Annotated in this window: 104 protein-coding genes, 4 tRNA genes and 3 pseudogenes (1 of these 111 cut by a window edge); 68 read left to right on the top strand and 43 right to left on the bottom strand. The window is 63.1% G+C overall.

The genetic code is table 11. From position 1 onward, the window contains the following. Positions 1-38 precede the first annotated feature (38 nt). The 3 genes and pseudogenes from ACWPWQ_RS11805 to ACWPWQ_RS11815 all read left to right on the top strand — a co-directional run. Positions 39-1436 (top strand): annotated as a pseudogene (locus tag ACWPWQ_RS11805) (response regulator); the annotation flags it as partial. Positions 1437-1578: 142 nt separating this feature from the next. Further along, positions 1579-3314 (top strand): annotated as a pseudogene (locus ACWPWQ_RS11810) (ABC transporter transmembrane domain-containing protein). Between the two features lie 213 nt (positions 3315-3527). Continuing rightward, positions 3528-5279: an ABC transporter transmembrane domain-containing protein gene (locus ACWPWQ_RS11815; RefSeq protein WP_454009849.1), complete on the top strand. Its 1752-nt coding sequence runs from the start codon at positions 3528-3530 to the stop codon at positions 5277-5279. A 58-nt stretch (positions 5280-5337) separates the two neighbouring features. On the opposite strand, the gene ACWPWQ_RS11820 is transcribed toward ACWPWQ_RS11815, so the two are convergent. Continuing rightward, positions 5338-6519 (bottom strand): hypothetical protein, encoded by a 1182-nt coding sequence (locus ACWPWQ_RS11820; protein ID WP_454009850.1) that lies wholly within the window; start codon positions 6517-6519, stop codon positions 5338-5340. 246 nt (positions 6520-6765) lie between these two features. Here ACWPWQ_RS11820 and ACWPWQ_RS11825 point away from each other — a divergent pair. Both ACWPWQ_RS11825 and ACWPWQ_RS11830 read left to right on the top strand, forming a co-directional pair. Next, positions 6766-7619, top strand: a protein-coding gene (locus tag ACWPWQ_RS11825; RefSeq protein ID WP_454008829.1) for an IS5 family transposase whose coding sequence is annotated in 2 segments (ribosomal slippage) — positions 6766-7108 and positions 7108-7619 — 855 coding nt in all. Because the reading frame shifts where the segments join, the coding sequence is not laid out codon by codon here. Positions 7620-7879: 260 nt separating this feature from the next. After that, positions 7880-8353 (top strand): DUF4442 domain-containing protein, encoded by a 474-nt coding sequence (locus tag ACWPWQ_RS11830; RefSeq protein ID WP_139434310.1) that lies wholly within the window; start codon positions 7880-7882, stop codon positions 8351-8353. A 117-nt stretch (positions 8354-8470) separates the two neighbouring features. On the opposite strand, the gene ybcJ is transcribed toward ACWPWQ_RS11830, so the two are convergent. The 4 genes from ybcJ to ACWPWQ_RS11850 all read right to left on the bottom strand — a co-directional run bounded on the left by ybcJ (position 8471) and on the right by ACWPWQ_RS11850 (position 11504). Beyond that, positions 8471-8704, bottom strand: coding sequence for a ribosome-associated protein YbcJ (gene ybcJ, locus ACWPWQ_RS11835; protein ID WP_010674882.1), 234 nt, complete (start codon positions 8702-8704; stop codon positions 8471-8473). A 171-nt stretch (positions 8705-8875) separates the two neighbouring features. Further along, positions 8876-9280: a MaoC family dehydratase gene (locus ACWPWQ_RS11840; RefSeq protein WP_454009851.1), complete on the bottom strand. Its 405-nt coding sequence runs from the start codon at positions 9278-9280 to the stop codon at positions 8876-8878. Continuing rightward, positions 9277-11061, bottom strand: coding sequence for a class I poly(R)-hydroxyalkanoic acid synthase (locus tag ACWPWQ_RS11845; protein WP_454009852.1), 1785 nt, complete (start codon positions 11059-11061; stop codon positions 9277-9279). Before ACWPWQ_RS11845 ends, ACWPWQ_RS11840 begins: the two co-directional genes overlap by 4 nt. A 92-nt stretch (positions 11062-11153) precedes the next feature. Next, a complete protein-coding gene (locus ACWPWQ_RS11850; protein ID WP_342058384.1) occupies positions 11154-11504 on the bottom strand; it encodes a phasin family protein in 351 nt (116 codons plus the stop codon). Positions 11505-11804: 300 nt separating this feature from the next. Here ACWPWQ_RS11850 and ACWPWQ_RS11855 point away from each other — a divergent pair, with 300 nt between their 5' ends. The 3 genes from ACWPWQ_RS11855 (at position 11805) to pdxY (ending at position 14413) form a co-directional block, all read left to right on the top strand. Continuing rightward, positions 11805-12368 carry a VC2662 family protein gene (locus ACWPWQ_RS11855; protein ID WP_454009853.1) on the top strand — a complete coding sequence of 188 codons (564 nt, stop codon included), beginning with the start codon at positions 11805-11807 and terminating at the stop codon, positions 12366-12368. A gap of 78 nt (positions 12369-12446) precedes the next feature. Then, positions 12447-13202: a DUF429 domain-containing protein gene (locus ACWPWQ_RS11860; RefSeq protein ID WP_454009854.1), complete on the top strand. Its 756-nt coding sequence runs from the start codon at positions 12447-12449 to the stop codon at positions 13200-13202. 335 nt (positions 13203-13537) lie between these two features. After that, the gene (gene pdxY, locus ACWPWQ_RS11865; protein WP_139434316.1) at positions 13538-14413 is read left to right on the top strand and encodes a pyridoxal kinase PdxY; all 876 of its coding nucleotides are present in this window, start codon (positions 13538-13540) and stop codon (positions 14411-14413) included. 38 nt (positions 14414-14451) lie between these two features. Here the strand turns inward: pdxY and ACWPWQ_RS11870 are convergent, their stop codons facing one another. The 5 genes from ACWPWQ_RS11870 to ACWPWQ_RS11890 form a co-directional block, all read right to left on the bottom strand. Beyond that, positions 14452-14745 carry an antibiotic biosynthesis monooxygenase family protein gene (locus ACWPWQ_RS11870; protein WP_429170558.1) on the bottom strand — a complete coding sequence of 98 codons (294 nt, stop codon included), beginning with the start codon at positions 14743-14745 and terminating at the stop codon, positions 14452-14454. A 114-nt stretch (positions 14746-14859) separates the two neighbouring features. After that, a complete protein-coding gene (locus ACWPWQ_RS11875; protein ID WP_139434317.1) occupies positions 14860-15366 on the bottom strand; it encodes a GNAT family N-acetyltransferase in 507 nt (168 codons plus the stop codon). A gap of 273 nt (positions 15367-15639) precedes the next feature. After that, positions 15640-16032, bottom strand: coding sequence for an NUDIX hydrolase (locus tag ACWPWQ_RS11880; RefSeq protein WP_454009855.1), 393 nt, complete (start codon positions 16030-16032; stop codon positions 15640-15642). Between the two features lie 25 nt (positions 16033-16057). Further along, the gene (locus tag ACWPWQ_RS11885) at positions 16058-16372 is read right to left on the bottom strand and encodes a DUF4823 domain-containing protein (protein ID WP_454009856.1); all 315 of its coding nucleotides are present in this window, start codon (positions 16370-16372) and stop codon (positions 16058-16060) included. Further along, positions 16305-16565 carry a hypothetical protein gene (locus ACWPWQ_RS11890; RefSeq protein WP_454009909.1) on the bottom strand — a complete coding sequence of 87 codons (261 nt, stop codon included), beginning with the start codon at positions 16563-16565 and terminating at the stop codon, positions 16305-16307. The genes ACWPWQ_RS11885 and ACWPWQ_RS11890 overlap by 68 nt, the downstream gene beginning before the upstream one ends. A 456-nt stretch (positions 16566-17021) precedes the next feature. On the opposite strand from ACWPWQ_RS11890, the gene ACWPWQ_RS11895 reads away from it, so the two are divergent. The 4 genes from ACWPWQ_RS11895 (at position 17022) to ACWPWQ_RS11910 (ending at position 19319) form a co-directional block, all read left to right on the top strand. Further along, complete coding sequence (locus ACWPWQ_RS11895) at positions 17022-17867, top strand: DUF5718 family protein (RefSeq protein WP_139434320.1); 846 nt, start codon at positions 17022-17024, stop codon at positions 17865-17867. Between the two features lie 133 nt (positions 17868-18000). Beyond that, a complete protein-coding gene (locus ACWPWQ_RS11900; RefSeq protein ID WP_139434321.1) occupies positions 18001-18333 on the top strand; it encodes a YnfA family protein in 333 nt (110 codons plus the stop codon). Positions 18334-18367: 34 nt separating this feature from the next. Then, complete coding sequence (locus ACWPWQ_RS11905; protein ID WP_162519116.1) at positions 18368-18829, top strand: GNAT family N-acetyltransferase; 462 nt, start codon at positions 18368-18370, stop codon at positions 18827-18829. Between the two features lie 49 nt (positions 18830-18878). Further along, on the top strand, positions 18879-19319 hold the full coding sequence (locus ACWPWQ_RS11910) for an acetyltransferase (RefSeq protein ID WP_454009857.1): 441 nt from the start codon (positions 18879-18881) through the stop codon (positions 19317-19319). A 69-nt stretch (positions 19320-19388) separates the two neighbouring features. On the opposite strand, the gene ACWPWQ_RS11915 is transcribed toward ACWPWQ_RS11910, so the two are convergent. Then, the gene (locus tag ACWPWQ_RS11915) at positions 19389-20777 is read right to left on the bottom strand and encodes a DEAD/DEAH box helicase (RefSeq protein ID WP_139434323.1); all 1389 of its coding nucleotides are present in this window, start codon (positions 20775-20777) and stop codon (positions 19389-19391) included. A 267-nt stretch (positions 20778-21044) separates the two neighbouring features. Then, a complete protein-coding gene (locus tag ACWPWQ_RS11920) occupies positions 21045-21521 on the bottom strand; it encodes a glutathione peroxidase (RefSeq protein WP_202045835.1) in 477 nt (158 codons plus the stop codon). Between the two features lie 209 nt (positions 21522-21730). Here ACWPWQ_RS11920 and ACWPWQ_RS11925 point away from each other — a divergent pair, with 209 nt between their 5' ends. Continuing rightward, a complete protein-coding gene (locus ACWPWQ_RS11925; protein WP_162519117.1) occupies positions 21731-22339 on the top strand; it encodes a 2OG-Fe(II) oxygenase in 609 nt (202 codons plus the stop codon). A gap of 212 nt (positions 22340-22551) precedes the next feature. Further along, a complete protein-coding gene (locus ACWPWQ_RS11930; protein WP_454009858.1) occupies positions 22552-23538 on the top strand; it encodes a D-alanine--D-alanine ligase in 987 nt (328 codons plus the stop codon). 174 nt (positions 23539-23712) lie between these two features. Here ACWPWQ_RS11930 and ACWPWQ_RS11935 read toward each other — a convergent pair whose 3' ends face one another. Beyond that, entirely contained in the window at positions 23713-24141 is a 429-nt protein-coding gene (locus ACWPWQ_RS11935; protein ID WP_139434326.1) for a VOC family protein, read from the bottom strand. A gap of 182 nt (positions 24142-24323) precedes the next feature. Between ACWPWQ_RS11935 and ACWPWQ_RS11940 the strand changes: the two genes are divergently transcribed. The 3 genes from ACWPWQ_RS11940 to ACWPWQ_RS11950 all read left to right on the top strand — a co-directional run bounded on the left by ACWPWQ_RS11940 (position 24324) and on the right by ACWPWQ_RS11950 (position 26340). Continuing rightward, on the top strand, positions 24324-25109 hold the full coding sequence (locus ACWPWQ_RS11940; protein WP_454009859.1) for a tRNA-uridine aminocarboxypropyltransferase: 786 nt from the start codon (positions 24324-24326) through the stop codon (positions 25107-25109). Positions 25110-25266: 157 nt separating this feature from the next. Continuing rightward, positions 25267-25473 carry a hypothetical protein gene (locus ACWPWQ_RS11945; protein WP_454009860.1) on the top strand — a complete coding sequence of 69 codons (207 nt, stop codon included), beginning with the start codon at positions 25267-25269 and terminating at the stop codon, positions 25471-25473. Between the two features lie 87 nt (positions 25474-25560). Beyond that, a complete protein-coding gene (locus ACWPWQ_RS11950; RefSeq protein WP_202045833.1) occupies positions 25561-26340 on the top strand; it encodes a TSUP family transporter in 780 nt (259 codons plus the stop codon). A 1-nt stretch (position 26341) separates the two neighbouring features. On the opposite strand, the gene ACWPWQ_RS11955 is transcribed toward ACWPWQ_RS11950, so the two are convergent. Together ACWPWQ_RS11955 and ACWPWQ_RS11960 are read right to left on the bottom strand one after the other, a co-directional pair. Beyond that, positions 26342-27283, bottom strand: a complete 942-nt coding sequence (locus tag ACWPWQ_RS11955) for a LysR family transcriptional regulator (protein WP_454009861.1) — start codon at positions 27281-27283, stop codon at positions 26342-26344. A 52-nt stretch (positions 27284-27335) separates the two neighbouring features. Further along, on the bottom strand, positions 27336-28253 hold the full coding sequence (locus ACWPWQ_RS11960; protein WP_454009862.1) for a DMT family transporter: 918 nt from the start codon (positions 28251-28253) through the stop codon (positions 27336-27338). A gap of 157 nt (positions 28254-28410) precedes the next feature. Here ACWPWQ_RS11960 and ACWPWQ_RS11965 point away from each other — a divergent pair, with 157 nt between their 5' ends. From ACWPWQ_RS11965 to yjjG, 10 genes are all read left to right on the top strand, one after another. After that, positions 28411-29298, top strand: coding sequence for a helix-turn-helix domain-containing protein (locus ACWPWQ_RS11965; RefSeq protein ID WP_139434330.1), 888 nt, complete (start codon positions 28411-28413; stop codon positions 29296-29298). Positions 29299-29360: 62 nt separating this feature from the next. After that, positions 29361-29483 (top strand): hypothetical protein, encoded by a 123-nt coding sequence (locus tag ACWPWQ_RS11970; protein WP_262110571.1) that lies wholly within the window; start codon positions 29361-29363, stop codon positions 29481-29483. A 76-nt stretch (positions 29484-29559) separates the two neighbouring features. Continuing rightward, positions 29560-31194, top strand: a complete 1635-nt coding sequence (locus ACWPWQ_RS11975) for an ATP-dependent endonuclease (RefSeq protein ID WP_139434331.1) — start codon at positions 29560-29562, stop codon at positions 31192-31194. A 103-nt stretch (positions 31195-31297) separates the two neighbouring features. Then, complete coding sequence (locus ACWPWQ_RS11980; protein WP_454009863.1) at positions 31298-32017, top strand: hypothetical protein; 720 nt, start codon at positions 31298-31300, stop codon at positions 32015-32017. Between the two features lie 269 nt (positions 32018-32286). Beyond that, a tRNA-Met gene (locus tag ACWPWQ_RS11985) sits at positions 32287-32363 on the top strand. Positions 32364-32457: 94 nt separating this feature from the next. Beyond that, positions 32458-32534: transfer RNA gene (locus ACWPWQ_RS11990), tRNA-Met, on the top strand. A gap of 109 nt (positions 32535-32643) precedes the next feature. Beyond that, a tRNA-Met gene (locus ACWPWQ_RS11995) sits at positions 32644-32720 on the top strand. Positions 32721-32829: 109 nt separating this feature from the next. Next, positions 32830-32906: transfer RNA gene (locus ACWPWQ_RS12000), tRNA-Met, on the top strand. A gap of 145 nt (positions 32907-33051) precedes the next feature. After that, complete coding sequence (locus ACWPWQ_RS12005; RefSeq protein ID WP_454009864.1) at positions 33052-34536, top strand: M17 family metallopeptidase; 1485 nt, start codon at positions 33052-33054, stop codon at positions 34534-34536. A gap of 29 nt (positions 34537-34565) precedes the next feature. Further along, positions 34566-35246, top strand: coding sequence for a pyrimidine 5'-nucleotidase (gene yjjG / locus ACWPWQ_RS12010; RefSeq protein WP_202045828.1), 681 nt, complete (start codon positions 34566-34568; stop codon positions 35244-35246). A 72-nt stretch (positions 35247-35318) separates the two neighbouring features. On the opposite strand, the gene ACWPWQ_RS12015 is transcribed toward yjjG, so the two are convergent. From ACWPWQ_RS12015 to elyC, 4 genes are all read right to left on the bottom strand, one after another. Further along, positions 35319-36575: an amidohydrolase gene (locus ACWPWQ_RS12015; RefSeq protein ID WP_454009865.1), complete on the bottom strand. Its 1257-nt coding sequence runs from the start codon at positions 36573-36575 to the stop codon at positions 35319-35321. A 1332-nt stretch (positions 36576-37907) separates the two neighbouring features. Further along, positions 37908-38879, bottom strand: coding sequence for a 6-phosphofructokinase (pfkA, locus tag ACWPWQ_RS12020; RefSeq protein ID WP_005326082.1), 972 nt, complete (start codon positions 38877-38879; stop codon positions 37908-37910). Positions 38880-39021: 142 nt separating this feature from the next. Beyond that, positions 39022-39777, bottom strand: coding sequence for a triose-phosphate isomerase (tpiA, locus tag ACWPWQ_RS12025; RefSeq protein ID WP_139434336.1), 756 nt, complete (start codon positions 39775-39777; stop codon positions 39022-39024). A 135-nt stretch (positions 39778-39912) separates the two neighbouring features. After that, positions 39913-40683 carry an envelope biogenesis factor ElyC gene (gene elyC / locus ACWPWQ_RS12030; RefSeq protein ID WP_454009866.1) on the bottom strand — a complete coding sequence of 257 codons (771 nt, stop codon included), beginning with the start codon at positions 40681-40683 and terminating at the stop codon, positions 39913-39915. A 128-nt stretch (positions 40684-40811) separates the two neighbouring features. On the opposite strand from elyC, the gene cmoM reads away from it, so the two are divergent. The 9 genes from cmoM to ACWPWQ_RS12075 all read left to right on the top strand — a co-directional run bounded on the left by cmoM (position 40812) and on the right by ACWPWQ_RS12075 (position 51099). Beyond that, positions 40812-41588, top strand: a complete 777-nt coding sequence (gene cmoM, locus ACWPWQ_RS12035) for a tRNA uridine 5-oxyacetic acid(34) methyltransferase CmoM (RefSeq protein ID WP_139434338.1) — start codon at positions 40812-40814, stop codon at positions 41586-41588. A 139-nt stretch (positions 41589-41727) separates the two neighbouring features. Next, positions 41728-43047 (top strand): chromosome partition protein MukF, encoded by a 1320-nt coding sequence (gene mukF, locus ACWPWQ_RS12040; RefSeq protein WP_202045826.1) that lies wholly within the window; start codon positions 41728-41730, stop codon positions 43045-43047. After that, the gene (gene mukE / locus ACWPWQ_RS12045; RefSeq protein ID WP_139434340.1) at positions 43028-43765 is read left to right on the top strand and encodes a chromosome partition protein MukE; all 738 of its coding nucleotides are present in this window, start codon (positions 43028-43030) and stop codon (positions 43763-43765) included. The genes mukF and mukE overlap by 20 nt, the downstream gene beginning before the upstream one ends. Positions 43766-43810: 45 nt before the next feature. Further along, positions 43811-48238 (top strand): chromosome partition protein MukB, encoded by a 4428-nt coding sequence (gene mukB, locus ACWPWQ_RS12050; protein ID WP_454009867.1) that lies wholly within the window; start codon positions 43811-43813, stop codon positions 48236-48238. A 132-nt stretch (positions 48239-48370) separates the two neighbouring features. Beyond that, on the top strand, positions 48371-48769 hold the full coding sequence (locus ACWPWQ_RS12055; RefSeq protein ID WP_139434342.1) for a septal ring lytic transglycosylase RlpA family protein: 399 nt from the start codon (positions 48371-48373) through the stop codon (positions 48767-48769). Between the two features lie 177 nt (positions 48770-48946). Continuing rightward, the gene (locus ACWPWQ_RS12060; RefSeq protein WP_454009868.1) at positions 48947-49420 is read left to right on the top strand and encodes a cupin domain-containing protein; all 474 of its coding nucleotides are present in this window, start codon (positions 48947-48949) and stop codon (positions 49418-49420) included. A gap of 35 nt (positions 49421-49455) precedes the next feature. Then, a complete protein-coding gene (locus tag ACWPWQ_RS12065; protein WP_454009869.1) occupies positions 49456-49923 on the top strand; it encodes a GNAT family N-acetyltransferase in 468 nt (155 codons plus the stop codon). 203 nt (positions 49924-50126) lie between these two features. Beyond that, positions 50127-50450, top strand: coding sequence for a putative quinol monooxygenase (locus ACWPWQ_RS12070; protein ID WP_454009870.1), 324 nt, complete (start codon positions 50127-50129; stop codon positions 50448-50450). Between the two features lie 157 nt (positions 50451-50607). After that, positions 50608-51099 (top strand): SixA phosphatase family protein, encoded by a 492-nt coding sequence (locus ACWPWQ_RS12075; protein WP_454009871.1) that lies wholly within the window; start codon positions 50608-50610, stop codon positions 51097-51099. A gap of 73 nt (positions 51100-51172) precedes the next feature. Here ACWPWQ_RS12075 and ACWPWQ_RS12080 read toward each other — a convergent pair whose 3' ends face one another. Together ACWPWQ_RS12080 and ACWPWQ_RS12085 are read right to left on the bottom strand one after the other, a co-directional pair. Next, entirely contained in the window at positions 51173-51763 is a 591-nt protein-coding gene (locus ACWPWQ_RS12080; RefSeq protein ID WP_454009872.1) for a hypothetical protein, read from the bottom strand. A 185-nt stretch (positions 51764-51948) separates the two neighbouring features. Then, positions 51949-52152 (bottom strand): hypothetical protein, encoded by a 204-nt coding sequence (locus ACWPWQ_RS12085; RefSeq protein WP_106886705.1) that lies wholly within the window; start codon positions 52150-52152, stop codon positions 51949-51951. A gap of 201 nt (positions 52153-52353) precedes the next feature. Here ACWPWQ_RS12085 and ACWPWQ_RS12090 point away from each other — a divergent pair, with 201 nt between their 5' ends. Beyond that, on the top strand, positions 52354-53223 hold the full coding sequence (locus tag ACWPWQ_RS12090) for a PhzF family phenazine biosynthesis protein (RefSeq protein ID WP_454009873.1): 870 nt from the start codon (positions 52354-52356) through the stop codon (positions 53221-53223). Between the two features lie 122 nt (positions 53224-53345). Here ACWPWQ_RS12090 and ACWPWQ_RS12095 read toward each other — a convergent pair whose 3' ends face one another. Beyond that, positions 53346-53981, bottom strand: coding sequence for a LysE family translocator (locus tag ACWPWQ_RS12095; RefSeq protein WP_454009874.1), 636 nt, complete (start codon positions 53979-53981; stop codon positions 53346-53348). 591 nt (positions 53982-54572) lie between these two features. Then, positions 54573-55151: a PhnA domain-containing protein gene (locus tag ACWPWQ_RS12100; RefSeq protein WP_139434355.1), complete on the bottom strand. Its 579-nt coding sequence runs from the start codon at positions 55149-55151 to the stop codon at positions 54573-54575. A 156-nt stretch (positions 55152-55307) separates the two neighbouring features. On the opposite strand from ACWPWQ_RS12100, the pseudogene ACWPWQ_RS12105 reads away from it, so the two are divergent. The 7 genes and pseudogenes from ACWPWQ_RS12105 (at position 55308) to ACWPWQ_RS12135 (ending at position 60674) form a co-directional block, all read left to right on the top strand. Next, a pseudogene (locus ACWPWQ_RS12105) lies at positions 55308-56536 on the top strand (methyltransferase). Between the two features lie 161 nt (positions 56537-56697). Further along, positions 56698-58143 (top strand): chitinase, encoded by a 1446-nt coding sequence (locus ACWPWQ_RS12110; protein WP_454009875.1) that lies wholly within the window; start codon positions 56698-56700, stop codon positions 58141-58143. Between the two features lie 161 nt (positions 58144-58304). Continuing rightward, positions 58305-58670, top strand: coding sequence for a VOC family protein (locus ACWPWQ_RS12115; RefSeq protein WP_247626189.1), 366 nt, complete (start codon positions 58305-58307; stop codon positions 58668-58670). 153 nt (positions 58671-58823) lie between these two features. Then, entirely contained in the window at positions 58824-59222 is a 399-nt protein-coding gene (locus tag ACWPWQ_RS12120) for a GFA family protein (protein WP_454009876.1), read from the top strand. 30 nt (positions 59223-59252) lie between these two features. Continuing rightward, positions 59253-59462 (top strand): DUF4287 domain-containing protein, encoded by a 210-nt coding sequence (locus tag ACWPWQ_RS12125; protein ID WP_202045812.1) that lies wholly within the window; start codon positions 59253-59255, stop codon positions 59460-59462. 73 nt (positions 59463-59535) lie between these two features. Next, positions 59536-60135: a histidine phosphatase family protein gene (locus ACWPWQ_RS12130; protein WP_454009877.1), complete on the top strand. Its 600-nt coding sequence runs from the start codon at positions 59536-59538 to the stop codon at positions 60133-60135. Between the two features lie 128 nt (positions 60136-60263). Further along, on the top strand, positions 60264-60674 hold the full coding sequence (locus ACWPWQ_RS12135; protein WP_202045810.1) for an SRPBCC family protein: 411 nt from the start codon (positions 60264-60266) through the stop codon (positions 60672-60674). A 40-nt stretch (positions 60675-60714) separates the two neighbouring features. Here the strand turns inward: ACWPWQ_RS12135 and smrB are convergent, their stop codons facing one another. Next, positions 60715-61239 carry an endonuclease SmrB gene (smrB, locus tag ACWPWQ_RS12140; protein WP_042650147.1) on the bottom strand — a complete coding sequence of 175 codons (525 nt, stop codon included), beginning with the start codon at positions 61237-61239 and terminating at the stop codon, positions 60715-60717. Positions 61240-61304: 65 nt separating this feature from the next. On the opposite strand from smrB, the gene prmB reads away from it, so the two are divergent. Both prmB and aroC read left to right on the top strand, forming a co-directional pair. Next, positions 61305-62240 (top strand): 50S ribosomal protein L3 N(5)-glutamine methyltransferase, encoded by a 936-nt coding sequence (gene prmB / locus ACWPWQ_RS12145; RefSeq protein WP_427229213.1) that lies wholly within the window; start codon positions 61305-61307, stop codon positions 62238-62240. A 16-nt stretch (positions 62241-62256) separates the two neighbouring features. Beyond that, on the top strand, positions 62257-63345 hold the full coding sequence (aroC, locus tag ACWPWQ_RS12150; RefSeq protein WP_319918159.1) for a chorismate synthase: 1089 nt from the start codon (positions 62257-62259) through the stop codon (positions 63343-63345). Between the two features lie 83 nt (positions 63346-63428). On the opposite strand, the gene ACWPWQ_RS12155 is transcribed toward aroC, so the two are convergent. Further along, on the bottom strand, positions 63429-64241 hold the full coding sequence (locus tag ACWPWQ_RS12155; RefSeq protein WP_454009905.1) for a substrate-binding periplasmic protein: 813 nt from the start codon (positions 64239-64241) through the stop codon (positions 63429-63431). Between the two features lie 318 nt (positions 64242-64559). Between ACWPWQ_RS12155 and ACWPWQ_RS12160 the strand changes: the two genes are divergently transcribed. Then, positions 64560-65960, top strand: a complete 1401-nt coding sequence (locus tag ACWPWQ_RS12160) for a DEAD/DEAH box helicase (protein ID WP_139434368.1) — start codon at positions 64560-64562, stop codon at positions 65958-65960. A 143-nt stretch (positions 65961-66103) separates the two neighbouring features. Here the strand turns inward: ACWPWQ_RS12160 and ACWPWQ_RS12165 are convergent, their stop codons facing one another. Further along, positions 66104-67036: a LysR family transcriptional regulator gene (locus tag ACWPWQ_RS12165; RefSeq protein WP_454009878.1), complete on the bottom strand. Its 933-nt coding sequence runs from the start codon at positions 67034-67036 to the stop codon at positions 66104-66106. Between the two features lie 523 nt (positions 67037-67559). On the opposite strand from ACWPWQ_RS12165, the gene ACWPWQ_RS12170 reads away from it, so the two are divergent. Next, complete coding sequence (locus ACWPWQ_RS12170; protein WP_454009906.1) at positions 67560-70661, top strand: MGH1-like glycoside hydrolase domain-containing protein; 3102 nt, start codon at positions 67560-67562, stop codon at positions 70659-70661. Between the two features lie 158 nt (positions 70662-70819). On the opposite strand, the gene ACWPWQ_RS12175 is transcribed toward ACWPWQ_RS12170, so the two are convergent. The 3 genes from ACWPWQ_RS12175 to cra form a co-directional block, all read right to left on the bottom strand. Continuing rightward, complete coding sequence (locus tag ACWPWQ_RS12175) at positions 70820-71047, bottom strand: DUF3955 domain-containing protein (RefSeq protein ID WP_404836502.1); 228 nt, start codon at positions 71045-71047, stop codon at positions 70820-70822. Between the two features lie 221 nt (positions 71048-71268). Beyond that, positions 71269-72462 carry an aromatic amino acid transport family protein gene (locus tag ACWPWQ_RS12180; protein ID WP_454009879.1) on the bottom strand — a complete coding sequence of 398 codons (1194 nt, stop codon included), beginning with the start codon at positions 72460-72462 and terminating at the stop codon, positions 71269-71271. 303 nt (positions 72463-72765) lie between these two features. After that, positions 72766-73764 carry a catabolite repressor/activator gene (gene cra, locus ACWPWQ_RS12185; protein ID WP_454009880.1) on the bottom strand — a complete coding sequence of 333 codons (999 nt, stop codon included), beginning with the start codon at positions 73762-73764 and terminating at the stop codon, positions 72766-72768. Positions 73765-74070: 306 nt separating this feature from the next. Between cra and fruB the strand changes: the two genes are divergently transcribed. The 3 genes from fruB to fruA are packed head-to-tail and all read left to right on the top strand — an operon-like array spanning position 74071 to position 77893. Further along, on the top strand, positions 74071-75171 hold the full coding sequence (gene fruB / locus ACWPWQ_RS12190) for a fused PTS fructose transporter subunit IIA/HPr protein (protein ID WP_454009881.1): 1101 nt from the start codon (positions 74071-74073) through the stop codon (positions 75169-75171). Next, the gene (pfkB, locus tag ACWPWQ_RS12195; protein ID WP_454009882.1) at positions 75171-76160 is read left to right on the top strand and encodes a 1-phosphofructokinase; all 990 of its coding nucleotides are present in this window, start codon (positions 75171-75173) and stop codon (positions 76158-76160) included. Before fruB ends, pfkB begins: the two co-directional genes overlap by 1 nt. Beyond that, positions 76157-77893, top strand: coding sequence for a PTS fructose transporter subunit IIBC (gene fruA, locus ACWPWQ_RS12200; protein ID WP_454009883.1), 1737 nt, complete (start codon positions 76157-76159; stop codon positions 77891-77893). The genes pfkB and fruA overlap by 4 nt, the downstream gene beginning before the upstream one ends. Positions 77894-77972: 79 nt before the next feature. Here fruA and ACWPWQ_RS12205 read toward each other — a convergent pair whose 3' ends face one another. After that, positions 77973-78224: a DUF1289 domain-containing protein gene (locus ACWPWQ_RS12205; protein ID WP_139434392.1), complete on the bottom strand. Its 252-nt coding sequence runs from the start codon at positions 78222-78224 to the stop codon at positions 77973-77975. A gap of 150 nt (positions 78225-78374) precedes the next feature. Here ACWPWQ_RS12205 and mltA point away from each other — a divergent pair, with 150 nt between their 5' ends. Beyond that, entirely contained in the window at positions 78375-79526 is a 1152-nt protein-coding gene (gene mltA, locus ACWPWQ_RS12210) for a murein transglycosylase A (protein WP_404836497.1), read from the top strand. 111 nt (positions 79527-79637) lie between these two features. Here mltA and yfaE read toward each other — a convergent pair whose 3' ends face one another. The 5 genes from yfaE to ubiG all read right to left on the bottom strand — a co-directional run bounded on the left by yfaE (position 79638) and on the right by ubiG (position 85467). Beyond that, positions 79638-79958, bottom strand: coding sequence for a class I ribonucleotide reductase maintenance protein YfaE (yfaE, locus tag ACWPWQ_RS12215; RefSeq protein WP_404836496.1), 321 nt, complete (start codon positions 79956-79958; stop codon positions 79638-79640). A 73-nt stretch (positions 79959-80031) separates the two neighbouring features. Then, the gene (gene nrdB, locus ACWPWQ_RS12220) at positions 80032-81165 is read right to left on the bottom strand and encodes a class Ia ribonucleoside-diphosphate reductase subunit beta (protein WP_454009884.1); all 1134 of its coding nucleotides are present in this window, start codon (positions 81163-81165) and stop codon (positions 80032-80034) included. 83 nt (positions 81166-81248) lie between these two features. Then, positions 81249-83516 (bottom strand): class 1a ribonucleoside-diphosphate reductase subunit alpha, encoded by a 2268-nt coding sequence (gene nrdA, locus ACWPWQ_RS12225; RefSeq protein ID WP_162519121.1) that lies wholly within the window; start codon positions 83514-83516, stop codon positions 81249-81251. Between the two features lie 551 nt (positions 83517-84067). Continuing rightward, positions 84068-84751 carry an HAD family hydrolase gene (locus ACWPWQ_RS12230; RefSeq protein WP_342058686.1) on the bottom strand — a complete coding sequence of 228 codons (684 nt, stop codon included), beginning with the start codon at positions 84749-84751 and terminating at the stop codon, positions 84068-84070. Beyond that, the gene (ubiG, locus tag ACWPWQ_RS12235; RefSeq protein ID WP_202045796.1) at positions 84751-85467 is read right to left on the bottom strand and encodes a bifunctional 2-polyprenyl-6-hydroxyphenol methylase/3-demethylubiquinol 3-O-methyltransferase UbiG; all 717 of its coding nucleotides are present in this window, start codon (positions 85465-85467) and stop codon (positions 84751-84753) included. The genes ACWPWQ_RS12230 and ubiG overlap by 1 nt, the downstream gene beginning before the upstream one ends. A gap of 199 nt (positions 85468-85666) precedes the next feature. On the opposite strand from ubiG, the gene gyrA reads away from it, so the two are divergent. Continuing rightward, a complete protein-coding gene (gyrA, locus tag ACWPWQ_RS12240) occupies positions 85667-88465 on the top strand; it encodes a DNA topoisomerase (ATP-hydrolyzing) subunit A (protein ID WP_454009885.1) in 2799 nt (932 codons plus the stop codon). Positions 88466-88746: 281 nt separating this feature from the next. Next, positions 88747-88920 (top strand): hypothetical protein, encoded by a 174-nt coding sequence (locus ACWPWQ_RS12245; protein WP_265435219.1) that lies wholly within the window; start codon positions 88747-88749, stop codon positions 88918-88920. A gap of 19 nt (positions 88921-88939) precedes the next feature. Here ACWPWQ_RS12245 and ACWPWQ_RS12250 read toward each other — a convergent pair whose 3' ends face one another. Continuing rightward, on the bottom strand, positions 88940-89995 hold the full coding sequence (locus ACWPWQ_RS12250) for a PA0069 family radical SAM protein (RefSeq protein WP_454009886.1): 1056 nt from the start codon (positions 89993-89995) through the stop codon (positions 88940-88942). A gap of 175 nt (positions 89996-90170) precedes the next feature. Between ACWPWQ_RS12250 and ACWPWQ_RS12255 the strand changes: the two genes are divergently transcribed. Continuing rightward, on the top strand, positions 90171-90761 hold the full coding sequence (locus tag ACWPWQ_RS12255; RefSeq protein ID WP_202043643.1) for a tetratricopeptide repeat protein: 591 nt from the start codon (positions 90171-90173) through the stop codon (positions 90759-90761). 4 nt (positions 90762-90765) lie between these two features. Here ACWPWQ_RS12255 and ACWPWQ_RS12260 read toward each other — a convergent pair whose 3' ends face one another. Further along, entirely contained in the window at positions 90766-90981 is a 216-nt protein-coding gene (locus tag ACWPWQ_RS12260) for a hypothetical protein (protein ID WP_139434406.1), read from the bottom strand. A gap of 373 nt (positions 90982-91354) precedes the next feature. On the opposite strand from ACWPWQ_RS12260, the gene thrS reads away from it, so the two are divergent. The 13 genes from thrS to ACWPWQ_RS12325 all read left to right on the top strand — a co-directional run bounded on the left by thrS (position 91355) and on the right by ACWPWQ_RS12325 (position 107425). Next, positions 91355-93283: a threonine--tRNA ligase gene (thrS, locus tag ACWPWQ_RS12265; protein ID WP_404836489.1), complete on the top strand. Its 1929-nt coding sequence runs from the start codon at positions 91355-91357 to the stop codon at positions 93281-93283. Between the two features lie 21 nt (positions 93284-93304). Continuing rightward, positions 93305-93835, top strand: coding sequence for a translation initiation factor IF-3 (gene infC, locus ACWPWQ_RS12270; protein WP_205597183.1), 531 nt, complete (start codon positions 93305-93307; stop codon positions 93833-93835). 85 nt (positions 93836-93920) lie between these two features. Further along, a complete protein-coding gene (rpmI, locus tag ACWPWQ_RS12275; protein WP_005315535.1) occupies positions 93921-94118 on the top strand; it encodes a 50S ribosomal protein L35 in 198 nt (65 codons plus the stop codon). Between the two features lie 14 nt (positions 94119-94132). Further along, complete coding sequence (rplT, locus tag ACWPWQ_RS12280) at positions 94133-94489, top strand: 50S ribosomal protein L20 (RefSeq protein WP_010674800.1); 357 nt, start codon at positions 94133-94135, stop codon at positions 94487-94489. A gap of 323 nt (positions 94490-94812) precedes the next feature. Next, on the top strand, positions 94813-95796 hold the full coding sequence (pheS, locus tag ACWPWQ_RS12285; protein ID WP_139434408.1) for a phenylalanine--tRNA ligase subunit alpha: 984 nt from the start codon (positions 94813-94815) through the stop codon (positions 95794-95796). Positions 95797-95808: 12 nt separating this feature from the next. Beyond that, complete coding sequence (gene pheT / locus ACWPWQ_RS12290; RefSeq protein WP_454009887.1) at positions 95809-98208, top strand: phenylalanine--tRNA ligase subunit beta; 2400 nt, start codon at positions 95809-95811, stop codon at positions 98206-98208. Positions 98209-98211: 3 nt separating this feature from the next. Beyond that, complete coding sequence (gene ihfA / locus ACWPWQ_RS12295) at positions 98212-98508, top strand: integration host factor subunit alpha (protein ID WP_005300715.1); 297 nt, start codon at positions 98212-98214, stop codon at positions 98506-98508. A 54-nt stretch (positions 98509-98562) separates the two neighbouring features. Further along, the gene (locus ACWPWQ_RS12300; RefSeq protein ID WP_454009907.1) at positions 98563-102486 is read left to right on the top strand and encodes an ATP-binding protein; all 3924 of its coding nucleotides are present in this window, start codon (positions 98563-98565) and stop codon (positions 102484-102486) included. 1 nt (position 102487) lies between these two features. Then, entirely contained in the window at positions 102488-103738 is a 1251-nt protein-coding gene (locus ACWPWQ_RS12305; protein ID WP_319913536.1) for a response regulator, read from the top strand. 3 nt (positions 103739-103741) lie between these two features. After that, on the top strand, positions 103742-104356 hold the full coding sequence (locus ACWPWQ_RS12310; protein ID WP_139434416.1) for a GNAT family N-acetyltransferase: 615 nt from the start codon (positions 103742-103744) through the stop codon (positions 104354-104356). Between the two features lie 72 nt (positions 104357-104428). Further along, on the top strand, positions 104429-105202 hold the full coding sequence (gene cobB / locus ACWPWQ_RS12315; protein ID WP_202045789.1) for a Sir2 family NAD+-dependent deacetylase: 774 nt from the start codon (positions 104429-104431) through the stop codon (positions 105200-105202). A gap of 85 nt (positions 105203-105287) precedes the next feature. Continuing rightward, complete coding sequence (locus tag ACWPWQ_RS12320; RefSeq protein ID WP_454009888.1) at positions 105288-105770, top strand: hypothetical protein; 483 nt, start codon at positions 105288-105290, stop codon at positions 105768-105770. Further along, entirely contained in the window at positions 105767-107425 is a 1659-nt protein-coding gene (locus tag ACWPWQ_RS12325) for a diguanylate cyclase domain-containing protein (protein WP_454009889.1), read from the top strand. Before ACWPWQ_RS12320 ends, ACWPWQ_RS12325 begins: the two co-directional genes overlap by 4 nt. A gap of 61 nt (positions 107426-107486) precedes the next feature. Here the strand turns inward: ACWPWQ_RS12325 and ACWPWQ_RS12330 are convergent, their stop codons facing one another. From ACWPWQ_RS12330 to rbsD, 6 genes are all read right to left on the bottom strand, one after another. After that, the gene (locus ACWPWQ_RS12330) at positions 107487-108515 is read right to left on the bottom strand and encodes a substrate-binding domain-containing protein (protein ID WP_454009890.1); all 1029 of its coding nucleotides are present in this window, start codon (positions 108513-108515) and stop codon (positions 107487-107489) included. Next, a complete protein-coding gene (gene rbsK, locus ACWPWQ_RS12335; RefSeq protein ID WP_454009891.1) occupies positions 108515-109447 on the bottom strand; it encodes a ribokinase in 933 nt (310 codons plus the stop codon). The genes ACWPWQ_RS12330 and rbsK overlap by 1 nt, the downstream gene beginning before the upstream one ends. Before the next feature lie 105 nt (positions 109448-109552). Then, complete coding sequence (gene rbsB / locus ACWPWQ_RS12340; RefSeq protein WP_041205808.1) at positions 109553-110428, bottom strand: ribose ABC transporter substrate-binding protein RbsB; 876 nt, start codon at positions 110426-110428, stop codon at positions 109553-109555. Positions 110429-110449: 21 nt separating this feature from the next. Next, positions 110450-111415 carry a ribose ABC transporter permease gene (gene rbsC, locus ACWPWQ_RS12345; protein ID WP_025327024.1) on the bottom strand — a complete coding sequence of 322 codons (966 nt, stop codon included), beginning with the start codon at positions 111413-111415 and terminating at the stop codon, positions 110450-110452. Then, entirely contained in the window at positions 111412-112941 is a 1530-nt protein-coding gene (gene rbsA, locus ACWPWQ_RS12350; protein ID WP_454009892.1) for a ribose ABC transporter ATP-binding protein RbsA, read from the bottom strand. The genes rbsC and rbsA overlap by 4 nt, the downstream gene beginning before the upstream one ends. Before the next feature lie 21 nt (positions 112942-112962). Then, positions 112963-113221 carry the 3' portion of a D-ribose pyranase gene (gene rbsD, locus ACWPWQ_RS12355; protein ID WP_265435229.1) on the bottom strand. It continues 161 nt past the right edge of the window, so 259 of the gene's 420 nt are visible here — the last part of the coding sequence; the start codon falls outside the window, past its right edge — the gene reads right to left on this strand; it ends in the stop codon at positions 112963-112965.

Raw genomic sequence — 113221 nt, forward strand, 5'->3', positions numbered from 1 at the left:
AAGCAGAAGACGGCATACGAGATCATGCCTAGTCTCGTGGGCTCGGGCTCAACATCTCCCAGCGGCTGGTGGGGCTGATGGGGGGGGAGATCAGGGTGCAGAGCAAGCCCGGGGTGGGCTCCACCTTCCTGTTCGAGATCCCCCTGTCCCAGGCGGTCTATGGGGTCTCCGGGCGCCGGGTCTTCTTCGATCACCAGCCTCTCATCCTGATGATGGATGACAACGAACTGGTGCTGGAGCTCGCCAAGGACATACTGGGCCGGGCCGGCGCCTCGGTGATCGCGGTCAACAGCCTCTCCCGCGCCCGCCAGGCGCTGCGCGAGGACGGCCACCACATCCGGCTCGCCATCCTCGACTGGCGCATGGGGCAGGAGGACGGCCTGGATCTCGCCCTCGAGATGTATCAGCACAGCCAGTGGCGGCGCCTGCCCATACTGATGACCAGCGCCTGGTCCAGGGAGGGGCTGCACGGGCGCATGGAGAGCATGGGGCTGACCCACTTCCTGCCCAAGCCCATGACAGAAAACGCCCTGCTGGCCAAGGTGGACGAGCTGCTCAACGGCAGCTCCCACGACAACAAGGTCCGTCAGGCCGAGGCGCAGGGGGATCAGCAGCACTTCAGGGAGCTGCTGCACGGGACCCGGGTGCTGCTGGCCGAAGACAACCGCGTCAACCAGCAGCTCATCATGGAGTACCTGCGCCGGGTCGAGGCCGTGGTCACCGTGGTGGACAACGGGCGCGAGGCGGTGGAGCAGGTGGCGGAGCAGCCCTTTGACGTGATCCTGATGGACTTGCAGATGCCGGTGCTCGACGGCCTGGATGCGACCCGCCAGATCCGCAAGATGGTGGACAAGCACGACGTCCCCATCATAGCGCTCACCGCCAGCGCCATGCCGGGCGATCGGGAGCGCTGCCTCGGGGTCGGCATGAACGGCTATGTCACCAAGCCGGTGAGCAAGCTGGATCTCTACAACAACCTGCTGCAGTGGGTGAAGAGCGCCAGCGGCGAGCGGCGGGTGCCGCTCGAGGTCAAGCCGCCGGATCTGATGGGGGTGCTGGATCTGGAGGATGCCCTGCACCGGCTGGAGCAGGACAGGGAGGCGCTGCAGATCCTGTTCAAGCTGTTCCTCTCCGAGCACAAGGACGATCTGTGGGACATTCGCTCCGCCCTGCGTCGCCAGCAGCCCGAGGTGGCCTGCCGCCTGCTGCACACCTTGAAGGGGGTGTCGGCCAACATCTCCGCCTCCCGGCTGCAACTGCTTGCCGGCGAGCTGGAGTGGCGGCTGCGGCTGCAAGAGGAGCTGAGCGAGGGGGAGCTCAACCAGTTGCAGCAGGTCTTCACCCAGACCCGGGAGGAGGTCTCCCACTTCCTGCTGACCGGCGAGCAGCAGGAGTCGGTCGCCTTCCCGTTCTCCTCCCCGGACAAGCGGCTGTGAACCGGTGAGATAGCAATCGTTCTCAAGTCGTCCGCTTCAGGCTATGATGACCCACTCCCATCGCCCCCACCTCGGGGGCGATTGTATTGAGCTTCTCTTATGACCACGCGGCCCCCGCTGTGCCGCGAGCAAGGACTTTACTGTGAGCGTATTTTTGCGGCTTGGCTGGTTTTTCAAGGATCAGTGGCGGCGTTATCTGATGGCCATCTCATTGCTGATGATGGTGGCCCTGTTGACCGTGATCCCCCCCAAGGTGGTGGGCTGGGTGGTGGATGGCATCGCCAGGGGGGAGCTCGATGACGGCACCCTGATGGGCTATCTGGCGGGGCTGCTGGGTCTTGGGCTGCTCATCTATCTGCTGCGCTACGTGTGGCGGGTCATGCTGTTTGGCGCCTCCTACCGGCTCGCCTATGTGCTGCGCAACCGCCTCTTTACCCACTTCACCCGCATGAGCCCGGATTTCTATCAGCGCCACCGCACCGGCGATCTGATGGCCCACGCCACCAACGACATCCAGGCGGTGGAGATGACGGCCGGGGAGGGGGTGCTGACCCTGGTGGACTCCTTCATCGTCGGGATCCTGGTGCTCTCCATCATGTGCAGCCAGTACTCCTGGCAGCTGACCCTGCTCTCCCTGTTGCCGCTGCCGGTGATGGCCTTCTTCATGAACCGCTTTGGCACCCAGATCTACAAGGAGTTCAAGGCGGCGCAGGGGGCCTTCTCCCGGCTCAATAACAAGACCCAGGAGGCTCTCTCCGGGGTGCGGGTGCTCAAGTCCTACGCGGTGGAGTCCCTCGAGGATCAGGGCTTCGCCGAGCTGACCCGCCAGGCGGGGGAGCGCAACATGGCGGTGGCCCGCATCGATGCCAAGTTCGATCCTGTGATCTATCTGTGCATCGGCTGCTCCTACTTCCTGGCGGTGGCCGGCGGCAGCGCCCTGGTGTTGCAAGACAAATTGACCCTGGGGGAGCTCACCAGCTTCACCATGTACCTGGGTCAGCTTATCTGGCCCATGTTCGCCATCGCCTGGCTGTTCAACATCATAGAGAGGGGCAGCGCCGCCTACTCCCGCATCGAGAGCATGCTGGGGGAGCGCAGCGACATCGAAGAGCCGGTCCGGCCCGCGGCCTTTGTCTCGGCTCTGCCGCTTGAGGCCAGGGGCCTGGGTTATCGGCTGGAGCAGCGCAGCCTGCTGCATGGCGTGGTTGCCCTGCAGCAAGGAGGCATGCTGCTGGGGGTGGTGGGGCGCACCGGGGCGGGCAAGAGCTCCTGCTCAAGCTCCTGATGCGGCTGGCCAATCCCACGGCCGGTACCATTGCCATGGGGGGCGTGCCCATCGACCAGCTGCCCCTGGGCACCCTGCGCAGCCAGTTTGCCTATGTGCCACAGGAGCCCTTCCTGTTCTCCACCACCATCGCCGCCAACATCGCCCTCGGCAAGCCGGAGGCGAGCCGGGAGGAGATAGAGCGGGTGGCCCGCATCGCCTGCGTCCACGACGACATCGTTCGTTTCCCCAGGGGGTATGAGACCGAGGTGGGGGAGAAGGGGGTGACCCTCTCCGGCGGCCAGAAGCAGCGTCTCGCCATCGCCCGCGCCCTGCTGCTGGCGGCACCTGTCCTGGTGCTGGATGACGCCCTGTCGGCGGTGGATGCCCACACCGAGCAGCAGATCCTGCTGGCGCTCAAGGCCCACAGACGGACCCTCATTCTGGTGAGCCACCGCATGACGGCGGTGGAGCAGGCCGACGAGATCCTGGTGCTGGATCAGGGCGCCATCAGCGAGCGCGGTACTCACGGCGCCCTGATGGCCCACAACGGCTGGTATGCGGACATGGTGCGCTATCAGCGCCTGGAACAAGACGTGGAGGAGAGCCTGTGAGTTCGACGATGACAAGGTGTGCCACCGTCCCTTATCCGCAGGGCAGGTATGTCAGCAGGGCGCGCTACCGAGGCTCGGAACAAGACGTGGAGGAGAGCCTGTGAGTTCGACGATGAGACGAGTGGTACCCCTCATCCCCAATCCTTCTCCCGCAAGGGGAGAAGGGGGCAAAGAGAGTCAATTCCCTGAGAGTGCTGTGCTGGAGGCAAGTCTGTGAACCCGACCATCAAACGGCTGCTCGCCTATTGCGCCCGCTATCCCCGCTGGCTGGTGCAGGCGGGCGTCTGCCTGCTGCTGGCCACCGGCGCCGAAGTGGCCGGGCCCCTGCTCATCAAGCTCTTCATCGACGACTATCTGGCGCCGCGCCAGCTGGTGTGGCCCGACATCGCCGCCCTTGCCGCCGGTTATCTCGGCCTGCAGGTGCTCTCGGCGGCGGGTTTCTACCTGCAATCCCTGCGCTTCAACCGCATCGCCCAGGCGGTGGTGCAGCGCCTTCGCGAGCAGGTGTTTGCCACCGCCATCCGGCTGCCTGCCCGCTATTTCGACAAGCACCGCTCGGGCTCCCTCATCTCCCGCATCACCAACGACACCGAGGCGATCATGAACCTCTATGTCCAGGTGATAGGGCTCTTGGTGCAAAAAGTGGTGCTCTTGTGCGGCATCCTCATCTCCATGGCGCTGCTGGATCTTCGCCTGATGCTGGTGTGCGCCACCCTGCTGCCGGCGGTGGGGGCCGTGATGTGGCTCTACCAGAAATTGAGCGTGCCCGTGGTGCGGGCGACCCGCAGCCTGCTCTCCGACATCAACAGCCGGCTCAACGAGTCCCTGCAGGGGATGCCGGTGATCCAGGCCATGGTGCAGGAGCGCCACTTCGCCAATGCCTTTGCCGAGGTGAACCAGCAGCACTGGCAGGCCAGGATCAAGAGTCTCAAGATCAACGGCATACTGCTGCGCCCCCTCATCGATCTCTTCTACATGATGGTGCTCATCGGCCTGCTGGCCCTGTTTGCCCACGAGGGATTGAGCACGGGCGGCGCCATCCAGGTGGGGGTGCTCTACGCCTTCATCAGCTATCTGGGGCGCATGATCGAGCCCCTGATCGAGATGACCAACCAGCTCAACCAGCTGCAGCAGGCCATGGTGGCGGGGGAGCGGGTCTTTGCCCTGCTGGACGAATCCCGCGAAAGCACGCAAGGGGAGAGCCCTGCGTTGCAGGGGCGGGTCAGCTTCGAGGGGGTGAGCTTCTCCTACGATGGCCAGCAACCGGTGCTGCAGGAGGTGAGCTTTGCCACCCGTCCCGGCCAGATGCTGGCGCTGGTGGGCCACACCGGCAGCGGCAAGTCCACCATCATCAGCCTGCTGATGGGCTTCTACCCCCTGGATCAGGGCTGCATCCGTTTCGATGATCACCCCATGAGCGCGCTGTCGCTCTCGGCGGTGCGCCGCAGCATAGGCCTGGTGCAGCAGGATCCCTTCATCTTCGTCGGGACCCTGGCGGACAACCTGCGCCTCGGCCGTGACGGCATCGATGAGGCGCGGCTCTGGCAGGCCCTGGAGGAGGTGCAGCTGGCCGCCTTCGTGCGCCACCTGCCAAAGGGGCTGGAGACCCTGATGGAGGAGGGGGGCAAGAACCTCTCCGCCGGTCAGCGCCAGCTGCTCTCCTTTGCCCGCGCCCTGGTGGGGGATCCGCGGATCCTCATCCTGGACGAGGCGACCGCGAGCGTGGACTCCCAGACCGAGCTCGCGCTCTCCCAGGCGCTCTCGGCGGCGCGCCGTGGCCGCACCACCATCGCCATCGCCCACCGGCTCTCCACCATAGTGGATGCGGACGAAATCCTGCTGCTCTCCCGCGGTCAGGTGAGCGAGCGCGGCACCCACGCCGAGCTGATGGCGCTGGGGGGCCACTATGCCCAGCTGTTCGAGATGCAGAGCCAGGGGGCCTGGCTCGAAGAGAAACGGGCCTGAGGTTCCTCATATAAAAACAGCCGGCATCTGCCGGCTGTTTTTTTATATGGGAAGTGCCTCAGACCGTGGCCTTGCGCCGTGCGATCAGCTTGGGCTCCAGGGGCGGGAAGTCGTCGTTGAAGAAGGTGTCGGCCTCCTCGATCTGGGCCTTGCGCTGCTTCTGGATGAAGCTGTCGAAGTCGCGCTTGATCTCCGGATCCTTCAAGGCCTCGTAGTCGAACACGTTGGCGGCGTAGAGGTAGTTGAAGTGGATGTCGACGAACTCGGCGCTGGCACAGGCGGAGGTGAACTTGCTGTTCTGGCGGTCGAAGTTGACGCGGTACTGCTTGATCTTCGGCACATAGACCAGCTCGCTGCCCACCTTGAACACTTCCACCGTGATGCCGACCGTGATGGTCTTGTAGAAGTCCTTGTTGTTCTCCACCCCGAAGCGGATGGCATCCCCCTGCTTTTGCAGGAACTTGTTGAAGCTCGCCAGCGCCGTGGTGCCCTGGCTCACCACCACGTCCATGATGAAGTTGATGAAGTCGGTGGCGATGCTGAGCCCCTTGATGTGGCGGCTGTAGCTCTGCTGATCTATCTTGCTCGGCCCCATCAGGGGGATCTTGGAGAGGGCCTTGGCCCAGAGATCCGCGTCCGTCTTGTACTGCTCGCCATAGGCCTCGGCGTAGCGATTGATGTAGGCGGTGACCACAGAGGTGATGGCGATGAGGTAGGCCTTCTGCTCCGCCAGTCTGGCCATGACGGCGGGATCGTCCAGCAGCTCGTTGGCGACGATGAACTCCACCAGACCGTCCTTGTCGGCATAGGGATCGCCCCCCACATTCCTGGCTGCGGTGGGCAGGTTGACGTCGTTGAAGAAGGCCTCGGCCTCGGCGAACTGATCATGGTTGCTCAGGCGGTTGGCCGGGGCCTCGCGCACCAGCTGGCAGAGCACTATCTCGGCCTCGTAGTCCGACTCGCGCCACAGGGGGGCCTGGGCCTGGTTGCCGAAGGTCTTCTTGTAGGCGAGGTTGAAGTCGAACAGCACAGAGCTGCAGCCGCAATCCATGGCGAAGTCGACGGCGTAGCTGAGCGGCCCGGTGGGCAGGGGCTTGCTCATCTTCCCCTTGGTGCTGAGGTTGGCATAGCACTTGAGGTACTCCAGGCCAAACAGCTCAAAGGCACGGTTGTTGTTGAAGTTGAGCAGGAAGGTACCGGCGCTCTCGCCCCCGTTGAACAGCTGTTGAACGTTACTCATCTCTCTATCCTTATGCTGAGATTGGTGTCACAGGATGGCTCGGTGCCGAGTGGCCATGCACGAGCCAGCAGAGCCTAGCGAGGGGGGCGGCATTTCGTTACTGTGACTAATCCCAGTGGCGCTGGCGGATGAGTGGGCTAGCGCCGGGGCAACCCCGTTTCTCGTTGGCTTTCATTCGACTAGGCTGTGTTCTTAAAGTGATGAAGATATAATCTCACATCTTCTCAACAGCTTAAGACCTATGTAGTGTCCCGTCGCTATCAGTTAACCGATGCACAATGGGGGCTTATCGAGCCCCTGTTTCCACATCACCGCATAAGCGGACGCCCTACTCGTGAGCCACGCCAAGTGCTTGATGGCATTCTCTGGATACTTCACACCGGTGCACCTTGGCGAGATCTGCCAGAACGTTTCGGCCCATGGAACTCGGTCTACAACTCCTTTCGACGTTGGCAAAGCACAGGCCGCATCGATGCCATCCTTGCGGCACTGCAACTGCATCTCAATGAAGAAGGGCTTATCGACTTCGACCTGTGGTGCATTGACGGCTCCAATGTCAGGGCATCCAAAGATGCTGCCGGAGCGCGTAAAAAAACACTCCGGTGAATCAAGCTCTTGGTCGCTCTCGTGGTGGTTTTGGCAGCAAAATTCACTTGGTCACTGATGGTAATGGTTTACCGCTGGGGTTCTGCCTTTCGCCGGGGCAATCAGCGGAAATCAGATATGCGACAAGTGCGTTGGCCATGGCAAGGATCCCGACTTCATCAGGCCGTTATCGCACGCGGCCAACGCATCTTGCCGCAGATAAGGCCTATAGCAGCAGGGCTCTGCGGGCAGAACTCCGGCGCAGAAAGATAAAAGCGGTTATCCCGCAACGCAGCGACCAGCAACGGCACCATAAGGGACGTCCACTGGTGTTAGACAAAGCTCGTTATCGTAGGAGAAATGTGGTCGAACGGTGCTTCGGATGGCTGAAGAAGTTTCGCCGATTCTCAACGAGGTATGAAAAGCTGGCGGGAAGTTTTGCAGCCTTTATCAAGCTGGCTTTCTGCCTTCGTTACTTACGGGAACTATTGGTGGAGAGAAAACCAGCATTTTGAGAACACAGCCTAGGGCTGTCATTAAAGTGCCATATGAGTTCTTTCTTGAAAAAAACCTCCGCCATCGGGGGGAAATGGCGTCGCTGTGGCGACGAATGCCCGGGCCCATCATTTGCCCATCGAATGCAACGGCGCCCATCATTTGATTTTCAAATGCACCCGGGAGCCGATCGCCCTCACAACGACGGCAATGGAGGCTTGTCTATTGGGGTGGTGACTGGCAACATTTCGTTCACACTCACTCATCGGATCAGTTTGCAATGGACCTGCAACGCTTCAAAGCCAATCTGGCACTGCGCCTGTTCGCCTGGCGCTATATTCCCGTCATCGGTTTTTGCGCCCCCGTCATCGAGGAGATGAACGCCAGGGCGCTGCGCATCCGCATTCCGCTGGGCTGGCGCACCCGCAACCACCTGGGCAGCATGTACTTCGGGGCGCTCGCCACCGGCGCCGATCTGGTGGGGGGCTTGCTGGTGATGGAGAAGGGGCGGGCAAGGCGCAAGAAGGTGCATTTTGCCTTCAAGGATGTGCAGGGGGAGTTTCTGAAGCGCCCCGAGGGGGATGTGCAGTTTGACTGTGCGGCCGGGGAGGCCATCGACGCCATGATAGACGAGTCCCTGGCGACGGGGCAGCGCATCAACCGCCCCATCCAGGTGGTGGCCACCTGCCCGTCGCTCAACGGGGATGAGGCGATGGCGCGCTTCGTGCTGACCCTGTCGATCAAGGCAAGCTAGCCCGCCACAGTGTGCTGGCAGGGCGGGGGCAAGGGTCCGCGGATCTCGGGGTGGGCCCTTCCTTCAGCACGGTCTTGATGCCCCTGGCCCGACGACTGTGCTAGGCAGCTCTCGGGCTTAGAGGATCTCGGGGCTGACGCCTTCCTTCACCACGACCTTCATGCCGTTGAAGTTGACCACCTGCTCGGCCACTATCTTGCAGCGCTTGCGGGTCTCGACCTGACCGTCCACTTCCACCAGGCCCTCGGCGACCAGCGCCTTGGCGGCACCGCCACAATCGGCCCAACCCTGATGCTTGATCAGGTCACACAAGGCAACGAAGGGGTGACCTTCGAGCAGAAACGTCTCCATGGGAAATCCTCTAGCTGGATGAATGCCTACACGGCAGGGCGGCCATTTTAGGCAGTTAGGCGGGGCAGGGAAAGGGCCTGGGCCCAATTGCCCCGAAAAAGGGGGAACGGAGCGCGGCAAACAATCAGCCCGGCGAGGGCCGGGCTGATTGTGTCTGTGTGCCGTCGGTGCTCAAGGCCGCTTGATCACGGCTTCCCCCGTCACGGCGAGGGCGCCGCCTTGGGTGAAGATGCGGGTGGCCAGGGTGGCGATGGGCTTGTCATCTCGCAGGGCAATCACCTCCACCTCCGCCGTCACCTCGTCCCCGACAAAGACCGGCAGCTTGAAGCTGAGGCTCTGGCCCAGATAGATGCTCCCCTTGCCCGGCAACTGCTGGCCCAGCAGCCCGGAGAAGAGGCTGGCGAGCAGCATGCCGTGGACGATGGGCCGTTCGAACGCCGTGGTGGCGGCGAAGACCGGATCCAGGTGCAGGGGGTTGAAGTCCTCCGAGAGCGCGGCGAAGGCGGCCACCTCCGCCGCCCCGAACCGCTTGCTGAGACGGGCCTTCTGGCCTACTTCCAGGGGCAGTGGGCTCATGCGGCGTCCTCCTCGGTGGCGCTGGCAAACACCGGGTTGAGCCGCACCTTGACATAGTGGCCGGGGGCGGGGGCCAGCCCCTCCGCCGGGATCCGCGCGGGGACTGGCTCCGACCCTTCGTCACGGCTCTGGATAAAGCCCATCATCTCGGGCCACCAGGAGCCGGTCTGATGCGTCGCCCCAGCAAGCCAGCTCTCCGGACTCTCGGCCTCGGCCCCGTTGAGCCAGAAGCCGTACTTGTTGGCGGCCGGCGGGTTGATGATGCCGGCGATGTGGCCCGATTCCGCCAAGAGGAAGCGCTGCTCCCCGCCGAACAGCTTCATGCCCTGCCAGGTGCCCTGCCAGAGGGCGATGTGATCGTCCACCGCCGACACCAGCAGCACGGGCGTCTTCACCTTGGCGAGATCGATGCGGGTGTTGCGGATCTTGAGCTCCCCCTTCACCAGCTGGTTCTCCAGGTAGAGACGGCGCAGCAGGCTGTTGTGGGTCTTGCCCGCCACATGGGTGCTGTCGCTGTTCCAGTGCAGCAGATCGAAGGCCACCGGGCTCTGCCCCTTGAGGTAGCTGTCGATGTAGTAGTTCCAGTAGAGGCTGTTCTCCCGCAGCAGGCTGAAGGAGACAGCCAGCTGGCGCCCGTCCATGATGCCCTTGGCCTCATTTTGCGCCTCAAGCGCCGCTATGATGGGTTCGTGGATGAAGATGCCAAGCTCCCCGGGCTGGGAGAAGTCCAGCAGGGTGGTGAACAGGGTCGCGCTGCGCACCCGCTGCTTCTGGCGCCGCGCCGCCAGCCAGCCCATGGCGAGCGACAGGGCAGTGCCGCCGATGCAGTAGCCGATGCCGTGCACCTCCCGCTCGCCGGTGGCCGCCTCCACGGCGTCCAGGGCGGCGATGACGCCGTCCACCACGTAGTCGTCGAGATCGACCTGCGCCTGTGCCACCCCAGGGTTGCGCCAGGAGATCATGAACACCGTCTGGCCCTGGGCGACCAGCCAGGCAACCAGGGAGTTCTGGGGCCGCATGTCCATGATGTAGTACTTGTTGATGAAGGGGGGCACGATCAGTACCGGCGTTTTGCCCACCGTTTCGGTGGTCGGGCTGTACTGGATGAGCTCGTAGAGCTCGGTGCGCTGCACCACCCGGCCCGGGGTGGTCGCCAGATCCCGGCCGAGCTCGAAGGCGGATTCGTCGGTCAGGCGGATGTTGAGCTGATCGGCGCTGCGCTCCAGATCCTCGGCCAAGAGGGCCAGCCCGCGCACCAGGTTCTGGCCGTCGGACTCCAGGGTCAGCTTGAGCAGCTCCGGGTTGGTCGCCAGGAAGTTGCTGGGGGCCATGGCGTTGACATACTGGCGGGTAAAGAAACGCAGCCGCTCCCGGCTCTTCTGGGGGACGCCCTCCAGGGCATCCACCGAGGCCAGCAGGTGCCTGGCGGTGAGCAGGTAGGACTGCTTGAGGTAGTCATAAAGGGGTTGTTCGCTCCAGGCCTCGGCCTTGAAGCGGCGATCGCTGCGCTCCGGGGTGATCACCGGCTCGCTCTGCTGGCCTGCGCTCTTGAGCAGGGTGTGCTGCATCAGCTTGAGCTGATCCTGCCACCAGTTCATCTGGGCCTGGATCAGTTGCCAGGGTTGCTGGCTGCCCTGCTCCAGCACCTGGCCCAGATCGTCCAGATTGGTCTGCAGCAACGCCTGGGCGGTGCGCTCTGTCTGGGCCTTGGCCATGGCCAGCAGCTTCTCGTTGTAGTGGGCCAGGGCCTCGAACAGCGGGCCATAAGATGGTTGGCTCATGTGCTCTCCTTCACCCACACCCGCGGCGGGAACTCGCCCGCACCGTCGAGCCGTGGGGAGATGTGGCTGCCCGAGCGGGCAGCCAGGGGTTATCAGGCCTTGCCCGTGCTCTTCTTGATGCCGTCCGCGGTCAGGGCATCCAGCTCTTCCTTGAACTGTACCCCGAGGGCGTTGAGCTTCTGGATATCGTCCAGCATCTGGCGGGAGAGCTGGCTGGCGGTCTCCAGTTGCACCGTACCCAGGGCAGCCAGACTCTGGGCATCCTGCACCTTGCTCACGGCCTGCAACTGGTTGAGGCCCAGTTCGGCGTAGGCGTTGGCGGAGGCCAGCTGCAACCGGGTCAGCTGCTCTATGTTGCTGGCCAGCAGCTGGTTGTAGCGGGTGAGGGGGGAGGCAAAGCCTTGCATCTGCTCGGTAAAGCTCTTGAGTATGTCCATATTCATCATGCGTCTCCATTTCGGCTGAACTGTATTGTTATGAGCCAACTGGCCCAGAGTGGGTACAACTCGTCATCCATGTTTACGTGTTGTTTGCTCTGTTCAAACACACGTTTGAGCATTCTGCAATCAAATGCGGTTTGGTGTAAATGACATAAATGTTAATTTCTGTTTGAATTTTTATGTCAGCGTTCCTCGCCGGGAGTGGGGTCAGACGAGAGGTGACGCACGGGGCCTGGTGCACGCTCGTCCCGCCAGCGCCGCGCTGGTAGGCTGGCATGTCATTCAGACTGCCAAGGAATCCCGATGAAACCTCTCGCCCTGCTGCTCGGTTGCTCCGCGCTGGCCCTCGCCGCCGCCGCCCAGGCCAGCACCCCGGTCCAGATCTCCCTGCCCGGCATCAACCTGCCAGCCTCCCACCAGGTGGAAGGGGCGCGCGCCTCCTTCCTGTATGGCCGCACCGGTCAGGTTAAGGGCATCGATCTGCCGGTGTTCGCCCTCTCCGACGTGGATCAGTTCACCGGTCTGCAGCTGGGCATCTTCTTCGGCGCCGCCCGGGTGCGTCACCAGTTCGGCGGGGTCGCCATCAACGCCGTCAACTGGCACGAGGGGCAGGACACCGGGGTCAACCTGGGCTTCGTCAACCTGACCAACAACGTGCAGGGGCTCAACTGGGGGGCGGTCAACATCGCCAAGGGCAATGCCCTGGCCAACCTCGGCTTCGTCAACTATGCCGAGCGCACCACCTTCCAGCTTGGCTTCATCAATGCCACCAAGCAGCTCGATGGCCTGCAGATAGGTCTCGCCAACTACGCCGAGAACGGCATCTTCCCCATACTGCCCCTCATCAACTTCAAGAAATCCTTCTAGCAGGGGCACTCGGTCTTGCTTTAGGGGACGCAGCCATTACCCTGTGCACCATCAATAGTGCGCAGAGGTGACAGGGGCATGACAACGGAACACTTGGATGCCATCGGCATCGGTTGGGATGTGAGGGGCTGGCAGGGCAATGCCCAGGCGGTGGCCGTGGTGGGCTGGCAGGCCCGCACGCAGCAGTTGCGCTGGCTCGGGGTCTCCCCCCTGTTTCGGTTGAGCTCCCGGGTGGCGCCGGATCTGGACGCCTTGCTGCGCCCGGCGCTGCAAGACGAGATGGCGCTGATGCAGGTGCTGGCCTGCCCGCGACTGGCGCTCGGCATCGATGCTCCGCTGGCCTTTCCCCGCGCCCTCGGCGAGCTGCTGGCGGGGAGGGGAGTCGAGTGCGCCGTGCCCCAGCGGGAGATAGACAACCCCTATGCCTATCGGGACTGCGAGCGCTGGCTGCATCAGCAATACGGCAAGAAGCCGCTGTCTGCCACCTTCGACAGGCTCGGCAACAACGCCACCTTGGCGCTCTCCATGTTGCCGCGCCTTGGGGATCTGCAGCTTGTGCCGAGGCTTGAGCCCCGGGCCGAGCGCGCCGTGCTGGAGGTCTATCCGGCTCTTGCCAAGGTCGCAGGTAAGGCTTCACCTGCCAGGGAGGAGATAGCAGCCTCCTTGCCGGCTGATGTGGTGGCCGGGACGGATCGTTACGACGCCGCCCTCTGCGCCCTGATGGCGCTGCAATATGCCGCCGGGGGAGCGGCCGCGGCCCTGCCGGATCTTGTCTCTGCGCCCTCCGACTTCCCCCTGGACGAAGGCTGGGTCTATCACTTCGCCAGGCCTTAAGCCTTAACTATAAAGCCCGGGGTCATAGGCCCCGGGCTCAGTGCCCTCCACGCCTTATCGCTCTTCCTCATTTTTTCTCCCGCCATCCGCCACTCTGTATTAAAAATGATCTCATATGCCATCAAACAAGAGTGTGAAGAACCCATGTTACACCGACGAGACCGAGGCGATTCTGGTTCCCCAGGTTGAGCAAGGGTGGCGGGGGTTGGCGTAACACTCCATGGAATGGTCTTTTTGCCGCATAAATGGCGAGGGTTGCCGGGAATCGCTGGCAGAGCCCGCTCTGCATCCGATATATTGCCCGCTTTCCTCATGCTTCTTCAGTGGTGGTGTCGATGAAACGCATTCTCTCTATCCAGTCCCATGTGGTATTTGGCTGTGCCGGCAACAGCGCCGCCGTCTTTCCCATGCGCCGTCTCGGCATGGAGGTCTGGCCCGTCAACACGGTGCAGTTTTCCAATCACACCCAGTACGCGGCGGGCTGGCAGGGGATGGCGATGCCCGCCGGCCATATCAGCGCCCTCTGTCAGGGGCTGATGGATATCGAGGTGCTGGGGCACTGCGATGCGGTACTGAGCGGCTACCTGGGATCGGCGGAGCAGGGGAACGAGATCCTGGCGGTGGTCGCGGCCGTCAAGGCGGCCAATCCGGCGGCCATCTATTTTTGCGATCCCGTGATGGGTCACCCGGAGAAGGGGTGCATAGTCGCCCCCGGCGTGACCCGCTTCCTCACCGAGCAGGCGCTGCCGGTGGCGGACATCATGGCCCCCAACCTGCTGGAGCTGGAGACCCTGTGCGGCGCCCACCTGACGACCCTGGCCCAGACCCGCGCCGCCGCCCACCAACTGCTGGAAAGCGGCGTCAAGATGGTACTGGTCAAGCACCTGGGGCGCGCCGCCAGTGATCCCGGCCGTTTCGAGATGCTGCTGGCCACCCCCGAGGGGGATTATCTCATCGCCCGGCCGCTCTACGAGTTTGCCCGCCAGCCGGTGGGGGTGGGGGATCTCATCAGCGCCCTGATGCTGGCCAACCTGCAGGCGGGGTTTGATGCGGTGGCCGCCTTCGAGCGCACCAATGCCGCGGTCGATGCGGTGCTGCGCCAGACCTGGCAGGCGGATGCCTACGAGTTGCAGCTGATCGCGGCCCAGGCCGACTTCGCCGAGCCGCGGATCGCACACAGGGCCGAGCGCCTGGCAGGCGAGGTGGCGTGATGCGGCAACCGTGATCGGCCAAGCTCATCCTTGGCTGATCAAGGTTGTACCGCCTGAAAATGCTCCACAGTGGGGAAGGGATCGTAGAAGTGATGGAGCAGCGCCTTCCACTCCTGGTACTGGGGGGAGCCGCGAAAGCCCTGGGTATGATCCTCGAGCCGTTGCCAGTTGACCAGCAACAGGTAGCGGTGTGAGTCGGTCAGTGAGCGTTGCAGCTGGTGGCCGGCGTAGCCGGGCAGGGTGCTGATGATGCGCTGGGCCTGCGCGAATGCCTGCTCGAAGGCGGCAGTCTGGCCCGGGATGATCTGCAGCGGGGCGACTTCCAATATCATGATGGCTCCTTGCCGTCTCTGGATGAAGGGGCCATTTGAGCAGTGAACGCGCCAATAAACAAGGCCAGCCTCGGGGCTGGCCTTGTTGCGTTGGGCCTTTGGGCTTCTCGCCCCTCAGAGCTGCTTGTAGAAGAACTGGGTCGCCGCCAGGGTGCCGTCCGCGTTGCGGGCGAAGTCCGGGATCTGACCGGCCTCCTGGTAGCCCAGCTGGCGGTAGAGGGTGGAGGCGATGTCGCCGACCCGGGTGTCCAGCACCAGCAGGGTGCGCCCGGCCTCGCGGGCCCCTTGCTCCATGGCCTGCATGAGGGCGCGGCCCACCCCCTTGCCGCGGGCCTGGCTGTGTACCATCAGCTTCTCCACCTCGGCCCTGTGGCCGCCGTTGGCCTTGGTGCACAGGGAGAGCTGCAGGGCCCCCACCAGGTGGTGCTGATCGAAGGCCACCCAGAGCTTGCGCACCCCGTCGGCCAGCTCCCCTTCGATGCCTTGCCAGTACTCCAATCCCCGCTCTTCCTGCAGGGGCGGCAGGAAGCCCACCGAGGCGCCGCTGGCCACGCAATCTTGCAGCAGTGTGATCAACGCAGGCTTGATGCCTCTGGTGCTATCGACCTCAAGGATCTCCATTGAAACTCCTCTTCTTGTATCCAATTGCCAATCAATTCGGGATTAACGGTTCAATCTTGCTCTGTCAGCCGGTGTTCCTGGGACGGAGCTGGAAGGCTGTCCACGAGCCATCTCCCTAGCGGATCAGCCCCTGCTCGGCCAGCCACTGGAACAGCGGGCGGGGCATGAGAGATATTCGTCCATGGGCCATGCCGCTAGCGGATCAGCCCCTGCTCTGCCAGCCACTGGAACAGCGGGCGGGGCATGGGAGATATTCGTCCACGACCCATCTCCCTAGCGGATCAGTCCCTGCTCGGCCAGCCATTGAAACAGCAGGCGGGAGACCGGGGAGATCTCGTCAAGATGGCGGCTGTCCAGCCAGCGCAGCTCGGCGATCTCCGCCGAGGCGGTGGGGCTGCCGTCAGCCTCGCCGGTGTAGCAGCGCAGCCGGACTTCTACCCCTTGCGGCTTGCCGTCGGCCTGGGCGCTGAACTCGCAGGCGAGGCGCAGGGTCTCGGGTTTGAGGCTGACCGCCAGCTCCTCCGCTATCTCGCGCACCAGGGCCGCCGCGTCGCTCTCGCCCGGCTCACGCTTGCCGCCGGGGATGTAATAGAGGGCCTTGCCGTGGGAGCGGGCACAGAGCAGTTGCCCCTCCTTGAAGGTGAGCCAGGCGAGTTTGTCGATCATGGTTGTATCCCAGTGACTTAAACGGTTAGTAGAGGGTGTCCACATATTTTTCAGTCGGCTCCGGTAACAGATCTTGTGGATGGTCTCCACCAAATGTGGCCCATTTACTTTTCCCCTTGAATGAACTGTTAGCAATGTTTTTTTTGCTTAGCGTGTCGTAGATAAGTATCTGTATTTCAATTACATCTGGTTTTCCAGACCACTCTGTTGCCCGCTCTTCCCAATGTAGAATTACGGGTTTTACGTAATATCTGAACTGAGTTGGTTCAATGCTATTCAGGCAAGGATCGCCATGACAATGAGTAGTCGACTTTCTGGGCTTTTTTGGAAAATGCAGCATAGATTACTTGGGCTGTCATTTGCCCCGAATTCTGATACTGCGTTGTCTCATATGATCCATCTTGTGGTTGAGAAATGAGTACTCCTTGGCTGGCATCGAGTTTGCTGGTCAGTGCTTGTAGATCTGCCTGCTGATAGGTAGAGCTGCAGCCGACGGCAAGTAAGGAGAGCAGGGCACTGAGATAGTGTTTCAAGACACATTCCTTTGTTTAATTAGGTTGATCTTAGGTTTGTAGCACTGCTTAAATTCTAATTTTTTGATTTTAAAGGCATAAATTTTTATAAAAACGATACTCTCGTTACCGCAGGTACAGCTTTATAGCTAAGTATTCGAGCTCAGCTCTGTATTCTTCCAATCGACCCTGAAAATGTGTGGTCATGGCTCGGCACCGGCACCCAAACGGAAAATGAATAGGGCAGACTAGCAAAAGCGCGGGGCTCGCCCAAGCACCGGGATCACAGCTTGGCGCTGACTGCTCTCTTTATGACCATCTGGTGAGGGAAAATCCGCCCTGGTGCACAGCTTGTGGCCGGGCAACTGGGCGCCGCCAGGGGGCTGTGCTCTAATAAGCTCCCTCTTTGGCGGTAGTGCTGCCGCCCTGAACATAGACAACGAGGCGGCGGCCCGGGCCGCGCCAATGGAGCCACAGATGCAGATCACCAGATTGAACCGCTTTATCGGATTGGGGGTGGCGGGCAACTTCGCCGGCCATCTGGAGCAGGCCGGCGAGGCGGCGGACTTCGTCGCCGTCAAGGTCGCGGACAAGGTTGCCCCCAAGGCGCTGTTCCCCTTCTATGTGCCGGATCATCCGGGCCAGCTCGGCGTCTTCCCATTGAGCGGCGAGGCCATCTTCCTGCCAGAGGCGGCGGTGAGCGGCGACGAGAAGGTGCAAATCGAACCCGAGGTAGCGCTCTGGTGCGAGCTGGAGTACGCGGGGGAGCAGGTGGTGGCCATCCATCCCAAGGCGTTCGGCGCCTACAACGACTGCTCCATCCGTCGCCCCAACGCCAAAAAGATCAGCGAGAAGAAGAACTGGGGGGAGGAGAGCAAGGGGCTGGCGGCCACTCTGCTGCCTCTCGGCCATTTTGCCCCGGGTTGCGAGCTCGACGATTACCGCATCGCCTGCTATCTGGAGCGCGATGGGGAGCTGCACCCCTATGGCGTCGACAGCGCGGCGGTGGACTACAGCTACTTCCATCGGCAGCTGCTCGACTGGGCCATCGACAAGTTCAACCATCAGCAGGATGAAGGCCCGGCCGAGCATATCCAGGGGCTGCTGGCCCAGGCGGGGCGCCCGGCCCACGCCCTCATCAGCATAGGCGCCACCCGCTACACCCCCTTCGGCGAGACTCACTTCCTCGCCCCCGGCGACACCGCCTGCGTGGTGGTCTACCCGGCCAGCCGTTACGACGAAGCGGATATTCGCGAGGCCATTGGCAGCCGAACCTTTGGCCCGGATGTCTCTGCCTTGCTCCAGGCAGTCAGGGTCCGTTGACGCCTCCCTTCCCCCGCGCCCGTGGGGGAAGGCTCTCCTCCCTTCCTCCTGGCCTGCGCCGTCGCCGTGCTTACATAACCCCATGAGTTGTTTTAACATTCAGCCTCTGTCACACCCTTGCTAGAGACCCATGATGCTGGAGTTCAAAACGATCGGGTTGTTTCTGATCACCGCGCTGGCCGAGATCGTCGGCTGCTATCTGCCCTATCTGTGGCTGACCCAGGGGCGGAGCGCCTGGTTGCTGCTACCTGCGGGCCTGAGTCTTGCCCTCTTTGCCTGGCTGCTCTCCCTGCATCCGACTGCCGCCGGCCGTGTCTATGCCGCCTATGGGGGCGTCTATATCTTCGTGGCCATCCTCTGGCTCTGGGCGGTGGATGGCATCAGACCCACCCTATGGGACTGGGTCGGCTCCGGGGTCGCCCTCACGGGCATGGCCATCATCATGTTTGCCCCCAGATCCGCATAGGGCGGCAGGGGCGCAGAAGATCAGGAGGGTTGCCATGGCGGTGATCAGAGAGTGCAGGGAGCAGGATCTGGCGGGTTTGCTCGGCCTTTACGCCGAGCTCAGGCCCCGGGATCCCGTGTTGACGCCATCGGTGGCGAGGGCGGCGCTCAGGCAGCTGCTGGCCGAGCCCGGGGTGCGGATCCTGGTGGCCGAGGTGGAGGGGCAGCTCGCCGCCACCTGCCAGCTCGGGGTGATCCCGACCCTGACCAACGGCGGCAGGCCCTTCGCCATCATAGAGCACGTGGTGACGGCCTCTGCGTTTCGGCGTCAGGGGTTGAGCCAGCAAGTACTGGCGCAGGCCCTGACCCTGGCCTGGGAGCTGGATTGCTACAAGGTGATGCTGCTGTCGGGGGAGGGGCGCGAAGAGGCCCACCGCCTGTACGAAAAGCTGGGTTTCAAGGCCGGCATCGAGAAGGGCTTTGTGATCAAGCAGGCCGAGGCCAGGGCAATCCCCTGACGCTGGGTCCCCCATTGCCAACGTTTACCAGAGATTGAGTCACAACATCATGAAGATTGAACAAGCGCAAACCGGGGATTACCAGGCCCTGATCGCCCTCTGGGAGGCCTCGGTGCGCGCCACCCATCACTTCCTGCAAGAGGCGGATATTGCCACGCTCAAGCCCCTGATCCTGGAGCACTATTTTGCGGCGGTGGATCTGGTCTGCACCAGGGGAGAGGAGGGGGAGATAGCCGGTTTTTGCGGCGTGCACGATGGCAACATCGAGATGCTCTTCATCGCCCCCGAGGCGAGAGGGCGCGGGGTCGGCCGCCTGCTGGTGGCCCACGCCATCAATGGGCAAGGGGCGAGAAGGGTGGACGTCAACGAGCAGAATGCCCAGGCCCTCGGCTTCTATCAGCACCTGGGTTTCGAGGTGACGGGGCGCTCCCCCCTGGATGGCCAGGGCAAGCCCTATCCCCTGTTGCACATGGCCTTGGCCGCCGAGTAAGGGCGCCGGAGCATAAAAAAACCGCCCGAAGTGGGCGGTTTTTTTGTGTCAGGTCGGCAAGGGGTTGCCTCACTCCTCGCTGGAGTTGTCCTGATAGTCGTCCCGCTGGGCCTTGGGCAGGCGGCGCATGGGGGTGAAGCCGATGTCTTCCCCCACGACCTCGCGTTTGCGGGCCGGGGCCGGCTTCTTGGGGCCGTTGCCCTTGCCTTTGGCCGCATCAGGCTTGCCTTTGGCATTGTTGCTCTTGGCGTTGGCATGGCCGCGGGCACGGGGCGGGTTTTGCACCGGCTTGCTGCCTGGCAGGGTCTGGCGGCTCGGCTTGCCGCTCGGCTCGTACCCTTCCAGGATCTCCACGGTCAGGGATTGGCCGATCAGCGCCTCGATCTCCTTGAGCTGGCCCAGCTCGTCCTGGCTCACCAGGGAGATGGCCTCGCCGCCACGGCCGGCGCGGCCGGTGCGGCCGATGCGGTGGATGTAATCCTCCGCCATCTGGGGCAGTTCGAAGTTGATCACGTGGGGCAGCTGATCGATGTCCAGGCCGCGAGCGGCGATGTCGGTGGCGACCAGCACCCGCACCTTGCCCTCGCGGAAATCGGCCAGCGCCCGGTTGCGGGCACCCTGGCTCTTGTCACCGTGAATGGCGACCGTATTGAGACCATCCTTTTGCATCTGCTGGGCGAGGCGGTCGGCGATCTGCTTGGTACGCACGAACACCAGCACCCGCTGCCAGTTGCCACGGCCGATCATGTGGGAGAGCATCTCCCGGCGGCGTTCCCGGTCGACCTGGATGACGCGCTGGGTCACCTGATCGGCGGCGGTGTTGCTGGGGTCCACCTCGATCAGGGTGGGGTCCTTGAGCAGATCGTCCGCCAGCGCCTTGATGTCGTTCGAGAAGGTGGCGGAGAAGAGCAGGGTCTGCCGCTCTTCCGGCAGCGCCTTCATGATGCGGCGAATGTCGGTGATGAAGCCCATGTCCAGCATGCGATCCGCCTCATCCAGCACCAGCACTTCCAGGGCGCTCAGGGTGAGTGCCCCCTGGGTCAGCAGATCCAGCAGGCGGCCCGGGGTGGCGACCAGGATGTCGACCCCGAGCTTGATGGCGTCCAGGTTCGGCTTGATGCTGACGCCGCCATAGGCGATCAGGGTGCGGAACGGCAGATGATGGGCGTACTTGATGATGCTCTCGCCCACCTGGGCGGCGAGCTCCCGGGTCGGGGTCAGCACCAGGGCGCGGACCTGACGGCGGCCGCCACGGCCGTGGTTGGCCAGCAGGCGGTGCAACATGGGCAGGGTGAAACCGGCCGTCTTGCCCGTCCCTGTCTGGGCGCCGCCCAGCACGTCCTGACCGGCCAGAATGGCCGGGATGGCTTGCTGCTGGATGGGGGTGGGCTGTTCGTAACCCAGCTCCTTGACGGCCCGAAGGATATGCGGTGACAGACCCAGTTCATTGAATGACATGTTCGAGAGAAACTCCGAGCCTTGGGCTCAACGGGTGACGACAGCCTGGGCCCGTCACGACATGGAAGAAGGTGGGTAGCGGGTCAGGGCACAGCCTGATCCCTTCAGGCCCGTCCCGCGGGCGCTACGACACGAAAAAGATAATGGGCGCGTAATATAGCAGAAGTGACGCAGGCACGCAGTATCGGCGTCACGAATGAGGACTCGGGGCACAAAGGGGGCCTGCCGCGCCGATGGGAGAGGGGCCAGGGCCGTCCGTCGCCCGGCTCACAGCAGCCCCTGGATGGCCCCCGCCAGATCCTCGGGTTTGGTCTGGGGGGCGAAGCGGTCCACCACCCGGCCCTCCCGATCAAGCAGGAACTTGGTGAAGTTCCACTTGATGGCCTCGCTCCCGAGCAGCCCAGGCTTTTGCTGCTTGAGCCAGCGATAGAAGGGGTGGGCCTGCTCACCGTTGACCTCGCACTTGGCCATCAGGGGGAAGCTCACCGGGTAATCGATGGAGCAGAACCTGGCTATCTCCTCGGCATCGCCGGGCTCCTGGTGGCCGAACTGATCGCAGGGGAAGCCCAGGATCACCAGTCCCGCCGGGCCAAACTGGCGATGAAGCGCCTCCAGCCCGGTGTATTGGGGGGTAAAGCCGCAGCGGCTGGCCACGTTGACCACCAGCAGGACCTTCCCTTGCAGGGCGTCACCGGGAAACTCGCTGCCATCGAGTCGTTGCAGGGGGATAGTGGGCAAGGGCATGGCGCTCTCCTGAGTCATGGATGCAGAGGGAGACCCGTTTCGGGCCTTGTTTTCACGTTAGCGGGCCAGGGGCGGCGGGGCAAGGGGAAATCGGCGCCCGGGGCCAGGCCCTTATTGATGGCGGGACTTCTCAAGAGAAGCAATCCGGTTTGTGCCAAGGGGGGGAAGTCGCTACAAAGCGCACTCTCTCCACTCGCTGCGAGTCAATCTTGGACTATCAAGCCGTCATGGATGCCATTTACACCCGGGGATGGGTGATTGTGGATGATTTCTTAACCGCCGCCGAGGTGGATGCCTTGCGGGCCTGCCTGCCGGGGGAGTGGCAACCTGCAGGGATTGGGCGGGAGGGGCTGCATCAGGGCAACCCTGAGATCCGCCGTGATCAGATCCACTGGCTGGATCCCGACCTGGGCGCCCCCGTGGCCGACTATCTGGCCCGCATGGAGTCCCTGCGTCTGGCGGCCAATCGCAGCCTGATGCTGGGGCTGTTCGACTACGAGGCCCACTTCGCCCGCTACCGCCGGGGCGACTTCTATGCGACCCACCGCGACGCCTTTGCCGGGCGCTCCAACCGCCGTCTCACCTCGGTGTTCTACTTGAACAACGGCTGGCAGCCCCAGGCGGGGGGCGTGCTGCGGGTCTATGACAACGACGAGCAGTTTCTGATGGATGTCTCCCCCAAGGGGGGGCGGCTGGTGCTCTTCCTGTCGGAGGAGTTTCCCCACGAGGTACTGCCCGCGAGCGAGGAGCGTTACAGCATCGCCGGCTGGTTTAGGGTCAATGGCAATGGCGCCGGGCGGGTCGATCCCCCTCGCTGAATCCGTTTCGTCCCGTTTTTGACACAGGCGCCGCTTTTTACGGGCCAGGATGGGGGGATGGCGCCCCCATCGGCTGACAAGGCTTCCTCTCCCTTGCTACACTGGCCGCACTTATGTTCGTATCTGGCTTCGCCCGTTGTTTGGTGCGCAGGTCGCGCAGCCGGATTTTCCCCGGCCATGACGAAGCCGCTTCTCCCAAGGGATCACATCTAATGAAGAACATGCATGTCTTGCTGCTGTGCGGCGGCGGTGGCGCCGAGCACGAAGTCTCTCTGCGCAGTGCCAATTTCCTCGAACAACAGCTCGGTCTTTTGCCTGGGGTTGAAGTGACCCGGGTCGAGATGTTTGCCGACCGCTGGCTCAGTGCCGACGGCCGCGAGTGCAAGCTGGGTCTGGACAAGCTGCTCTCCTTTGACAGCGTGGCCCGTCCGGTGGACTACGTGGTGCCCTGCATCCACGGCTATCCGGGTGAGACCGGCGATCTGCAATCCTTCCTCGAGCTGGCCGGATTGCCTTATCTCGGTTGCGATGCCGAGGCGAGCAAGATCTGCTTCAACAAGGTCAGCACCAAGCTGTGGCTCTCCGCCATCGGCATTCCCAATACCCCCTATCTGTTTTTGACCGAGCAGGGCGACGAGGCGCTCGCCGAGGCGAAAGCCGCGCTGGCCAAGTGGGGCAAGGTGTTTATCAAGGCGGCCTCGCAAGGGTCATCCGTGGGCTGCTACTCCGCCAGCAACGAGGCGGAGCTGGTGCAGGGGATCAAGGATGCCTTCGGTTACTCCGAGCAGGTGCTGATCGAGAAGGCGGTCAAGCCCCGCGAGCTGGAAGTGGCTGTCTACCAGTATGGCGACGAGCTGGTGGCCACCTATCCCGGGGAGATCTGCGTGCCCCAGGACAAGTTCTACACCTATGAGGAGAAGTACAGCAGCGCCAGCCACACCGAGACGGCGCTCAAGGCCGAAGGCTTGACCCAGGCCCAGTCTGACGCCATCCATGCCTACTCCCTCAAGGCCTTCCGCCAACTGAAGTTGACCCATCTGTCGCGCATCGACTTCTTCCTGACCGAGGATGGCGAGATACTGCTGAACGAGATCAACACCTTCCCGGGCATGACCTCCATCTCCATGTTTCCGAAATTGCTGGAGCATCACGGTCATAGCTTCGCGGCCTTCCTCGAGCAGAATCTGCGCCCCGTCTGAGGGGGCTGACAAGGCATGTCAACAAGCGAGGGGCCCAAGGGCCCCTCTGTCGTTTCTGCGGTGTTGCATGGTCCTCAGGGCTGCTGGCAATCCCCGGGAAAGGGTGTGAACAGCCAGATGTGCGCCCCTTGTGGATCGGCGATGAGCACCAATGTAGCGCTGTCGTCATGACCCTCAGGGTTGCTGGCAATCCCCGGGGAAGGGGGTGAACAGCCAGATGTGCGCCCCTTGCGGATCGGCGATGAGCGCCATGCGCCCGACGGTGGGGATGTCCATGGCGGGCACCACCAGGCTGCCGCCATGCTGGGTCACCCTGGCGAGCCTAGCGTCCACGTCATCGACCGCTATGTAGGTCGCCCAGTGGGGCGGCACGCCAGCCATCTGGGGGTTGTCCCGGGTGGACTGCACCCCGGCCACCGGTCGGCCGTTGACCACCAGCATGGGGTAGTTGCCCCCCTCCATCTCCATGAGCTGACTCTCCCAGCCGAGCACCTCAGCGTAGAAGCGGATCCCGGCCTCGCCGTCCGGCACATAGAGCTCGTGCCAGGTAAAGGTGGATCCTTCGGCCAGGGCGTGCTCCCTGGCCATGTCTGGTTCTGCCATCTTGTCCTCCTTGTCCCATCGGCCTTCCCGTGCGTGGGATGATGGGATGAGGACCAAGTATAGAGCGGCGCATCGGGCCTGTGCGTCTGGCTGGGCAGATGCCGCGCACCTTGCTCCCGGCAGACCCGCCCGCTACAATCTGCCCCCTTTTTCCCGCAGACCCTGTCGCCGAGCCGCGCCCCATGAAGCCCATCCCCGATCATGCCGTCAATCGCCTGCGCATCTGGCGCAAGAGCATCTCAACCCGTCCCTTTCTCGCCCGTGGCGGCAGCGTGCCCCGCTGCGAGGCCTGCCAGCTGCGTCATGCCTGGTGTGCCTGCGAGTGGCGCCCCGAGCTCAAGGCCGAGGCGGGCTTCTGCCTGCTGATGTATGACAGCGAGCCCATGAAGCCGTCCAACACCGGCCGTCTCATCGCCGATGTCTTGCCCCAGACCACCTGGGCCTTCCTCTGGAAGCGCACTCAGCCCCATCCCGAGTTGCTGGCCCTGCTGGCGGATCCCGCCTGGCAGCCCTATGTGGTGTTCCCCGCCTGCGAGAAGAACCCGGCCCGGGTGACCGAGCAGGTGGCCCTGGCCCCTGGCAAGAAGCCGCTCTTCATCCTGCTGGACGGCACCTGGCCCGAGGCGCGCAAGATGTTCAACATGAGCCCCTATCTGGATGGCTTCCCCGTGCTGTCGGTGCGGCCGGATGCGCTCTCCACCTATGGTATGCGGGTCGCTCACTGCGATGAGCACCTGTGCACCGCCGAGGTGGCGGCCTGTGTGCTGGAGGTGGCCGGCGAGCTGCAGGCAGGGCAGGCGTTGCAGCACTGGTTCAATCTGTTCAGCAGCCGCTACATGGCGGGTCGGGTCAGCCGGGCCCCGGGCGAGGATGAAAGCTCGCTGTTGCAGGCCCTGGAGGCGATCAAGGGGGAGGTTGCCGAGTCTGCCGCTGATCGGGGCGAGGCCAGCGTGGCAGTGCAGGGTTAACCGGTTCGGTTGCACGGCGAGGGCAGGGGGCGGGCATCATAGGACAAGCTGATCGCCCCAAGTGCCGCGCCAGTGATCGGGAATGGGTGGGATCGGATCCACCGCTTGCCACTGTTTCGTTAGCTTTCGCAGTCGATGCTAAGGTGGCGACCTATTGATGAAAATCAGGAATTGGATCGATCGCCTGCCACTGCGCGTTCGCTTTGGCAGCCGATGGCAAGGCAGTGTCATCATTGATGAAAATCAGGAATTGGATCGATCGCCCGCCACTGTGGCGTTCGCTTTGGCAGCCGATGGCAAGGCAGTGGCATCATTGATGAAAATAAGGAATCAATTGGCTGCCATCGTTTCGTTAGCCTCATGAGCCCGCCCCCGTTAGGATAGCGACCTGCATTGTGCTCAAACAGGACACCCGGGATTGCCGGATGGCCGCATCACACGAGGTTTATGGATGGAACTGGAACTGCTCACCCTGGTTGCCCTGTTCGGGGTCGCCCTCATCGCCGGCTTTATCGACGCCATCGCCGGAGGCGGCGGCCTGCTGACGGTGCCGGCCCTGCTTGCCACCGGCATGCCGCCCGCCCTGGTGCTCGGCACCAACAAGTTGCAGAGCAGTTTTGGCTCCTTCTCCGCCACCTGGTTCTATGCCCGCAAGGGGTTGCTGGAGTGGGCCATCATCTGGCCGGCGGTCATCTGCACCTTCATCGGGGCAGCCATCGGCAGCCTGGCGGTGCAGACCATAGACGCCGCCATCCTGGAGCGCCTGCTGCCCTTCCTGCTGATGGCGTTCGCCTGTTACTTCTACTTCTCCCCCAGGGTGAGCGATGCGGAGAGCCAGCGCCGCCTCACCCCCATGCTGTTCGCCCTGCTGGTGGGGGGCGGGGTCGGTTTCTATGACGGCTTCTTCGGCCCAGGCACAGGCTCCTTCTTTGCCATCGGCTTCGTGGCCCTGGCGGGCTTTGGCATGGCGCGGGCCACGGCCCACACCAAGCTGCTCAACTTCACCTCCAACATCGCCTCTCTCCTGTTCTTCGCCCTCGGCGGCAAGGTGGTGTGGAGCGTGGGCCTGTGCATGGCGCTGGGTCAGTTCATCGGGGCCCGCTTCGGCTCCAAGCTGGTGTTGATCAAGGGGGTCAAGCTCATCAAGCCGCTGCTGGTGACCGTCTCCCTGCTGATGTCCGCCAAGCTGGTGTGGAGTCAGTACCCAGAGCTGTTCAGCTGGCTGGTCTGAGTCAGCGCTGGCCTTGGCTCACCCGGGCGAAGTGGGCCCGGATCTCCTCGACCAGTCGCTGGATCCGCAGCCGCTTGAGGCTGCTTGGCCGATAGACCAGGTGCAGCGGGCGCGCCAGCCCCGGCAAGGTGCGCGCCCGTTTTCCCTGATCCCCCACCAGGGCCAGCAGACCGGCCGGCAGCAGCACTGGGCCTATGCCCGCCTTGGCCAGCTCGATCAGCGCCAGGTAGGAGTCGAGCTCCATGGCCGGCACCAGCCCGAGCGCGGCCAGGGGATCCCGCAGATAGCGATTGGAGGGGTTCTCCAGATCCATGGTCAGGATCTTGCACAGCGTCTCCTGCACCCGGGTTTCCTCACCCGGATCTCTTGGCGTCAACGGCTTGCCACTCGCCCCGTCTGGCGAGGCGCCTCTGTGATCCGGCTGCGGCGGCTCCTCCTGATCGTCCCCCACCAGATAGAAGGGCTCCTCCAGCAGCAGCTCGGCGCACAGGCCGTGGCCGGGGGGCAGGCGGCCGGCGCAGATGCCGAGCAGGGCATCGCCACCGCGTACCCGCGTCAGGATCACCGGGGTGTGGTGAGTGGAGAGGGCCAGGTGGGGATCCCGGCCAAGGTAGTCGTGCATGAAGCGGGCGAGGTAGCCTGCCAGCAGGGTCTCTGAGCAGGCGACGGGCAGGGGGGTCTGGTCGGTGAGGGTCTGGCTGTCCGCCAGCACCCCCTTCATCTCGGCGAGGCTCGGGGCCACCCGGGCGAGCAGCTCCCGGGCCTGGGGGGTGAGGCGAGTCTGGCGGCCATCCGGCTCGATGAGCCGCTTGCCAAGGCGCTGCTCCAGCTGGGTGATGCGCTTGCTCACCGCCGACTGGCTGATATAGAGGCGGCTCGCGACCTTGGCCATGGTGCCCTCGCTCGCCAGCAGGCAGAGTGTCTCCAGCCCTTCCAGTAACATGCTTCCTCCGTTCAACCGCTGTTGGGAGGGCCTACCTTAGGGGCTGCCGGCATCAGGGGCAAGTACCGTTTGTAGCCCTCGATAACGGCCAGCGCCACGCCCTGACGGGCGGGGCGAAGATCACCAGGTTGCCGACCAGGCTCACCACCACGCCGACGATGGAGACCGTCTGCCAGACGAAGCCCTCATAGAGGGTGGAGAGGCTCAGCGCCACCAGGGGGAACAGCACGGTGGCATAGGCGGCCTTGCTGGCGCCGATGCGCCCCACCAGGGTGAGGTAGGCGGTGAAGGCGATGACGGAGCCGAAGATGGCCAGATAGACCATGGCCGCGAGGTAGCGGGGCTCGGTCGGCAGGGTCAGGGACTGATCGAGCACCATGACCCAGCCCAGCAGCAGCGCCACCCCGTACACCATGCCCCAGGGCACCATCTGCAACACCTGATAGCCCTGGCGCTGGCCACGGGCAGAGACAAGGTTCCCGAGGGAGAAGCAGAGGGTGCCGCCGCAGGCGAATAGCAGCCCCTTCCAGCCGTTTGCACCCAGTTGCGCATCCGCCAGCACGGGCCAGAACAGCAGCAGTGTGCCCATGAGCCCCAGCAGCGACCCCTGCAACCAGCGCAGGCCCGGGCGCTTGCCCTCGAACAGCCAGAGGTTGAGGCCGTTGAAGATGCTGGCGCTGGCGAAGATCACCGCCGACAGGCCGCTCGGGATATAGAGGGTGGCGTGGTAGAAGCAGAGAAAGTTGGTGGAGAAGAGCAGGGCGCCGAGCAGGGCCGCATAACGCTGGCCCGCCCAGGGCAGGCGCGGGAACTTGCCGCTTAACGTGAGCAGGGCAAAGAGCGCCAGCGCCGCCAGGGCGAAGCGATAGAGCACAGAGACCTCGATGGGAATGGGGCCGAGCTGCCAGGCGATGGCGATCCAGGTACTGCCCCAGATGAGGACGGTGGAAACATACAGCAGGAGATTCATAAGCGGATCCGATGAAAAGGGGAGTGACATGGGGATCAGCATGGGCCCGATGGCCCGCCCTGGCTTGCACCATCTTGCGGTTTTTTGTGGCCGGCAGCAGCGCTTGGCGAGCAGCCGCGATAAGATGACGGCACGGGAACAAGGATGAGGCAGACAGGTGCAGCAGAGACGACAGGCGGGGGTGTTCGATGCCCTGGTCAGCACGGGGGCGCGGCTGGAGGACTCCTGCTGGCTGGAGCCCGGGCTCGGGGTGGCCAGCTGGCGCAACCGCTACGATCAGACCCGCTACCACAAGCCGGGTCACCACACCATCAGCGTCTATCTGCAAGGGGGCGAGCAGACCGAGCGCCTCGACGGTCCCGGCGGCCACGGCGGCACCGGCAAGGTGTGCATCATGCCGGATCACCACAGATCCGAATGGCTGGTGCGCGAGGAGTTTCGCTTCTTCCACCTCTACTTCACCCCTGAGCACCTCTGCCGCATCGCCGAGCAGGTGTGCGACAAGGAGGGGCGCCACCTGGTGTTGCAGGACAAGACCTTCATCGAGGATCCCCAGGCCGCGGCCCTGGTGCAGGCACAGCTGATGAAGCTGGACTGGCAGCACGGGGTCGATCGCATGGCGCTCTCCCACGGCGCCTGGATGCTGATGCTCCATGCCTATCGCCACCATACCCGGGAGGCGCCTGGGCTCCCCGAGGTGCGGGGCGGCCTGGCCCCCGCGGTGATCCGGCGGGTGCAGGAGTATCTGCTGGCCCACCTGGCCGAGCCCGTCACCTTGAGCGAGCTCGCCCGGGAGGCGGGCCTGAGCGAATATCACTTCGCCCGCATGTTCGGCCAGAGCCTGGGTTGCCCGCCCCACCGCTACCTCCAGGGGCTGCGGCTGCAGCGGGCCAAGCAGTTGCTGGCGGGGAGCGATCCCCTGGCCAGCATCGCCGCCCAGTGCGGTTTCTCCTCCCAGGCCCATTTTGGCAATCGCTTTCGGGAGGCCTTCGGCCTGAGCCCGGGGCAGTGGCGGGCCCAATTGTCATTCTCCTGTCACAGATAACGCTGAGACTCTGGGTGAAAGAGGTGTACCCTCTACCACTTACCCATAAAAAGGAATGCCCATTGAATCATCGCAAACGTCAGACCCGCACCCGCCACCTCTGGTTCAGCCACTGGAATGCTCCTCAGGATCGCGCCTGCCTGCCCACCCCTCCCGAACCCGTAGTGCCTCACAGTTCCCGCTGAAAACCCCAAGACCCGATAGGATTTTGCCGGCAACTTTGCCACTATTGCGCCATCAGGATGGACTGGATATGGCCGCATGTTTCTGGAACGCATTGAAGTCAAAGGTTTTCGCGGGATAAATCGGCTCTCGCTCGGGCTGGATCACACCACGGTGCTCATCGGTGAGAATGCCTGGGGCAAGTCCAGCCTGCTGCGCGCCCTCTGGTGCCTGCTGGGGGATGCCGAACCCTATCAATTCAGTCGCGATGATTTCCATCAGCCCGAAGATCCCGAGCTGAGCCCGTCGCGCACCCTGCAACTGGTGCTCACCTTCAGCGAGTACCGTCCCCAGATGTGCCAGCACTCCCGCCGATTGGCGCGCCTCGGCGCGGCCTGGATCCCCCACAGGGACAAGTTCCACCGTATTCACTATCGCGCCAGCGCCGAGCTGCTGGACGATGGCAGCGTGCAGAGCACCCATGACTTTCTCGACGGCATCGGCAAGAGCCTGACCATCGACAACAACGAGGAGCTGGTGCGCCTGCTCATCACCATGAACCCCGTGTTCCGGCTGCGGGATGCCCGTACCGCCCGGGACGGCATAGAGCGGCTGCCCTGGGACGATCTCTCCGAGCAGCGGCTCGGGGAGCTCGCCGGCAAGCTGACCGACGAGCCCCAGCGCATCGGCGAACCCGAGCTGAAAGAGGCGCTGCAGGCGGTGCAGCAGTTGATGGAGCACTACTTCAGCGCCCTGGCCCCCATCAAGCACAAGCCCCGCAGCCAGCGGGAGATCGTCAATCGCCCCATGACCCTGCGCAACCCCGGCAACTTGCAGGTGCTGCTGCGCAATGCGGACAACCGGGCCCTGCAACTGGCCATGGCAGGCATGGCCGCCATGCTGCTCCATGCCCGCGGCAACCGCGAGCTGGAGGAGGGGGCCAGGCCCATACTGATGCTGGAAGATCCCGAGAGCCGCCTGCACCCCACCATGCTGGCGCTGGCCTGGGGCCTGCTCGAACAGTTGCCCGGCCAGAAGCTGCTCACCACCAACTCGGGGGATCTGCTCTCTTCCCTGCCGCTCAATCAGGTGCGCCGCCTGGTGCGCCGCCAGCATGACATCCTCTGCCACCAGTTGGGGGGGGAGCGTTACAGCAGCGACGACTTGCGCAAAATTGCCTTCCACGTGCGGATCAACAGGCCCATGTCGATGTTTGCCCGCTGCTGGTTGCTGGTGGAGGGGGAGACAGAGATCTGGCTGCTCTCCGAGCTCGCCCAGATCTGCGGCTACAGCCTGCGGGCGGAAGGGGTGCGCATCATAGAGTTTGCCCAGTGCGGTCAGGCCCCCCTCATCAAGGTGGCCCGGGACTTTGGCATAGAGTGGCACCTGCTCACCGACGGCGACGAGGCGGGTGCCAAGTACGCGAGCTCCGCCCGCTCCCTGCTCAAGGGGGAGCGGGAGCGGGACAGGATCACCCAGCTGCCCTCGGCGGACATAGAGCACTACCTCTACCAGAACGGATTCGAGGCGGTGTTCAGGCGGGAGGCCGGGGTCGGGGGGCGCTCCACCCTCAACGCCGGGCGCATCATCGCCAAGGCCATCCATCACCGCAGCAAGCCCGGCCTGGCCCTGGCCGTGGTGGAGGAGGCGGAGCGCCTTGGCAGCGAACACATTCCTCCCATGCTCAAGCAGATGTTCTCGCGGGTGGTCGCCCTGGCTCGCGGCCAGAGCTAGTCTCGCAGGCGTTGGGGATGGGGGCGGGTTTGGGTATACTCGCCCCTTGTTTTTTGTTGCCGGGGCCCCTTGGCCCTGTCCTCTGTTTGCTGCCGGAGACCCTATGTTCGTCCAACTTCCTTTTTGGCTCTTTTCCCTGACCGGCCTGATGGCCCTGGGGGCCCTGATCGCGCTCGGGATCGTCTTGTGGCGCGGGGATCTCTGCCCGGGCCAGCGCTCGCGGATCACCAACCAGCTCTTCTCCATCTGGGTGATCACCGGCCTCTCCCTGATGCTGGGGATCGAAGCCGGGGTGACCGGCTGGCTTCCATGGTGCGGGGGCACCGCCCTGATCCTGGGGATAGGGCTCTCCCTGGCCCAGTCGCGCCTCGAGGGCAAGCGCGCCATCCCCGCCACTCTGCTGTGGCTGCCCGCCATGCCGCTCGCCCTCTATGGCCTGGGCCTGCTGCAGATCCAGGGCTGGCTGAACGGTGTGCTGCAGATGGTGCTGCTGGGCTCGGCCTTCGCCCACCTGATGCTGCTGCGTGCCCGCCACCGCCTGCAGGCCTTCAACCTGCTGCTGCCGCTGGCGGGGCTGCTGGCCGCCATGCTGAGCCTGATCTGGCTGGCGGTGCTGGTAATCGGGCAGGACAATGGCGCCGGGCTGGATGCCCTGATCCCCGGGGTGCTGACCCAGGCGGGCTTGCTCATCGCCGCCCTGCTGCTCTGGTTCAGCCCTGTCTACCGGCAGCAGGAGACGGCCCCCGTGGTGCTGTCCGTGACCCTGTGCGGTCTCATCATCGCCCAGATAGCGGCGACCAGCGTGCTGCACCAGCTGGCCTGAGCCGTCTCAGGACAAGTCAGGGAGTAAGCCCGCGCCTGTGACCGGCGCGGGCTTTTTCATACATAGAGAGAGGGGAATGGCACGCCGGATCCGGCAGCGCAACCTGGCTGGCGAGGGCCCTGAGCGGCAAGGGAAGCACCTAGTTGACTGAAAAAACTACGGTTTGTTGCAAAAGAACACAGGATGTGATGGTTTAATCCCCGGATAAACTTTTTTTAGGATAATTACTTGCAATCTCAGCGTTGGAGCCTATTATTGGCCCCCTCAGACGCGGGGTGGAGCAGCTCGGTAGCTCGTCGGGCTCATAACCCGAAGGTCGTCGGTTCAAATCCGGCCCCCGCAACCATCTGAGTGTCGACATCGACAACACCCAGAGGGTGACAGCTGATGAAGATGATTCGAACTGGCTACTGCTCGGCCACTTCGGAAAAAAATACGGACGCGGGGTGGAGCAGCTCGGTAGCTCGTCGGGCTCATAACCCGAAGGTCGTCAGTTCAAATCTGGCCCCCGCAACCAACTATTTGTTTTCATGGCTCGGTCTGTACCGCAGCGGTGAGACGAAGACGCAAGCTGATACTGCTCGGCAACTTGCGGGCAAGGTCCGGCAACGGACAGACAATTCGGACGCGGGGTGGAGCAGCTCGGTAGCTCGTCGGGCTCATAACCCGAAGGTCGTCAGTTCAAATCTGGCCCCCGCAACCAACCATTTGTTCTCATGGCTCGGTCTGTACCGCAGCGGTGAGACGAAGACGCAAGCTGCCACTGCTCGGCAACTTGCGGGCAAGGTCCGGCAACGGACACACAATTCGGACGCGGGGTGGAGCAGCTCGGTAGCTCGTCGGGCTCATAACCCGAAGGTCGTCGGTTCAAATCCGGCCCCCGCAACCAACTTATTCTCTTTTCTCCTCCCTGTATCACTCCCGATCCTCCCGTGTATCACCCTGATCCAGCACATTAATTTATGTGGTGGCGATCCATAGTCCCATTTGTTCGGTATCATTCTGGCTTCTGTTCATGGATGAGGCCTCTCCCTGTGATGCACGCTTTCAACTACCTTCCTCCCAAGATAACCATGCAGACCACCACCCTGAACGAGGTGATGGCGAGCGACATTCCCGTCAAACTGCTGCTGGTAGCCGAGACCGGGCGCGACGCCCTGCTGGCGCAACCGGCCTTCGCCGGGGTGGCGTCCCAGATAGCCCTGGGTCTGCCGGCCCCTTACCGGCTGGCGGATGATCAGGGTCTGCAACTGGTGATCTTCGTGGACTCAGCCCCCGTTCTGGATCACCGGCTCTACAAGCAGGCTCGCACCTGGACCGCCCCCCTTGCGGGTCTCAAGGCGGCGCAACTGGCGCTGCACCTGGAGGGCTTCGATGAGGCGCCCCGGGCGCTGCTGGCCGAGCTGGTGCTCTCCACCCTGCTGGCGGCCGATGTGCCGCTGCCCACCCACAAACGCGCCGACGAGGCGCCCATCGGCTATCAGAGCCTGACCCTGTCTCCCCCCTGCGTCCTGGATCTGGCCCGCATCGAGGCCGAGGCGCAGGGCAACGGGCTGGCCCGTCACCTGGCCGTGCTGCCCGCCTCAGAGCTCAATGCCGGCAGCTACCGTGCCTTCGCGCGGCAGCTGGCGCAACAGGAGGGCTGGCAATGTCAGGAGTTCGACGAGGCGGCCCTCGCCAAGCTCGGTGCCGGCGCCTTCCTGGCGGTGGCCAGGGGCTCGGAGGACAACCAGGCCGCCATCGTCAGGCTCAGCTATTGCCCGGCCAATCCGGTGCGCCGCATCGCGCTGGTGGGCAAGGGGATCTGCCACGACTCCGGGGGCTATAACCTGAAAGTGGGTGGCAGCATGTATGGCATGCACCTGGACATGGGGGGCAGCGCGGTGGCGCTCGGGACCCTGCATGCCATCAGCCGGGCCAGGTTGCCCGTTGAGGTGCACTGCTGGCTCGCCATCGCCGAGAACCACATAGGCCCCAAAGCCTACCGACCGGGGGAGGTGGTGACCGCCCTCAACGGCACCACCATAGAGGTGGTGGACACCGACGCCGAGGGGCGCATGGTGCTGGCGGATGCCCTGGCGCTCGCGGCCCAAGGGGAGCCCGATCTGCTGATCGACTACGCGACCCTGACCGGTGCCTGCAAGCGGGCGCTCGGCAGCCGCTACAGCGGCGCCTTCACCAATCGCCCCGACTGGCTTCCCGAGCTGATACGCCTGGGGCAGCAGAGCGGTGAACGGATCTGGCCCTTCCCGCTGGACGAGGATTTCGACGACAACCTCGATAGCGAGTGGGCCGATCTGTTACAGTGCGCCCCGGGTAGCTCGCCGGATCACATCGACGCCGCCCGCTTCCTCAGCCGCTTCGTGCCCGGGCAGACCCCCTGGTTGCACCTCGACCTGAGCGGTTTTCGCAACAAGGGGGGCAACGGCGTGGTCGGCAGCGAAGTGACCGGGTTTGGCGTCAGGCTGTCGCTGACGCTGCTTGCCAGCCAGCTCGGCATGGTCGAGCCCGCCACATGAATGGCCAAGTACAACCAATAAGGACAAGCGTGAAACAAGCAAGCTATGACTGGGTGCTGTTCGATCTGGACGAGACCCTGCTCGATTTCCCGGTCGCCCAGGCACTGGAGCGCACCCTGCAGATCTATGGCGTGACGCCGACGCCCCCCAGGATGGCGGCCTATCACGAGCTGAACCACAGGCTGTGGCAGCAATACAACTCAGGTGAGATAGACGCCACCCAACTGCAGCAGACCCGTTTTTCGATGTTTGCCGAGCAGGTGAACGTGGCGCCCATGGCGATGAATGACACCTTCCTGCAGCAGATCATCGCCCTGAGCGTGCCGCTGGAGGGGGTGGAGCAGACCCTGCTGGCCCTGAAGAGCCGGGTCAGGATGGGGATCATCACCAATGGTTTCAGCCTGCCCCAGCGCGGTCGTCTCGACAAGCTGGGCTGGAACGAGTGGTTTGAGCCCCTCGTTATCTCCGACGAGGTGCAGGTGACCAAGCCGGCTGCCGCCATCTTCCAGCACGCCCTGGATCTGATGGGGCAACCGAGCCCGGCGCGGGTGCTGATGGTGGGGGACAACCCCAAGACCGACATCGCCGGTGCCGCCGCCCAGGGGCTGGCGACCTGCTGGTACAACCCCGCCCGCCAGCAGGGGCCCTGCGAGGCGACCCACGAGATCCATCACTTCGCCCACCTCTCTGACATAGTGCTGGGACGCTGAGCCCGGCGCCAGGCGACTTCGCAAAGACAAGAAAGGCAGCCCTCGGGCTGCCTTTTTTCATCGCGGGCGTTCTCAGGTGCCAAGGCGGCTGAGCAGCCAGGCCTCGAGCAGGGCGACACCGGGGGCCAGCACGGCCTCGTCGAAGTCGAACTCCGGATGGTGGTGAGGCGCCGCCAGATTGGCCCCCAGAATGAGGTAGGCGGCCTCACCGCCGTGCTGCTGCACCCGCTCAATGAGGAAACCGGCGTCCTCGCTGGCGCCGAAACGGCGGGTGTGGATGGTCTCAAGCTTGAGCGCCTCGGCCAGGGGCACTATCTCCTTGAGCAGGGCCGGGCTGTTCTCTATGCCGATGGCTTCCCCCTGCTTGCGAATGAGGTAGCTGGCCCCCTGCATCATGGCGGCCCCTTCCACTATCTGCTGCACCTGGCCGAACATGTAGTCGTTGAGGGCCGGGGTCGCGCCCCGGGTCTCTCCCATCAGGCGGGCGTGACCCGGGATCACGTTGCGACCGCTGCCCCCATTGAGCTGGCCTATGTTGATGCGGGTCATGCCGTCCCGGTGGCGGGCGATGCCGAGCATGGCGGTGGTGGCCATGCAGGCCGCCGCCAGGGCGTTGCTGCCGGCGTTGGGCTCGAGCCCCGCGTGGGCGGCGCGCCCCATAAATTCCACATCGAACTTGGTGGAGCAGAGAAACTCGGTGGGGTTGATCACCAGCTCGCCGCTGTTGGCATGAATGCCGATGTGCAGCGCCAGCAGGGCATCCACATCATCGAGCTGACCGCCTGCTGCCAGCGCCTTGCCGCCGCGACACCCCTCTTCGGCAGGCTGGAAGAAGAGCTTGATGCGGCCGTTGAGCCGCTCGGCCAGGGCGGCGATCCGCTCGGCCAGCACCAGCCCGATGGCGGTGTGGCCATCGTGGGCGCAGGCGTGCATCCAGCCCGGGTTGGCTGAGTGCCACCCCTCCTGGCAGGGCTGGTGCGCCGGCTCCCGGCTCTCCTCCACCTCTACCGCATCGATGTCGAAGCGAAAGCCCAGGGTAGGGCCGGGGCGGCCGCTGTCCCAGACCCCCATCACACCGGTGATCTCGTCGATGCGGGCCAGCCAGTCGGGGTGGGCCCCCTGACGCAGGGCTCGCTCCTTCTGGGCTGCGACGTCTATCTCCCGTCCCATGATGAGGTTGCTGGCCAGCAGCTTGTCCCCCAGCATGACGGAAAATCCGAGTTCACAGAGGTGGTGGGCGATGAGGGCGCTGGTGCGAAATTCACACCAGGCGGCTTCGGGGAGACGGTGAAGGTCACGGCGCCAGTGGCGCAGAGCATCCTGAGTCATGGTGATTCCTGCATGGCAAATCCAGCGGACATTGTGACGGGCAGGGGGGCAAGAGTAAATCCCGCAGCGACAGATGCGGCAAGGGGAGCACTGAGGCTCCCCTTGCAAGAACGGCGATCATGACGATCAGGTCGTTAAATGCTCACTGATGGTCAATAACTTCTGACTGGCATCCTGTTCTTGCGTAAGCCTTCAAAAACCTACCTTTGCGGGTGTTTTTGCGGCCTGGTGGCGCTATCAAGACGCAGGTCAGGCAGCTGCCTGACCGATTAACCGCCTTAGAGCTGTGCCAGCGAGGGCAGAGAGACGGCAACCAGAGTGAAAAACACGGTAAAAACGGCGGTAACAACGAACTCTTTCATTATTTTGTCTCCCTTGGCTGACTGATGATGAGACCAAGATACCACAATGACAGGGGATAACAATGAAAAATGTAATTATGTGGCAAAATCATGTCGGTGGTGTCGTAGTGCTGTATTTTTGTAATTTTGTGGCCGTTTTATCACCCATTCAGGGGGTGGTGGATTTATAGCTCATGATATTTATCACTATATTGTTTATATACAGTCACTTATGGTTCTTCGTTTGCGTTTTTTGATGGGGTTTGTACGAGACCGTTTTGGTGATCATCAACTTTTGTGGCGAAAAATGGCCGTGTGGTGCGCCTGAAAGTGTCGCCAATGATGGGTTGGTTGGCTGGTAGTGCCATTTCCCTCATCTCATCATTTTTATCTGCTCGCCATGGGGTAAACCCTGTCGGGACGGTGCTTTATCGTCATCACCTTCAGGCAGAATTTCAATTCACAGGGATAAGCAGGGTAAAACAGCAGGCATTCGACTGGGAGAAGACCCCCAGCCCCGCCCGCCGAGCCGCGCTTTTTGGGTGGGCGTTATGGTTGTAGGGGTGAGCTTGCATCACAGCGCAGAGGCAGGCACGCAGAGACAGGGAACCCAGGCATGGTGCGCCCATTGTCAGAGGACGCAGGGCGCGAGGCGCCTTGAGAAGCCTGTGGTGAGGGAGTGGGATACAAGTTCAGGCCGAGTTAGCTTTATGACGGGGGGATAAGCGAGAGCGCGGGCAAGGGGAGGGGCAAGAGTCTGCTGGAGAGGGGGAAACCTCAGTAGATCGCGGCGAAACGAAAGGGAGCGCCTGTATCGCCAACTTATCCGGCAGCAGCGCAACAGGGGGCGGTTCGGCAGGCTGGCACACGGATGGGGCTGGAAGGCGGTGGCCTGTGCCTGTCAGCAGGGGGCTGATGACAACCGGCAGGCATAAAAAAACCCTCCGATGGAGGGTTTTTGTCATCAACAGCCGGTAAAAAGCCGAGTGGCTTAGAACAGGGTGGTGGAGAGATCGTACAGCTCCTGATCGAACGGGCGCTTGAGGTTCTCGATGCAGTCGATGATGTCGTGGTGCACCATCTCGTTGCCCTGGATACCGACGCAGCGGCCACCCTGACCGGCCAGCAGCTGCTCGACGGCAAAGGCACCCATGCGGCTGGACATGATGCGATCGCGGGCGGTCGGCGAGCCGCCACGCTGGATGTGACCCAGTATGGTGGCGCGGGTTTCGCGGCCTGTCATGGCTTCGATGTCTTTGGCCAGGGCGTTGACGTCGGTGACGTGCTCGCAGATGGTGATGATGGCGTGCTTCTTGCCTTTGGCTTCGCCTTCCTTGATCTGTTGCAGCAGCTTCTCCTTGTCAAACGCCACTTCCGGCACGATCACGTACTCGGCGCCACCGGCAACGGCGGCGGACATGGCCAGATCGCCACAGTGGCGGCCCATGATCTCGACCACAGAGATGCGATGGTGGGAGCTGCAGGTGTCGCGCAGGCGGTCGATGGCGTCGACGACCACGTTCAGGGCGGTGTCAAAGCCGATGGTGAAGTCGGTACCGGCGATGTCGTTGTCTATGGTGCCCGGCAGGCCGATGCAGGGGAAACCCTCTTCGGTCAGCTTCTTGGCACCCATGTAGGAGCCGTCACCGCCGATCACCACCAGGGCGTCGATGCCGTGTTTTTTAAGGTTCTCGATCGCTTCGGCGCGCACTTTCGGGTCCTTGAACGCGGGGAAACGGGCAGAGCCCAGGAAGGTGCCGCCGCGGTTGACCACGTCGGAGACGCTGTGGCGCTCGAGCTTGACGATCCTGTCCTGATGCAGACCGAGGTAGCCATCATAGATGCCGTAGACTTCCAGGCCATGATGCAGACCGGCGCGCACCACGGCGCGAATGGCTGCGTTCATACCCGGTGCGTCACCACCACTGGTCAAAACACCAATACGTTTGATTTGTTTGGTCATGAGTGCCTCTGGATCTGAGTTGTCGAATATCAATATCTGAAAATGGGGCCAGCCGTTTTTACTATATCGGCTTTCCTATGGAAGAAGGGGACCCATAGGAAAGCGATATCAAGAGAGGGGCCAGGCCCCTCTCTTGCGTCACTTACTGGGCGGCGCCAGCGATGATCTGGGAGAAGTCGTCCACTTTCAGGGACGCACCACCCACCAGGCCACCGTCGATGTCCGGCTGACCGAACAGGTCGGCAGCGGTTGCGCCAGTGACTGAACCACCGTACAGGATCTGTACCTTGGCAGCCACGGCGGCGTCGAAACCGGCCAGGTACTGACGGATGTGAGCGTGAACGGATTGCGCGATTTCCGGGGTGGCAGTCTTGCCGGTGCCGATGGCCCATACCGGCTCGTAAGCCACGACGGCGTTGGCGAAGGAGGCGATGCCGCAACGGTCGATGACGGCTTTGAGCTGGGTCTCGACCACGTTTTTGGTCACGCCGGCTTCGAACTGCTCCAGGGTTTCACCGATGCACAGTACCGGGATCAGGCCGCCCTTCTGGATGGCTTCGTACTTGGCCGCCACCACGTCGTCGGTCTCTGCGTGCAGGGTGCGACGCTCGCTGTGGCCGACCAGGGAGTAGGTGCAACCGAAGGCTTTGAGCATGGAGGGGGCATTCTCGCCGGTGAAGGCGCCGGACTCGTGAACGTCGGCGTTCTGGGCACCGTAAGCGATCTTGCTGCCAGCGGTCAGCTGTTCAACCAGACCCAAAAAGATAACCGGCGGGCAGACGGCCACTTGCACGGAAGGATGAGCGGCAGCAGCCGGGGTCAGTCCTTTGATCAGAGCTTCGACAGAAGCTTTGGTGCCGTTCAGTTTCCAGTTACCCATTACCAGGTGCTGTCTCATCTTCTCAATCTCCTAGGCATTTGATTGCGCAACATTATATGAATTGAACCGAGCCCAAGATAGCTGACCCGGCGGCAAATGACGTAATTTTTTTTCGCTTTCCTGATCCAAATCAGGAATGCAAGAACCGATCGCTCATTCGTTAACCTGCCCCCGCAAACGGGCCCACCATACCCCAATCCACTCGTGAATGGCAGCCTCGGAATACATCAGATAACGCCCCTTGGGCAGGTAGCTGTAGAGGGGCTGCGGCTCCTGGCTCTGCTTGGCGGTGTAGTCGGTGGGGGCCGGCACCGCATCGAGTCCCTGACCGCGATAGAGGGCCATGGCCCTGGGCAGGTGGGTGGCCGAGCTCACCAGGGCGACCCGCTTGCCCTTGAGGTGGGCGCTGATGCTGACCGCCTCGTCATGGGTGTCTTTGTTGTTTTCAAACAACGTCATTCGGGAGCGGGGGATGCCGAGGCTGGTCGCCATGCGGGCGTTGACCTCGGCATTGGAGAGGGGATCACCCGACACATAACCGGAGAAGACCAGCTCGGCCTCGGGATAGGCTTGGGCGAGGCGCACCCCCTCCAGGGTTCTGGCGAGGGCTATGTTGTTCTGCCAGGCGCGCTCGGGCACCGCCGGATCGCTCACGTGACCGTTACCGAGCACCACGATGGCCTCTATATCCGGGTGCTGGTTTACCTCGAAGGGCGGATAGGTCTGCTCCAGGCTGCGGGCCAGCTCATAGCTGACGGGCCTCATCCCCATCAGGGCGATGATCACCAGGGAGAGGGTCGCCAGCAGCTTGCCGCTCTTCTGAAAGCGGGTGAACCAGAGCAGCAGCAACGCCAGCAGCAATAAGGAGAGGGAGAAGGGCAGCGGCATCAGCAACTGGCCCAACCATTTTTTAAGCTCAAACACTGTGGTGTCGTCCTTGAGTTTTCAGCGGATCCGGGATGTGACAGAATACCCCTCTTTTTTCCTGTGGCCCAATCCTGTGTGGTTTCTCCTGCGAGCCCCACAGCGGGGCGGCCGAAGATGAGTGTGTCTTGAAGCAAGATCAGAGTTTTGACGGGCGCGCCGACAAGTTCGCTCGCAACATTTATGACTCCACCAAGGGGCGCATTCGCACCGCCGTGGTGTGGAGCGACATCGAAGCCTGCCTGGCGCGCCTTGGCAACCGGCCCCTGCGCATCCTGGATGCCGGCGGTGGTTTTGGCTATTTCGCCCAGAAGCTGGCGGCCATGGGCCACCAGGTGGAGCTGTGCGATCTCTCGGCAGAGATGCTGGATCTCGCCCGGGAGCAGATTGCCCAGAAGGGACTGGAAGACAGAATTCGTCTCATCCATTGCCCCATTCAGGATCTCAAGGCCCATGTGACCGGCACCTTTGATCTGGTGCTCTGTCATGCGGTGCTGGAGTGGCTCGCCGAGCCCCGCCAGACCCTGCTCGGTCTGTTCCCTTTCGTCAATGCAGGGGGCATACTGTCGCTGCTTTTTTACAATCGTCATGGCCTCTTGTTCCAGAGCCTGGTGGTGGGCAATTTCGACTATGTGCGCCAGGGGCTGAACAAGAAGCGTCAGACCGCGCTCACGCCCACCAACCCCCAGTTGCCGGAACAGGTCTATGACTGGATAGGCCGGGGGGGCCTCAAGATCATCGGCAAGACAGGGGTGCGGGTCATTCACGACTACATGCGCCACAAGCAGGAGCAGGTCGAGAAATTCGACGATCTGCTGGCCATGGAGCAGCACTACTGTCGTCAGGAACCCTTTGTCTCCCTTGGGCGCTACATCCATGTGATGGCCCAGAAGCCGGTCGGCTGAGGGCTGTCATGGGGGCCTGAATGGCCGGGATGCCAGGGTTTATGCGGTCGGGATACCGCCGCCGGGGTTGCCCATCCCCGGGTCCGAATCACCACGAGGGGTCTGGTACCCCCGTTTATAACAACGAGATGATAACGTCATGATGAGTACATCCCGTACCCTGCCAGAGACGGTGGGATGGGTCAGACAGGAGGGCCTCTCCTTGAATCTGCCCACCGACAGGCTGGCCTTTCTGATTGCGATCAAGACGCTGTCCGAGGACGAGTCTGATCTCTCGGAGGCCGCGCTGCACGACGCCTTCGGCTATGTGAGCAGCGCCTTCGGCCAGATGGACGAGACCCTCTCGGGTCGCGCCAACAACGCCATCAACGATCTCATTCGCCAGCAGTTGCTGTCGCGCTTCACCACCGACATGGTGGCGGGGGAGAGTCTCTATCGCCTGTCGCGCCTCGGGGTCGGCATCGTCGACTTCTTCATGGAGAACCGCCAGGTCGACTCCATCAAGCTCTCCATCCTGCTCGAACACCTGGCGGCCGAGCTCGACACTGCCCGCGAGGCGGCGCTCGAGACCAATACCCGGGAGCAGTGGGACGCAGAAGTACTGCCGCGGCTCACCTTCTCCCTGGAAGAGACGCTCGGGCGCATCGATCTCACCCAGCGCGCCATGGACGAGCAGCAGAATCAGGTCAAGAACGAGATTGCGGCCCTGCTGACCCAGAACTGGATCGACGCCATCCACAGCTGCGAGAAGCTGCTGCGCGAGACGGGCCAGACCCTGCGCGAGCTGCAGGATACCCTGGACGCCGCCGGCCACCGCCTGCAGGCGGGGCTGCTCAACATTCAGGAAGCGGCCCAGGGGCGCGACGATCTCCTTCACGTCGAGGAGCTGACCCATGCCCTGCAGGGGCGGCTCGACGTCATCACCTCCTGGGGTCAGCAGTGCATCGAGCTATGGTCCCGTTATGACAGGCACGTCCACAAGTTCATCCGCAACGCCATCGACATGGACAAGAACCGCGCCTTCAGCCAGCGGTTGCGGGAATCCATCCGCAACTTCGAGCAGCACAACTTCTTGCTCAGAGTCGCCGAGGAGCCGCGCCTCCTGGAGCTGCGGGACGAAACCATCGCCATCCACGACGAGGAGGTGACCGGCGAGGTGCCCCTCGAGATGGAGTTCATGGAGATGGTGGACATCAACCAGGCGCTGGCGGAGCGCATCGAGCGTTATCTGGCCCGCTATCCCGAGCAGGGACAGCAACTGGATCTCGCCGACGTGCTGCGAGAATACCTGCTCGATTTCCCGGCCCACGCCCACTTCGACGTGGCGCGTCTGCTGATTGACCAGGCCGTGCGCCTCGGCCATGCCAGCGGTGAGCGCGAGCTGCACCGCCAACCCGCATGGAAACCCATTAACCAAGCTGGATCCAAGGTTCAGGCCTATGTCATTGATCAATTCTGAGTTTCCCTTGCCCCTGCGGCTCGCAGAGGCCATCGCCAACCCCTTGTTTCCGCGCATCGACACCGCCCTGCGCTCGGGGCGCCACATCAGTGCCGACGATTTCGAACAGCATTCGGCCCTGGTGGAGTTCCATGGCGAGCTCGAGATCTTCTACGGCCGCTATCAGGTAGAACTCATCAAGGCGCCTGAGGGCTTCTTCTACCTGCGCCCGCGCCCCAGCGCCGACATCGGAACAACCGTTTTATCTGAGCTCGATATGCTGGTGGGTAAGGTGCTCTGCTACCTCTATTTGAGCCCGGACCGCCTCGCCTCCGAAGGGGTCTTCACCATGGGCGAGTTGCAGGAGGAGGTGCTGAGTCTGGCGGACGAGAAGCAGTTGCTGCGCATGGTCAACAGCCGCTCCGGCGGCACGGATCTCGACAAGAAGAAGCTGCTCGAGAAGATCCGCACCTCCATGCGCCGTCTCAAGCGCCTCGGGATGATCACCGCCCTTGGCAACAGCGACAAATTCCGGGTCAACGAATCCGTGTTCCGCTTCGCCGCCGACGTGCGTTCCGACGAGGATCCCCGCGCCGTGCAGCTGCGGATGATCCAGGAGGGGGAGGCCATCTTCCACGACGACGAGATGCCGAGCAGCGACTCGCTGTTCGAGGATATTGAAGAGGATCTGGACGAAGAGCAGCTGGAGCTGGAGGTGGAAGATGATCTGCAACGTTAATGTTCTGGCACCGATGGCGTCGGCCGGTTTGATGGAGAGTGCGGCGTGAGAGGCAAATTCAAATCCCTGACCATGGTCAACTGGAACGGCTTCTTCGCCCGGACCTTCGATCTCGACCAGCTGGTCACCACCCTGTCCGGCGGCAACGGCGCGGGCAAGTCCACCACCATGGCGGCTTTTATCGCGGCGCTTATCCCGGATCAGTCCCTGCTCCACTTCCGCAACACCACGGAGGCGGGCTCATCCAGCGCCTCTCGTGACAAGGGGCTCTACGGCAAGCTGCAGCGCGGTCACTGCTATTCGCTGCTGGAAGTGATGAACAGCCGCGAGCAGCGCATCTGGGTCGGCGTGCACCTGGAGCAGGTGGCGAACCGGGACAACAAGGTCAACATCACCCCCTTCGCCCTGGTGGACGTGCCAGACAGCCTGCAACCCACGGATCTGTTGCTGGAAAAACTCCATGACGGCAAGGGGCGGGTGCGCGCCTTCGCCGATCTGAAGGGGGCCGCCGCCGAGCTGGGGGCCATCAAGGTCGCCAAGTTCAATACGGTGACCGATTATCACAACTTCATGTTCGAGTTCGGCATCACGCCCAAAAAATTGCGTGATCAAAAGGATCGCGGCAAGTTCTATCGCCTGATCGAGGCCTCCCTCTACGGCGGTATCTCTTCGTCCATCAGCCGCTCCCTGCGGGAATACCTGCTGCCGGAGAACTCCGGGGTGCGCAAGGCGTTCCAGGACATGGAGGCGGCCATCTACGAGAACCGCCGCACCCTGGAAGCCATCAAGGAGACCCAGGGCCAGCGGGATCTGTTCAAGAACCTGATCACCGAGACCACCCACTACGTGGCGGCCGAGTATGTGCGGGGCGCCGCCGAGAAGAGCCGTCTCTCCGAGCTGGCCCTTAAAGCCCGTGCCGAGCTCGCCGGCAAACGCCGTCTGCTGGCGGAAGAGAAGCAGCGCGCCATCTATCTGGCGGACGAGGTGGATCAGCTCACCAACCGCGAGAAGCTCTTGACCGACGAGCTGGAGTCCGCCGCCGAGCACCTGGCCAAGGTGATGGCCGCCGTGGCGCTGCAAAAGAAGATAGAGCTGTATCGCGCCGATCTGCGGGAGCTCAACGACAAGCTCGAGCAGCAACAGGCGGTGGTGGAGGAGATCCACGGCCAGTTGCTGGAAGTGGAAGAGCGCAAGGAGCTGGCCCAGGCAGAGGTGGACAGCCTCAAGACCCAGCTCGCCGACTATCAGCAGGCGCTGGACATTCAGCAGACCCGCGCCATCCAGTACCGCCAGGCGGTGCAGGCGCTGGAGACGGCCCGCGCGCAGTGCGAGCTGCCGGGATTGAGCGCCGAGCAGGCGAGCGACACCCTGCACCAGTTCCGCGCCGCCGAGCAGAGCCTCACCAGCCGGGTGCTGGGGGCCGAGCAGCAACTGGCGCTGGCCAAGGCGGCGGTGGCCGAGCATCAGGCCGCGCTGACGCTGCTGCTCAGCATTGCCCCCGAGACCGCTCGCGAGGCGGCCTGGCCCACGGCGCAGGCACTGCTCAAGCGTCACATCGAAGACAAAGCCCGCATTGCCCAGGGGCAGGGGCTGCGCGCCTCGCTGGCCCGCCTCGAGAAAGAGAGCGACAGCCAGAAGGCGCTCTTCAAGTTGCGCGACGAGCTGCAGCAGGCTTCCGGTCAGCTTATTGCCAGCCAGGATGAGCTGGAGATCTTCCTCGAAGCCCAGCGCAACCGTCAGGAGGAGCTCGCCGATCAGCAGGCGGAGGCGAATCAGCGCCGCGCCAGCCTCGAGCATCAGGGCGCCCAGCTCGGCCGTGATATCAGCGATCTCACCAAGCTGGCCCCCCGCTGGCTCAAATCCTTCGAGAAGCTCGAGCAGCTGCGCGAGCAGAGTGGCTTGGCCTTGGACACTGCCGAGGCGCTCTCGGCCGGTATGCAGACAGTGCTCGACAAGGAGCGGGAGTTCGAGCAGGAGAGCAACCGCATCCAGGGGCAGAAGCAGGCCCTGGAGCGGCAAATTCGCAACCTCCAGCTGGGAGCCGGGGAGGCGGATCCGCGCCTGGCCCGCGTCGCCGAGCAGGTGGGGGGCGTGCTGCTCACCGACGTCTATGACGACATCTCCATCGATGATGCCCCTTACTACTCCGCCCTCTACGGCCCGGCCCGCAGCGCCCTGGTAGTGCTCGACCTGGAGGGGGCCATCGAGCGGCTGAAAAAGCTGGAAGATTGCCCGGAGGATATCTACCTCATCCAGGGCAACCCCGACTCCTTTGACGAGGATCTGGTGGAGGCCGACGAGCTCGGCGACGCCGTGCTGGTGCGCACCAGCAAACGTCAGGTGCGCTTCTCCCGCTACCCCGAGCTGCCGCTCTTTGGCCGCGCCGCCCGGGAAAAACGGATCGAGCAGCTCGACCTTGAGCGGGAAAATCTTATCGAGGGCTACGCCAAGGCCGCCTTCGAGCAGCAGAAGTACCACCGCCTCTACGGCCACTTCCGTGACTTTATCGGCCAGCATCTGGATATCGCCTTCCGCCCCGACCCGGAAGCCGAAGTGCAGGCCAAACAGGCCGAACTGCGCAAGCTGCAAGAAACCATGGCCGAGTGCGACAAGCAGCTGGCCGAGGCCAAAGTGGCCGCCGCCCAGCTGACCCGCCATATCCAGCTGGTGCAGGGGATGCTGCCCTTTGCCCACCTCTTTGCCGAGACAGAGCTGGCGGCCCGCCTCGAGGCGGCCCGCGCCGATGTGGAGGCCCTTAAAACCGCCGAAGCCTTTGTGGCCCAGCATGGCAAGGGGCTGGAGAAGCTCGAGACCCTGGTGCAGGTGCTGCGCCAGGATCCCCAGGATCTCTCTGCCCTGCAGGCGGCCTTCGACGAGGCGAGCGACCTGCTGGCGGAGCAGAAGCGCCGCGCCTACGCGCTGGATCAGCTGGTGGCCCGTCTGCCGCACTTTGCCTATCAGGACGCGCAAGACCTGCTTGGCAAGGCATCGGAGATGAGCGAGCGGCTCAAAGAGAAGCTTAAAATAGCGGAGCTTGCCGCCCGCACCGCCGGCGAGCAGCACAAGCAGATAGCCCTGCGCCACACCGAGGCGCTGCAACTGCGCACCGCGCTCGATTCCAGTGCCTCGGCCAAGGGCCAGACCCTGGCGGAGTTCGAGCAGGAGCTGGGGGCCATGGGGCTCACCCTGTCGGACGACATGGAGGAGAAATCCCGCGCCCACAAGAAGGAGATCGAAGAGCTGCTCATCCGCACCCGCTCCCGTCGCACCAGCGCCGAGGCCCAGTTGCAGGTGACCAAGCGCGAGATTGAATCCTTGGGCGGGCGTCTCAAGCTGGAAGGCAAGGACTACTTCGGTGCCCGCAAATCCCTGGTGGGCCACAAGGCGAGCTGGTCGCGGGTGGTGCGGCTGGCGCGGGAGACCGACGTCGAGAAGCGCCTGAACAAGCGCGAGCTGGCGTATCTCGACAGCGACGAGCTGCGCTCCATGTCGGACAAGGCGCTCGGCGCCCTGCGGGTTGCCGTGGCCCACGACGAAGCGCTGCGTGATGCGCTGCGTCTGTCTGAAGGCAACCGCAGCACCGAGCAGAAGGTCGCCTTCTACGTGCAGGTCTACCGTTACCTGAAAGATCGCATCCGCAACGACATCATCCGCTCCGATGATCCTGTGGAGGCGATCGAGGAGATGGAGATCGAGCTGGCGCGCCTGGCCGACGAGCTCAAGCAGCGGGAAAACCACCTGTCGCTCTCCTCCCACGAGGTGGCGGCCAAGATCACCAACATCATTCGCCGCGAGCAGAACCGCATCCGGGTGCTCAACCAGGGCTTGCAGAACATCGCCTTCGGTCTGGTGCGCGGGGTGCGCCTCAACGTCAATATCCGCGAGGCTCACACTCGCCTGTTGACCGCGCTGGCGGATCAGAGTGCCATGCACAACGATCTGTTCGCCGACAAGGAGCTCAGCTTCTCCGAGGCCATGGCCAAGCTGTTCCAGCGCCTCAACCCGCAGACCGAGCAGGGGGATCGCAGCTATCAGGTGATGGGCGATGTCTTGCTCGACTATCGCAACTACCTGGAGCTGGAGATCGAGGTGCAGCGTGGCGCCGATGGCTGGCTGCGGGCCGAGAGCGGTGCGCTCTCCACCGGCGAGGCGATCGGTACCGGTCAGGCCATCTTGCTGATGGTGCTGATCAGCTGGGAGGAGGAGTCCCGCCGTCTGCGCGGCAAGGACATAGCCCCCTGCCGCCTGCTGTTCCTCGACGAAGCGGCACGCCTGGATGGCAAATCCATCGCCACCCTGTTCGAGCTGTGCGAGCGGCAGGATATGCAGCTCTTGATCGCGGCGCCGGAGAACATCAGCCCCGAGAAGGGCACCACCTACAAGCTCATCCGCAAGGTGCAGGGCAAGCACGAGCACGTGCATGTGGTGGGCCTGCGGGGCTTCGGTTTCGCCGATGACAAGCTGATCGCCTGATCCCTGACACAGACTGACGGGTGAACACACAAACGGGAGGCTTGGGCCTCCCGTTTTCCATGGGAAATATGAGAGAGTAGGCCCCTGTTCGCGGGATCCAGATTGGTGCTGAAAGTGATGATGAGAGTGGCGATGGAAGATATGAGAGGCAAGGTACAAAAAGGGCTGCTGGCCTCCCTGTGCCTGCTGCTTGCGGCCTGCAGCAGCCAGCCTGATGCAGGCAGTGCGGGCAACTGGCGGGGTTATACCCAGACGGGGCTGGCCTCCTACTATGCCGATCGCTACCACAACAAGAAAACCGCCAGCGGCGAGCCCTACCAGAAGAGCGCCAACACCGCCGCCCACATGACGCTGCCCTTCGGCGCCATGGTGAGGGTGACCAACCTTGCCAACGGCAAGAGCGTGGTGGTGCGGGTCAATGACAGGGGCAACTTCCCGAGGGGGCGAGTGATCGATCTCTCAAGGGCCGCATTCAGCACCATAGGCAACACCCGATCCGGCCTTATCAAGGTCAAGGTCGAGGTGTTGTAGGGGGTTGCAGACGAACCATTGCGTAGCGGGACATGACGGGAGCCCGCTCTTTGCATCTCGGCGTTGACAGCCTCCCGCCTTCAGTCGTATCTGTGTGATTGCGTGACTGCCATTCAGGCAGGCACCCGGCTGATCTCTTGCTGCCCTCGCCAGGGCGCCAATACGGAGGTTGTTGAGATGACGAACCGCACGCCCATTCAGGCCACACAGATCCCGGAGAACAAGGCCAAGTCCCTCTATCCGGAGCCCTTTGCCTCCCTGGTCAAGTACCGCACCCGGCGCAGGCTGGGGGATCATTTCGGTCTCGCCAATCTTGGGGTCAACCTGACGACCCTGGCACCGGGGGCCATCTCGGCGCTCAAACACCATCATGGTCTGCAGGACGAGTTCGTCTATGTGCTCTCGGGCAACCCCACCCTGCGCTATGGGGAGGAGGAGTATCTGATGTCGCCGGGGGAGTGCATCGGCTTCAAGGGCGGCAACGGCCTGGCCCACCAGTTGCTCAACCACGGTGAGGTGGACGCCGTCTATCTCGAGGTGGGGGACAGGCTGGCGGGGGACACAGTCCAATATCCTGACGACGATCTGGCCCTGGTGCAGGGCACCGATGGCGCCTGGGTTGCCAGACACAAGGACGGGTCCCCCTATTAGGGACCCCTCACTCTTTGGGAAAGCATGATAAGCCTATGAAATTCCTCCCCTTTGGTGACGTGTCCGCAGAGGATTTTCTGCCCCTGGTCAACGACGAGACGCTGCGAAAACACCTGATTGACCACCCCACCTTCGAGCTGGGCACGGTGCGGCGCTGGATGGAGGAGAAGATGGCGATAGACGCGCTGCCCGGCTGCCGCGTGCGTGCCGTCCTCATCGATGGCGCTCTGGTGGGGTGGTGCGGCCTCCAGCCCGATGAGGAGGGGGTCGAGATTGCCATCGTGATCGCCAGGGCAGGCTGGGGCAGGGGGCTCGCCATCTTCCACGAGATGATGGGCTGGGCGCGTACCATGGACCATCAGGAGGTGGTCTTTCATCTGCTGGGCACCCGCCCCCCATACAGATCCCTCGCCAGGCGCGCCACCAGGGTGAAGAAGACGACACTCTCTGGGCACACTTTCACCAGCTATTACTTCAGAGTTCAGAGCTGGAGCAGACCCTGACGGTGAGCCAGGCGCTTGCCTCTGGCGCGTATGTGTCCCTGCCGCCGCCTCTTTGTTCACCCGGTTGAACACTCTGTCCATCCTGGCCATCTATATCGGCCTGACCGCCATGCCTACACTGGGCGCCATGTTGGGGGAGGCGGCTGCCATGAGAAGGCAGGCACCTCCCGGTCTCTTGATGATGTGACAGTGGAGAAACTGGGATGAAGAGAGAGTCGGACAAGATAGTGTCGATCGCCGTGCTCAAGGCCCGCGCCGGCATGAGGGAGCGCTTGCGCCAAGGGTTGCTCGCGCTGATAGCGCCCACCCGCCAGGAGCCTGGCAACCTCGATTACGTGCTGTTCGAGCTGAAGGAGGAACCCGGCACCTTCTACATGCGCGAAGCCTTCGTGAGCCAGACCGCCCTGGATGCCCACTGCGCGAGCGACTATTTTCAGGCCTTCGCCCGCCAGGCGGACGAGCTGCTGGCCGAGCCCCTTAGACTCATTTTCATGGAGGAAGTGAGCTCGGCCATGGGGCCGGGCTGAGCGCCTGCCCGCTCGCTTGTCCCATATTCCCGAACGGTGCGGCTCCGCTATGATTGGGAGGGCGTAGTGACAGGCCTTGAGGGCGCGGCAGGCAAACCCTGGTCGTCGCTGGTCAAAGGTGACACTGGGCCTATTGTCGGTCGTCATGGGAGGCGTCATGAAGAGAACCCTTGTGCTGGTGCGCCACGGCAAGTCGAGCTGGGAAGAGCAGGGGCTGCCTGACAGGGCGCGGCCTTTGGCCGCACGGGGCCTGCGCGACGCACCCCTGATGGGTGTGCGCCTGGCGAGGGAGGGGGTGAGACCCGACCTTATCCTGTCGAGCCCCGCCTGCCGGGCCCTGTCGACGGCGAACATCATCGCCGAGGTGCTCGGCTACCGGCCAGAGGAGATAGTCACGGACGAGCGGTTCTATGGCAGCGATGTCGAGACCCTGCTTGAGGTGATGGCTGAGCTTGGGGACGCGTTCAGGTGCGTCATGCTCTTTGGTCACGATCCCGGGTTCACCGACCTTGCCCACCGCTTTTCCGGCAAGATCACCCGGATGCCGACCTGCGCCGTCGCCCGCTTCACCTTCGACGCCCCCTCCTGGTCGGCCGCTGCGTCGCAAAGGCCGGTGACGGCCGTGCTGGATTATCCGAAAAAAGGGTAGGGGTAGAGAGGGTCCCGTTTGCAAGCAGACAGAAACAACAAGGGGAGCCTCGGCTCCTGTGATGGTAACGGGGTTATTTGGCGGCGATCGGTCCCTTGGTGCCCGCGTCGTTGTCGGCCCAGCCATCCTCCCCCTTGAGGCGACGATCCCCCTGGATGGTGTAGATGACCATGCCCTCCTTGAACACCAGGGCCCCGTCGGATTTCCTGGCGCTGACCTTCTTGTCGTTGACCCACACCTGATCCTTGTTATCGATGCGGATGGTGGCGACGGTGGCGCCCGTCTCGGGGAAGGTGGCGACCCAGTTGCCGGCGTAGGGGCTGGCGCTGGTGGCCGCCGGAGCATCACCGAACCCGGCGGCCGCGTTCTCGGCCTGGGTCTTGTTGATGTCACAGCCATTGAGCTCGCTCACCTGGGTGCAGCCGGAGCGCTCGAGCTTCTGTGCGTAGATCATGTTCAGACCGCTCTCGGCAGCCGGGGCGGCAGCTCCGAATCCCGCCTTGGCATTCTCCGCCTTGGTCTTGTGAATATCGCAGCCCTGGGCCTCGGTCACCTGGGTACAGCCGGAGCGTTCCAGCTGCTGGGCATATTTTGCGTTGATGGCGTGCGCCGGGGCCATGCCAAACAGGGTCAGGGTCACGATCAGAACAGTATTCCTGGACATAATTCATCCCTCAAAATGTGAGTCTTGCCGATTCAGTTCAGCCTCGGCGGCCATGAGCAACGGCCTGGGTTTGCGCACATCCTGGGTGCGAGGTGGCAGGTCTGTTTCACGTTAGCACCTGGAGCTGGACTCGCACAGGGGAGCCAGCCAAATCGGTGCCATCCACCGTACCTGAGCCCGCCAGCTCAGCTTTGGGGCACTCTTATTCCCTTGTCGAGGTAGAGGCTGCTGTAGTGGGCGCGATGGGTGACGAACATCACCTGGTGGCGGCTGCCGTCGGAGAGGATGACGAAATCCCCGGCCTGGGCCGGGCTTTGCAACAGGATCTCGTGCTCGGGGGCCGTCAGCTTGTCGACCTCTTCCCTGAAAATGAGGGTGTATGAATACATATGGCACTCCACTGCAGGCGCATATACAGACACGTTTCCCAACTCTAGTCGCCAGTGCCCGGATCCGCGGCGCTCAAGCGGCACCTGTGCGGCCGTTAATTTTATGGGTAAGCTGAACCCCTGATGCGCGCCCCCGGAAGGGGCCGCCAGGGTGAGCCTATGAACCCCACTTTTCATGAAGCAAGAAGCCAAGGAGTTGTCATGACGGAGCTGGTCACTGAGCTGGTGCGGATCGCCGCCTTTTCCGATGGACCCCGGGGGGGCAATCCCGCCGGTGTCTGGATCGGGCCCCAACTGCCGACGGCGGAGGAGATGCAGCGGATCGCCGCAGAGGTCGGATTTTCGGAGACGGCCTTCGCCGCCCCGCTGCACAGCGAGGAGCAAGGCGCAGAGGTGCCCCAATGGCGGGTGCGCTACTTCTCTCCCGAGGCGGAGGTGCCGTTTTGCGGCCATGCCACCATCGCCCTCGGGGTGGCGCTGGCGCGCCGCTTCGGGGCAGGGGACCATGCCTTGCACCTCAGCCAGACCAAGATCCGGGTCTCGGGCTGGCAGGATGAGCAGGGGCAATGGCAGGCGGCGCTGCAATCCCCGTCGACCCGCAGCAAACCGGCGCAGGCGGATCTGATGCGCGAAGCCCTGGCGCTGTTTGGCTATGACGCGGCCAGCCTGGATCCCCGCATTCCCCCAGCGCTCATCCACGGCGGCGCCGATCATCTGGTGCTGGCGCTCAAGGATCGCGCAGCGCTCTCGGCCATGCACTATTCGCTGGCGCAGGGTCGCTTGCTGATGCGCCGGGAGGGCCTGGTGACCATTCTGCTGGTCCATGTGCAAGGGGATCGGCTGTTCCACACCCGCAATGCCTTTGCCTACGGCGGCGTCTATGAGGATCCGGCCACGGGCGCCGCGACCGCCGCCTTCGCCGGCTACTTGCGCGACCTGCACTGGCCCCACGGCGGTGCCATCGACATAGTGCAGGGGGAAGACATGGGCATGCCGTCGCGGCTGCACGCCGAGATCCCGGCCGAACCCGGCAGTTCTGTGCGGGTGTCCGGCGGGGCACGGCTGATGTGATGCCGTGATGCGAGAGTGACGGCCTGTCCGGCCGCTGCCTTGGCTGGGGAGTGAAGGGGAAGAGCCCCTTGGAGGGCAAGATAGGCCCCTGATCATCCGCGGATCAGGGGCCTATGGGGCGCTCAGGGTCGACCGCTGAGCAAGATGGCGCCGCCCAGAGAGATGAAGATCCCCCCAGTGATGCGGCTAAACAGACGCTGGCCGCGCGCTGGCTTGAAGTAGCTGCCGGCGCGTCTGGCCAGGGCCACATAGCAGAGGTGCACCAGGGTGACGATGACGCAGATGGTCAGGTACATAGTGAAGAACTGGATGGGCAGCGGGCTCTGGTGATCGAGAAACTGGGGTAGCAGCGCGCAGAGGAAGATGATGGTCTTGGGGTTGCTGGCCGACACCAGGAAGGCTTCCCGCAGCAGGGAGCCCTTGCTCCGGGACGGGCGGCGGGCGCCAACCCGTTGCGCCTCCTGACCCCCCGCGCCGGTCGCCCGCAGCGCCTTGTAGCCGAGATAGATCAAGTAACCGCCGCCCGCCAGCTTGAGGGCGAGGAAGAGGGGCGGCAAGGTCTGCAGCAGGGCACCCACGCCCATGGCGACCAGACAGATGAAAATGGCCTGACAGAACAGATTCGCGCCTATGGTGAGCAGGGCCGGGCGCCAGCCGAGCTGCAGGCCGTTCTTTACCACCAGCAGCACATTGGGCCCCGGGGTCAGGGTCGCCAGCAGATAGGCCAGCAGGAACAACATCCATGTATCCAGACTCATGATCTCTCCTTGGTAAAGAGCACATCATGCTCCGCCCCCGGGGCCGCGTCCAGTGACGACTGCCACCAGGATGTGGCGGTTTTTCAGGTGCTTAACTTAAGTGGTGGCCATGGGGGAAAGGGGGCTCAGCTGCCCGGAAAAATAAGAAACCGTCCACGAAGGACGGTTTATCCAGGCTGCCGACCCTTATTTCAGGGCTTTCTTCAGCTTCTTGATCTTGCCTTCGTGCTTGGCAATCTTCTCCTGGCGGGCGGCGATTTTCTTCTTGATATCTTTCTTGCTGGCTTTGGCCATAGGTCGTGCTCCTTGTGTCAAGAGAACATCATGGGATCATGATGTTCAGGATCTCTCCATCTGAAGAGCCCAGAGTGCCACATGAATTCCATTCGGGCCAGTGCATCAGGGTGTCGGGAGCGGATGCTCCCCTGACACAGATCCGGCGAAGGGGTGGCTCACTCATCGGGGCTGGTTTGCAGGATAGTCCAGTTTCCCGGTGGCGCCACTTCGGCCGCGCCGACTTAGGCTGTGGCCTGGCAACAAAAAAGCGCCCCTGGGGGCGCTTCTTGCATCATCCGAACACAGGCGAAGGGATCAGGCCTTCTTCAGGTAGGCCGCGACCAGCACTATCTGCACGCCGTTGACCTTGCCTTCGATGTGCAGCGGGTTGCTGGTGAGGCGGATGCCCTTGACCAGGGTGCCACGCTTGGCGGTGAAGCCGCCGCCCTTGACGTCCAGATCCTTGATCAGGGTGACGGAGTCCCCCTCCTGCAGCACGGCGCCGTTGGAGTCGACGGTGGGCACGCTGTCGTCATCGTCGCTGGCGCTGCCTGCTTCGGCCCAGGCCTTGGTCTCTTCTTCCATGTACATCATGTCCAGCATGTCCTGGGCCCAGATCTCGCCCCGGGCGGACAGGTTTTTAAGCTGGCGCCATGCCATCACCTGCACCGCCGGCACTTGGCTCCACATGCTGTCACCCAGGCAGCGCCAGTGGTTGACCTCAGTGGTGTCCGGCTGCTCCAGCTGACCACGGCAGGTGGCGCACAGCGCCACGCTGTGGTCATCGTCACTGGCGGGGGAGTGTGGCACCGGGAAGGCAGTCAGCGCATGTTCTGCTCCACACAGCTCACACTTGGCGTCCGCACGCGCTTGCAGGATGGCATTGATGGTCATGTTTTGGTTCCGTTCATATGGGTAAAACGACTCGCGTGGGCGAGTCGCGCTAATGAGGGGGCGGAATATAGCACAAATCCCTGCTTTTTGTCAGGCTACCAGCAAGGGGTGGGGGCAGGCGCGCTGGCGAGTGCTTTTTGATGGCAGATCGCTAGAATGAGCCTCCCTTTTGATAGCAGGACAAGCTCACCGTGCTGGCTCACCGTTTTCGACAACTGGACTGCTTGCTGACCAACGAGAGACGCTGGTGGCAATACCAGCCCTATCATCATCTGAGCCTGGCCTTCGCCGATGAGGCCCCCGAGCTGGCCGCCTGCCTCAATGGCCTCGGTCTTGACGAGATAGCGCGGCTCGACGCCGACATGGGGGCGCTTTGCACCCTGCTTGCCCCCTGGATCCCGGCAGGGGCCGAGCTCCATGCCCTGAGCGAGCTAGACACCTTTGTCCCCGAACCCATTCATTGCGCCAGGACCATGGCGATGTACATGCCGGGACGCAAGCAGGCGCAGATAGAAGCCTTCACCGGCTGTCTGCCCGCCCATCAGGGCCCCTATCTGGAGTGGTGCGCCGGCAAGGGCCACCTGGGGCGCCTGGTCTCCCTGCACCGGGGGGCCGAGATCCTGAGCCTCGAATTGCAGCACACGCTCTGCGAGGAGGGGCGGCAGCTCGCGGTGCGCGATGGTGCCCGCATGCAGTTTGTGGAGGCCGACGCCTTCGCCGCCGAGTCGGGGGCGCTCATCGCCCCGCACCATCACGCCATGGCGCTCCATGCCTGTGGTGAGCTGCATACCCATCTGCTGGAGCAGGTGGCCGAGCGCGGTGCCCAGGGCGTGACCCTCTCCCCCTGTTGCTATCACCTGATCCGCACCAGCCATTACCGCCCTCTGTCACAGGCCGCCAAGGCCAGCGCCCTGCACCTTGGCAAGAGCGACCTGAAGCTGCCGCTGCAGGAGACGGTGACCGGCGGCGCCCGCATCTCCCGCCTGCGCGAGCAGGAGGTGATCTGGCGTCTCGCCTTCGATTGCCTGCAGCGTCAGGTGCGCGGGGTGGATGAGTACCTGCCGGTGCCCAACCTGCAAAAGAGCCTGCTGGCGGGCAGTTTCGAGGCCTTCTGTGACTGGGCCGCCGAGTGCAAGGGGATGGTGTTGCCTCAGGGGATAGATCATGGCGACTTCCTCGCCAGGGGGGAGCGGCGCTTTGGGGACGTCGCCCGCATGGAGCTGGTGCGCCATCTGTTTCGCCGTCCGCTGGAGATCTGGCTCGCCCTGGATCGGGCCCTCTTCCTCGAAGAGCAGGGCTACCAGGTCGAGCTGGGGGCGTTCTGTGACAAACCCATGACCCCTCGCAATCTGCTGATCCGGGCGGTGCGCGTTCACGGCGCATAAAACGCGAGTACCTTGAGGTCAAAATGAGGCTGTTGCGCGGTTTCATCTGAGTGCATGGTGGCATGGCTCACAATTTCGCCAAATTCTTAATTCTTGTCGTGAATTTAGTTGTCGGGATGCCTATGCTCGCCCTGACATTTTCAAGACAAGGATGGTTACCCATGTTCATGCTCAAGCGCACCGCCTGGCTGGTTGCGGGGCTCTGCGCCTCGCCAGCTTTTGCGGCCATGACGATTCAGCCCGACCCACAAAACAGCGGTGGCTATGTGATTGCCGCCTCCGATATAACGGCCGTTGAGAAGGCCAAGACGGCCAACCCCATGTACGGCATCTGGTCAAAGGCACTGGCCACCCGACCCAACATCCTGGTGGATGCGATTGTGCCGCGGCGAGCCGACAACCCGGACAACGTCAAACGGGTCGAGCGGGTCTTTACCGAATCGGACTGGGACTTTCTGACCCAGATGGCGGCCCCCGAATATACCTATGAGCGCTTCTTGCGGGCGGTCGGCAAGTTCCCCGCCTTCTGCGGCGACTACACGGACGGGCGCAATGCGGACGCCATCTGCAAAAAATCCATCGTCACCGCCTTCGCCCACTTCGCCCAGGAGACGGGCGGTCACATCGCCAGGGAGAATGTCTCCGACAACCCGCTGGGGCTAGAGGAGTGGCAGCAGGCGCTGGTGCATGTGCGCGAGATGGGCTGGGCCGAGGGGCAACTCGGCTATACCACCGGCTGTGGCCAGAATGACTGGCAGAACAGGAAGTGGCCCTGCAGCACGGGGCAGGGCTACTTTGGCCGTGGCGCGAAACAGCTTTCCTATCACTTCAACTACGGTGCCTTCTCCGAGGCGATGTTTGACGGAAACGCCACCGTGCTGCTGAACAACCCCGGCCTGGTGGCTGACTCCTGGCTCAACCTCGCCTCCGCCATCTGGTTCTTCCTGACACCGCAAGCCCCCAAACCCGCCATGTTGCACGTCATCGACAGAACCTGGGTCCCCTCCCAGCGCGAGCTCGCGGCCGGCATCGGTTATGGCTTTGGCACCACCATCAACGTCATCAACGGCGGCATAGAGTGTGGCGAGCAGAACAAGAACAAGGGGCAGCCGGTCAACCGCATCCGTTACTGGGAAGGGCTGGCCGCCCATTACGGGATCCCGCAGCTCCCGGACGAGAAGAACACCTGCTGGCAGCAGACGCCCTATGGCAGCCTCAACCTGAACGGCGCCACCGACGTGCTCTACACCAACTGGGACGGCAACTGGAAATATTATGCCGACAGGCCAGGTGGCTACTCGTTCGAGTGCGAGCTGGTGGGATTCCAGACCGCCTATTCGGCCCTGGTGCCGGGGGATTACGAGAAGTGCATGACCAACGTCTACGGCTCCCACGCCAACTGGCCCAAGGTACGAGTGGTGGCCAAGCTCGATCCTGCGCCCGTCGATCCGACCGACCCGCCTGTGGGGGATGTGCCCGCCTGGGAGGCCAGCAAGGTCTATACCGCCGGCAACAAGGTGAGCCACAAGGGCGTGGTGTATCAGGCGAAGTGGTGGACCCAGGGCAACGAGCCGGGTAAGGGAGACCCCTGGGCGCCGGTGACCTGAGCCCGGCGAGGGCGCGTCATCAGTGATGATGGGGAAGGGGGTGATGGGCCTCTCTTCCCCTCTTTCATGGGGATCCGGCGCAAGGGGCCTATGACGGGACCGCTGGCCCATGGAACAAGTCAAGAGTGTTCGGGGGCTTATCCCGCACAGAGGAGTGACACATGAATATCGCCATCCACTTTGAAATCCCGGTACAGGATCTGGAGAGGGCCATCCGCTTCTATGAGGCGCTCTTCGAGATAGCTCTCGAGCGGGCGCACATAGATGGCAACGAGATGGCGTTGTTTCCCCTCGATGAGCAGGCGCCCGGCTGTTCCGGCGCCCTGGCAAAGGGAGAGAGCTATGTGCCGAGCCTGGACGGCACCCGGGTCTATCTGAAGGTCGCGGACATAGAGCTGGCCATGGCCCGGGCGCTGACAGCGGGAGGGGAGTGTCTCTATCCCGTTACCCGGGTGAGCGAGCGGATCCGGGTGGCCGAGCTCAGGGATCCCGAAGGCAATCGCATCGCCCTGCAGGAGCAGAGCTGAACCTGATGCCGATGAGGGCATCCCTCGATGGGCCTGCCAGGTGGGGGGAGATGCCCCCTCGGCAGTGGCGAAACCCGGGGGGAGCGGCTACTCATATGATGCTAAATGCGGCCGGCATACTGCCGGCTCGCACCTTGAAGAGAGGAGCTGGATATGCAAGGAACCTGTCTGTGCGGCGGTATCACCGTCTCGAGCGGCGATCACAAGGAGGTCAACCTGTGTCACTGCACCATGTGCCGGCGCTGGTCCGGGGGCCCCATGTTCGCGGTGCATGGCGGCAAGGGGGTCAGTTTCAAGGGGCTCACCCCTGTGGCCTACCGCTCGTCCCAGTGGGCGGAGCGCGGCTTCTGTCCCACCTGCGGCACCCACCTTTTCTACCATCTGTTGCCGACGGACGAGTACATCCTCTCTGCCGGCCTGTTTCAGGAACAGGGGTTCGAGCTCACCGGGCAGATCTTTATCGACGAGAAGCCTGATTTTTATGCGCTCAAAAACGACACCCCGACCCTGACCGGGCAGCAGGTGTTCGAGCAGTTCGCCCCCAAGCCCTGAACCTGTCGCCGCAACTCTGGAGAGCCAATCATGGATGAACAACAGAAGGTGAGGGGGCCTGCCTCCTATTTCCCCGCCATCGAGAAAACCTATGGGCAGCCGATTGCCCACTGGCTGGCCCTGCTGGCGGGGCGGGAGGAGCGCAAACACATGGCGCTGGTGGCCTGGCTCAAGGCCGAGCACGGCATGGGCCACGGCCATGCCAATGCCCTGGTGGCCCACCATCTGGCGCAGGGTTGAACCGCCCGTATCGGCCCTGATCGCGTTCGTGTATCAGGGCTTTCGACCACTGCTGAAGAAACAAGGATAGAAGATGGAACTGGTGGTCATCCGCCATGGTGAAACCCGGGCCAATGCCGAGGGGCGCTATCTGGGGGCGCTGGATATGGGGCTCAACGAAACGGGGTGGGCACAGGTCGACGCGCTGGCGCAGGCGCTTTCCAAGGGGGCGCCGTTTCAGCGCTTGTTGACCTCTCCCCTGTTGCGGGCGAGGCAGAGTGCGGACTTGATCTCCGGGGCACTGGCGTTGCCTGCCCGGATAGTCCCCGCCTTTCGTGAGCGTCATGTGGGTGTGTTCGAGGGGTTGACCCAGGCAGAGGCGAGGAGCCGTTACCCCGAGCTATGGATGCGCAACATCACCCGGCGCTGGGCCGAGGGGCCGCCCGACGGTGAGCCGCTGGATGCGGTGATAGCACGGGTGTCGTCAGGGTTGATCATGCTCGCCGATGAGGCGCGGGGCGAGCGGGTCTTGCTGGTGGCACACGGGGTGGTGGCCAAGGTGATCCGGGCCGTCACCACCAAGGGGTTTGCCGACTTCTTCGAGGGGCAACTGCATAACGGTGGCAGACTGGTGATCAATATTCCCCAGGCTCAGTCACCGATCCGGTTTCACCGTCCGGCCGGGCAGGATTAACCCGCGCCTCGCCCTGCGCAGACGAGGGGAGCCGACCATCTGTGGCCGGGTTTCACGGGAACAACCGTCAAGGGGCGACACCCCTGCTTCACATGGGCGTCGGGAATCGAGACAAGAGGAGAAGATCGATGAAGATAAGCGTCAGCGTCCGGGTCGAGCGGCCAGTCGCTCTGGTATGGGAGGGGTGGAACACCCCCGCCAGCATCATGGCATGGAATGCCGCCTCCCCCGAGTGGCACTGCCCCGGCAGCAGGGTGGATCTGCGGGTCGGCGGGCTTTTCTGTCACCGTATGGCCGCCCGGGATGGCAGCATGGGGTTCGATTTCGAGGGCACCTTCACCGAGGTGGTGCCGCCAACCTCCCTGGGTTACGTCATGGACGACGGCCGGGCCGTCAGGGTGAGGTTCGTGGAGGATCAGGGAGGCACCTGGGTGCACGAGGAGTTCGACGCCGAATCCGAACACAGCGGCGAGCAGCAGCGTGCCGGCTGGCAGAGCATACTCGACAACTTCAAACGCTATATGGAAAGCGCGCCCTGAGGCGCGCTTTTCGTTCAACCGTCTCTTGCCCGGCGCCGGGTTACTCCTCGATATCCAGCAGCACCAGGATGGCACTCTCGCCCCCCCATTCCCGCGGGGCCTGGTGGAAGGCGCGCACATTGGGGTGCTGGGCCAGCCAGCTTGGAATGCGCTGCTTGAGCACATGCTTGCCGATGCCGTGCATCACGGAGGCGACGTGAATATTCTCTTTTTGGCACAGGGTGAGCAGGGCGGCCAGCTCCTGCTTGGCCTGGAGCTGACTCATGCCATGAAGATCAAGATAAATCTCCGGCGGATAGAGGCCGCGCTTGAGCTTTTTCAGCTCGAATTTTGACACGTCTTCACGCACAAAACGGGTCGGGCCCTCTTCGTCCAGATGAGGCTGGTACTCGTCGCTGAAAAAGTGGTCAACCCCAAGCTTTTCGCGGCTTTCACGCAGTTCGCGTTTCTGCTTGACCGGGCTTGAGGAGGCCCTTATGGTATCTTGCTTAATTTTCCGGGTACCTTTGACAGCATCACGAAACAGCAGGCTTTCCTCGTCTGTGGGTGAGGGCGTTTTTTTCATCAGGTACTCGTCTTGCTCGCTGTATAGAATTCTCGGGCCGGATATTACTCGACTTGGAGGTGGATTTGGACAAGATATTTATCGACGAGGTGGTTGCCGAAATGCACACCATCCAGGACATGTTGCGCTGGGCCATGAGTCGTTTCAACGACGCCGGGATCTTCTACGGACATGGTACCGACAACGCCTGGGATGAGGCCGTGCAACTGGTGCTGCCCGCGTTACATCTGCCGCCGGACGTGGATCCTGGCATGCGCCACTCCCGCCTGACCACCAGCGAGCGTCACCGCATCGCCGAGCTCATCATCCGCCGGGTGCAGGAGCGGGTGCCGGCCGCCTACCTGACCAACAAGGCCTGGTACGCGGGTTGGGAGTTCTACGTGGACGAGCGGGTGCTCATTCCGCGCTCCCCCATCGCCGAGATGGTGGCCAACCGTTTCGCCCCCTTCCTGAAGGAAGAGCCGACCCGGATCATGGACTTGTGCACCGGCTCCGGTTGCATCGCCATCATCATGGCCCATGAGTTCCCCCATGCGGAAGTGGATGCCATCGATATCAGCGTCGATGCCCTCAATGTGGCCGAGCGCAACATCAACGACCACGGCCTGGAGCAGCAGGTCATCCCGATCCGCTCCGATCTGATGCGCGACTTGCCCGCCGGCGACAAGTACGATCTCATCGTCTCCAACCCGCCCTATGTGGACTCCGAGGACATGTCGGATCTGCCGGAAGAGTTTCGTCACGAGCCGGAGCTGGCCCTGGCATCGGGCTCCGATGGCCTCAAGCTCACCAAGCGCATCCTGGCCAATGCCGCCGACTTCCTCAAGGATGATGGCGTGCTGGTGGTCGAGGTGGGCAACAGCATGATCCATCTGGAAGCCCAGTTCCCCGACGTGCCCTTCACCTGGGTCGAGTTCGAGAACGGCGGTCACGGCGTCTTCGTGATGACCAAGGCAGAGCTCGAGCAGTACCAGCCCCATTTCGCGATTTACAAGAGCTAAGCAGCAAGGAGCACCCATGGCAGGGAACAGTTTTGGCCAACTCTTTCGGGTCACCACCTTTGGCGAGAGCCACGGCCTGGCGCTCGGCGCCGTGGTCGACGGCTGCCCCCCCGGGCTTGAGATAAGCGAAGCGGATCTGCAAATCGATCTGGACAGGCGCAAGCCCGGCACCTCCCGCTACACCACCCAGCGCCGCGAGGCGGACGAAGTGAAGATCCTGGCCGGGGTGTTCGAGGGGCGCACCACGGGCACCTCCATCGGGCTGCTCATCGAGAATACCGATCAGCGCTCCAAGGACTACTCCGAGATCAAGGACCTGTTCCGCCCGGGCCACGCCGACTACACCTACCACCAGAAGTACGGTCAGCGTGACTACCGGGGCGGCGGCCGCTCCTCGGCCCGCGAGACCGCCATGCGGGTGGCGGCGGGGGCCATCGCCAAGAAGTACTTGAAGCAGATGCACGGCATCGAGATAGTGGGTTTTCTCTCCCAGCTCGGCCCCATCAAGGCCGAGGCGTTCGACCAGAGCCAGATCGAGCAGAACCCCTTCTTCTTCCCCGATGCGGGCAAGCTGGAGGCCCTCGACGAGTACATGCGGGCCCTCAAGAAAGAGGGCAACAGCATAGGCGCCAAGGTGGCTGTCATTGCGCGCAACGTGCCGGTGGGCTTAGGGGAGCCGGTGTTCGACCGCCTCGACGCCGACATCGCCCACGCCATGATGGGCATCAATGCGGTGAAGGGGGTCGAGATTGGTGACGGTTTCGCCGTGGTGGAGCAAAAAGGCTCCGAGCATCGCGACGAGATGACCCCGGCTGGCTTTGCCAGCAACCATGCGGGCGGCATCCTGGGAGGCATTTCCTCCGGCCAGGACATAGTGGTGAGCATGGCGCTCAAGCCCACCTCCAGCATCACTGTGCCGGGCAAGACCATCAACACCAGCGGCGAGGCCACCGAGATGATCACCAAGGGTCGTCACGATCCTTGTGTCGGCATCCGTGCCGTGCCCATCGCCGAGGCCATGCTGGCCCTGGTGCTGATGGATCACCTGCTGCGCCACCGCGCCCAGAACCAGGGTGTGCATACCCAGACCCCGCAGCTGCGCTGATCGGCAAGCCGCGCTGTCGGCTGATCACCATGCTCTGCAAAAAAGGCGACCCCAGGGTCGCCTTTCTCGTTTGTGCGGGGTTCTCAACCCTGAGCGCCTTTCTCCCGGGGCTGGCTGCCATCGAGGCGGCACACCGGCGGGGCAAAGGTTGCATCTGGCGGGGGGAGGGCAGCGATGGCGGCATCGATGCGGGCGAGCTCTGCGTCGCTCACCGCCTGGCTGGCAAACATCAGGCTGACCGGCTGCTGGTGCAGCAGCACCTGGCACAGGGTGAACTCCTCTGCCCCGAGCTGGGCCAGCCGATGCCGGGCGTATTGCCACTCTATGATGACCCCGTCGAGGCGCCGCGCCAGCAGGAGGGCGATCAGCCTGTCGTCCGAGTTGTATTCGCTCGCCTGCCGAAGGGCGGGGCAGGCGTCGCTCAGGGGCAGGGGGCGGGTGCCCCTCAGCTTGCCAAGACGCAGCCCCGTCTGCTGGCACAGATCCGCAAGGTGCGTTATCCCCTGCCAGCGATCTGGGCTCCCGGGGGTCGCCTTGTGGCTGAGCAGCACGAAGCTGGCGCGTCTGTAGGGGGCCGAGAAGCGGGCGAAACGTGCCCGCTCCGGGGTTTTCAGGGCCCCCATGGCGACATCCAGCTGCTGGCGCGCCATGAGGTGCAGGGCCCGGGCCCAGGGGAGATTGCGAAACGCGGGCTCAAGATCGGCGCCGCGGAGGATCTGGCGGGTCAGGGTCACGTCCAGCCCGCCGAGTTCGCCGTCGGCATCGATCTGGCTGAAGGGGGGCCAGTGGCTCCAGGCCACCGACAGTGTCTCCCTGGCGCCCAGAGGCAGGCTCAGTGTGAGCAGCAGGCCCAGGCTCAAGGCAGAGCGCATGGCGACCTGAATATGTCTCCTGATCAAGCAGAACCTCCCTGTTCCGTGTCGTGAGGGTATGAATTCGCGCCCCAGGAGGGGCAGGGACGGACCCTGGCGAGCATCATCATCGCCATTCTGCCCCGCCAGCGTCGGTATTTCCAGCCGTGCTGGGAGGCGTATCACATTTTCCTCGTGTAAGTGCGCCAACTCCGTTAGACTGCGCCTCTATTCTTTCCCCTTTGCTCTGCTCCCCGGGGAAATCGTTGTTTTCTCTATAGGCCCAGATCCTGTGAGATGGCATCGGCTCAGCAGAGGAGCCCCACCACAGATCCCCGGCGCCCCTATCCCTAGCAGGTAACTATGAGTTTTACTTCCCTCGGTCTGGCCGAACCCTTGTTGCGTGCCGTTGCCGAGCAAGGCTACGACACCCCGTCTCCCATCCAGCAACAAGCGATCCCGGCCGTCCTGGCTGGCCGTGACCTGATGGCCGCCGCCCAGACCGGGACCGGCAAGACCGCAGGCTTTACCCTGCCGATGCTGCAGCGCCTCACCGAGAGCAAGCGCAAGGTCTCCCCGAACCGCATTCGTGCCCTGGTGCTGACGCCGACTCGCGAGCTGGCCGCCCAGGTGGGCGAGAGCGTGCGCAACTACGGCAAGCACCTGCCGATCCGCAGCCACGTCGTCTTCGGCGGCGTCAGCATCAACCCGCAGATGATGGCAACCCGCCGTGGTCTGGACGTGCTGGTGGCCTGCCCGGGCCGCCTGATGGATCTCTACAACCAGAACGCAGTCAAGTTCGACGAAGTGGAGATCCTGGTGCTGGACGAAGCGGATCGCATGCTCGACATGGGCTTCATCCGTGACATCCGTCGCATCCTGGCCCTGTTGCCGAAGAAGCGTCAGAACCTGCTCTTCTCCGCCACCTTCGCCGAAGAGATCCGCGAGCTGGCCACCGGCCTGCTGGACAACCCGGCGGTGATCGAAGTGGCCCCGCGCAACAGTACCGCCGAGCGCATCGAGCAGCTGGTGCACCCGTGCGACAAGGCCAACAAGATCGCGCTCTTGAGCCACCTGGTCACCAGCAACGACTGGCAGCAGGTACTGGTGTTCACCCGTACCAAGCACATGGCCAACCGCGTTGCCGAGACCCTCGACAAGAACGGCGTCAGCGCCGCCGCCATCCACGGCAACAAGAGCCAGGGTGCCCGTACCCGTGCCCTGGCCGGTTTCAAGGAAGGCAGCGTCAAGGTGCTGGTGGCGACCGACATCGCCGCCCGTGGTCTGGACATCGACAAGCTGCCGCAGGTGGTCAACTTCGAGCTGCCCAACGTGGCGGAAGACTACGTGCACCGCATCGGCCGTACTGGCCGTGCCGGCGCAGCCGGTCATGCGATCTCCCTGGTGGCTGCCGATGAAGGCAAGCTCATCAAGGCCATCGAGCGTCTGACCAAGCAGAACATCCCTTGCGAGCAGGTGGCCGGTTTTGAAGCCTCCCGCGAGACGCTCGATAACATAAGCCGTGGTATCGGCGCGCCCCTGCGCAAAGAGCCCCGCGATCCGAGCGAGCAGCGCCGTGCGCCGCGCCCGCAGGGTCAAGGCCAGCGTCAGGGTGCAGGTCGCTCCGCCAATGGTGGCAACGCAGGCGGTGCCCGCACCGGCAACGGTGGCAAGCCCAAGCCGCAAGGTGGCCAGCGTCCCGCCGATGGTGCCGCCAAACCGGCCCAGGCCCGTCGTCCCCGCCGCGCCAGCCACAACCAGTAAGGGGCCGAGGGTTCGCCCTCATCCCCCTACCGGTTGATAGAAAAAGCCCTGCCAGATTGGCAGGGCTTTTTTGTGTCCGTCGTTTGCCGCCATCCTGGGCGCCTGGGGTGGCAGCCGAAGACGGGGAGGGCCAGCCTCGGGCGTCAGCAGGTGGCCATCAAGACGTCATGCTTGCTGACCTGAGTCTGGATCTGTTGGCACAGGGTCTGAATATGGGGCTCATCCATTTTCTCACGAGAAATATAGATGCCGATCACCCCCTTGTTATATTCCTCGTCCATGTCGAGCGGGACTATGCCGAATTGGGCGAAATAACCCCCCATGCTGCCCGGATAAGGCATGACGGCATTGCTGGTATTTGCCATGTCAATGCCGGCCATCAGCGAATTGCAGGTATAAATGATTTTGTCATTGAGCTGCATAGCTGCCTGATCTTGCTTTTTTCTTGCCAGGTCCTCGACTAGGTGAAGATATTTCGGCTCATCCGTGGTGATCAACAGGCTGGGGTAATTTACCAGTTCCTGCTTGCTGCATACTTTCCCCAGGAGGGGATGCCCGGCCCTGACAAATATGGCATCGCTGGAGGTAAATAACGGGATGAATATCAGGCTGTAATGTTTATCCAGACCATGGATCTCATGTCCCAGAAACAGGTCGATATGATTGCCAAGGAGCAGATCCAATAGCCGCAGGTGATTGCCGACCTCGATATTGATGGCACAGGATGGATTGGCTGCTCGATAGTGCAGGGTGACAGGTTGCAGCACATGCTGCCACCAGGCATGGCCGGTACCCACTCTCAGTGGCAGGGCCGCTCGCTCGCGAAGAATGGCGAGCCGCCTGAGGGTATCATCATAGATCCGCTGCATCACGCGGGCTTGTGTCAGCAGCAGCTCCCCGGCTGCGGTCAGCGTCACGCCGCCGGCGTGCCTGATCAGCAGGGTCGTGTCCAAGCTCTCTTCGAGTTTCTTCATGTTGTGGGTCAGCGTCGGTTGGCTCAGCCCCATATGTCTGGCTGCCAGACTCACACTCTTGTGGGTCGCGACCTCGATGAATTGTCTTAGATGTTTGTCCACGGGAAACGGCGTCCGTTCAGGGTCAGGCGGAGCGCAACGCTAGTGCAAGCATGCGAGACTGTCAATCGCCACCGTATCGCCAGAAATGGTTTTTATGTGTGTCTCTTCACGTTGTTTTCCATTCGTTTTGGCCGGCAATAGCGCTATTTTAGTGCGCACGCTCACGCAATTTCATACTGTTATAGAGCACATCTATCTCGCCAGTCAGCTCATCTATGTTTCCTTCCAGGCATGCGGGTGTAAGCTGTGAAAACAATTTTTATTGTTGTCATTCAAATAACAAAAAATAAAGTAACGAAGGGAATATATGAAAATAAATCCACTGGCTTTATCCGTGGCATTATTATGCGGCGGCATCATCTTGTCCGGCTGTAACGATAACGGCTCATCTTCCAATAATGATAATACGGTCAAACCAGAGGTGAAGGCCCCCTGGGATTTCGATCTCTATCTGGTCGGGGAATTCAGCGGCTGGGATCGTGCTGACAAATTCAAGCTGGTCTTCAAAGACGGGGTCTATCGGTTGGATAACCTGAAGATGAATTCAGGCATGTCGCCCTTCAAGGTAGGGGGGCCGGAGTGGACAAAATATCCCGATTTTTCTGCTGACAGCCGCAAAGAGACCAGTATTTTCCCCGATCAGCGTTATCCCATGTATTACCAGAATAACGGCCAGAACAACCGTCTGGTCGTGACTGAAAAAGGGCTGCTCGATATTCAGGTCAAGGTGATCAATGCCGATCTGACGGCGCCCGTCATCGAATTTGCCATGGTGCGTGATGACCCCAATTACGGCGAGAGCCTCTACCTGAAGGGCGTAGATGGCAACCTCGAACCTCTCTTACAGATGGTTTATCAGGGTGACAAACGCTATGTAGTGGTCGCCAAGCTGACCCCGGGGGAGCACAAGATAAAGATGGCGTCCGCGCAGGATGGGATCGGCTTTGCTCCTGTCGGCGCCATCTCATTGAATGAGAACGTCAGGATGCAGCGTTGTGACAGCAGCTGCCAGCTGGCGTCCCTGTCGGTGTCGCAGGCGGGATATTACAAGTTTGTCCTCGATGCGAGTCAGGATGAGCAGGCTCCCTGGCTGTTGGTCAGTGCGGCGACCGACGAGGATCTTGGCATGATCAACCCTCATGAAGGGCATGAGCTTATCGAGAAGCTGGAGTACCAGACCCACAAACCCGGGGTCAAGGAAATCGCCACCTTCTCGGTCAAGCAGGCCGGGGCCGACTATCGCGGCTATGCCCAGTCGACGACCCAGGAGCTGCGGGATCCGGGGGATAGCTTCACTACGTATCAGGAGCAGGCCGATCTGCCCCGACTGCGCTCGGGAAACATGGTGTTTGACGCCCTGTTTGCGCTGGCGACGCACGAGATACGGCAAAACAGCGTGGCCCAGGTCAAGGATGGCAGTTACGGCGGCGGTCAGGCGATCCCCTGTGACTGCTTCGAAACCGGTGCCAAGTGGCATTATGTCTGGACGCGGGATCTCTCCTACGCCACCGATCTGGGGCTGGGGGTCCTGGATCCGCAACGGGCGCGAAACTCCTTGCAGTTCAAGCTCTCCGACTTCAGAGCCGAGCTGAAGCAGGGCCTCGACGGCCTGATCCCGCAGGGACGCCAGATCATTCAGGATACGGGGACGGGGGGCAGCTGGCCTATCAGCACAGACCGCATGGGCTGGGCGCTGGCGGCTGAGCAGGTGCTGGCGGCCTTGCCTGCTGGGGAGCGCAGTGCCTTCCTGCCCGAGGCGTTCGAGGGGTTGCGCAATACCATAGAGAGCGATCGCCTGGCGGCCTTCGATGAGAGTGATGGCCTCTATGGCGGGGAGCAATCCTTCCTCGACTGGCGTGATCAGACCTATGCCAAGTGGATCACCGCAGACATAGCCCACATCGGCATCAGCAAGTCCCTCTCCACCAACGTGCTTCATTATCAGGGGTTGAGGCTGGCGGCGCGTCTGGCCACCGAGCTGGGCCAGGATGAACTGGTGACCCGCTACAGCCAATGGGCGGCCGAGCTCAAGCAGGCCATCAATCACGGCTTCTGGCTGACGGATGAGAAGATGTATGCCAGCCTGATCAACACCAGCACGGATCCGAGCCCGGCCTACAAGTTCGACCTGCTCGGGGAGTCCCTTGCCATACTGGCGGGCATTGCCGACGAGGAGCAGGCCAGAGAGATCGTCAGCCGTTACCCCATGGGGCCTTATGGCGCCCCGGTTTATTTCCCGCAGCAGCCCGACATGCCGGTCTACCATAACCGCGCCATCTGGCCCTTCGTCTCCGCCTATGGGCTGAAAGCCGCCGCCAGGGTGCAGAACGTGGCCGTGGCCGATCGCCATGTCGACTCCCTGATGCGCGGGGCCGCGCTCAACCTCTCCAACATGGAGAACCTGGAATGGCTCTCCGGTCAGCCCTCCTTGATGGATCTGACTTATCCCGACCTGACGGGCCCGGTTATCAACTCTCAGCGCCAGCTCTGGTCCGTGGGCGGCTATCTCGGCATGGTGACCAGCACTCTATTCGGTTACCACATTGAGGAGCAGGGGATCCGGGTCTCGCCCTTCGCCACCGCGCACCTGCACAAGCTGATGGGGGCCAGGCCGGAAGCGGCGCTCAAGGGGCTGAACTACCGCGGCAAGCAGATAGAGCTCAAGTTGCTGCTCCCCGACGTTGGGGAGGAGGGCAGTTACTACCCGGTGCGGGGCATCCTGCTCAATGGCGCCCCCGTAGGTGAGCTGATCACCGAGGAGATGCTGGCGGCCAGCAACCTGATCGAGGTCCAGCTGGGCGCCGGGGTGGCCGATGGACAGGGGATCCGCCTGATCGAGGACGTGGCGCCGCTGGATGTGGAGAACCGCAAGGTGTTCGCCCCGACAGAGCCCACCCTATCGGGGGTCACCGAGCAAGGGGGCAAGCTGGTCGTCGCGTTGCAAGACAGCGTCAACCAGGGGGCGCTCAGCTACAACATCTATCGGGATGGCAAGCTGGTGGCCGCCGGGCTGGATGCGGCGAGGGATTGGGTCGACGAGCTGGCGCCGCAACCGGGCATGGCCTATTGCTACAGCGCGGAAGCCATCTACCCCGAGTCTGGCAACCGTTCCCATCACGCCAAGCCGGTGTGCTACCAGCCTGAACGCCAACGCATCGCTGTCGATGCCGACGCGGTCTCGCATACCGGCACCCTCACGGCGGCCGATGCGGCCATTCCCGTGCCCTATCTGAAGGATTGGGGCCGCCCGGAAGACACCCTGCTGGTGCGAGGCGTCACCCTGGATGGCAAGCTCGCCATTCGTCTGCAATACAGCAACGCCCAGCACGCCATCAACCTGGGGGTGACCAACGGGGTGAAACGGATATCCGTGCTCAGCAATGGCAAGGTGGTCGCGAGCGGCGTGGTGCAGATGCCCCACGTGATGCAGGATGGCGACCTCAAGCCGCTGCGCGACTCTACCCCCGTCATCGTCGCGGTGCCGGCGGGACAGTACGATATCCAGGTGAGTGACTTCTATAACATGAGCTATCTGAAGGCGAACGCTACCTACAACGATGCCGGCGGGCAGGGCGGATCGGTCAACCTGATCGATCTGGCCAGCATCACCGTCTCGGCTCGTTAAGTCGCCGCAAAACAGCCCCGGGCCGCCGGCTCTGGGGCTGGCTCCAGGAATGCTGCCCAATGAACAAGCCCTGCCAGTTTGGCAGGGCTTTTCTGTGTGTGCCGTTCGCCGGGAGTCCGGAGTTTCAGTCGAGGGCTGAAACGGTTTGCAGCGCCGCCTTAGCGGGCTTGCTTATCCGCTTTCGCGCGTTTCTGTCCGCACAACGCCCTGAGCGCGCCGAAGAGGGCGAGCAGTATCCCCATGAAGATGAACAGGAAGCCGATGGGCAACAAGCCGAACGGCTCGTGCAGATAACCCTGGCTATCCACGTATGAGCCGATCAGCTGGAAGCTGATGAGGGAGATCACCCCGAGTGCCGTGAACAGCGCCGCCAATTTCATCATCATATTCTCTCGTGGTCTTGGAAGTGGTCCCAGCCTGTCATGGCAGAGTGAAGTGAATATGAAGTGGGGCTAAAGAGCATTTTGGCGGCAGACTGCCTGATGCATTGCTCAGTCATGGGGCAGGGTCTGCCAGCGCCAGCGTCGGCCGTGTGAAAGGGGTCAGCAGGAACGAAAAAGCCCCGCCAGGTTGGCGGGGCTTCTCTTTTTCCATCCAAGGATGAGGATCAGAGCGCGGGCAGCATGCCGAGGCTGACGCTCACCTGGACGCCGACGATCAGCACCCCCATGGCGCCGGCGAGACCGAGCGCAATCACGCCGCCCGGGACACGGTAATGGTGCGCCTCGGCCTGCTTGCGGCTCTGCCACACCAGGGTCACCGGCAGCAGCACCGCCAGCACCGCCAGGGCGATGGCGGCGTAACCCAGCGCCATGATGAAACCTTGCGGGAAGTAGAGGGCAAACAGCAGGGGGGGCACGAAGGTGATCATGCCGGTCTGGCTGCGGCCCTGCCAGTTGTCCTTGCGGCGGGTCACCTTGGCCATGAAGTCAAACAGCCCGAGCGTCACCCCGAGGAAGGAGGTGGCGAGCGCCAGATCGGCGAACAGGTGCATCGCCTGATTGAAGGCGGGCCAGTTCACCAGGTTGCCAACGCTGGCGAGCAGGCTGTCGAGCGCCCCGCCGGTCTGGATCAGGCTCTGCTGGCCGAGCAGGCCCAGGATCGCCACCTGCCACAGCACGTAGAGGATGAGCGGCAGGGCAGAGCCCCACACGAAGACCCGGCGCAGCTGCTTGGGGCAGTCGCCGAGGTAGAGCATGACGCTCGGGATGGAGCCGTGGAAACCGAAGGAGGTGAAGATGACCGGCAGGCCCGCCAGCAGCAAGCCCTGGCCGAGCGGCATGGAGAGCAGATGCTGCCCCTCGGCGCGGGGCAGCAGCAGCGCCAGCACCCCTACCATGATCACCAGTTTCACGGTGAACATCAGTCGATTGAGGTAATCCACCTGCTTGGTGCCCACGCACACCATGCCGCCGAACAGCAGGGTGAAGGCCCAGGCCGCCTGCTCCTGGCTGACGGTGGTGCCCGCATCCGCCAGCGCCTGGGCCAGCAGGCTGCTGCCGCCGCTGATGTAGGCGGAGGCGAGCGAGTAGAACAGCATCAAAATGCAGAAGGAGGCGATGCGCTTGCCCCAGGGGCCGAGCAGGTGATCCGCCAGCTGGTGCAGGTACCACTTGCCGGTATTGAGGCTGGCCTCCACCTGCAGCATGGCGGTGAAGGCCATTAGCGCCCAGAGCCCGACCATCAGCGCCAGGGTGGCGGGGCCGCCGAGGGACGAGGAGGCCAGCGGCAGGGCCAGCATGCCGGCGCCTATGGTGGTGCCGGCGATGAGCAGGGTGCAACCCAGGGTTTTGGTATTCATGGTGTCCATCCAGATAGAGAAACTGCGTAGTAAAAAAAGCGTGCCAGTGGCGGTGTCGGCCAGGTGCCTCCGGGGGCGGGACCGGAGGCTAGCAATATCGGAGTGGACGCATCGTTACGAAAAATCCGTGGGTTGTAAAAGATGATTGCCACGTTAACGGATCAAAAAAGTGGAAACAAGCCTGTAAAGGCGGATTTTGTACTGCGAGGTGGCAATAGGTGGAAATAAAAGATGACAGCAGGCGGTGTTGACTGGTGGAAAAGCGCGCCGGCGTGGCAGGAGAGCGCCGGCACGTGAGGGGCGTCAGCGGCGACGCTTGAGGGTGCGGCTTACACAGTGCAGGCCAGCACGGTAGTGGCCGTTGATGGCCTCGAAGGCGAGGGCAAGGGCCTGGGCGGCCAGGGCGTCGTGCTGCTGGGGCAGGGAGTTGATGCCAAAGGGGAGGAAGTCCAGCAACCGATCGTCCCCGAAGGTGGCCATGGCAATTCGGCTCATGTCGGCCTCCAGCTCCAGCAGATAGTCGAGCACCCCCTCCATCAATATGTAGGAGGTGGCGACCAGCGCCTCGGGTAACTGGCCGAGCCGCTGGTGCAGCGCCTTGATCAGGCGATAACCCTCGGCGCGGGAGAAGTGGGCCCCCTCGCAGACATGGGGGGGCAGCAGGGCGGCGCTGGCGTGGCTGCTCAGCGCCTGCTCGAAACCGGCGCGGCGCTCCTGGCTTATCGTGAGACCTGGCAGGGCGGTGATCAGGGCCACATGGCGAAGGGCGGGGGTGAGCAGGGAGGCGGTGAGATCGCAGCTCGCCTTCTGGTTTTCACTGGCCACCGTGATGAAGTGGTCGGCTGCCAGGGCCCGGTCTATGGCCAGGATCTGCACGCCATGGGCCTGCTGCTCCCGATAGAAAGGATCCGCCGGCGGCAGGCAGCTCGCCACCAGCAGTGCATCCACATGGCGGCTGACCAGCATCCGGGCCAGCTCCTTCTCGGTATCCGGCTCGTCTTCCGAGCAGACGATGAGCAGCTGATAGCCCTGAGCTCGCGCCCCCTGCTCGAGGCGCTTGGCGAGCTTGGCGTAGCTGGCGTTCTCAAGGTCCGGCAGGATGAAGCCTAGGGTTCTGGTCTGGCCGCCGCGCAGGGAGGCGGCGCGGCTGTCCGGCTGATAGTTGTGGGCATGGACCACGGCCATCACCTTGTCACGGGTGGCCTGGCTGATGCGATATTGATCCGCCTTGCCGTTGATCACATAGCTGGCGGTGGTACGCGAGACACCAGCCAGGGCGGCGATTTCATCCAGTTTCATCATATTGGCTCTGTTTGAGTTGCAAGGCCCGCGACGGTTTCAGGTGGGGGCACCGAAAAGTGTGCGCGGGATCATATCATTGAAAAGCACTCTCAGTGGGATCTTGAACAATTGGCTGAAACGATTCAGTCTGAGTGTAAGTGAAACGATTCAGCTTGTCAGTAAACGATGAATGTTCGACCAGGAAATGCCGAGACGGCCTACCCGGGGGGAGATTCCCGTCTATTGTCAGCAGGCAAATTACCCGAAATCCAAGTTGAGTTGAGCCGGTGTGCCGCGAGGCGAAGCCGGACCTGATGGAGAATCTCTATGTTGAAGTTGGCGCGACAGCAAATCCTGCTGGGACAATCGGTGGCGACCAAGGCGGACGCCATCGCCCTGCTGGCAGGCAAACTGACCGAAGCGGGTCTGGTGGAGGCCGGTTATGTGGACGGCATGCTGGCGCGGGAAGCCCAGCACGCCACCTACCTTGGCAGCGGCATCGCCATTCCCCACGGCACCACGGACACCCGTCATCTGGTGAAAAGCACCGGCGTCATGGTGGCCCAGTTCCCCCAGGGGATCGAATGGGATGAGGGGCAGATTGCCTATGTGGCCATCGGCATCGCCGCCAAGTCCGATGAGCATCTGGGCATCTTGCGCCAGCTCACCCATGTGCTGGGTGACGAGCAGGCAGCCGCGCAATTGAGAGAAGCCACCGATGAAGAGACCATCATCAACATCCTGACCGGTGCGAGCGCGGTGAAAGAGGTGCAATTCCTGACCCTGGCCGACTTCCCGGCCGACGATCGCGACCAGCTGCTGCTGGGGGCCGCCGCCCGCGCCAAATCTGCCGGTTGGGGGGAGGCCGCCATGGTGACCTCCCTGCTGGCAAGCGAGCCCGCCTATCTGGGGGATGGGGTCTGGCTGGCCCGTGCGCAAGCGGCCCAGACCGGCTGGGTGCTGGCGACCCCGAGCAGTGCGCTGACAGCGGGTGAATTACCGGTAAACGCCTTGCTGCTGCTGTGTGCCGCAGATAGCAGCCATCTGCCCCAGCTGGACAACCTGGCCAAGTTGGCTGCCGCCGGTCAGCTCGGGACGCTCGCAGGGAGCGACGGTCTGGCCATGCTGCAGGCAGGTCCGGCGAGCGGTCTCTCCGACACCTTCACCATCATCAACCCCCATGGCCTGCACGCTCGTCCGGGCGCCATGCTGGTCAAGGTGGCCAAGGAGTATGCATCCGACATTCGCGTGGCGAACCTGGATGGCAGCGGTGAAGCCGTCTCCGCCAAGAGCCTGATGAAGGTCATTGGTCTTGGCGTCAAGTGTGGTCACCGTCTGGCGTTTCGCGCCGAAGGGGCGGATGCCGAGGCGGCCCTCAAGGGGATAGGTGAGGCCATTGCCGCCGGTCTGGGCGAGGGGGCGCACTGATGGACATCGTTACCATCACCCTCAATCCCGCGCTGGATCTCACCGCCCGCCTGGGCGCCATGAGCCTCGGCGAGGTGAACCTGGTGAGCGAAGCCAACTTGCGCGCCGCGGGCAAGGGGATCAACGTCGCCATGGTCTTGAAAGATCTCGGCCGCGACGTGGGCCTGACCGGCTGGCTCGGCGAGGGCAACCAGCAGAGTTTCGTCTCCCTGTTCGAGACGCGCGATCTGGAAGACCATTTTGTGCGCGTGGCGGGCAGCACCCGCATCAACGTCAAGATCTCCGAGCAATCGGGCCGGGTCACGGATCTCAATCTGCCTGGGCTTGACGTGCGTCAGTCGGAAGTAGCCGCGCTGGAGGCCGAAATAGCGCGGCTGGCGCCGCGCGCCGACTGGTTCGTGCTGGCGGGCAGCCTGCCCAAGGGGGTGGCCCCCGATTACTGCGCCCGGCTTATTCGCCTGCTCAAGGCCAAGGGCAAGCAGGTGATCTTCGATTGCAGCGGCGCGGCCCTGAGCGAGGGCATCAAGGCGGCGCCGACCCTGGTCAAGCCCAACCTGGAAGAACTTGAGCAATGGGCAGGTCGCCCCATCAAGACCCTCGCCGATCAGGCCGAGTGTGCCCGTGCCCTGCAGGCCAGCGGGATCCCCCATGTGGTGATCTCCAATGGCGCCGACGGCCTCATCTGGTTTGCGCCCGATGCCGTCTGGCAGGCCATTCCGCCGCGCATGCAGGTCGTCAGCACAGTGGGTGCCGGCGACTCTCTGGTGGCGGGGCTGGCCCATGGCCTCAGCCTTGGCTGGGCGCCGGAGCAGACCCTGCGCCTGGCCACCGCCGTCTCTGCCCTGGCGGTGAGCCAGGTGGCGGTCGGCTTTGACGATATCAAGGTGCTCAACCCCTTACTCGAGCAGGTGCGCGTACAGCGTCTGGATGCGCTGGCACCGGCTCAATCCAACCCCCTTTCGATGACACACTCAGGAGATGCCCAATGAAAGCAATTCTGGTTACGGCTTGCCCGGCGGGCATTGCCACCAGCTTTCTCGCTGCAAAACGGATAGAACAGCAGGCCAAGCTGGCGGGCTGGGAGCTTACCCTCGACGTCGGCTCCAGCGTGCAGCCCCGTCAGGTTCCCTCGAAAGAGCAGATCGCCGCCGCCGACCTGGTGCTGGTGGTGGCAAGCGCCCCGGTGGATCTCGCCGCCTATGACGGCAAGCGCCTCTATCAGGGGAGCATGGATCTGGCGCTGCAGGATCCTGCCGCCCTGCTGGAGGCCGCCGCGAGCGGTGCCAGCCTCTATCGTCACCAGTCCGCCCCCGTGGTTGCCAATGTGGCCGCCAAGGCGGCCAGCGGAGCCAAGCGCATCGTTGCGGTCACCGCCTGTCCGACCGGGGTGGCTCACACCTTCATGTCGGCTGAGGCACTGGAGACCATGGCCAAGCAGCTGGGCCATCAGATCCGCGTCGAAACCCAGGGCTCGGTCGGTGCCCAGAACGCCCTGACCGCGGACGAGATAGCCGCCGCCGATCTGGTGTTCCTCGCCACCGACATCGAGGTGGACATGGCCCGCTTCGACGGCAAGCCCGTCTATCGCACCAGCACGGGGGCTGCCCTGAAGAAGACCCGCGCCGAGCTCGACAAGGCGTGGACAGAGGCGAAGACCTATCGCCACAGCGGCGCCGCCGCGGCCAAGAAAGAGGAGAAGGCCGGCCCCTACAAGCACCTGCTGACCGGTGTCTCCTTCATGCTGCCCATGGTTGTGGCCGGTGGTCTCATCATCGCGCTCTCCTTCATCTTCGGCATCGAGGCGTTCAAGGAAGAGGGGACGCTCGCGGCGGCCCTGATGAAGATCGGCGGCGGCTCCGCCTTCGCCCTGATGATCCCGGTGCTGGCCGGTTACATCGCCTACTCCATCGCCGACCGTCCGGGTCTCGCCCCCGGCATGATTGGCGGCATGCTGGCAAGTTCGCTGGGCGCCGGTTTCCTCGGCGGCATAGTCGCCGGTTTTCTCGCCGGTTACAGCGCCAAGTACCTGAGTGACAAGGTGCGCCTGCCGGTGACCCTGGAAGCGCTCAAGCCCATCCTCATCATTCCGCTGGTGGCCAGCCTGTTCACCGGTCTCGTGATGATCTACGTGGTGGGCGGCCCTGTGGCCGGCATCATGAATGCCATGACAGAGTTCCTCAACAACATGGGCTCCGCCAACGCCGTGCTGCTGGGTGTCATCATCGGCGCCATGATGTGCTTCGACATGGGTGGCCCGGTCAACAAGGCGGCCTACGCCTTCGGGGTCGGACTGCTCGCCTCCAAGACCTATGCCCCCATGGCTGCGGTGATGGCCGCTGGCATGGTGCCGGCCCTGGGGATGGGGATAGCGACCTTCCTGGCCAGCAAGAAGTTCATCAAGGCGGAGCAGGAAGCGGGCAAGGCCTCCTTCGTGCTGGGTCTGTGCTTCATCTCCGAGGGGGCCATTCCCTTCGCGGCCAAGGATCCGATGCGGGTCATCCCGGCCTGCATGGTGGGCGGCGCTCTTACCGGTGCGCTCTCCATGCTGTTCGGCTGCGAACTGGTGGCGCCCCACGGCGGTCTGTTCGTGCTCTTCATCCCGAACGCCATCAGCCACGTGATGATGTATATCCTGGCGATTGCGGCGGGGTCGCTCCTGACCGGCGTCTCCTACGCCATGCTCAAGCGCGGCGAGGAGCAGGCCAGGCTGGCAACGGCCTGACTGGCATCCATCCGATGAATGACAAGGCGGCCTGCGGGCCGCCTCTGTTTTGGTGGGCAGAAAGAGGGCAGGGAAGGGGTCAGAAATCCCAGCCAGGTTGCGATGGCGGCTCGACGGGCTCACCCTCTCTGGCCTTGCGACGGGCGGCCTCGACCCGCGCCTTGCGATTGCGGCACAGGCGCATCACCTCCTGCTGCTGGGTCGGGGTCATGACGAGCCAGTTGAAGCGCTCCTCCCGGCTGCGCAGGCACCCCTTGCAATATCCCTTGTTGTTCACTTCACAGACCCCGACACAGGGGCTTGTCAGGGGGAAGATTTCGAGCTGTTCCATCCACGACCTCTCACATCTTGTCACCTTGTTATAACCCAGAAGATCCCCTTTGGAGAAATAGGGCGTCCGGGGGCGGATGGCGTTTGCTTTCCCCCGGCAAATTTGGCATCTTCCCCGCCGAACATGATGCTCGGTGTTATATGAGGACATATGAATAAACATGCGTACTGGCTGGCCGCCGCCGTGGTGGGACTGGCCGGTTGTGCGGGCAACCCTGAACCCGCCAAGGTGCCCCAGAAGAAGGCGGGATCCGGATGTTTTCTGAACTGCGAGGTGCCGGAGAATCTGGGCAAGCAGTATCTGGATGGTGCCCTGCCCGGGGATCTGGTGCGGGTGGAGCGGGTCAACAGCCATCAGCGCGCCGACTACAGCAAGTTCGGCCCCCAGAGCCGGCTGGTGCTGGAGCGCTCCGGCAAGATGACCCGTCGCTACGGCGAGCTCTATCGCCAGCTCTCCCGCTGGGTGGCCAATGGCGGTGATCCTGCCCATATCACCCAGTACGGCATCAGCCTGGCCCAGCTCGGCGGCGCCGATCGCATGGGCAACGTGCTCTTCACCGGCTACTACTCGCCGGTGCTGGAGGTGCGTCACCGCCCGGATGCCAAGTACAAGTACCCCATCTATGCCATGCCCAGATGTGGCGGTCGTTGTCCGAGCCGGGCCGAGATCCATCAGGGGGCCCTGGCCAACCGTGGGCTGGAGCTTGGCTACAGCAAGTCCCTCATCGACAACTTCCTGATGGACGTGCAGGGCTCGGGCTTTGTCCACTACGGGGATGACGACAGGCTGCAATACCTGGGCTACGGCGGCAAGAACGGCCACGGCTACGTGAGTATCGGCCGGGTGCTGATCGATCGGGGCGAGGTGCCCAAGGAGCAGATGTCCATGAAGGCCATCAAGGAGTGGGCGAGCCGCCAGCCGGAGGCGAACGTCAAGGAGCTGGTGGAGCAGAACCCCTCCTACGTCTTCTTCGAGCGTCGCCCCACCAATGACGTGGTGGGGGCCGCCGGCATTCCGCTGCTGCCCATGGCGGCAGTGGCCGCCGACAAGACGCTGCTGCCCATGGGGACCCCGATCCTCGCGGAAGTGCCCTTGCTCGACAAGGCCGGCAACTGGACTGGCAAACACCAGCTGCGCCTGCTGATCGCGCTGGACGTGGGCGGCGCCGTGAAGAAGGGTCACCTCGATCTCTATCACGGCATGGGGGAGAAGGCCGGGGTGGCCGCCGGTCACTACAAGCACTTCGGCCGGGTCTGGAAGCTGGGCCTGCATCACGGGCCGACCGCCGCCCCCTGGCTGTGACCCTTTGATGGATCGGGCGCCTGCACAGGGCGCCCTCTGCAGATGACGCAACAAAAAGCCGCCGGATTGCTCCGGCGGCTTTTTGTTTTGCGCGAGTTGCCAGCTTGGGCGTCAGCCCTTCTGGATATCCAGCCGGATGGCCCCGACCGGCTTGCAGCAGCAGGGCAGGCACTCCCCTGGGGAGACAAACGCCAGCGGCACGCTGGGGTAGTGCACTCTGCCTGCCAGCAAGGGGGTGCGGCAGGCACCGCAATAGCCGCTGCGGCACTGAAACTCCACCCTGTGACCGTGGCGCTCCAGGGTCTCCAGCAGGCTCTCGCCGGGATGGGCGTGCAGCACGTCATCCTGGGTATGCACCCGTGGCGAACCCGCCTCGCTCTGCGCGGGGGCAGAGCAGGGGGCGGGGGTCAGCGTGTTGGTGGCGTCACTCACGGCGCGGCGTACCCCAGAACGTCTGGGTGCACTTCGCTGCGAGTGCGACTGGCCAGCGGTTCGGGCAGCTGACTCACAGCTCGAAATCACCGAGATCGTCTGCGTGCACTTCGCTGTCGATCTGGCCGACCAGGTAGGAGCTCACCTCCACTTCCTGGGGGGCCACCTGCACGTTGTCGGAGGACAACCAGGTGTTGATCCAGGGAATGGGGTTTTGCTTGGCACCAATGAAGGCTGGCTGCAGGCCGACCGCCGCCATCCGCAGGTTGGTGATGTACTCCACGTACTGGCAGAGGATGTCCTTGTTCAGACCGATCATGGAGCCGTCCTGGAACAGGTACTCGGCCCACTCTTTCTCCTGCTCGGCCGCTTCCTTGAAGATCTCGAAGCAGGCCTGCTCGCACTCGGCGGCAATCTCGGCTATCTCGGGGTCGTCCTGGCCGCTGCGCATCAGGTTCAGCATATGCTGGGTCCCCGTGAGGTGAAGGGCCTCGTCGCGGGCGATCATCTTGATGATCTTGGCGTTGCCCTCCATCAGCTCGCGCTCGGCGAAGGCAAAGGAGCAGGCGAAGCTCACATAGAAGCGGATCGCCTCCAGGGCATTGACGCTCATCAGGCACAGATAGAGCTTCTTCTTCAGCTCCCGCAGGCTGATGGAGACCTCGCGGCCGCCCACCTTGTGGCTCCCTTCACCGTGCAGGTGATAGAGCGCGGTTGCCTCGATCAGATCGTCGTAGAAGTGGCTGATGGAGCCGGCGCGCTTCAGGATCTGCTCGTTGGTGACGATGTCGTCGAACACCTGTCCCGGGTTGTTGACGATGTTGCGAATGATGTGGGTGTAGGAGCGAGAGTGGATGGTCTCGGAGAAGGCCCAGGTCTCGATCCAGGTCTCCAGCTCCGGGATGGAGACCAGGGGCAGCAGCGCCACGTTCGGGCTGCGGCCCTGGATGGAGTCCAGCAGGGTCTGGTACTTCAGGTTGGAGATGAAGATGTGCTGCTCGTGGGGCGGCAGGGCCTGGTAGTCGATGCGATCGTGGGACACATCCACCTCTTCCGGACGCCAGAAGAAGGAGAGTTGCTTCTCGATCAGCCGCTCGAAGATGTCGTGCTTTTGCTGATCATAACGGGCCACATTGACCGACTGGCCGAAGAACATCGGCTCCTTGAGCTGGTCGTTCTGGGTCTGGCAGAAAGTTGAATAAGCCATGGTGATTTGAATGTCTTGAATGAGAGGAAACAGGAGGGCGGGAGCTTCATGCTCCCGCCCGGTTCATCAGATCGTGCTGCGACTTATATTTTACAAGCCCCGCCGGCGCAACCGTCGTCTTGCAGATCGGTCTGGGCATCGTCCGCACCATCACGGGTGTTGTGATAGTACAGGGTCTTGAGGCCGTATTTGTAGGCGGTCAGCAAGTCCTTGAGCAGCTGCTTCATCGGGACCTTGTTGCCTTCGAAACGGGCCGGGTCGTAGTTGGTGTTGGCGGAGATCGCCTGATCCACAAACTTCTGCATGATGCCGACCAGCTGCAGGTAGCCATCGACGCTCGGCTGCTTCCACAGCAGTTCGTACTGATCCTTCAGGCGATGGTACTCGGGCACCACCTGCTTGAGGATGCCGTCCTTGGAAGCCTTGACCGACACCAGACCACGGGGCGGCTCTATGCCGTTGGTGGCGTTGGAGATCTGGCTGGAGGTCTCGCTTGGCATCAGTGCGGTCAGGGTGGAGTTGCGCAGACCCACTGTCTTGATCTCTTCACGCAGGCTTTCCCAGTCGAGGTGCAGCGGCTCGTTGCACAGCACATCCAGATCCTTTTTATAGGTATCTATGGGCAGGATCCCCTGGGCGTAGGTGGTCTCGTTGAAGGCCGGGCAGGGGCCGAACTCGCGGGCCAGCTGCACGGAGGCCTTCAGCAGGTAGTACTGGATCGCCTCGAAGGTGCGGTGGGTCAGGGCCAGACCGGAACCGTCGGAGTAGCGGGCACCGTTCTTGGCCAGGTAGTAGGCGTAGTTGATGACGCCTATCCCCAGGGTACGGCGGTTCATGCTGCCCTTCATCGCGGCCTTGAGGGGGTAGTCCTGATAGTCGAGCAGGGCATCCAGGGCGCGCACGGCGAGGTCTGCCATCTCTTCCAGGTCTTCCAGCTTCTCGATGGCACCCAGGTTGAAGGCAGACAGGGTGCACAGGGCGATCTCGCCCTCTTCGTCATCCACGTTGTTGAGCGGCTTGGTGGGCAGCGCAATCTCGAGGCAGAGGTTGGACTGGCGCACCGGGGCCACGGCCGGATCGAACGGGCTGTGGGTGTTGCAGTGATCCACGTTCTGGATGTAGATGCGACCGGTGCCGGCGCGCTCCTGCATCATCAGGGAGAAGAGATCCACCGCCTTGAGGGTCTTCTTGCGAATGGACGGATCCTGCTCGTACTTGACGTAGAGCTGCTCGAACTTGTCCTGATCCGCGAAGAAGGCGTCGTACAGGCCAGGTGCATCGGACGGGGAGAACAATGTGATGTCGCCGCCCTTGATGAGGCGCTGGTACATCAGCTTGTTGATCTGCACCCCGTAGTCCATATGACGGACCCGGTTCTCTTCCACGCCGCGGTTGTTCTTCAGTACCAGCAGGCTCTCCACCTCGGTGTGCCACAGGGGGTAGAAGAGGGTGGCGGCACCGCCGCGCACGCCGCCCTGGGAGCAGCACTTCACGGCAGTCTGGAAGTACTTGTAGAAGGGGATGCAGCCGGTGTGGAAGGCTTCGCCGCCACGGATGGGGCTGCCCAGACCACGGATGCGTCCGGCGTTGATGCCGATGCCGGCGCGCTGGGAGACATAACGGACGATGGCGCTGGCGGTGGCATTGATGGAATCCAGGCTGTCATCGCACTCGATCAGCACGCAGGAGCTGAACTGACGGGTCGGGGTGCGCACGCCGCTCATGATGGGGGTGGGCAGGGAGATCTTGAAGGTCGAGACCGCATCGTAGAAACGCTTGATGTAGTCCAGACGGGTATCTTTCGGATACTTGGAGAAGAGGCAGGCCGCCACCAGGATGTAGAGGAACTGCGGGCTCTCGTAAATTTCGCCGGTGACGCGGTTCTGCACCAGGTACTTGCCTTCCAGCTGCTTGACCGCCGCGTAGGAGAAGTCCATGTCACGCCAGTGGTCGAGGTGGGCGTTGAGCTCCTCGAATTCGGCCTGGGTATAGTCGGTCAGCAGGTGCTTGTCGTACTTGCCCATGTCCACCAGACGGGCGACGTGCTGGTAGAGGTGGGGCGGCTCGAACTGGCCGTAGGCCTTCTTGCGCAGGTGGAAGATGGCCAGGCGGGCGGCCATGTACTGGTAATCCGGGCTCTGTTCGGAGATCAGGTCAGCAGCGGCCTTGATGACGGTTTCGTGGATGTCGGCGGTACGGATACCGTCATAGAACTGGATGTGGGACTTGAGCTCCACCTGGGAGACCGACACGTTGTCGAGCTTCTCGGCTGCCCAGTCGAGCACGCGGTGAATTTTATCCAGATCGATGGGTTCTTTGTGGCCGTTACGCTTCGTCACAAACAAGTTCATTGGCTGATGACCTTTAGTTGATTCCCGAAAAACCATGGCGCCCAGCATCCAGGGTTCCCTTCTGTAGGGTGGCCTGGGGGCGAAGTGCGCCATGAATCACAAGATATAGTGTTATTTTAAATTCGAACTACAAGATAGTGAGGTCGGCACGGCATTGCAATCTGTGGATAACGCATTAGCTGTGGATAAATTGTGGGTGTTCGGGTTCGAGTTAGTGACTGCTCACAGTGAGTGGGTTTTCATCCGTCCGATCCGGCAAATGCAAGTCCGATGATCGAAGATGGAAAATTTAAATAACTTTTTTTGCTTGCGAAAAGGGGGTGTTTTTACTAGCAAATTCAGCCTGGTTATCCCTTGTGCAGCCAGGGTCAAAAGCTGTCCTGTCCCCGCAGGCGCGCACTTGTCATCCTCTCAAAACAAGGGGCGCATCTGCGCCCCTTGTCATTGCCATTGTGCGGCCCGGTGAGTGAGCATCGTGCTCATCTGGGAACCATTTGGCGTTAAAGCTGCCCGGATGATCCATCTATAACGTCATGCGGAACAGGGCTGACTCAGGTCAGCTCGTAGCGCAGCCAGTGGTGCAGGGCCTGTACCGTATCAAAGTGCAGGTCGGCGCCCCAGTCGGCGGTATCCTCGTCATCGCTCAGATAGCCCCAGCCCGCCACCGCGGTGCGCATGCCGGCGTTGCGCCCCGCCTCGATGTCGCGCACATGGTCCCCCACATAAAGGCAGTGGCTCGCCTCGACCCCGAGCCGCTCGCAGGCAAAGAACATGGGGGCCGGGTCTGGCTTGCGTACCGGCAGGGTGTCGGCGCTGACGGTGACGCCACAGCTGGCAAGCTCGGGCAGGGCGGCCAGCAGCGGCTCGGTGAGAAAGCCCGGCTTGTTGGTGACTATGCCCCAGGGCAGCTTCTTCTCATCGAGCCATTCGATGAGATCCAGCATCCCTTCATAGGGACGGGTACCGACGCAGAGGTTGGCGGCGTAATGGTCGAGCAGGGCGGTGCGAAGGCGCGTCGCCCCCAGCTCTTCCAGCAGATCCTCCCCCAGGCCCGCCTTGAGCAGCCCGAGGGCCCCGTGGGAGGTGGTCTGGCGGATGATGGCCTCGGGCAGCGGGGCAAAGCCTTCGCTCACCAGCACATGGTTGACGGCGGCGCCGAGATCCGGGGCCGTGTCGAGCAGGGTGCCGTCCAGATCGAACAGCACGCAGCGCAGGGGCGCCTTGTCGGTGCTCATCAGACTGACTCCGGGCGCACGAAGGCCACCATGTAGTTGACGTCGACGTTCCTGCCGAGCTTGAAGCTGTTGGAGAGCGGCGCGTAGTGCACCCCGCTCATGTCCCGCACCAGCAGGCCCGCGGCTTCCCCCATTCGACACAGCTCGGCGGGGGTGATGAACTTTTTGTGATCATGGGTGCCCTTGGGCACCATTTTCAGCAGGTACTCGGCCCCCAGGATCATCATCAGGTAGGCTTTCGGGTTGCGGTTGATGGTGGAGACATACACCTTGCCCCCCGGTCGCACCAGGGTGGCGATGGCGCGCAGCACGGAGGCGGGATCCGGCACGTGCTCCAGCATCTCCATGCAGGTGACCACGTCGTACTGGCCGGGGGCCTCGGCGGCATGAGCTTCGGCGGTGATCTGGCGATACTCGAGCTCCACACCCTGCTCCAGGGCGTGCAGGCGGGCGACCCCGAGGGGCTCCTTGCCCATGTCGATGCCGGTCACGCGAGCACCCCGGCGGGCCATGCTCTCGGAGAGGATGCCGCCGCCGCAGCCGATGTCGAGCACGCGCTTGCCAAACAGGCCGCCGCTCTTGTCGGTGATCCAGTCAAGGCGCACCGGGTTGATCTGGTGCAGGGGCTTGAACTCGCCCTCCATGTCCCACCAGCGGGAGGCGATGGCTTCAAATTTGGCGATTTCTGTCAGATCGACATTGGCATCACTATTCATTTTTTGATGATCCTGTGGCAGGGCGCGCAGCGGGCAGGGCGCGCGCAATCTATTGTCCTGGCGGGCATTATAACGGACGGACTTGGGCACACCAGCCCGACGTGTTACCCGGATTTGTGGCTTAAGGTATTTGGCTCAGTGTGTTACCATGTCGCGCTGTTTAAGCCAAAGAACAACTAATTAGGGATTAAGGCTTTCTATGAGCGATCTGGCCAGAGAGATCACGCCGGTCAACATCGAAGAAGAGCTCAAGAGTTCCTATCTGGATTACGCCATGAGCGTGATCGTAGGACGAGCTCTGCCGGATGTGCGTGATGGCTTGAAACCGGTTCACCGCCGCGTTCTGTTTGCTATGAACGAGTTGGGGAACGACTGGAACAAGCCCTATAAGAAATCGGCCCGTGTGGTCGGTGACGTAATCGGTAAATATCACCCGCACGGCGACAGCGCCGTGTATGACACCATTGTCCGGATGGCGCAGGATTTCTCCATGCGTTACATGCTGGTCGATGGTCAGGGCAACTTCGGCTCGGTCGATGGCGACAACGCTGCGGCCATGCGTTACACCGAAGTGCGGATGGCGCGCATCTCCCACGAGTTGCTGGCCGATCTGGACAAAGAGACCGTGGACTGGGTGCCAAACTACGACGGCACCGAGATGATCCCGGCTGTCATGCCCACCAAGGTACCCACCCTGTTGATCAACGGCTCCTCCGGTATCGCGGTGGGCATGGCGACCAACATTCCTCCTCATAACCTCACCGAGATAGTCAACGGCTGTCTGGCGTTGATCGAGAATGGCGCCCTCACCATTGACGAGCTGATGACCTATGTCACCGGCCCGGATTTCCCCACCGGCGGCATCATCAACGGGCGCTCCGGCATCGTGCAGGCCTACCGGACCGGTCGCGGCTCCGTCTATGTGCGGGCCAAGGCCGAGGTGGAAGTGGACGAGAAGAGCGGTCGCGAGACCATCATCGTTCACGAGATCCCCTATCAGGTGAACAAGGCGCGGCTGATCGAGAAGATCGCCGAGCTGGTCAAAGAGAAGAAGGTCGAGGGCATCAGTGCCCTGCGCGATGAGTCTGATAAAGACGGCATGCGCATCGTTATCGAGATCAAGCGCGGCGAGTCCGGCGAGATTGTGCTGAACAATCTCTACAAGCACACCCAGATGCAGACCACGTTCGGCATCAACATGGTGGCGCTCGATAACAACCAGCCCAAGGTGATGAACCTCAAAGAAATCCTGGATGCCTTCCTGCTGCACCGCCGCGAGGTGGTGACCCGCCGGACCGTGTTCGAGCTGCGCAAGGCGCGGGATCGGGCGCACATCCTGGAAGGTCTGGCGGTGGCGCTGGCCAACATCGACCCCATCATCGAGCTCATTCGCCACAGTGCGACCCCGGCGGATGCGAAAGCGGGCCTGATTGCCAAGGGCTGGGAACTCGGCAACGTGGCCGTCATGCTGGAGAAAGCGGGCGACGACGCGGCACGGCCGGAGTGGCTGGAGCCGGAGTTCGGGATCCGTGAAGGGCAGTACTTCCTGACCGAGATCCAGGCCCAGGCCATCCTTGACCTGCGTCTGCACAAGCTGACCGGCCTCGAGCACGAGAAGATCCTGGAAGAGTACCAATCTCTGCTGGATCTCATCGCCGAGCTGCTGTTCATCCTGGCAAGCCCGGAACGCCTGATGGAAGTGATCCGCGATGAACTGCTGGCCGTGCGCGAGCAGTATGGCGACGAGCGTCGCACCGAGATCAGCATGTCCAGTGCCGAGATCAACATCGAAGATCTGATCACCCCGGAAGACGTGGTGGTTACCCTGTCTCACCAGGGCTATGTGAAGTATCAGCCGCTCTCCGACTACGAGGCCCAGCGCCGCGGTGGTCGTGGCAAGTCGGCCACCCGGATCAAGGAAGAGGACTTTGTGGAGCGTCTGCTGGTGGCCAACACCCACGACACCATTCTGTGCTTCTCCACCCGTGGCAAGGTCTACTGGCTCAAGGTCTACCAGCTGCCGGAAGCGTCCCGTGGCGCCCGTGGTCGTCCCATCATCAACCTGCTGCCGCTGGACGAGGGTGAGCGCATCACCGCCATCTTGCCGGTGAAGGAGTATGATGCCGAGAAGTATGTCTTCTTCGCCACCGCCAACGGTACCGTGAAGAAGACCAGCCTGTCCGACTTCAGCCGTCCGCTCTCCTCCGGTATTCGCGCCATCAACCTCAAGGAGGGTGATGAGCTGATCGGGGTGGACATCACCGACGGCAGCAACGAGATCATGCTCTTCTCCGATGCGGGCAAGGTGGTTCGCTTCAATGAAGGTAGCGGTCGCGCCGATGCAGCCGATGCGGATGCCAGCGATGACGTCGAGACCGACGACGACGCCGGCAACGACGAGGATGGCAGCGACAACGGCGAAGGCACTGAAGGCACCGAGAGCAAGGGTACCTTCAAGGGCGTGCGTCCCATGGGTCGTACCGCCGCCGGTGTGCGTGGCATCAAGCTGGGCGCCGGTGACAAGGTGGTTTCCCTCATCGTGCCGCGCGGTGAAGGTGCCATCCTCACCGCCACCGAGAACGGTTACGGCAAGCGTACCGCACTGGACGAGTACCCGACCAAGAGCCGTGGTACCCAGGGCGTTCGCTCCATCAAGGTGGACGAGCGCAACGGCAAGGTGATCGATGCGATCCAGGTCGAGGATACTGACCAGATCATGCTGATCACCAACGGCGGCACCCTGGTGCGTACCCGTGTTGCCGAGGTGAGCGTCATCGGCCGTAACACCGGCGGTGTCCGTCTGATCCGTACCGGTGAAGACGAGACCGTGGTCGGCCTGCAACGTATCGCCGAGAGCGACGAGGAAGAGAACGACGCTCTGGTCGCCGAGGGCATGGCCATCGACGGCGAGCAGGCGGAAGGTGCAGAGACTGCGCCAGACGCCGGTGCTGCCGACGATGCAGGCTCCAGCGAAGCGGGTGCGGCTGACGACGAATAATCGTTACCTGCCTCGATAAAAAAGAGCGGCCCTTGGGTCGCTCTTTTTGTTTGTCTTGCTTTCACTCCCTCCTGCGGCGCTCGGTCATCCGAAACTGCCTGCGTTCATCTCCTGTGCTGGCGCCGTATTTTCCCGCTCCGGGCTCTCTTGCTCATTCAATCCTTCATCCCGGCGTCATCTGGCTGTCATCCCTGCGGGACAGACTGCGGCTGTTCAGGTGGGACAAGGGCACGACCATGCCCGAGCCCGGCGTTGGCAATATCATCCAGAAGGAGCAGGGTATGACCAGTTGGATCATGTGGGAGATCTGGTGGAGCCGGATGTGGGGAGAGGATGCCAGGGCATTGTCACATGACGAGCAGGAGGAGGTGGCTTATGAGCCCTCGCGCCTGCCCGCGGAGCTGATCGCGCAGGGCAAGCCGGTGCGCCCTCATCCGCCAAGGCCCAGGGGCTGAGCGGTGATAGCCGCAGCCATCAGAACAGGCGCAACTGCTCGTTGGGGCGAATGAAGGCAGAGGTGTTGAGCGCGATATGGCGCTTGCCCAGTTGCAGCCGCTTGCTGATGAGCCGAAAGCGCTGGGCGAGCAAGTCGGCGAATTGCCCCTCTCCACGCATACGAGTCCCGAAGGCGGGGCTGTTGAGCGCTCCCCCTCTGCTTGCTCGCAACTGGTTCAGGATGGCCTCCTTCTGGCCGGGGTAGTGCTCCTCCAGCCAGTCGCAAAACAGGGTGGTCAGCTCGTGGGGCAGTCTCAGCAGTATGTAGTCGGCGCAGCCGGCGCCCGCCTCCACGGCGCCCTTGATGATCTGCTCCAGCTCGGGCTCGTTGAGCCGCGGGATCATGGGGGCCGCCAGCACTCCCACAGGTATCCCGGCCTGTGCCAGCTTCTCGATGACCTTGAGCCGACCCGCGCCCGTGCTGGCGCGGGGCTCCAGCTGTCGCCTGAGAGTCTCGTTCAGGGTGGTGACCGACACCATCACCTGGCAGAGCCCCTCCCGGGCCAGCTCGGCCAGCAGATCGAGATCGCGCAATATCATGGCGCTCTTGGTGATGATCCCCACCGGATGGCGATGGGCCAGCATCACCTCCAGCAGCTCGCGAGTGAGGCGATAGTGGTGCTCTATGGGCTGGTAGGGATCGGTGTTGGCCCCGAGCACTATGGTCTGCGGCTGGTAGCTCGGTTTGGCAAACTCCCGGCGCAGCAGCGCGGCGGCATTGAGCTTGGCAAACAGCCGGGTCTCGAAATCCAGGCCGGGGGAGAGCTCCAGGTAGGCGTGGCTGGGTCTGGCATAGCAGTAAATGCAGCCATGCTCGCACCCCTGATAGGGATTGATGGAGCGGCCGAAGGGGACGTCCGGCGAGAGGTTGTGGCTGATGATGCTCTTGGCCTGGATCTCCCGCACCTCGGTTCGGGGCTGGGACGCACGAAATGCCGCCTCCCATTCCACGGCCTGCCAGCCATCGTCGACGGCATCGATCTGCGGGCCGCTGAAACGGTGCTCGATATTGTGGGTGCTGCCTCGTCCTGCCATCTCATCACACCACGCACTGTTTATACATACAGTTATTCTGCTCGGGATGGTGCCAAACATCAAGTCCGGCCACTCTTCCCTTATTTCACTCGGTCAAAGAACGGGAGCTCCTGCTTGATCTGTCGCTACATTTCGTTTACATAGATAAAATGCGAACTGGATCACGGAAATCATCATGAGTCCCACCACTTACCGCTGGCTGTTTATCGGCGTCATTGCCCTGGTCGCCTGGCGTCTGATCCCGCTCTCCACCGAGCAGGAGCTGGCCGCGGCCAACCGCGCCTGGCGGGTGGGCCACTTCGAGCAGGCGACCGGTATCTGGCAGCCGCTGGCCGAGCAGGGTCAACCCAGGGCGCAGGCCCTGATGGGGTGGAGCCATGAGCTGGGGCAGGGGAGCGAACAAGATCTGGCGCAGGCCATCCGCCTCTATCGTCAGTCCGCCGAGGCGGGGGATGCGTTTGGCCAGTACCGGCTGGCTGAGCTCTATCTGCGCGGGGTAGGGGTGCCACGGGATCTGCGTATCGCCTTTCACTGGATGGAGCGGGCGGCCCGCAACGGAGACGTGCCCGCCATGCTCAAGGTGGGGGTGCTGCATCTGATGGGGGCCAACGGTCGGGTCGACATGGCCGAGGCCAAGCAGTGGCTCTATCAGGCCTCGCAAAAGGGCAACAAGCTGGCATTGACGGTATTGCAGGAGCTGGCGCTGGCCGAGGAGGGTCGCAGCGCCTTCGATTTCAACGGCCAGTCACTGCTGGGGGAGGGTTAGCCCCTCAGCGGCTGGCGGTGATCTTGCCCGGTGTCACGTCGGTGACGTAGAGGGTGCTGCGATCGGCGCTGTGCACTATGCTGCATACCTCGCGCTTGCTGCCATCGCTCAGGATCACCAGCTCCCCGAGATGAACGGGGCAGTGTGTCGTCAACAGGTGATCCGGGTGGACAATCTTCTCCGCATGCTCCGGAAACGAAATGTCATAGGTGTACATCATGCTCTCCTCATTTAGGCAGACGCCTCACTGGAAACCTAGCACAGAGAGGGCGCGGCGGGACCCGTATCGCAAATGCGTCGTCCCGATTTGCTCTGTGACGCCAGGCAAATCAACTGATGACGACGCACCTCGCTTTCCCCTTCATGGTATACAAAATCGGCAAGGCAACTTGTCTGGGTCGTGACGTCTGATACAATCCTCCGCTGTACCTGTCAATTGATGGCCTTGCGCACCCAAGAGGGTGTGTACCACTGCTGTGTAGCAACCGTATTGTGAACGGTGAAACTCAGGGGTGGACTGCTTGATATGAAAGGTTTTCTCCAATCTGCATGTGCCCTTTGGTACGGGGCACCACTGTATAAGGAAACACCTAATGCCAATCATTACTCTGCCTGACGGCAGCCAACGTCAATTTCCCCACGCCGTTTCCGTCATGGACGTCGCCGCCGACATAGGTCCCGGTCTCGCCAAGGCGTGCATTGCCGGCCGGGTGAACGGTGAACTGGTGGATGCGTGTGAGCTGATCGAAGCCGATGCCTCCCTGGCCATCATCACCGCCAAAGACGAAGACGGTCTGGACATTCTGCGCCACTCCTGCGCCCACCTGCTGGGTCATGCCATCAAGCAACTCTGGCCCCAGACCAAGATGGCCATAGGTCCTGTCATCGACAACGGTTTCTACTACGACGTCGATCTCGACCGCACCCTGACCGATGAAGATCTGGCTGCCCTGGAAGAGCGCATGCTGGCGCTGGCCGGCAAGGATTACGACGTCGTCAAGAAGAAGGTCTCCTGGCAGGAGGCGCGCGACGTGTTCGAGGCCCGCGGCGAGACCTACAAGGTCGAAATCCTGGATCAGAACATCGCCCGCGATGATCAGCCCGGTCTCTATCATCACGAAGAGTACGTCGACATGTGTCGCGGCCCCCACGTGCCCAACATGCGTCACTGCCACCACTTCAAGTTGCAGAAGATGTCAGGCGCCTACTGGCGTGGCGACTCCAACAACAAGATGCTGCAGCGCATCTACGGCACCGCCTGGGCCGACAAGAAGCAGCTCAAGGCCTACCTGCAGCGTCTCGAGGAGGCCGCCAAGCGCGACCACCGCAAGATTGGCAAGCAGCTCGACCTGTACCACATGCAGGAAGAGGCCCCCGGCATGGTGTTCTGGCACAACGATGGCTGGACCATCTTCCGTGAGCTGGAAACCTTCATCCGCGGCAAGCTCAAGGAGTACGACTATCAGGAGGTGAAAGGCCCCTTCATGATGGATCGCGTGCTGTGGGAGCGCTCCGGCCACTGGGAGAAATACGCCCAGGCCATGTTCACCACCCAGTCCGAGAACCGTGAGTACGCCATCAAGCCGATGAACTGCCCGGGCCACGTGCAGATCTTCAACCAGGGGCTGAAGTCCTACCGGGATCTGCCCCTGCGCATGGCCGAGTTCGGCTCCTGCCACCGCAACGAGCCCTCAGGCTCCCTGCACGGTCTGATGCGGGTGCGCGGCTTCACCCAGGATGATGCTCACATCTTCTGTACCGAAGATCAGATCATGGAAGAGGTCTCGGCCTGTATTCGCATGGTCTATGACGTCTACGGCACCTTTGGCTTCGAAAACATCGTGGTCAAGCTTTCCACCCGTCCGGAGCAGCGCATCGGTTCCGATGAAGCCTGGGATCGCGCGGAAGCCGCCCTGGCGGAAGCCCTGGTGCTCAATGGCCTGAAGTACGATCTGCAACCGGGGGAGGGTGCTTTCTACGGTCCCAAGATCGAATTCACCCTGCACGATTGTCTTGATCGTGCCTGGCAGTGTGGTACCGTGCAGCTCGATTTTGCCTTGCCGGGCCGTCTTGGCGCCACTTATGTGGGCGAAGACAACGAACGTCACGTACCCGTGATGATCCACCGGGCCATTCTCGGGTCCCTCGAGCGTTTCATCGGTATCCTGACCGAAGAGTACGCCGGACTGTTCCCGACCTGGCTGGCACCGACTCAGGCCGTGGTCATGAATATCACGGATAATCAGGCCGATTATGCGGTGAAAGTTGCCAAGGCATTGAATGATGCGGGCCTTCGCGCAAAAGCGGACTTGAGAAATGAGAAGATTGGCTTTAAAATCCGCGAGCATACTTTGAAGCGAGTGCCTTTCATGCTGGTCTGCGGCGATAAAGAAGTAGAAGCCGGCAAGATTGCAGTACGGACTCGTAAAGGGGCTGACCTGGGTTCTTATCCTGTTGAAGAGCTGATAGCTCTGTTAACCCAGGAAGTTCAGACCCGCGGACAAAAGAAAGTGGAGGAATAAGCTATAAAAGGCGGAAAAAAACTGGGCAAGCAACCGCAAGCCCGCGCTCACCGGATCAATGAAGAGATCCGTCTGAAAGAAGTTCGTCTGACTGGTTTGGACGGTGAGGCCATTGGCATCACCACCATCCAGGATGCCCTGAACTTGGCCCTTGAAGCCGGAGTGGATCTGGTCGAGATCAGTCCTAACGCTGAGCCGCCCGTTTGCCGAATCATGGATTACGGCAAATTCCTCTACGAAAAGAGCAAGACCACCAAAGAACAGAAGAAAAAGCAGAAAGTCGTCCAGGTGAAGGAAATCAAATTCCGTCCTGGCACTGACGAAGGCGACTATCAGGTAAAACTACGCAACCTGGTTCGCTTTCTGGAAGACGGGGACAAGGCGAAGGTCACCCTGCGCTTCCGTGGTCGTGAAATGGCCCACCAGGATCTTGGTATCAAGGTTCTGGAGCGAGTCAAGAACGATCTGGAAGAGTTGGCCGTAGTTGAGTCGTTCCCGAAAGTCGAAGGCCGTCAAGCTGTGATGGTCCTCGCACCCAAGAAGAAATCTTAAGGCCCACAAGAAATTGACTCATGGGTTCGCCCCATGAGTCGGTTCGCCTTGCGATTTTGTTGTCACTCACAATGCGGAGTATGAAATGCCGAAGATGAAAACCAACCGGGGTGCTGCAAAGCGCTTCAAGAAGACTGGCTCAGGTCGCTTCAAGTGCAAGCACAACCACCTGCGTCACATCCTGACCAAGAAGAGCAGTAAGCGTAAGCGTAAGCTGGGGCCGAAGTTCATGGTTTCTGCTGCCGACCACAAACGTGTTGTCGCTTGTCTGCCGTACGCATAAGGGGGATGTGAAAAATGCCAAGAGTTAAACGTGGTGTGACTGCTCGCGCTCGTCACAAGAAAGTAATGAAAGCCGCCAAGGGTTACTACGGCGCCCGTTCCCGTGTCTACCGCGTAGCGGTACAAGCGGTAACCAAAGCTGGTCAGTATGCCTACCGTGACCGTCGCCAGAAGAAGCGTCAGTTCCGTCAGCTGTGGATTGCGCGTATCAACGCTGCAGCCCGTCAGAACGGTCTGTCCTACAGCCGTCTGATCGACGGTCTGAAGAAGGCTTCCATCGAGATCGATCGCAAGATCCTGTCCGATATCGCCGTTCACGACAAGCTGGCTTTCACCGCCCTGGTTGAAAAGGCCAAAGCAGCTCTGGTTTAATCCGGTTCTGCTATGAAAGATAAAAGGAGGCTCAGGCCTCCTTTTTTGTTGCCCGTTTTTTGCTTTCAGTGTGTTGTGCCGTACAGCGCCACCCGCCCTGGTGGCTGACGCGAAAATGTCTGATATGCCAACAAACCAAGCTCGATCATCAAAAATTGAAGCGGGCGGGGGAGGGCTTGAGACTCGCTTGATATAACAAAATGATTTATAGGGAGAAAAGCCGGCCATAACTATGGTCAGCGAAGGGGCTTTTTTTGTATTATTCCCCTCTTGACCTTATTTAGCCTAAAGGCTCCTGTTTCGGGAGTGGTGACGAGGAAGACATGCAACAGCTTGAAGAAGTAGTCGGCCAGGCCAAGGCCGAAATTGAGGGCGTAAGCGACATCGCCGCCCTCGACGAAATCCGGGTCAAATATCTGGGTAAAAAGGGCTTTTTTACCGAGCAGATGAAGGGCCTGGGCGCCCTTTCGCCTGAGGAGCGTCCCGCCGCAGGCGCCGTGATCAACCAGGCCAAGCAGCTGGTTCAGGATGCCTTGAACGCGCGTCGTGAAGCCCTTGAAGTTGCCGTGCTGAACCAGAAGCTGGCCGCCGAGACCATCGACATCAGCCTGCCGGGTCGCCGCATCGAGAACGGTGGCCTGCACCCGGTGACCCGCACCATTGAGCGCATCGAGCGCCTGTTTGGCGAGATGGGTTTCAAGGTCGAGCGCGGTCCCGAGATTGAAGATGGCTTCCACAACTTCGATGCGCTGAACATTCCGGCTCATCACCCGGCGCGTACCGATCACGATACCTTCTACTTCAATCCCGATCTGATGCTGCGTACCCACACCTCGGGCGTGCAGATCCGCACCATGGAACATCAGCAGCCGCCGATCCGCATCATAGCGCCGGGCCGCGTCTATCGTAACGACTACGATATGACCCACACCCCCATGTTCCACCAGGTCGAAGGCCTGCTGGTGGACGAGCATGCCAGCTTCACCGAGCTCAAGGGGATACTGCACGACTTCCTGCGCAACTACTTCGAGGAAGATCTCACCATTCGCTTCCGCCCCTCCTACTTCCCGTTCACCGAGCCGAGCGCCGAAGTGGACGTGATGGGCAAGAACGGCAAGTGGCTGGAAGTGCTGGGCTGCGGCATGGTGCACCCGAACGTGCTGCGTTCGGTCGGCATCGATCCGGAAAAATACTCCGGCTTTGCCTTCGGCATGGGCGTTGAGCGCCTCACCATGCTGCGTTACGGGGTCAACGACCTGCGTGCCTTCTTCGAAAACGATCTGCGCTTCCTCAAGCAGTTCAAGTAAGGGCGAGAGAACATGAAATTCAGTAAATCCTGGGTGATGGAGTGGGTCCGCACCGAGTTGAGTGACAACGCACTGGCCGAGCAGATCACCATGGCAGGCCTCGAAGTCGATGCCATCGAAGCGGTCGCCGGCCAGTTCAACAACGTGGTGGTGGGTGAAGTGGTCGAGTGTGCCCAGCATCCGGACGCCGACAAGCTGCGGGTGACCAAGGTCAACGTGGGGGAGGCCGAGCTGCTGGACATCGTCTGCGGCGCGCCGAACTGCCGTACCGGCCTGAAAGTGTGTGTGGCCAAGGTGGGCGCGACCCTGCCGGGCGATTTCACCATCAAGAAAGCCAAGCTGCGTGGCCAACCGTCTCACGGCATGCTCTGCTCCTTCAGCGAGCTGGGTATCGAGGTGGAAGCGGACGGCATCATAGAGCTGCCGGCCGATGCCCCCATCGGCACCGACATTCGCGACTACCTCAATCTCAATGACGTGGCGATCGACGTGGATCTGACCCCGAACCGGGCCGATTGCCTCGGCATCGCGGGTCTGGCCCGCGAAATCGGCGTGCTCAACAGCGTCGACGTGGTCGAGCCGAGCTGGACGCCTGCCGCCGCCACCATTGACGCCAGCTTCCCGATCCGGGTCGAGGCGCCGGCCGATTGCCCCCGTTATCTGGGCCGTGTCATCAAGGGGCTGAACCTGAGCGCCCAGAGCCCGCTCTGGATGCAGGAGAAGCTGCGCCGTGGCGGCATCCGCTCCATCGACGCCATCGTCGACATCACCAACTACCTGCTGCTGGAATACGGTCAGCCGATGCACGCCTTCGATCTGGCCAAGCTGGAAGGGGAGCTGGTGGTGCGCCGCGCCCGTAGCGATGAGCCGATGACCCTGCTCGACGGTACCGAGGTGAAGCTCAAAGACAACACCCTGGTGATTGCCGATGCCAAAGGCCCTGCCTGCATGGCCGGTATCTTCGGCGGCGATCGCACCGGTGTGTCCGAGACCACCACCGACATCCTGCTGGAGTGCGCCTTCTTCGCGCCGCTCTCCATCACCGGCCGTGCCCGTGCCTACGGCCTGCACACCGACTCTTCCCACCGCTTCGAGCGCGGGGTCGATCCCGAGCTGCAGGCCAAGGTGATGGACAGAGCCACCCGTTTGCTGCTGGACATTTGTGGCGGAGAGTGCGGCGGTGAAGCGGGCCCCGTCATCGAGGTCAAATCCGATGCCCATCTGCCCAAGGCTGCCCCCATCCGCTTGCGTCGTGCCAAGCTCGACAAGGTGATCGGCATCAGCGTGGCCGACGCCCAGGTGCTCGAGATCCTGACCCGCCTAGGCATGCAGGTGACCGTGGACGCCGACGGCTGGACCGCGCTGGCCCCCTCCTGGCGTTTCGATATCGCCATCGAGGAAGACCTCATCGAGGAAGTGGCCCGCATCTACGGCTACAACAATATCCCGAACCTGAAACCCGCCGCCTCCCTGGCGATGGTGGAGCAGGCCGAAGGCCAGGTGACCCTGAAGCGGGTGCGTGACCTGCTGGTCGACAGAGGTTTCCAGGAGGCGATCACCTACAGCTTCGTGGATCCCAAGGCCCAGCAGACCCTGTTCCCCCAGAGCGATGCCATCGTGCTGCCAAACCCCATCTCGGTCGAGATGTCCGCCATGCGTGTCTCCCTGTTCCCGGGTCTGGTGCAGGCGGTGGTCTACAACCAGAACCGTCAGCAGGGCCGTGTGCGTCTGTTCGAGCAGGGCCTGCGTTTCATCAAGGACGGGAGCGCCGAGAACGGCATCCGTCAGGAGCCCATGCTGGCCGGCATCATCACCGGCAACCAGAGCGACGAGCACTGGGACGTCAAGAGCCGTGGCAGCGACTTCTTTGATCTGAAAGGGGATCTGGAAGCCGTACTGGATCTCACCGCCGAAGGGGCCACCTTCAGCTTCGAGCGTACCGAGCACAGCGCCTTGCACCCGGGCCAGAGCGCCGCCATCCTGCGCAATGGCGCCGTCATCGGCCACATCGGCGTTATCCACCCTAGCCTCGAGAAGAAGCTGGGTCTCAAGAGCCGTGCCGTGATGTTCGAGCTGGAGCTGGACAAGCTGACCCCTGCCAAGGTGCCGGTTGCGGCCGAAGTTTCCCGCTTCCCGGCCAACCGCCGTGACATCGCCGTGGTGGTCGACGTTGCGGTTCTGGCCGGTGACGTCCTGGCAGTAATTAAAAAAGTTGGCGGAAATCAGTTAGTTGGAATAAACTTGTTCGACGTATACCAGGGGGCTGGTATGGCAGAGGACAAGAAGAGCCTGGCCATCAGTCTAGTGTTGCAAGACACCCAGCGCACCCTGGAGGAGAAAGAGATTGCCGAGACCGTAGACAATGTCGTGCGGGCCCTTGGTGAAGAGTTGAATGCATCCTTGAGGGATTGATCTATGGCGCTTACCAAAGCCGACATTGCAGAGCACCTGTTCACCCAGCTCGGGATGAGCAAGCGTGAAGCCAAAGACATGGTGGAAGCCTTCTTTGAGGAAATCAGACAGGCGCTCGAGCGCGGTGAACAAGTCAAGATTTCAGGCTTCGGTAACTTTGATCTTCGTGAGAAGAACCAGCGTCCCGGACGTAACCCCAAGACGGGCGAGGATATTCCCATCAGCGCCCGTCGAGTGGTGACCTTCCGGCCTGGCCAGAAGCTCAAGGCCAGGGTAGAAAATGTTGAACCCAATGAGTAAAGAAAAGCCAGGCAAATGCCTGGCTTTTGCGTTTCGATGATAAAGACCCTCTTCCTGTTTGGTGCGCTGCTGGCCTTGCCGCTGCGTGCCGCCACGCTCCCCCTGTCAGCCGAGACCCAGGCCTATGCCGATACGCTCACCGGGCTGACCTTCTGCTATCCGGCCCTGCAGCGTCCCCCCTATCTGGAAGCGCAGGGGGGCCTGCTCATCGATCAGATGAAACGCCTGGCCCGGCAACTGCCGGTGCCGCTGCGCTTTGAAAAACTGCCCAACTGGGCGGCGACCCTGCAGGGCTTGCAGCGCGGGCAGTGCGATCTCATCCCCCATGTGGGCCCAACCCGGGAGACCCTGCCCGGCACGGCCTTGAGCCGGGCCATGCTGGAGGCGGAGTCCGCCATCCTCTATCGGGGGGAGCTCGAGCAGGCGACCTTCCTGGTCTCGCCCATCTGGCAGGCAGAGGAGACTCTGCAGCGGCTCTATCCCCACTCGTCCCAGCGGCTCCTGACCGATGCGGAGAACTGGTACGGGGCCCTGGTGGCGGGCAGGGGCAGCGCCTACCTCGGTGACTATCTGCAACTGCGTTACCTGATGCGGGAGTTCCCGGACGAGGGGCTGCGCCTGCGGCGGCTGCGCAGCGACGATCTGGTGATCAGCTACCGGCTGATGATGGACGACAAGCCGCAGTTGCAGGAGCTGATAGATACGGCGATCCGCTTCCTGCCGCCGGGCAGCCTCTACCGGGATCTGGGGCGCTATCTACCCCAGAGCGAGCAGGACATCAACCCCTTGCACTTCACCGACAAGGAGCAGGCCTGGCTGGTCGGCAGCGCGCGCACCATCAAGCTGGTGGCGGATCCCGACTTCATGCCCTACAGCGGCGTCAACCAGCAGGGTGAGCTCATCGGCTGGAGCGGCGATGTGCTGCGGGAAGTGAGCCGCCAGACGGGGCTGAATTTCGAGCTGATCCCCGTTGCCAGCAAGGAGGAGGCGCTCGCCAGGCTGCGCAGCGGGGAGGCCGCCATGATGGCCGGTCTGCTGGAGTCGCCGGCACTGCACGAGGAGTTCGAGTTCACCCGCGCGGTGGCAACCAGTCGCTATGCCCTGGTCAGCCGCAAGCGGGGGGCTTATCAAGCCCTTGCCGCGGTCAAGGGCAGGGTGGTCGTGCCCCGCATGCTGTACGACCCCAGCCTGCTGGCCCGGTTCGGGCAACAGGACTGGGGGGTGACCGACAACCTGTTGCAAGGGCTGGCGGCGGTGCAGAGCGGTGAGGCCGATGCCATGCTGGCCGAGCTCTATCAGCTGCAATATCCGCTGCGCAATAACCAGCTGAGCGAGCTGAGCATCACGGAGCTGCCTGAGGTGTTTGGCCTCGGCTTTGCCATCAGGCGGGATCAGCCAAGGCTTGCCGGGGTGCTGGAGCAGAGCCTGATGACGATCAACGATCGCCAGGTGAGCGAGCTGGTCCAGCGTTGGCGGCGCCTGGTCCTGAACCAGCAAGAGGGGGTCAGTTACGGCTTCTGGCTTGGCTCTGTCCTGCTGGCTCTCCTTATTAGCGCTGGGGTGATCTGGTCAGTCTGGCGCTCCCGCCAGCAGCTGGCCCAGGAGGCGCGCGAACGCCAGAAGGCGGAGCAGGCGCTGGCGCTGGAGAGCAAGTTCAGGGAGTCCCTGTTCCAGGCGCTGCCCGTGCCGGTGTTCTTGCGCAATGACAAGGGGGAGGTGATCAAGCGCAACAAGCGGGCCAAGCGGATGGAGGCGCGCTACGCCACCGATCTCGTCCTGCCGTCCCCGCAGTTGCAGGGGGCTGAGGGGGAGATAGCCCTGCGGGATCAGGTCTACTCCTATGCCCAGATCCCGCTGCGGCTGGGTCCCCAGGCACCGGCCGGGGATCTCATCGCCCTGTCCGACATCAGCGCCTTGCGCGAGCGCACCCGCTTGCTGCGCCAGGCGGAGCGCCGCCTGCGGGCCCTCACCAATACGGTGCCCGGGGTGGTGCTGCAGTTCACCCTGCAAGGGGGCGCCATCACCCGGGTGGAGTTTGTTAGTCGCGGCAGCCATGAGCTGCTGGGGCTGGCCAGCCAGCAGATCCGCCTCAATCCCAACGAGACCCTGACCCGCATCTCCCACCAGGACAGGCGGGAGATGCGCGCCCCCATGTTGGCCATGTTGCAGGCCGGGCGCCCCTTCTCCCACCTGCTGCGCTACCAGCATCCGACCAAGGGCACGCGCTGGCTGCAGTTCTCCGGCAGAGGGCGCCGTCAGGGGGAGGGGTGGCGCGTCTTTGGGGTGGTGCAGGATGTGACCAGCCGGGTGGAGCAGGAGCACTCTCTGCAGCTCTCCCACGAGCAGGCCCAGCAGGCCGTGCTCGCCAAGGGGCGTTTCCTCGCCGCCGTGAGCCACGAGATCCGCACCCCCATGAACGCCATCCTGGGCTTGCTGGAGTGGCTGGATCAGACCGAGCTCTCCGCGGAGCAGGCCTCGGTGCTGGCACACGTCAGGCAGGCGGGCAACGAGCTGCTCGGGCTGCTCAACGACGTACTCGACTTCAGCCGCAACGAGAGCCGTCAGCTGCGGCTCTCCCTGCAGCCGACCGATCTGGTGGAGCTGTGCGAGCATGTGGCGGCGGTGCACTGGTCCAAGGCGCGCTCCAAACACCTGCAGATGCGCCTCAACCTGGATCCGGCGCTGCCCGCCCTGATGGCGCTCGAACCCCACAGGGTGCAGCAGGTGTTGCACAACCTGCTCTCCAACGCCATCAAGTTCAGCGAGCGGGGGGAGGTGGTGCTCTGGGCCCGCCGGCACGGGGACTGGGTCTGGTGCGGGGTGGACGATCAGGGCCCCGGCATCAGTGACGAGCTGCTACCCCGGCTGTTCCAGCCCTTCGAGCAAGGGGAGGAGCTGGGCCAGCTCAGGGCCCAGGGTACCGGCTTGGGGCTGGCCATCTGTCGCCAGCTGATGGAGCAGATGGGAGGGGAGATCCGGGTCGAGCCGGTGGTCACCGGCGGCAGCCGCTTCATCTGCGCATGGCCCCTCGAAGGGACGCAGGAGAAGGCGCCCTGGCAGCCAAGGTTCAAACAGATGTCCTTGCAGCTTCCCCCCGAGGAGCTGGCGTACGTGCGGGCCTGGCTCGCCGAGTTTGGCGTGACCGAGGAGGCGACGGCGCCCGCCCTTGCCGCCACCCAGGATGAACAGGGACTGCGTGCCTGGTCCTGGCAGGGGGAGCCCTGGATCCCGGGCGCCGTGGTGAGTCTGCTGCAACCCAGGCTGGTTCAGGGGAGCGGGGAGGTCGCAGATCTGCCGGGCGCCGGCATGCGGGTCCTCCTGGTGGAAGATCACGAGGTGAACCGGGTGCTGATCAGCATGCAGCTGAGTCAGCTGGGCGCCCGGGTGCTGAGCGCCGCCAATGGCCGTCTGGCCCTCGAGATCCTGGCGCGGGAATCTGTCGATCTGGTGCTGACCGATCTGCAGATGCCGGTGATGGACGGTGCCGAGCTCTGCAAGCAGTTGCGGGCCTCGGCGCGCTGGCAGCAGCTGCCGGTCTACGTGATCACCGCCGATCTCAGCGAGCAGGCGGCCCAGCGTCTGGCGGATTGCGGCTGCCAGGGTCATCTGGACAAACCCGTCCTGCTGAAGGAGCTGGCCATCTTGCTGCGCACCGTCTCCGGTCGTAGCAGTGCGCCCCTGGTGGAGAGCTCGGTCAAGATCACCCCCATGACGACACTGCTCAACCCGGCGCTCATCAACCTCTATCTGGAGTCGGCTCGTCAGGATCTGGCCGAGATTGAGGGGTGCGTCACGGCAGGGGATGAAGGCGCCCTCAATACGGCTTTACACAAGATGAAGGGGGCCGCCAAAATGGTGGGGGCCGCCGCCCTGGTACAGGTGATCGAGCGCTGGCAGCGAGCCCCCGGGCACCCCTTGGTGGAAGAATTGCAGCAGGCCGTGGTAGAGGTCTGCCGGCAACTGGGCGAGAGAGCATGAGATGATCATCACAGATGAAGAGTTGTTGGCCCTGCTGGAGTCAGATGTCAGCCAGGAACCGGTATTTCACCCCGTCAGTGTCTATGCCCTGGACGCCGTCTCCCATCAGGCGGCAAAGGAGGCGGGCTTGCCGGCCTATGCCAGTCTGCACCGTACCCGGCCGGACGCGAGCTGGCAGTGGGAGGGGTTGTTCGCCGCCGGGGCCATCGCCCTGTTCGATCCCGCCTCCCACGAGGGGGCCGACTATCTGCCGCGGCTGCAGACCCCGGGGGTGGGGATCTACCCCCTGTCGGATCCCTGGCTTGAGGGGTTGCAGGCGCGGGAGCAGGGGTGGCGGGACTGGCTCGCCCGGCTCCAGATCCTGCTGCTCGAGGATCACCCCTTCCAGGGGGCCTGCATCCAGCAGGAGATCCAGGCGCTGGGGCTGCCCTGCCACTGGGTGCAGGACGGCGAAGGTTGCCTCAAGGCGCTGGAAGAGGGGGCGGTGGGGCTGCTGGTCTGCGATCTCAGCCTGGCGGAGCAGGATGCCATCAGTCTCCTGATGAGCCATCCCCAGTACCGTCACAGCGGCCTGCCCATCATACTGCTCTCCGCCCACGATCAGACCCTGATCGACGGCGCCAGGCGACTGCTGCACGACGCCGGCTTCAACGTGCTGGCCGCCCTGGCCAAGCCGCTGCAGAGCGACGATCTGCTGCGGCTGCTCAAGGCGCTCTACCTGGGGCCGCAGCGCCAGCGCAGGCTGGGTGGCCTGAAGCGCACCATTCGCAGCTGGCAGGGAGAGGCGCGGGGTCAGCTTGGCCTGCAGGCGGATGCGGCCTCCAGCCCCCTGCCAATCTGGCTGGCCGTGAGCAGCCTGCCTCCTCACTGGGATCCCCTCAAGGCATGGCTGGAGCAGCATGGCAGGCAGGCGAACGAGCTGACCCTGGTCATCCATCGGCGGGATAATTTGCTGAACCAGGCGGATCGCTTCGCCCTAGTGCTGCAGGCGAGTCTTGCCGGGGCCAGGCTAGCCCTGCTGCTCGACAATGCCCAGCACCTGCCTTTCGATCAGCTGGAGCGGCTGCCCATCCAGAGCCTGCTGCTGGGGCAGCATCTGCTGCCGGAGCTGGAGGCGATGGCTGCCGACGCCCTGCTGGCCCGCTTCATCGGGCGTGCTCGCGAGCTCGGCATGGCCCTCTATCTCGACGACCCCTTCAACCTGCAGGATGCCGCCCAGTGGCAGGATCTCGGCATGGCGGGGCGCTGGTAGCCCGTGCCGCGCTACCTCTGCTGGCCCCCCGATGAGGCGCGCCTGCACCGGGCGCTGGCGGGCTGGGTACACCCCGGCTCGCGGGCCTCTTTGCCCCTGATGATGGAGGTGGGTGGTATTCCCTGCCGGCTGCAGGAGCTGGCAGGATCCGATCCCGAGCGGCTGAAGGCGGCCTACGAGGCGCTGAGCGAGCAGAGTGTCTACCTGCGCTTCATGCGCGCCAAGCAGCCTGCCACCGCCGATCAGCTCGCCTTCTTCCTCGACTACCCCAGAGCGCCCCAGATAGGGCTGCTGCTCACCGACGAGCAGGGTGCACCGCTGGCCATGGCCCAGTCCATCCGGCGGCGCCTGCATCCCGACAGGGCGGAGTTCTCCTGCATAGTCGCGGATCATTTTCAGCATAGGGGGGCCGGTCGCCGCATCCTGCTGGCGCTGGCATTGCTGGCGCACGGGGAGGGGATCCGCGAGTGGACCGCCGAGGTGCTCGGCCAGAACAGGCCCATGCTGGCCCTGCTGAAGGGGCTGGGGTTGCCGCTGACCCTGGTGACGGGGCGGGAGATGGTGTTTGTGCGGCTGGACTTGAGCGTTCTCGACACCCTGGTGCCCCGGCATTCCTAAGACCAAGGGCGAATGTGCCGGGCCAGCCGGTTGTGCTAAGGTCAGCCTGTGATCCGTTGGAGGAAATCAACCATGGTGCAGTCAGCCAAACATATCGTGATCCTCACCGGCGCCGGCATCTCGGCCGAATCCGGTATCAAGACCTTCAGGGCCTGCGACGGCCTGTGGGAGGAGCACAGGGTGGAAGACGTGGCCACCCCCGAGGGCTACGCCCGGGATCCCGAACTGGTTCAGCGTTTTTACAACGCGCGGCGCCATCAGTTGCAACGCGCCGAGATCCACCCCAATCCTGCCCACTATGCCCTGGCGCGCCTCGAGCGCCTGCTGCCGGGGCGCGTGACCCTGATCACCCAGAACATCGACAACCTGCACGAGAGCGCGGGCAGCAAGCACCTCATCCACATGCACGGCGAGCTGCTCAAGGCCCGCTGTCCGGTTTCCGGGCAGGTGATCGAGTGGCGTGGGGAGCTCCACCAGGAGGAGCTCTGCTCCTGCTGCCAGCTGCCCCAGCCGTTGCGGCCTCATGTGGTCTGGTTTGGCGAGATGCCCCTCGGGCTGGATCGTATCTACTCGGCGCTGGCGCAATGCGATCTCTTCATCTCCATCGGCACCTCGGGGGCCGTCTATCCTGCGGCAGGCTTTGTCCATGAGGCTGGCCTCAACGGTGCTCACACCGTCGAGCTCAACCTGGAGCCGAGCGAGGTAGGCAGCCAGTTTGACGAGAAGCGCTATGGCCCGGCCTCCCTGCTGGTGCCAGCCTTCGTGGACGAATTGCTGCAACGCTGCGGCGTACACCAGCCCAAACAGATCGACGGTCATAACTGGATGGAGATGCGTGGGCCATAGCTATTGAGAAATGACATAGTTGCATTGGCTCCATGAAGCCGCCAAACTGACCCGTAAAATAAAGGATGCAGCTGGCGCAAGGGATATGAATATTTTCAAGCATGGAACCGCTTTTCTTCTGCTGGTGCTGTCGACGTTCGGCACTCAGGCAACCTCTTCTTCACCTTTGTTGCACCTGATCCTGCCAGACAAGCGGGAGGTCCGCCTGGATGAGGCGGCGCTGGCCGCCTTGCCGCAGACCGAGTTCGAGACGGCGACCCCCTGGACCGCCGGTGTTCACCGCTATCGTGGCCCGGACCTGAAGGCGATGCTGGCGGCGCAAGGGGTCGCCGAGGCCAGCGTGCTCGATGTGGTGGCGCTCAATGGCTATCGGCAACGGGTCGATCTCTCCCTGTTTGCCAAGGTGCCGCTGACCCTGGTGCGCTATCAGGATGACAAGCCGCTCACCCGCCGCAACAAGGGGCCGCTCTGGCTGCTGATCCCTCTCTCGGCCCATCCCGAGATGGATGTCTCCGCCATCCACAACAACATGGTCTGGCAGACTATCCGCATCGAGGTCGTCAAGTGACCCGCCGACAGCGCCACAATCTGTTGCTCGCAGCCATCTCTCTGCTGTTTCTGTTCTCCTCCGTCTGGGGCCTGCTGCTGCAAAGCCGCCACGAGCAGCTGGTCGATGTCTTCTACCGCAACATCCACTGGAACATCAGCCAGGTGATGCAGGAATCCCAGCGTTTTCTCTACGATTTGCGCCTCTATCGGGCGGGTGCCCTCGAGATGGAGACCCTGAGCCTGGATTACGATCTGCTGTGGAACCGGCTGGATGTGTTCCTGATCAGCAGCGAGACCGCAGATGCGCGCGCCCGTCACGGGCTGGGGACTGTGCTGGCCGGGCTGTTTGACGAGATCAAGGCGCTCGAGCCCCAGATGCAGGCCGGTGCGCTGCAACAGGGGGAAGCCCTCGATCGGTCGCTGATCCGGATTGCCGAGCTGACCCGCCAGGTGGAGCAGATAGGGGATCAGATCCTCTCGGGGCAGGAGCGGGAAGCCTCCCTCAATCAGCTGCGCCAGAGCCTGTTCTGGATCCAGATCTGGCAACTGATCCTGCTGGTGATGGGGGGCGTGCTGGTCTTCGCCCTGATCCGCACCAATCTGCAGAATCGCCGCCTCTCCCTGCTCGACCCCATGACCCGGCTCGGTAATCGCCGCGCCTTGCAGGGCCAGCTCAGGCAGTCCCTTCAGCGCAATCATGTCCAGGCCCTGGTGGTGCTCGATCTGAAGCGGTTCAAGCAGGTCAATGATCTGCTCGGCTACCAGGTCGGTGATCGCCTGCTGCAGGCGGTTGCCGCCAGGCTGCGGCAAGCCTATCCAGGTCGGGCCTACCGGCTGGGAGGGGATGAATTTGCCGTGGTGCTGGCCGCCGGGCAGGAGGCGATCACCTCCCGCATGGAGGCCATGGTGGACCTGCTGCAGTTCGAGTTCGTGACCCGGGAGAGCAGCTTCGATCTGGCCTGTCGCTTCGGGGTGGCCAGGGCCGGGGAGGGGGAGGATGGGGATCAGCTGCTGGAGCAGGCCATATTGGCGCTGAATCAGGCCAAGCGGGACAATGCGACCCTGATCTGGTACCAGCCGGCGATGAAGGCCTCCCTGAGCATGGGCCAGCGCCAGCTGCATCAGCTGCGGGAGTGGCTGGCGGAGGCGGCGCCCTCGCCGCTGGAGACCATCTCGGAGAGCCTGGAGGACGAGCGGGGGCAACAGGTGCTGGGCATCACGCTGCGCTGGCGGGTGGGTCAGCAGGGGTGCGACATGGAGTGGATGCAGGAGCGCGGTATCCTGGGCCCCGTGGTGGCACGGCTGCTGACGGACGCCGAACAGCGGCTGCCGCTGCTCCTGGTGCTCCATCAGCAGTCCCAGCTGGCCCATGTGCTGGCCTATCTGCCGCCCCTGGGAGAGCGGACGCTCATCCTGGCGTTGCCGACCCTGACGGAAGATGCCCTGCTGCTGGAGAAGCTGATCCAGCGCGGCTGCGTGCTGGCCCTGCGTGAGCTGGGCAGTCGCGCCCCCGCACTCTTGCGCGCGGGCTGGCCGGTGCGCTACTGGTTGCCCGACCCCTCGGATCACGATGCCCTGCTGCAGCCCCTGGCGCACCAGCTGGGGCTGCTGCGCCTGGATCGTCCGGCAGAGGCGCAGGAAGGGGATATGAGGAGGCAGCGGGAGCCCCGCTGAGCCGGTGGTGGCGGATAGTGCATGACAAGGGCGGCCGAGGCCGCCCTTGTCATTGCGCCTATCAGGACTGATGGGTGGCAGTGGAGGGTTGCAAGGGGGCGCAGGAGTGCCTGATCACCAGGTCTGGGTCCACGGTGATCATGCGATTATCTATCTGCTCGCCGTTGATCCGCGCCAGCAACCGGGTGACGGCGAGGCGACCCAGCTCCTCCTTGGGCTGATTGATGGTGGTCAGCGGCGGGCACATAAACTCGGCCAGTGCCACGTTGTCATAGCCGACCAGGGAGAGATCCCGTGGAATGACAAGCCCCGCCTGGTGGGCGGCGCTGATCACCCCCATGGCCATCATGTCGTTGCACACGAAGAGGGCGCTGGGGCGCCTGGGCAATGCCAGCAGGCGGGTCATGGCGGCGGCGCCGCTGGCGCAGTCGAAGTCCCCCTCCTGGATCCAGTGCGGATTGACGGTGAGCCCCGCTTCTCCCATCGCCTGCTCGAAACCCGCCAGGCGCTGATTGGCCGGGGCCCGGCTGTGGGGGCCTGTGATGCAGCCGATCTCGGTGTGACCCAGGGCCAGCAGGTGGCGGGTCGCCAGATAGCCGCCGCGATGGGAGTTGTCGGCGATGAGATCCACCTCCTTGTTTTCCATGCCCCAGTCCATCACCACCACAGGCAGGCTCTTGAGCCAGTCGAGCTGGTTGAACACCTCCTGCTGCCCCTCGCTGCACATGATGAGCAGGCCATCCACTCGTTTTCTGAGCATCATCTTGAGGTAGGAGAGGGCGGTCTCGGCCTGCCCCTCTGTGTTGCCCAGCATCAGGTTGTAGCCCTGCTCGAAGCAGTAGCGCTCCACCCCGCGCACCACCTCGGCGAAGAAGGGGTTGCTGGAGGTGGTGACCAGCATGCCGATACTGTTGGTCTCCTTCACCTTGAGGCTGCGGGCCACCAGGCTGGGGGCATAGTTGAGATCGCGCATGGCGGCGAAGACCCGCTCCCGGGTCTCCTCGGCCACGAAGCGGGTCTCGTTGATGACGTGGGAGACTGTGGTGGTGGAGACCCCCGCCCGCGCCGCCACCTCCTTGATGTTGGCCATCAGTGCCCCTGCGCCGCTTGGGACTGGAGGAAGGTGTCGACCTCCTGCTTGCCCGGGATCGAGCTCTGGGCCCCGAAGCGGGTCACCGAGAGGGCGGCCGCCCCGTGGGCGAAGCGCACCGCGTCCTGGAAGCTGGCACCGGCCAGCTCGGCCGCCAGCAGGGCGCCGTTGAAGGTGTCGCCTGCGGCCGTGGTGTCCACCGCCTCGACCCGAAAGCCCGCAATGAGCGCCTGCTGCCGGCCGTTGCTGCAATAGACCCCCTGGGACCCCAGGGTGATCATCACGTCCGCTATCCCCATCTGGTGGAAACGGGCCGCCGCCTGGGCCGCGCTCGCCTCGTCGGTGACCTTGACGCCGGTCAGCAGCTCGGCTTCGGTCTGGTTGGGGGTGATGAGATCCACCAGCGCCAGCAGGTCGGCCGAGAGCGGCTGGGCGGGCGCCGGGTTGAGCACCACCCGGGTGCCGTGGGCACGGGCCAGACGGGCAGCCTCCAGCACGCTGTCGAGCGGCACTTCCAACTGCAGCAGCAGGGTATGGGCGCCCGCGATCAGGGCCTCATGGCGTCTGACCATGGCGGTGTCGAGGGCGCCGTTGGCCTCGGTGGAGAGGCCTATGCTGTTCTCCCCCTCGTCGCTCACATAGATGATGGCGATGCCGGTGGGGAGGCGCTCGTCCTGCTCCACCGCACTCACCTCTATGCCATCGGCGGCGAAGCCCGCCTTCATCTGGCGGCCGATGGCGTCGTCGCCGATGCGGGCGATAAAGGAGACTTCTGCTCCTAACCGGGCGGCGGCCACCGCCTGATTGGCCCCCTTGCCACCGGGGACGACCTGGTAACTGTGACCGGTCAGGGTTTCACCGGGACGGGGAAAGTGGGGGACGCGCAGCACGTGATCCGCATTGACGCTGCCGAGAACTACGAGACGATTCATATCGATCACCCTTGATTGAGAACATCTTGGCTTGAGTGAGCCCAAGCCGGGAGGCTCTGCCTGCGCACCGGAGACAAAGGGGGAGGCGAGCCTCCCCCGTCATGCTTACTTGCTGACGATTTGCAGCGGCACCGGGATGGATTGCTCCACCGGCTGGCCCTTGAGCACCTTGTCGGCGGTTTCCACGCCGATGGCACCGATCAGCGCCGGCTGCTGGGCCACGGTGGCGGCCAGTTTACCCTTGGCCACCGCCGCCTTGCCATCGTCGGTGCCGTCGAAGCCGACGATCATCACCTCTTTGCCGGCCGCCTGCACGGCGCGGATGGCACCCAGCGCCATCTCGTCGTTCTGGGCGAACACCGCCTGCACGGTCGGGTGGGCCGCCAGCAGGTTCTCCATGACGTTCAGCCCCTTGGTACGGTCGAAGTCGGCGGGCTGGGAAGCCAGCACCTGCAGCTTGTTGGCGGCGACCGCCAGGGCGAAGCCCTCGCCACGGTCACGGGCGGCGGAGGTGCCGGCTATCCCTTCGAGCTGGATCACCTTGGTGCCGGCCCCCAGCTTCTCGGTGATGAAGTCACCGGCCAGCTTGCCACCGGCCACGTTGTCGGAGGCGATGTGGGCCTTGACCTCACCCTGGGCGGCGCCGCGGTCCAGGGTCAGCACAGGGATATTGGCCTTGTTGGCCAGGCGGATGGCGTTGCCCACGGCTTCGGAGTCGGTGGGGTTGATCAGGATGGCGTTGACCTTGCGCACGGTGAGATCTTCCACGTTGGAGAGCTCCTTGGCCGGATCATTCTGGGAGTCCAGTACCACCAGCTCGTAGCCAAGCTCCTTGGCCTTGGCTTCGGCTCCCTCCTTCATGGTGACGAAGAAGGGGTTGTTGAGGGTGGAGACCACCATGGCCAGGGTCTGATCGGCGGCCTGGGCGGTGCCCAGCACGGACATGATGGCGGCAGCGAGCAGGGTATTGAGCTTTTTCATCATTTCATTCCTTGTGTGTGCTTACTTGCTTTTGTTATCGATCATCACGGCGAGCAAAATGACGCTGGCCTTGGCGATCATCTGGTAATAGGACGAGACGTCGAGCAGGTTGAGGGCGTTGTTGAGGAAGCCGATGATGAGGGCCCCGATCAGGGTCCCCATGATGCGGCCCTTGCCCCCCATCAGGCTGGTGCCCCCCAGCACCACGGCGGCGATGGCATCCAGCTCGTACCCCATGCCGGCGGTCGGCTGGGCCGAGGAGAGGCGGGAGGTAACGATGAGCCCGGCCAGGGCCGACAGCATGCCGCACAGGCCATAGACGGCGAGCTTGACCCTGGCCACGTTGATGCCGGAGAGGCGGGTGGCCGACTCGTTGCCGCCCAGGGCATAGATGTAGCGGCCGAGGCGAGTGTGGTTGAGCAGGTACCAGGCCAGCAGGAAGACGATGGCCATCAGCCAGATGGGCACCGGCAGACCGAACAGGTAGCCGGTCCCCAGCCAGGCGAAGTGATCGGCGCCGTCGCTGAAGCCGGTGGAGATGGGGCGCCCCTCGGTGTAGACCATGGTGACGCCGCGCAGGGCCGTCATGGTCACCAGGGTGGCGATGAAGGCCTGTACCTTGCCCTTGGCGATGATGAGGCCGCTGACGCCGCCGAGCAGGGCGCCGGCCCCCAGGGTGAGGGGCACCACCAGCCAGATCGGCAGCTCCATGGCGACCATAGTCGCCGCCAGGGCGCCGCACAGGGCCAGCACAGAGCCGACCGACAGATCGATGCCGGCGGTGAGAATGACCAGCGTCATGCCGACCGCCATGATGGCGTTGACCGAGGTCTGACGCAGTATGTTGAGCAGGTTGTCGGCGGTGAAGAAGTTGGGACTCAGGAAGGAGACCACGCCGATCAGCACCAGCAGCGCCACCAGGGATTTGTTCTCGATCCACCAGGCCTTGCTCATGACGCCACGGCGGGGAAGGGTTTGGGTTGTCATTGTGCTGCCTCTTGCTCTGCTTGCCACTGTTTGCCGACTGCCGCCGCCATCAGTTTCTCCTGATTGGCCTCGCGGGTGTTGAACTCTGCGCTGATGCGCCCTTCGTGCATCACCAGGATGCGATCACTCATGCCGAGTACTTCCGGCATCTCGGAGGAGACCAGGATGATGCTCATCCCCTCCTTCTTGAACTGGTTGATGAGTTGATAAATTTCCTTCTTCGCCCCCACGTCGACGCCGCGGGTCGGCTCGTCCAGGATCAGCACCTTGGGCCTTGTCAGCAGCCCCTTGGCGATGGCCACCTTCTGCTGGTTGCCGCCGGAGAGCAGCTTGATCAGCTGATCCTGACTCGGGGTCTTGATGTTGAACAGACGCACATAGTCGCTCACCGCCTGGCGCTCGGCCTTGCCATCTATCTTGCCGTGAGTGATGAACTCGCCGAGGGCGCACAGGCTCATGTTTTCACGCACCGAGAGCTCCAGCACCAGGCCATCCCCCTTGCGATCCTCGGAGATGTAGGCGATGCCGGCGGCCAGACCGTCGGCCGGGGTGCGCGGCACCAGCACCTTGCCATCGACCTCGACAGCGCCGCTGCTGATGGGGCTGGCGCCGTAGATAAGCTTCATCAGCTCGGTGCGACCGGAACCCATCAGGCCGCTGAAGCCGAGGATCTCCCCCTGACGCAGGGAGAAGCTCACCCCGCGCACGCCGGGGCCGCTCAGATCTTTCACCTGCAGGCTGACGGGGCCGAGCTCGCGCGCCAGGCGCGGGTATTGCTCCTCCAGCCGCCGACCCACCATCATCTCGATGATCCTGTCTTCGTCCAGCTCGCTCACCGCCTGCTCGCCGATCCACTTGCCGTCCCGCAGCACGGTGACCTGATCGCAGATCTGGAAGATCTCCTTGAGGCGATGGGAGATGTAGACGATGCCGCAGCCCTGTTCGCGCAGCTCGCGGATGACCACGAACAGCTGCTCGGTCTCGGTGTCGGTCAGGGCATCGGTGGGCTCGTCCATGATGATGACGCTGGCATCGAACGACAGCGCCTTGGCGATCTCCACCATCTGCTGCTCGCCGATGGAGAGATCCCCGAGCCGGGTATCAGGCCCATGTTTGACCCCGAGACGGGCCAAGAGGGTGCTGGCCCGCTCGCGCAGCTGCTTGTGGTCTATGTTGCCAAAGCGGGTGCGCGGCTCGCGGCCGAGGAAGATGTTGGCGGCAATGGAGAGCTCCGGCAGCAGGTTCAGCTCCTGGTGGATGATGCTGATCCCCTGATCCTGGGAGTCGCGCGGTCCCTTGAAGTGCACCGGCTGGCCGCGATAGCTGACGCTGCCCGCATCGGCCTGATAGATGCCGGTCAGCACCTTCATCAGGGTGGATTTGCCGGCGCCATTTTCACCGAGCAGGGCCATCACCTGGCCCGGATAGACCCGCAGTCCCGCTTCGTCGAGGGCGCGCACCCCGGGGAAGGTCTTGACGATCCCGGTCAGCTCCAGAATGGGTGAGAGGGGAGAGGTTGTGCTCATTTGCAGCTTCCTTGAAGAGGCTTAAAACGCCACACCGGCGCAGAGGATCAGGTTGGCGTAGGGAGTCACCTCACCGCTGCGTACCACAGCCTTGCTCTGACGGGAGCGGGTCTTGAACGCCTCGTGCAGGCAGTACTCGATGGCGATGGGCTTGCCCTGGGACAGGGCATGCGCCTCCAGCTGATCCACCAGCGCCTGATGGGCATCTGGGCTGATCAGTTTTATTTCGCTCGCCATGATCACCTTCTCCACCACCAGATCGGTGAGCAGGGCGGTCAGC

It is taken from the genome of Aeromonas sp. Marseille-Q7275 (assembly GCF_965119515.1).

Coding starts and splice junctions, on each gene's coding strand:
- ACWPWQ_RS11880 (WP_454009855.1), bottom strand. CDS start 16,032: ATGATCGACAAACTCGCCTGGCTCACCTTCAAGGAGGGGCAACTGCTC.
- ACWPWQ_RS12135 (WP_202045810.1), top strand. CDS start 60,264: ATGAAGATAAGCGTCAGCGTCCGGGTCGAGCGGCCAGTCGCTCTGGTA.
- ACWPWQ_RS12070 (WP_454009870.1), top strand. CDS start 50,127: ATGAAGAGAGAGTCGGACAAGATAGTGTCGATCGCCGTGCTCAAGGCC.
- ACWPWQ_RS11980 (WP_454009863.1), top strand. CDS start 31,298: ATGTTCGTCCAACTTCCTTTTTGGCTCTTTTCCCTGACCGGCCTGATG.
- ACWPWQ_RS11935 (WP_139434326.1), bottom strand. CDS start 24,141: ATGGCAGAACCAGACATGGCCAGGGAGCACGCCCTGGCCGAAGGATCC.
- ACWPWQ_RS11930 (WP_454009858.1), top strand. CDS start 22,552: ATGAAGAACATGCATGTCTTGCTGCTGTGCGGCGGCGGTGGCGCCGAG.
- ACWPWQ_RS12085 (WP_106886705.1), bottom strand. CDS start 52,152: ATGTATTCATACACCCTCATTTTCAGGGAAGAGGTCGACAAGCTGACG.
- ACWPWQ_RS12080 (WP_454009872.1), bottom strand. CDS start 51,763: ATGTCCAGGAATACTGTTCTGATCGTGACCCTGACCCTGTTTGGCATG.
- ACWPWQ_RS12075 (WP_454009871.1), top strand. CDS start 50,608: ATGAAGAGAACCCTTGTGCTGGTGCGCCACGGCAAGTCGAGCTGGGAA.
- pdxY (WP_139434316.1), top strand. CDS start 13,538: ATGAAACGCATTCTCTCTATCCAGTCCCATGTGGTATTTGGCTGTGCC.
- ACWPWQ_RS12095 (WP_454009874.1), bottom strand. CDS start 53,981: ATGAGTCTGGATACATGGATGTTGTTCCTGCTGGCCTATCTGCTGGCG.
- smrB (WP_042650147.1), bottom strand. CDS start 61,239: ATGAAAAAAACGCCCTCACCCACAGACGAGGAAAGCCTGCTGTTTCGT.
- ACWPWQ_RS11945 (WP_454009860.1), top strand. CDS start 25,267: ATGAAAATCAGGAATTGGATCGATCGCCTGCCACTGCGCGTTCGCTTT.
- mukE (WP_139434340.1), top strand. CDS start 43,028: ATGTCATTGATCAATTCTGAGTTTCCCTTGCCCCTGCGGCTCGCAGAG.
- rplT (WP_010674800.1), top strand. CDS start 94,133: ATGCCAAGAGTTAAACGTGGTGTGACTGCTCGCGCTCGTCACAAGAAA.
- ACWPWQ_RS12055 (WP_139434342.1), top strand. CDS start 48,371: ATGGAAGATATGAGAGGCAAGGTACAAAAAGGGCTGCTGGCCTCCCTG.
- ACWPWQ_RS12120 (WP_454009876.1), top strand. CDS start 58,824: ATGCAAGGAACCTGTCTGTGCGGCGGTATCACCGTCTCGAGCGGCGAT.
- nrdA (WP_162519121.1), bottom strand. CDS start 83,516: ATGAACTTGTTTGTGACGAAGCGTAACGGCCACAAAGAACCCATCGAT.
- ACWPWQ_RS11955 (WP_454009861.1), bottom strand. CDS start 27,283: ATGTTACTGGAAGGGCTGGAGACACTCTGCCTGCTGGCGAGCGAGGGC.
- rbsK (WP_454009891.1), bottom strand. CDS start 109,447: ATGAATCGTCTCGTAGTTCTCGGCAGCGTCAATGCGGATCACGTGCTG.
- aroC (WP_319918159.1), top strand. CDS start 62,257: ATGGCAGGGAACAGTTTTGGCCAACTCTTTCGGGTCACCACCTTTGGC.
- pheT (WP_454009887.1), top strand. CDS start 95,809: ATGAAATTCAGTAAATCCTGGGTGATGGAGTGGGTCCGCACCGAGTTG.
- ubiG (WP_202045796.1), bottom strand. CDS start 85,467: ATGAATAGTGATGCCAATGTCGATCTGACAGAAATCGCCAAATTTGAA.
- ACWPWQ_RS11975 (WP_139434331.1), top strand. CDS start 29,560: ATGTTTCTGGAACGCATTGAAGTCAAAGGTTTTCGCGGGATAAATCGG.
- cobB (WP_202045789.1), top strand. CDS start 104,429: ATGGTGCAGTCAGCCAAACATATCGTGATCCTCACCGGCGCCGGCATC.
- ACWPWQ_RS12130 (WP_454009877.1), top strand. CDS start 59,536: ATGGAACTGGTGGTCATCCGCCATGGTGAAACCCGGGCCAATGCCGAG.
- rbsB (WP_041205808.1), bottom strand. CDS start 110,428: ATGAAAAAGCTCAATACCCTGCTCGCTGCCGCCATCATGTCCGTGCTG.
- mltA (WP_404836497.1), top strand. CDS start 78,375: ATGAATAAACATGCGTACTGGCTGGCCGCCGCCGTGGTGGGACTGGCC.
- ihfA (WP_005300715.1), top strand. CDS start 98,212: ATGGCGCTTACCAAAGCCGACATTGCAGAGCACCTGTTCACCCAGCTC.
- rpmI (WP_005315535.1), top strand. CDS start 93,921: ATGCCGAAGATGAAAACCAACCGGGGTGCTGCAAAGCGCTTCAAGAAG.
- ACWPWQ_RS11850 (WP_342058384.1), bottom strand. CDS start 11,504: ATGAATATGGACATACTCAAGAGCTTTACCGAGCAGATGCAAGGCTTT.
- thrS (WP_404836489.1), top strand. CDS start 91,355: ATGCCAATCATTACTCTGCCTGACGGCAGCCAACGTCAATTTCCCCAC.
- ACWPWQ_RS12015 (WP_454009865.1), bottom strand. CDS start 36,575: ATGACTCAGGATGCTCTGCGCCACTGGCGCCGTGACCTTCACCGTCTC.
- ACWPWQ_RS12110 (WP_454009875.1), top strand. CDS start 56,698: ATGTTCATGCTCAAGCGCACCGCCTGGCTGGTTGCGGGGCTCTGCGCC.
- ACWPWQ_RS11830 (WP_139434310.1), top strand. CDS start 7,880: ATGGACCTGCAACGCTTCAAAGCCAATCTGGCACTGCGCCTGTTCGCC.
- ybcJ (WP_010674882.1), bottom strand. CDS start 8,704: ATGGAGACGTTTCTGCTCGAAGGTCACCCCTTCGTTGCCTTGTGTGAC.
- ACWPWQ_RS11905 (WP_162519116.1), top strand. CDS start 18,368: ATGGCGGTGATCAGAGAGTGCAGGGAGCAGGATCTGGCGGGTTTGCTC.
- ACWPWQ_RS11840 (WP_454009851.1), bottom strand. CDS start 9,280: ATGAGCCCACTGCCCCTGGAAGTAGGCCAGAAGGCCCGTCTCAGCAAG.
- ACWPWQ_RS11910 (WP_454009857.1), top strand. CDS start 18,879: ATGAAGATTGAACAAGCGCAAACCGGGGATTACCAGGCCCTGATCGCC.
- ACWPWQ_RS12230 (WP_342058686.1), bottom strand. CDS start 84,751: ATGAGCACCGACAAGGCGCCCCTGCGCTGCGTGCTGTTCGATCTGGAC.
- ACWPWQ_RS11870 (WP_429170558.1), bottom strand. CDS start 14,745: ATGATATTGGAAGTCGCCCCGCTGCAGATCATCCCGGGCCAGACTGCC.
- ACWPWQ_RS12255 (WP_202043643.1), top strand. CDS start 90,171: ATGAGTCCCACCACTTACCGCTGGCTGTTTATCGGCGTCATTGCCCTG.
- ACWPWQ_RS11940 (WP_454009859.1), top strand. CDS start 24,324: ATGAAGCCCATCCCCGATCATGCCGTCAATCGCCTGCGCATCTGGCGC.
- fruB (WP_454009881.1), top strand. CDS start 74,071: ATGTTGAAGTTGGCGCGACAGCAAATCCTGCTGGGACAATCGGTGGCG.
- gyrA (WP_454009885.1), top strand. CDS start 85,667: ATGAGCGATCTGGCCAGAGAGATCACGCCGGTCAACATCGAAGAAGAG.
- cra (WP_454009880.1), bottom strand. CDS start 73,764: ATGATGAAACTGGATGAAATCGCCGCCCTGGCTGGTGTCTCGCGTACC.
- ACWPWQ_RS11915 (WP_139434323.1), bottom strand. CDS start 20,777: ATGTCATTCAATGAACTGGGTCTGTCACCGCATATCCTTCGGGCCGTC.
- ACWPWQ_RS11860 (WP_454009854.1), top strand. CDS start 12,447: ATGACAACGGAACACTTGGATGCCATCGGCATCGGTTGGGATGTGAGG.
- ACWPWQ_RS11885 (WP_454009856.1), bottom strand. CDS start 16,372: ATGCTGCATTTTCCAAAAAAGCCCAGAAAGTCGACTACTCATTGTCAT.
- mukF (WP_202045826.1), top strand. CDS start 41,728: ATGATGAGTACATCCCGTACCCTGCCAGAGACGGTGGGATGGGTCAGA.
- ACWPWQ_RS12175 (WP_404836502.1), bottom strand. CDS start 71,047: ATGATGATGAAATTGGCGGCGCTGTTCACGGCACTCGGGGTGATCTCC.
- ACWPWQ_RS11855 (WP_454009853.1), top strand. CDS start 11,805: ATGAAACCTCTCGCCCTGCTGCTCGGTTGCTCCGCGCTGGCCCTCGCC.
- ACWPWQ_RS11820 (WP_454009850.1), bottom strand. CDS start 6,519: ATGAGTAACGTTCAACAGCTGTTCAACGGGGGCGAGAGCGCCGGTACC.
- ACWPWQ_RS12305 (WP_319913536.1), top strand. CDS start 102,488: ATGATCATCACAGATGAAGAGTTGTTGGCCCTGCTGGAGTCAGATGTC.
- fruA (WP_454009883.1), top strand. CDS start 76,157: ATGAAAGCAATTCTGGTTACGGCTTGCCCGGCGGGCATTGCCACCAGC.
- ACWPWQ_RS12320 (WP_454009888.1), top strand. CDS start 105,288: ATGAATATTTTCAAGCATGGAACCGCTTTTCTTCTGCTGGTGCTGTCG.
- tpiA (WP_139434336.1), bottom strand. CDS start 39,777: ATGAGACAGCACCTGGTAATGGGTAACTGGAAACTGAACGGCACCAAA.
- ACWPWQ_RS11900 (WP_139434321.1), top strand. CDS start 18,001: ATGCTGGAGTTCAAAACGATCGGGTTGTTTCTGATCACCGCGCTGGCC.
- ACWPWQ_RS12125 (WP_202045812.1), top strand. CDS start 59,253: ATGGATGAACAACAGAAGGTGAGGGGGCCTGCCTCCTATTTCCCCGCC.
- rbsC (WP_025327024.1), bottom strand. CDS start 111,415: ATGACAACCCAAACCCTTCCCCGCCGTGGCGTCATGAGCAAGGCCTGG.
- ACWPWQ_RS12330 (WP_454009890.1), bottom strand. CDS start 108,515: ATGGCCAACATCAAGGAGGTGGCGGCGCGGGCGGGGGTCTCCACCACC.
- ACWPWQ_RS12060 (WP_454009868.1), top strand. CDS start 48,947: ATGACGAACCGCACGCCCATTCAGGCCACACAGATCCCGGAGAACAAG.
- ACWPWQ_RS12205 (WP_139434392.1), bottom strand. CDS start 78,224: ATGGAACAGCTCGAAATCTTCCCCCTGACAAGCCCCTGTGTCGGGGTC.
- ACWPWQ_RS12245 (WP_265435219.1), top strand. CDS start 88,747: ATGACCAGTTGGATCATGTGGGAGATCTGGTGGAGCCGGATGTGGGGA.
- ACWPWQ_RS11845 (WP_454009852.1), bottom strand. CDS start 11,061: ATGAGCCAACCATCTTATGGCCCGCTGTTCGAGGCCCTGGCCCACTAC.
- ACWPWQ_RS12115 (WP_247626189.1), top strand. CDS start 58,305: ATGAATATCGCCATCCACTTTGAAATCCCGGTACAGGATCTGGAGAGG.
- ACWPWQ_RS12260 (WP_139434406.1), bottom strand. CDS start 90,981: ATGATGTACACCTATGACATTTCGTTTCCGGAGCATGCGGAGAAGATT.
- ACWPWQ_RS11920 (WP_202045835.1), bottom strand. CDS start 21,521: ATGCCCTTGCCCACTATCCCCCTGCAACGACTCGATGGCAGCGAGTTT.
- rbsA (WP_454009892.1), bottom strand. CDS start 112,941: ATGAGCACAACCTCTCCCCTCTCACCCATTCTGGAGCTGACCGGGATC.
- ACWPWQ_RS12180 (WP_454009879.1), bottom strand. CDS start 72,462: ATGAATACCAAAACCCTGGGTTGCACCCTGCTCATCGCCGGCACCACC.
- ACWPWQ_RS11960 (WP_454009862.1), bottom strand. CDS start 28,253: ATGAATCTCCTGCTGTATGTTTCCACCGTCCTCATCTGGGGCAGTACC.
- ACWPWQ_RS11895 (WP_139434320.1), top strand. CDS start 17,022: ATGCAGATCACCAGATTGAACCGCTTTATCGGATTGGGGGTGGCGGGC.
- ACWPWQ_RS12160 (WP_139434368.1), top strand. CDS start 64,560: ATGAGTTTTACTTCCCTCGGTCTGGCCGAACCCTTGTTGCGTGCCGTT.
- pfkA (WP_005326082.1), bottom strand. CDS start 38,879: ATGACCAAACAAATCAAACGTATTGGTGTTTTGACCAGTGGTGGTGAC.
- pheS (WP_139434408.1), top strand. CDS start 94,813: ATGCAACAGCTTGAAGAAGTAGTCGGCCAGGCCAAGGCCGAAATTGAG.
- pfkB (WP_454009882.1), top strand. CDS start 75,171: ATGGACATCGTTACCATCACCCTCAATCCCGCGCTGGATCTCACCGCC.
- ACWPWQ_RS11950 (WP_202045833.1), top strand. CDS start 25,561: ATGGAACTGGAACTGCTCACCCTGGTTGCCCTGTTCGGGGTCGCCCTC.
- ACWPWQ_RS12250 (WP_454009886.1), bottom strand. CDS start 89,995: ATGGCAGGACGAGGCAGCACCCACAATATCGAGCACCGTTTCAGCGGC.
- ACWPWQ_RS12100 (WP_139434355.1), bottom strand. CDS start 55,151: ATGACCATCAATGCCATCCTGCAAGCGCGTGCGGACGCCAAGTGTGAG.
- ACWPWQ_RS12090 (WP_454009873.1), top strand. CDS start 52,354: ATGACGGAGCTGGTCACTGAGCTGGTGCGGATCGCCGCCTTTTCCGAT.
- ACWPWQ_RS12065 (WP_454009869.1), top strand. CDS start 49,456: ATGAAATTCCTCCCCTTTGGTGACGTGTCCGCAGAGGATTTTCTGCCC.
- nrdB (WP_454009884.1), bottom strand. CDS start 81,165: ATGGCTTATTCAACTTTCTGCCAGACCCAGAACGACCAGCTCAAGGAG.
- ACWPWQ_RS11875 (WP_139434317.1), bottom strand. CDS start 15,366: ATGGAGATCCTTGAGGTCGATAGCACCAGAGGCATCAAGCCTGCGTTG.